Annotated in this window: 94 protein-coding genes (2 of these 94 cut by a window edge); 59 read left to right on the forward strand and 35 right to left on the reverse strand. The window is 69.7% G+C overall.

Annotated features, from left to right (window positions below; translation table 11 throughout):
- Positions 1–1005, forward strand: the 3' portion of a protein-coding gene (locus CLT68_RS15575) for an endo-1,4-beta-xylanase (RefSeq protein WP_099851733.1). It extends 462 nt beyond the left edge of the window; 1005 of the gene's 1467 nt are visible here — the last part of the coding sequence; its start codon lies off the left edge, out of view; the stop codon is at positions 1003–1005.
- A gap of 129 nt (positions 1006–1134) precedes the next feature.
- The gene (locus CLT68_RS15580) at positions 1135–2517 is read left to right on the forward strand and encodes an RICIN domain-containing protein (protein WP_099851735.1); all 1383 of its coding nucleotides are present in this window, start codon (positions 1135–1137) and stop codon (positions 2515–2517) included.
- A gap of 100 nt (positions 2518–2617) precedes the next feature.
- Here CLT68_RS15580 and CLT68_RS15585 read toward each other — a convergent pair whose 3' ends face one another.
- A complete protein-coding gene (locus CLT68_RS15585; protein WP_099851736.1) occupies positions 2618–3388 on the reverse strand; it encodes a FadR/GntR family transcriptional regulator in 771 nt (256 codons plus the stop codon).
- 147 nt (positions 3389–3535) lie between these two features.
- On the opposite strand from CLT68_RS15585, the gene CLT68_RS15590 reads away from it, so the two are divergent.
- From CLT68_RS15590 to CLT68_RS15625, 8 genes are all read left to right on the forward strand, one after another.
- Complete coding sequence (locus CLT68_RS15590) at positions 3536–4801, forward strand: extracellular solute-binding protein (RefSeq protein WP_099851738.1); 1266 nt, start codon at positions 3536–3538, stop codon at positions 4799–4801.
- Between the two features lie 4 nt (positions 4802–4805).
- Positions 4806–5786, forward strand: a complete 981-nt coding sequence (locus CLT68_RS15595) for a carbohydrate ABC transporter permease (RefSeq protein ID WP_199177060.1) — start codon at positions 4806–4808, stop codon at positions 5784–5786.
- Positions 5786–6613, forward strand: a complete 828-nt coding sequence (locus tag CLT68_RS15600) for a carbohydrate ABC transporter permease (RefSeq protein ID WP_099851740.1) — start codon at positions 5786–5788, stop codon at positions 6611–6613. The genes CLT68_RS15595 and CLT68_RS15600 overlap by 1 nt, the downstream gene beginning before the upstream one ends.
- Before the next feature lies 1 nt (position 6614).
- Complete coding sequence (locus CLT68_RS15605) at positions 6615–7838, forward strand: mandelate racemase/muconate lactonizing enzyme family protein (RefSeq protein WP_099851741.1); 1224 nt, start codon at positions 6615–6617, stop codon at positions 7836–7838.
- Positions 7839–7943: 105 nt separating this feature from the next.
- Positions 7944–8969 carry an alcohol dehydrogenase catalytic domain-containing protein gene (locus CLT68_RS15610; protein ID WP_099851743.1) on the forward strand — a complete coding sequence of 342 codons (1026 nt, stop codon included), beginning with the start codon at positions 7944–7946 and terminating at the stop codon, positions 8967–8969.
- The gene (locus CLT68_RS15615; protein WP_099851744.1) at positions 8966–9727 is read left to right on the forward strand and encodes an SDR family NAD(P)-dependent oxidoreductase; all 762 of its coding nucleotides are present in this window, start codon (positions 8966–8968) and stop codon (positions 9725–9727) included. The genes CLT68_RS15610 and CLT68_RS15615 overlap by 4 nt, the downstream gene beginning before the upstream one ends.
- Positions 9724–10602: an amidohydrolase family protein gene (locus CLT68_RS15620; protein ID WP_099851746.1), complete on the forward strand. Its 879-nt coding sequence runs from the start codon at positions 9724–9726 to the stop codon at positions 10600–10602. Before CLT68_RS15615 ends, CLT68_RS15620 begins: the two co-directional genes overlap by 4 nt.
- The gene (locus tag CLT68_RS15625; RefSeq protein ID WP_199177061.1) at positions 10599–11579 is read left to right on the forward strand and encodes an aldo/keto reductase; all 981 of its coding nucleotides are present in this window, start codon (positions 10599–10601) and stop codon (positions 11577–11579) included. Before CLT68_RS15620 ends, CLT68_RS15625 begins: the two co-directional genes overlap by 4 nt.
- Before the next feature lie 109 nt (positions 11580–11688).
- Here the strand turns inward: CLT68_RS15625 and CLT68_RS15630 are convergent, their stop codons facing one another.
- Positions 11689–15234, reverse strand: coding sequence for a ThuA domain-containing protein (locus tag CLT68_RS15630; RefSeq protein ID WP_099851749.1), 3546 nt, complete (start codon positions 15232–15234; stop codon positions 11689–11691).
- 522 nt (positions 15235–15756) lie between these two features.
- Between CLT68_RS15630 and CLT68_RS15635 the strand changes: the two genes are divergently transcribed.
- The 11 genes from CLT68_RS15635 (at position 15757) to CLT68_RS15685 (ending at position 32854) form a co-directional block, all read left to right on the forward strand.
- Positions 15757–17268, forward strand: a complete 1512-nt coding sequence (locus CLT68_RS15635; protein WP_099851750.1) for a sugar ABC transporter ATP-binding protein — start codon at positions 15757–15759, stop codon at positions 17266–17268.
- On the forward strand, positions 17265–18236 hold the full coding sequence (locus tag CLT68_RS15640) for an ABC transporter permease (RefSeq protein WP_088947080.1): 972 nt from the start codon (positions 17265–17267) through the stop codon (positions 18234–18236). The genes CLT68_RS15635 and CLT68_RS15640 overlap by 4 nt, the downstream gene beginning before the upstream one ends.
- A gap of 2 nt (positions 18237–18238) precedes the next feature.
- Complete coding sequence (locus CLT68_RS15645) at positions 18239–19222, forward strand: ABC transporter permease (protein WP_197699603.1); 984 nt, start codon at positions 18239–18241, stop codon at positions 19220–19222.
- Positions 19223–19234: 12 nt separating this feature from the next.
- Positions 19235–20416, forward strand: a complete 1182-nt coding sequence (locus tag CLT68_RS15650; RefSeq protein WP_307871447.1) for a substrate-binding domain-containing protein — start codon at positions 19235–19237, stop codon at positions 20414–20416.
- 6 nt (positions 20417–20422) lie between these two features.
- Entirely contained in the window at positions 20423–21274 is an 852-nt protein-coding gene (locus CLT68_RS15655; protein ID WP_099851754.1) for a sugar phosphate isomerase/epimerase family protein, read from the forward strand.
- 110 nt (positions 21275–21384) lie between these two features.
- Positions 21385–23748: an RICIN domain-containing protein gene (locus CLT68_RS15660; protein ID WP_099851756.1), complete on the forward strand. Its 2364-nt coding sequence runs from the start codon at positions 21385–21387 to the stop codon at positions 23746–23748.
- 271 nt (positions 23749–24019) lie between these two features.
- Complete coding sequence (locus CLT68_RS15665) at positions 24020–26485, forward strand: glycoside hydrolase family 43 protein (protein WP_486482191.1); 2466 nt, start codon at positions 24020–24022, stop codon at positions 26483–26485.
- Positions 26486–26672: 187 nt separating this feature from the next.
- Positions 26673–29096 carry a family 43 glycosylhydrolase gene (locus CLT68_RS15670; protein WP_099851757.1) on the forward strand — a complete coding sequence of 808 codons (2424 nt, stop codon included), beginning with the start codon at positions 26673–26675 and terminating at the stop codon, positions 29094–29096.
- Positions 29097–29123: 27 nt separating this feature from the next.
- Positions 29124–29756, forward strand: coding sequence for a hypothetical protein (locus CLT68_RS15675; protein WP_099851759.1), 633 nt, complete (start codon positions 29124–29126; stop codon positions 29754–29756).
- Positions 29757–29816: 60 nt separating this feature from the next.
- Complete coding sequence (locus CLT68_RS15680; RefSeq protein ID WP_099851761.1) at positions 29817–30896, forward strand: hypothetical protein; 1080 nt, start codon at positions 29817–29819, stop codon at positions 30894–30896.
- Between the two features lie 392 nt (positions 30897–31288).
- On the forward strand, positions 31289–32854 hold the full coding sequence (locus tag CLT68_RS15685) for a polysaccharide lyase family 1 protein (RefSeq protein ID WP_099851762.1): 1566 nt from the start codon (positions 31289–31291) through the stop codon (positions 32852–32854).
- Positions 32855–32891: 37 nt separating this feature from the next.
- Here CLT68_RS15685 and CLT68_RS15690 read toward each other — a convergent pair whose 3' ends face one another.
- Entirely contained in the window at positions 32892–33557 is a 666-nt protein-coding gene (locus CLT68_RS15690; RefSeq protein ID WP_099851764.1) for a TetR/AcrR family transcriptional regulator, read from the reverse strand.
- Positions 33558–33657: 100 nt separating this feature from the next.
- On the opposite strand from CLT68_RS15690, the gene CLT68_RS15695 reads away from it, so the two are divergent.
- Complete coding sequence (locus CLT68_RS15695; protein ID WP_099851765.1) at positions 33658–34572, forward strand: SDR family NAD(P)-dependent oxidoreductase; 915 nt, start codon at positions 33658–33660, stop codon at positions 34570–34572.
- Positions 34573–34590: 18 nt separating this feature from the next.
- Here CLT68_RS15695 and CLT68_RS15700 read toward each other — a convergent pair whose 3' ends face one another.
- The 5 genes from CLT68_RS15700 to CLT68_RS15720 all read right to left on the reverse strand — a co-directional run bounded on the left by CLT68_RS15700 (position 34591) and on the right by CLT68_RS15720 (position 38444).
- Complete coding sequence (locus CLT68_RS15700; RefSeq protein WP_099851767.1) at positions 34591–35901, reverse strand: radical SAM protein; 1311 nt, start codon at positions 35899–35901, stop codon at positions 34591–34593.
- A 61-nt stretch (positions 35902–35962) separates the two neighbouring features.
- On the reverse strand, positions 35963–36367 hold the full coding sequence (sodN, locus tag CLT68_RS15705; RefSeq protein WP_099851769.1) for a superoxide dismutase, Ni: 405 nt from the start codon (positions 36365–36367) through the stop codon (positions 35963–35965).
- A gap of 144 nt (positions 36368–36511) precedes the next feature.
- On the reverse strand, positions 36512–37318 hold the full coding sequence (locus CLT68_RS15710; RefSeq protein WP_099851770.1) for an inositol monophosphatase family protein: 807 nt from the start codon (positions 37316–37318) through the stop codon (positions 36512–36514).
- Between the two features lie 3 nt (positions 37319–37321).
- On the reverse strand, positions 37322–37873 hold the full coding sequence (locus CLT68_RS15715) for a hypothetical protein (protein ID WP_199177062.1): 552 nt from the start codon (positions 37871–37873) through the stop codon (positions 37322–37324).
- A 121-nt stretch (positions 37874–37994) separates the two neighbouring features.
- Positions 37995–38444 carry a hypothetical protein gene (locus CLT68_RS15720; RefSeq protein WP_099851771.1) on the reverse strand — a complete coding sequence of 150 codons (450 nt, stop codon included), beginning with the start codon at positions 38442–38444 and terminating at the stop codon, positions 37995–37997.
- 264 nt (positions 38445–38708) lie between these two features.
- Here CLT68_RS15720 and CLT68_RS15725 point away from each other — a divergent pair, with 264 nt between their 5' ends.
- On the forward strand, positions 38709–39374 hold the full coding sequence (locus tag CLT68_RS15725; protein WP_486482192.1) for a tetratricopeptide repeat protein: 666 nt from the start codon (positions 38709–38711) through the stop codon (positions 39372–39374).
- An 88-nt stretch (positions 39375–39462) separates the two neighbouring features.
- Here CLT68_RS15725 and CLT68_RS15730 read toward each other — a convergent pair whose 3' ends face one another.
- The 3 genes from CLT68_RS15730 to CLT68_RS15740 are packed head-to-tail and all read right to left on the reverse strand — an operon-like array spanning position 39463 to position 42270.
- A complete protein-coding gene (locus CLT68_RS15730; RefSeq protein WP_099851775.1) occupies positions 39463–40164 on the reverse strand; it encodes an NAD(P)-binding domain-containing protein in 702 nt (233 codons plus the stop codon).
- A 32-nt stretch (positions 40165–40196) separates the two neighbouring features.
- On the reverse strand, positions 40197–41228 hold the full coding sequence (locus CLT68_RS15735) for an LLM class flavin-dependent oxidoreductase (RefSeq protein ID WP_099851776.1): 1032 nt from the start codon (positions 41226–41228) through the stop codon (positions 40197–40199).
- Complete coding sequence (locus CLT68_RS15740) at positions 41221–42270, reverse strand: LLM class flavin-dependent oxidoreductase (protein WP_099851778.1); 1050 nt, start codon at positions 42268–42270, stop codon at positions 41221–41223. Before CLT68_RS15740 ends, CLT68_RS15735 begins: the two co-directional genes overlap by 8 nt.
- 73 nt (positions 42271–42343) lie before the next feature.
- Between CLT68_RS15740 and CLT68_RS15745 the strand changes: the two genes are divergently transcribed.
- The 4 genes from CLT68_RS15745 (at position 42344) to CLT68_RS15760 (ending at position 46912) form a co-directional block, all read left to right on the forward strand.
- Positions 42344–42835 carry a MarR family transcriptional regulator gene (locus CLT68_RS15745; protein ID WP_099851780.1) on the forward strand — a complete coding sequence of 164 codons (492 nt, stop codon included), beginning with the start codon at positions 42344–42346 and terminating at the stop codon, positions 42833–42835.
- Between the two features lie 288 nt (positions 42836–43123).
- Positions 43124–45013, forward strand: a complete 1890-nt coding sequence (locus CLT68_RS15750) for an ABC transporter ATP-binding protein (RefSeq protein WP_099857214.1) — start codon at positions 43124–43126, stop codon at positions 45011–45013.
- A gap of 94 nt (positions 45014–45107) precedes the next feature.
- Positions 45108–46253 (forward strand): sensor histidine kinase, encoded by a 1146-nt coding sequence (locus tag CLT68_RS15755; protein WP_099851781.1) that lies wholly within the window; start codon positions 45108–45110, stop codon positions 46251–46253.
- On the forward strand, positions 46250–46912 hold the full coding sequence (locus CLT68_RS15760) for a response regulator transcription factor (protein ID WP_099851783.1): 663 nt from the start codon (positions 46250–46252) through the stop codon (positions 46910–46912). The genes CLT68_RS15755 and CLT68_RS15760 overlap by 4 nt, the downstream gene beginning before the upstream one ends.
- A 7-nt stretch (positions 46913–46919) precedes the next feature.
- Here the strand turns inward: CLT68_RS15760 and CLT68_RS15765 are convergent, their stop codons facing one another.
- Together CLT68_RS15765 and CLT68_RS15770 are read right to left on the reverse strand one after the other, a co-directional pair.
- On the reverse strand, positions 46920–47354 hold the full coding sequence (locus CLT68_RS15765) for a DUF6223 family protein (protein WP_099851785.1): 435 nt from the start codon (positions 47352–47354) through the stop codon (positions 46920–46922).
- Between the two features lie 150 nt (positions 47355–47504).
- Positions 47505–48269, reverse strand: coding sequence for a hypothetical protein (locus tag CLT68_RS15770; protein WP_143743194.1), 765 nt, complete (start codon positions 48267–48269; stop codon positions 47505–47507).
- Positions 48270–48611: 342 nt separating this feature from the next.
- On the opposite strand from CLT68_RS15770, the gene argS reads away from it, so the two are divergent.
- Entirely contained in the window at positions 48612–50330 is a 1719-nt protein-coding gene (argS, locus tag CLT68_RS15775) for an arginine--tRNA ligase (RefSeq protein WP_099851788.1), read from the forward strand.
- A 16-nt stretch (positions 50331–50346) separates the two neighbouring features.
- Here the strand turns inward: argS and CLT68_RS15780 are convergent, their stop codons facing one another.
- From CLT68_RS15780 to CLT68_RS15790, 3 genes are all read right to left on the reverse strand, one after another.
- Complete coding sequence (locus tag CLT68_RS15780) at positions 50347–50688, reverse strand: ArsR/SmtB family transcription factor (RefSeq protein WP_088947102.1); 342 nt, start codon at positions 50686–50688, stop codon at positions 50347–50349.
- Between the two features lie 224 nt (positions 50689–50912).
- The gene (locus tag CLT68_RS15785) at positions 50913–52106 is read right to left on the reverse strand and encodes an endo-1,4-beta-xylanase (RefSeq protein ID WP_088947103.1); all 1194 of its coding nucleotides are present in this window, start codon (positions 52104–52106) and stop codon (positions 50913–50915) included.
- A 341-nt stretch (positions 52107–52447) separates the two neighbouring features.
- Positions 52448–53278: a PIG-L family deacetylase gene (locus CLT68_RS15790; RefSeq protein ID WP_099851790.1), complete on the reverse strand. Its 831-nt coding sequence runs from the start codon at positions 53276–53278 to the stop codon at positions 52448–52450.
- 229 nt (positions 53279–53507) lie between these two features.
- Between CLT68_RS15790 and CLT68_RS15795 the strand changes: the two genes are divergently transcribed.
- Positions 53508–54410: an alpha/beta fold hydrolase gene (locus CLT68_RS15795; RefSeq protein ID WP_486482193.1), complete on the forward strand. Its 903-nt coding sequence runs from the start codon at positions 53508–53510 to the stop codon at positions 54408–54410.
- Positions 54411–54419: 9 nt separating this feature from the next.
- Here the strand turns inward: CLT68_RS15795 and prfH are convergent, their stop codons facing one another.
- Both prfH and CLT68_RS15805 read right to left on the reverse strand, forming a co-directional pair.
- A complete protein-coding gene (gene prfH / locus CLT68_RS15800) occupies positions 54420–55055 on the reverse strand; it encodes a peptide chain release factor H (protein WP_099851791.1) in 636 nt (211 codons plus the stop codon).
- Positions 55052–56239, reverse strand: a complete 1188-nt coding sequence (locus CLT68_RS15805; protein ID WP_099851793.1) for an RNA ligase RtcB family protein — start codon at positions 56237–56239, stop codon at positions 55052–55054. The genes prfH and CLT68_RS15805 overlap by 4 nt, the downstream gene beginning before the upstream one ends.
- Before the next feature lie 168 nt (positions 56240–56407).
- Between CLT68_RS15805 and CLT68_RS15810 the strand changes: the two genes are divergently transcribed.
- A complete protein-coding gene (locus CLT68_RS15810) occupies positions 56408–56959 on the forward strand; it encodes an adenylate kinase (protein ID WP_099857218.1) in 552 nt (183 codons plus the stop codon).
- Between the two features lie 125 nt (positions 56960–57084).
- Here CLT68_RS15810 and CLT68_RS32595 read toward each other — a convergent pair whose 3' ends face one another.
- Positions 57085–58266: an ice-binding family protein gene (locus CLT68_RS32595; protein WP_143743195.1), complete on the reverse strand. Its 1182-nt coding sequence runs from the start codon at positions 58264–58266 to the stop codon at positions 57085–57087.
- Positions 58267–58553: 287 nt separating this feature from the next.
- The gene (locus tag CLT68_RS15825) at positions 58554–59198 is read right to left on the reverse strand and encodes a class I SAM-dependent methyltransferase (protein ID WP_199177063.1); all 645 of its coding nucleotides are present in this window, start codon (positions 59196–59198) and stop codon (positions 58554–58556) included.
- 119 nt (positions 59199–59317) lie between these two features.
- On the opposite strand from CLT68_RS15825, the gene CLT68_RS15830 reads away from it, so the two are divergent.
- A complete protein-coding gene (locus tag CLT68_RS15830) occupies positions 59318–60073 on the forward strand; it encodes an SDR family oxidoreductase (protein WP_099851796.1) in 756 nt (251 codons plus the stop codon).
- 2 nt (positions 60074–60075) lie between these two features.
- On the opposite strand, the gene CLT68_RS15835 is transcribed toward CLT68_RS15830, so the two are convergent.
- The 3 genes from CLT68_RS15835 to CLT68_RS15845 all read right to left on the reverse strand — a co-directional run bounded on the left by CLT68_RS15835 (position 60076) and on the right by CLT68_RS15845 (position 64371).
- The gene (locus CLT68_RS15835; RefSeq protein ID WP_099851798.1) at positions 60076–62298 is read right to left on the reverse strand and encodes a hypothetical protein; all 2223 of its coding nucleotides are present in this window, start codon (positions 62296–62298) and stop codon (positions 60076–60078) included.
- A gap of 114 nt (positions 62299–62412) precedes the next feature.
- The gene (locus tag CLT68_RS15840; protein WP_099851800.1) at positions 62413–63261 is read right to left on the reverse strand and encodes a nuclear transport factor 2 family protein; all 849 of its coding nucleotides are present in this window, start codon (positions 63259–63261) and stop codon (positions 62413–62415) included.
- Between the two features lie 33 nt (positions 63262–63294).
- On the reverse strand, positions 63295–64371 hold the full coding sequence (locus CLT68_RS15845; RefSeq protein ID WP_099857224.1) for a sigma-70 family RNA polymerase sigma factor: 1077 nt from the start codon (positions 64369–64371) through the stop codon (positions 63295–63297).
- A 30-nt stretch (positions 64372–64401) separates the two neighbouring features.
- Between CLT68_RS15845 and CLT68_RS15850 the strand changes: the two genes are divergently transcribed.
- From CLT68_RS15850 to mmsB (CLT68_RS15935), 18 genes are all read left to right on the forward strand, one after another.
- The gene (locus CLT68_RS15850) at positions 64402–65589 is read left to right on the forward strand and encodes an FUSC family protein (protein ID WP_099851801.1); all 1188 of its coding nucleotides are present in this window, start codon (positions 64402–64404) and stop codon (positions 65587–65589) included.
- 91 nt (positions 65590–65680) lie between these two features.
- Positions 65681–66205 (forward strand): hypothetical protein, encoded by a 525-nt coding sequence (locus CLT68_RS15855; RefSeq protein WP_099851803.1) that lies wholly within the window; start codon positions 65681–65683, stop codon positions 66203–66205.
- Positions 66206–66277: 72 nt separating this feature from the next.
- Entirely contained in the window at positions 66278–67120 is an 843-nt protein-coding gene (locus CLT68_RS15860) for a DUF4097 family beta strand repeat-containing protein (protein WP_099851804.1), read from the forward strand.
- A gap of 32 nt (positions 67121–67152) precedes the next feature.
- Complete coding sequence (locus CLT68_RS15865) at positions 67153–68130, forward strand: ATP-binding cassette domain-containing protein (protein ID WP_099851806.1); 978 nt, start codon at positions 67153–67155, stop codon at positions 68128–68130.
- Positions 68127–68915 carry an ABC transporter permease gene (locus tag CLT68_RS15870; protein ID WP_099851808.1) on the forward strand — a complete coding sequence of 263 codons (789 nt, stop codon included), beginning with the start codon at positions 68127–68129 and terminating at the stop codon, positions 68913–68915. Before CLT68_RS15865 ends, CLT68_RS15870 begins: the two co-directional genes overlap by 4 nt.
- 784 nt (positions 68916–69699) lie before the next feature.
- On the forward strand, positions 69700–71382 hold the full coding sequence (gene araB, locus CLT68_RS15875; RefSeq protein WP_099857226.1) for a ribulokinase: 1683 nt from the start codon (positions 69700–69702) through the stop codon (positions 71380–71382).
- Positions 71379–72071 carry an L-ribulose-5-phosphate 4-epimerase gene (locus tag CLT68_RS15880; protein WP_099851809.1) on the forward strand — a complete coding sequence of 231 codons (693 nt, stop codon included), beginning with the start codon at positions 71379–71381 and terminating at the stop codon, positions 72069–72071. Before araB ends, CLT68_RS15880 begins: the two co-directional genes overlap by 4 nt.
- Positions 72072–72219: 148 nt before the next feature.
- Positions 72220–73224 (forward strand): ABC transporter substrate-binding protein, encoded by a 1005-nt coding sequence (locus CLT68_RS15885; protein WP_370452996.1) that lies wholly within the window; start codon positions 72220–72222, stop codon positions 73222–73224.
- A 186-nt stretch (positions 73225–73410) separates the two neighbouring features.
- Positions 73411–74952: a sugar ABC transporter ATP-binding protein gene (locus CLT68_RS15890; protein ID WP_099851811.1), complete on the forward strand. Its 1542-nt coding sequence runs from the start codon at positions 73411–73413 to the stop codon at positions 74950–74952.
- Entirely contained in the window at positions 74949–76019 is a 1071-nt protein-coding gene (locus CLT68_RS15895; RefSeq protein ID WP_099851813.1) for an ABC transporter permease, read from the forward strand. The genes CLT68_RS15890 and CLT68_RS15895 overlap by 4 nt, the downstream gene beginning before the upstream one ends.
- Positions 76016–77005 (forward strand): galactofuranose ABC transporter, permease protein YjfF, encoded by a 990-nt coding sequence (gene yjfF, locus CLT68_RS15900; RefSeq protein ID WP_088947120.1) that lies wholly within the window; start codon positions 76016–76018, stop codon positions 77003–77005. The genes CLT68_RS15895 and yjfF overlap by 4 nt, the downstream gene beginning before the upstream one ends.
- Positions 77006–77031: 26 nt before the next feature.
- Positions 77032–78534 (forward strand): L-arabinose isomerase, encoded by a 1503-nt coding sequence (gene araA / locus CLT68_RS15905; RefSeq protein ID WP_099851814.1) that lies wholly within the window; start codon positions 77032–77034, stop codon positions 78532–78534.
- A 337-nt stretch (positions 78535–78871) separates the two neighbouring features.
- A complete protein-coding gene (locus CLT68_RS15910) occupies positions 78872–80977 on the forward strand; it encodes a family 43 glycosylhydrolase (RefSeq protein WP_099851816.1) in 2106 nt (701 codons plus the stop codon).
- Positions 80978–81393: 416 nt separating this feature from the next.
- Positions 81394–82380, forward strand: a complete 987-nt coding sequence (locus CLT68_RS15915; protein ID WP_172861988.1) for a LacI family DNA-binding transcriptional regulator — start codon at positions 81394–81396, stop codon at positions 82378–82380.
- A gap of 208 nt (positions 82381–82588) precedes the next feature.
- A complete protein-coding gene (locus CLT68_RS15920; protein ID WP_099851817.1) occupies positions 82589–84235 on the forward strand; it encodes a glycoside hydrolase family 27 protein in 1647 nt (548 codons plus the stop codon).
- A gap of 309 nt (positions 84236–84544) precedes the next feature.
- Complete coding sequence (chvE, locus tag CLT68_RS15925) at positions 84545–85687, forward strand: multiple monosaccharide ABC transporter substrate-binding protein (RefSeq protein ID WP_099851819.1); 1143 nt, start codon at positions 84545–84547, stop codon at positions 85685–85687.
- A 79-nt stretch (positions 85688–85766) separates the two neighbouring features.
- The gene (gene mmsA / locus CLT68_RS15930; RefSeq protein ID WP_099851821.1) at positions 85767–87305 is read left to right on the forward strand and encodes a multiple monosaccharide ABC transporter ATP-binding protein; all 1539 of its coding nucleotides are present in this window, start codon (positions 85767–85769) and stop codon (positions 87303–87305) included.
- On the forward strand, positions 87302–88552 hold the full coding sequence (mmsB, locus tag CLT68_RS15935; RefSeq protein ID WP_088947127.1) for a multiple monosaccharide ABC transporter permease: 1251 nt from the start codon (positions 87302–87304) through the stop codon (positions 88550–88552). The genes mmsA (CLT68_RS15930) and mmsB (CLT68_RS15935) overlap by 4 nt, the downstream gene beginning before the upstream one ends.
- Before the next feature lie 536 nt (positions 88553–89088).
- On the opposite strand, the gene CLT68_RS15945 is transcribed toward mmsB (CLT68_RS15935), so the two are convergent.
- Positions 89089–90465, reverse strand: coding sequence for a CBM96 family carbohydrate-binding protein (locus CLT68_RS15945; RefSeq protein WP_099851825.1), 1377 nt, complete (start codon positions 90463–90465; stop codon positions 89089–89091).
- A gap of 216 nt (positions 90466–90681) precedes the next feature.
- Between CLT68_RS15945 and CLT68_RS15950 the strand changes: the two genes are divergently transcribed.
- Positions 90682–91974, forward strand: a complete 1293-nt coding sequence (locus CLT68_RS15950) for an MFS transporter (RefSeq protein ID WP_099851826.1) — start codon at positions 90682–90684, stop codon at positions 91972–91974.
- Positions 91971–92954 (forward strand): PD40 domain-containing protein, encoded by a 984-nt coding sequence (locus CLT68_RS15955; RefSeq protein ID WP_099851828.1) that lies wholly within the window; start codon positions 91971–91973, stop codon positions 92952–92954. The genes CLT68_RS15950 and CLT68_RS15955 overlap by 4 nt, the downstream gene beginning before the upstream one ends.
- 48 nt (positions 92955–93002) lie before the next feature.
- Here CLT68_RS15955 and CLT68_RS15960 read toward each other — a convergent pair whose 3' ends face one another.
- The 3 genes from CLT68_RS15960 to CLT68_RS15970 all read right to left on the reverse strand — a co-directional run bounded on the left by CLT68_RS15960 (position 93003) and on the right by CLT68_RS15970 (position 97699).
- Positions 93003–93938 carry an ATP-binding cassette domain-containing protein gene (locus tag CLT68_RS15960; protein ID WP_199177064.1) on the reverse strand — a complete coding sequence of 312 codons (936 nt, stop codon included), beginning with the start codon at positions 93936–93938 and terminating at the stop codon, positions 93003–93005.
- Positions 93935–96973 (reverse strand): FtsX-like permease family protein, encoded by a 3039-nt coding sequence (locus CLT68_RS15965; protein ID WP_099851829.1) that lies wholly within the window; start codon positions 96971–96973, stop codon positions 93935–93937. Before CLT68_RS15965 ends, CLT68_RS15960 begins: the two co-directional genes overlap by 4 nt.
- A 78-nt stretch (positions 96974–97051) precedes the next feature.
- The gene (locus CLT68_RS15970; RefSeq protein ID WP_099851831.1) at positions 97052–97699 is read right to left on the reverse strand and encodes an ATP-binding cassette domain-containing protein; all 648 of its coding nucleotides are present in this window, start codon (positions 97697–97699) and stop codon (positions 97052–97054) included.
- Between the two features lie 273 nt (positions 97700–97972).
- Here CLT68_RS15970 and CLT68_RS15975 point away from each other — a divergent pair, with 273 nt between their 5' ends.
- Complete coding sequence (locus tag CLT68_RS15975) at positions 97973–99139, forward strand: M23 family metallopeptidase (protein WP_486482194.1); 1167 nt, start codon at positions 97973–97975, stop codon at positions 99137–99139.
- 64 nt (positions 99140–99203) lie between these two features.
- On the forward strand, positions 99204–100577 hold the full coding sequence (locus CLT68_RS33810; protein WP_099851834.1) for an N-acetylmuramoyl-L-alanine amidase: 1374 nt from the start codon (positions 99204–99206) through the stop codon (positions 100575–100577).
- Positions 100578–100601: 24 nt separating this feature from the next.
- Here CLT68_RS33810 and CLT68_RS15985 read toward each other — a convergent pair whose 3' ends face one another.
- Together CLT68_RS15985 and CLT68_RS15990 are read right to left on the reverse strand one after the other, a co-directional pair.
- The gene (locus CLT68_RS15985; RefSeq protein ID WP_099851835.1) at positions 100602–101180 is read right to left on the reverse strand and encodes a TetR family transcriptional regulator; all 579 of its coding nucleotides are present in this window, start codon (positions 101178–101180) and stop codon (positions 100602–100604) included.
- Positions 101181–101409: 229 nt separating this feature from the next.
- Positions 101410–102054 (reverse strand): PEP/pyruvate-binding domain-containing protein, encoded by a 645-nt coding sequence (locus CLT68_RS15990; protein WP_486482195.1) that lies wholly within the window; start codon positions 102052–102054, stop codon positions 101410–101412.
- Positions 102055–102172: 118 nt separating this feature from the next.
- Here CLT68_RS15990 and CLT68_RS15995 point away from each other — a divergent pair, with 118 nt between their 5' ends.
- On the forward strand, positions 102173–102835 hold the full coding sequence (locus tag CLT68_RS15995) for a M23 family metallopeptidase (RefSeq protein WP_099851837.1): 663 nt from the start codon (positions 102173–102175) through the stop codon (positions 102833–102835).
- A gap of 73 nt (positions 102836–102908) precedes the next feature.
- Positions 102909–103139, forward strand: a complete 231-nt coding sequence (locus tag CLT68_RS16000) for a DUF2188 domain-containing protein (RefSeq protein WP_099851838.1) — start codon at positions 102909–102911, stop codon at positions 103137–103139.
- A 224-nt stretch (positions 103140–103363) separates the two neighbouring features.
- On the opposite strand, the gene CLT68_RS16005 is transcribed toward CLT68_RS16000, so the two are convergent.
- Both CLT68_RS16005 and CLT68_RS16010 read right to left on the reverse strand, forming a co-directional pair.
- A complete protein-coding gene (locus CLT68_RS16005) occupies positions 103364–104386 on the reverse strand; it encodes a DUF4331 family protein (protein ID WP_099851840.1) in 1023 nt (340 codons plus the stop codon).
- A gap of 167 nt (positions 104387–104553) precedes the next feature.
- Positions 104554–105768, reverse strand: coding sequence for a family 16 glycosylhydrolase (locus CLT68_RS16010; RefSeq protein ID WP_099851841.1), 1215 nt, complete (start codon positions 105766–105768; stop codon positions 104554–104556).
- 426 nt (positions 105769–106194) lie between these two features.
- Between CLT68_RS16010 and CLT68_RS16015 the strand changes: the two genes are divergently transcribed.
- A complete protein-coding gene (locus CLT68_RS16015) occupies positions 106195–106593 on the forward strand; it encodes a hypothetical protein (protein WP_099851843.1) in 399 nt (132 codons plus the stop codon).
- A gap of 16 nt (positions 106594–106609) precedes the next feature.
- On the opposite strand, the gene CLT68_RS16020 is transcribed toward CLT68_RS16015, so the two are convergent.
- The 4 genes from CLT68_RS16020 to CLT68_RS16035 all read right to left on the reverse strand — a co-directional run bounded on the left by CLT68_RS16020 (position 106610) and on the right by CLT68_RS16035 (position 111339).
- Complete coding sequence (locus tag CLT68_RS16020) at positions 106610–108076, reverse strand: aminotransferase class V-fold PLP-dependent enzyme (protein ID WP_099851845.1); 1467 nt, start codon at positions 108074–108076, stop codon at positions 106610–106612.
- Positions 108063–109748 carry an ATP-binding cassette domain-containing protein gene (locus CLT68_RS16025; protein ID WP_099851847.1) on the reverse strand — a complete coding sequence of 562 codons (1686 nt, stop codon included), beginning with the start codon at positions 109746–109748 and terminating at the stop codon, positions 108063–108065. The genes CLT68_RS16020 and CLT68_RS16025 overlap by 14 nt, the downstream gene beginning before the upstream one ends.
- 92 nt (positions 109749–109840) lie before the next feature.
- Positions 109841–110758 (reverse strand): alpha/beta fold hydrolase, encoded by a 918-nt coding sequence (locus CLT68_RS16030; protein WP_158240891.1) that lies wholly within the window; start codon positions 110756–110758, stop codon positions 109841–109843.
- On the reverse strand, positions 110755–111339 hold the full coding sequence (locus CLT68_RS16035) for a TetR/AcrR family transcriptional regulator (RefSeq protein ID WP_099851848.1): 585 nt from the start codon (positions 111337–111339) through the stop codon (positions 110755–110757). The genes CLT68_RS16030 and CLT68_RS16035 overlap by 4 nt, the downstream gene beginning before the upstream one ends.
- A gap of 135 nt (positions 111340–111474) precedes the next feature.
- On the opposite strand from CLT68_RS16035, the gene CLT68_RS16040 reads away from it, so the two are divergent.
- From CLT68_RS16040 to mmsB (CLT68_RS16050), 3 genes are all read left to right on the forward strand, one after another.
- Positions 111475–112653, forward strand: coding sequence for an alcohol dehydrogenase catalytic domain-containing protein (locus CLT68_RS16040; RefSeq protein WP_099851850.1), 1179 nt, complete (start codon positions 111475–111477; stop codon positions 112651–112653).
- A 534-nt stretch (positions 112654–113187) separates the two neighbouring features.
- Complete coding sequence (mmsA, locus tag CLT68_RS16045) at positions 113188–114735, forward strand: multiple monosaccharide ABC transporter ATP-binding protein (RefSeq protein ID WP_099851851.1); 1548 nt, start codon at positions 113188–113190, stop codon at positions 114733–114735.
- Positions 114732–115343: the 5' portion of a multiple monosaccharide ABC transporter permease gene (mmsB, locus tag CLT68_RS16050; protein ID WP_099851853.1), read on the forward strand. 687 nt of this gene lie beyond the right edge of the window; the window shows 612 of its 1299 coding nt (coding positions 1–612); it begins with the start codon at positions 114732–114734; the stop codon falls past the right edge of the window. Before mmsA (CLT68_RS16045) ends, mmsB (CLT68_RS16050) begins: the two co-directional genes overlap by 4 nt.

Below are 115343 nucleotides of genomic sequence, written 5' to 3' on the forward strand. Positions count from 1 at the left end.
GTGGTGAACGAGGCGTTTGCCGACGGTGGTAGTGGTGGGCGTCGTGACTCGAACCTGCAGCGCACCGGTAACGACTGGATCGAGGCGGCGTTCCGGGCGGCGCGGGCGGCGGATCCGGGTGCGAAGTTGTGTTACAACGACTACAACACCGATGGGATCAACGCGAAGTCGACAGGCATCTACAACATGGTGCGGGACTTCAAGTCCCGTGGTGTGCCGATCGACTGTGTGGGTTTCCAGTCGCACCTGGGCACGTCGTTGGCCGGTGACTACCAGGCCAACCTGCAGCGTTTCGCCGACCTCGGCGTGGACGTGCAGATCACCGAGCTGGACGTGATGACCGGCGGCAACCAGGCCACCATCTTCGGCTCGGTCACCCGCGCCTGCCTGGCTGTCTCGCGTTGCACCGGCATCACGGTGTGGGGCGTACGCGACTGTGACTCGTGGCGGGGTTCGGACAACGCCCTGCTCTTCGACTGCAACGGCAACAAGAAGGCCGCGTACACGGCCGTCCTGGACGCGCTCAACTCCGGCTCGACCCCGCCGACCACGCCTCCGCCGGGCTCCGGGGTGGACACCAGCGCCTGGTACGTCCTGCTGAATCGCAACAGCGGCAAGGCCCTGGACGTGTACGCCAACGCGACCACTGACGGGGCGCGAATCAGCCAGTGGACGCGCAACAACGGCGTGAACCAGCAGTGGCAGTTCGTCGACTCGGGCGGGGGCTACTACCGGCTGAAGTCGCGGAACTCCAGCAAGGTGCTCGACGTCTACAACTTCTCCACCTCCGACGGTGCGGCGATCGTGCAGTGGAGCGACGGCAACGGCACCAACCAGCAGTTCCGGCTCGCCCAGTCATCCGATGGCTACGTGCGTGTGATCAACCGCAACAGCGGCAAGGCCGTCGAGGTGCAGGGCGCGTCCACCGCCGACGGCGGCAACATCGTCCAGTACGCCGACTGGGGTGGCAGCAACCAGCAGTGGCAGCTGGTCCGCATCGGATAGTGACCGCCGCATCTCGCCCGCACCCATCCCCCCCCAGACGTGCTGACGTCACCACCAGACGTCGGCACGCACGCCAGGGCACCCGCGTGCGTTCTGCTCGTGGATGACCCTCGATCGAAGGAGTGGACCATGAAGGCCATCGGTGAGGCTCGTCACGCCTCTCCACGGAGACGTCGCTGGCGGTCAGGCTTGGCCGCAGCGGCGGCCGCGGTCATGGCGGCCAGCGCGCTCGTCGCGGTCAACGCGGCCCCCGCCTCTGCGGCGACCGTGGACACCAACGCCTGGTACGTCCTGGTCAATCGCAACAGCGGCAAGGCGTTGGACCTGTACGGCTCGGCCACCAACGACGGCGCACGGATCAGCCAGTGGACCCGGAACAACGGCGCGAACCAGCAATGGCAGTTTGTGGACTCCGGGGGAGGCTTCTACCGGCTGAAGTCCCGGCACTCAGGCAAGGTCCTCGACGTCAGCAACTTCTCGACCGCCGACGGCGGAGCGATCGTGCAGTGGTCCGACCTCAACGGGACCAACCAGCAGTTCCGGCTGGCCGACTCCGACGGCGGCCACGTGCGGCTGATCAGCCGGCACAGCGGCAAGGCCGTCGAGGTGCAGGGAGCGTCCACCGCCGACGGTGGCAACATCGTGCAGTACGCCGACTGGGGTGGCGCAAACCAGCAGTGGCAACTCGTCCCCACGGACAGCGGCAACCCGCCGCCGACGGGCGGCAGCGGGTGCGGCAAGGCGCCGACGCTCTCCAGTGGCACGCACACGATCCAGACGAACGGCAAGAGCCGCACCTTCATCCTGCGGGTGCCCGCGAACTACAACAACAGCAACCCGTACCGGCTGATCTTCGCGTTCCACTGGCGAGGCGGCACCATGCAGGAGATCTCCTCCGGCGGCACGAGCGGGACCCCGTGGTCCTACTACGGGCAGCAGGAGCAGTCGAACAACGCGATCCTGGTCGCGCCCCAGGGGTTCGGCAACGGCTGGGGCAACGCCGGCGGTGAGGACATCACCTTCGTCGATGACATGATCACCCGGATCGAGAGCAGCCTCTGCGTCAACCCGAGGCAGCGCTTCGCCCTCGGCTTCAGCTGGGGCGGCGGCATGAGCTACGCCATCGCCTGCGCACGACCCACCGTCTTCCGGGCCGTCGCGGTCATCTCCGGCGGACAGATCAGCGGGTGCAGCGGCGGCACGCAGCCCATCGCGTACTTCGGATTGCACGGCATCTCGGACAACGTCCTGAGCATCTCCCAGGGGCGGTCGTTGCGGGACACGTTCGTCCGCAACAACGGTTGCACCGCGCAGAACCCGCCCGAGCCGGGCGCGGGCAGCCGCACCCACATCACGACCACCTACTCGGGCTGCCGGTCCGGTTACCCGGTGCAGTGGGCGGCGTACGACAACGGTCACATGCCCGGCCCGGTGGACGGCACCTACGCCGAGAGCGGCATCACGACCTGGACCAAGGGTGAGATCTGGAGGTTCTTCGCGCAGTTCTCCTGATCCCGGTCGCCGGCGAGGCCGGCGCTGACATCGGCGGTGGCGCCTGCTCCGAGATCGCGGGAGCAGGCGCCACCGCCCTCAGCGTTGGAGCTGCCGTCCTTCAGCGTTGGAGACGTACCGGCTTGCCCGAGCCGCTGCGGCGGACCAGCCAGGCCTCGGTGATGTGGGTGAACATCGCCTCGGCTGCGCCCTCGGAGTCGTGGGCGGCGATGCGTTCGTAGATGCGTCGGTGGCCCTTGTTGGATGCCACGCACAGCGAGCGTTCGGTGCGGCCCATGTAGCGGGCGGTGTTGATGACCTGGCTCTCCAGTGCCCGCACGACGCCGCGGGCGATGCGGTTCCCGGATGCCTGCATGATCGTGTCGTGGAAGGCCCGGTCATGGTCGTGGTAGGTGACGTGGTCGTCGACGAGCTCGTCCATCCGGTCCACCATGGCGCGCAGCCGGTCGACGGTCTCGGCGTCGGCGAGGCGGGCGGCGACGTTCGCCATGTCGGACTCCAGCACCCGCCGGGTGACGACGAGGTCGTCGAGAATGGCGAGGCTGTCGTCCTCGGCGATGGTGGCCGCGAGGACGAGCTCGTCGAGCATGTCCCAGTGTGACGGTGGGGTGACCATGGTGCCGGCACCCTGGCGGACCTGCACCAGCCCCTTCTCCTGAAGGATCTTGACGGCTTCCCGGACGACGGTCCGGCTCACGGAGAAGGTGTCGCAGAGGACCGGTTCGGGTGGCAGGGACGTCCCGGACGGGTGGACGCCACGGACGATGCGCTGCACGAGTTCGGCGGTGACCGCCCTGGCGAGGTTGGTCGGTCGACGCACCCACTCCGGGGTCCCCGGATTGTTCAGGGCTGTCTCCTGCGCTGGCGTCATGTCCCCCTCCGAATGGCTCGCCGTGGCACGACGTCGACATCAGTCTACGGCCGACTATTGACGTCACACGTCATACGAGTTACTTTCCGATCAACAATGGCATGGCGGCCCGTTCGTCGGCCACCCCACGTTCAGAGGTGACAACTGATGAGACAGCGCTCAATGTGGTCGGCCGTCCTCGTTGTGGGACTGGCCTTGGCCGGCTGTGGCAGTGCCAGCGATTCGGGCAAGTCCAGCGGCGGCTCGGACGGCAAGTTGGTGGTGTGGGACTGGAAGTCCGGCGAGCCGTTCGCGAAGTCGTACCTGGACAAGGCGAAGGCCGACTTCAAGAAGAAGCACGCCAACGTCACCGTCGAGTTCGTCGCGCAGCCCTTCGACCAGTACTACACGCTGCTCGGTGCGGCCATCCAGTCCGGCAAGGGCCCGGACGTCATGCTGTTCAACGGCGGTGGCCAGATCCGCGACCGGGTGGACGCGCTGGTGCCGCTCGACGACTACGTGGCCGAGGACAAGCAGCGGTTGGCCGGCTGGGAGGCGTTCGCCAAGGACGGCAAGACCTACGCCGCCCCGGTGACGCTGCAGGGCTACCCCATCTACTACAACAAGGCGGTCTACCAGAAGGCGAACCTCGACCCGGCGAGCCCGGCCACCACGTGGGACAAGTTCGTCGCCGACTGCGCCGCCATCGCCAAGGCCGGCTCCAAGTGCTTCGCCCTCGGCAACAAGGAGGGCGTCGGCATCCAGTTCTGGCTCTCCAGCATGGGCTCGACCACCCTCACCGCCGCGGAGTACGACGCCTGGATCGCCGGCAAGCGCGACTGGAACTCGGCAAACGTCAAGCGGGTCTTCCAGCTCTGGAAGGAGACCGGTGAGAAGAAGATGAACAGCGACGGGGCCAACTCGACCGCCATGTTCAACGACTCCTTCGCACTCTTCCAGTCCGGCAAGGCCGCGCACGTCATGGGTCTGATGTCGGACGTGGGGCACTGGCAGGACTTCAACGAGTTCCTCACCCCGGAGAAGCTCGGCGTCATGAAGGCCCCGGTCGTCACCGCCGGCACCACCCCGAGCCTCCCGTACGACGGTGGCATCGGCTACGCGGTCGCCAAGTGGACGAAGGACCCGAAGGTGGCCGCCGACCTGGTGCGCTCCCTGAGTTCGGCCGACGCGCTGAAGGCGTTCTACGCCGACGCCGGCGCGATCGCCGCCGACACCACCATCGACGTGTCACAGGGCGGGCCGGCGGTCTCCACGATCGTCAACGAGCTGAAGAGTGGCAAGCCTGCGCTGCACGTCGCGCTCTCCTCGAAGACGCTCGACCTGATGGGCCGTCTCTCCCAGCAACTGCTCAGCGGTTCGATCACCGTCGACGAGGTGGTGAAGCAGTTGGCCGCTTCCGACCAGGCGGGCTGACCTCGTGCCAATCGGAAACACGCAACCGTCGGTCCGTCTGGCTCCGGCCGGACGGACCGACGGGGCGGCGGGCACCCCCGCCGCGCACCGGGGTGGCGTACGCCCCCGTCCCGACCGGGGCGGGCTGCGCGCGGAACGCTTCGCCCCCTACATCCTGGTCGCCCCAGCCGTCCTGATCATCGTGCTGCTGCGGCTCTACCCGCTGATCCTCGGGGTCAACTTCTCCTTCACCGGCGACGGTGCGCAGAACGGGACGGCTGTCGGTTTCGGCAACTATCGGGAGCTCTTCGCCGACCCGCTGTTCCAGACCGCGCTGAAGAACGTCGGGCTGCTGGTGCTGCTGCTGCCGGTGGCGGTGGCGATCCCCGGTCTGCTCGCGACGTTCATCTACCTGCGGGTGCCCGGTCACCGCTTCTACCGCAGCGTCTACTTCTTTCCCGCGGTGCTCTCACCGGTCATCGTCGGTGCGATCTTCAACCTGCTGCTCGCCTTCGACGGCCCCCTCAACGCCGTCCTCTCCTCGGTCGGTGTCGATCCGATCGACTGGCTCGGTGACCCGGGCATCGCGATGTTCATGGTGGTCGGCGTGCACATCTGGGCCACCTTCGGGATGGCCCTGGTGGTGTTTCTCGCCGGGTTCGCCACGCTGGACCCCGCGCTGCTGGACGCCGCCCGCGTGGACGGGGCGTCGCTGCGCCAGGTGGTCTGGCACGTGATCGTCCCGAGCCTCTCGCGCACCATCCAGTTCGTCTTCGTGACCACGATGATCGGGATGCTGACCTCGATGTTCGGGCTGCTCTACGTCATGACCAGCGGCGGGCCGGAGGGGTCGACGTACCTGCCGGAGTTCTACATCTGGAAGCAGCAGGGCCAGATGAACCGTCCCGCTCTCGCGTCGGCCGCGTCGACGATCCTCTTCATGATCATGCTCGTGGTGGGGCTGTTGCAGATCAAGCTGCTCGAACGATCCGGAAAGGAGGATTGATGTCTCGCCTCCGCCTGGGCTGGTGGCTGATCGCCATCCCCATGTCGTTGCTCGCCCTGGCGACGATCTACCCCCTGCTGTTCACCGCCAACGTCGCGATGAAGACGCGCCGTGACTACATCCTCGACCGGTTCTCCCTGACCGACGCTCTGCGCTGGGAGAACATCAGCACGGCGTGGAACAGCGTCGGCATGGGCCGCTACTTCGTCAACTCGCTGTTCGTGGTGACGGTGTCGGTGCTCCTGCTGCTGCTGCTCGGGTCGATGGCCGGCTTCGCCCTGAGCCAGTTGCGGTTCCGTGGCTCGTCGGCGTTGTTCCTGGGCTGCCTCGCGGGGCTCTTCATCCCGTTCCAAGTGATCATGGTGCCGCTCGCCCGGATCATGGCCGACACCGCGCTCATCGACACGTACCCGGGCCTGATCCTGGTCTACGTCGCCCAGTTCCTGCCCTTCACCGTCTTCCTGATGACGAGCTACTACAAGGGCATCCCGTCGGAGATCGTCGACGCGGCCCGCATCGACGGCAACACCGTGTACGGCGTGTACCGCCGGATCATGCTGCCCCTGGGCACCCCGGCGCTGCTGTCGGTCGGCATCCTCAACGCCCTGTTCTGCTGGAACGACGTCCTCATGGCACTGGTGATGATGCCGTCGGCCGAACACCGGACGCTGATGATCGGGGTGACCTCGCTGCGCGGGCAGTACTCCGACAACATCCCCACCTTCGCCTCCGGGGTGCTGATCGCCGCGATACCCGTCCTGTTGGTCTACCTGTTCCTCCAGCGCCAAATTGCCGACGGTGTAGCCGCCGGTTCCACGAAGGGTTGACATGCGCATCACGGGATATCGGACGCTCACCACGGTCCAGGAATGGGGGCGGCCGGTCGGCGATGCCAACGGCGTCTTCGCCGACGGGGTGGTCCCGGTCTCGATCGTCGTCGTCGACACCGACGAGGGCATCTCGGGCGTCGGCCTCGGGCCGCACGTCGAGATCGAGCGGGTCTTCGCCGCCATCGAGGGCGAGGACCCGCGCGCGGTGACGACCCTCTACGACCGCATGTTGCGGCACACGTTCAAGGCGGGCCACGCGGGCCCGGTGTTCGGCACCATCGGCGCTCTCGACACCGCACTCTGGGACATCAAGGCGCAGGCCGCCGGTGAGCCGTTGTGGCGGCTGCTGGGCGGACGTGACCGGCGCGTTCCCGCCTACGCGTCCGGCCTGGACATCGGGCTGACCGACGACGAGCTCGTCTCCGAGTACGAGGTCTACGCCAGCCACGGCCTGCGGGCCGCCAAGCTCAAGGGTGGCCTCGACATCGAGCGCGACCGGCACCGGCTCTGCCTGGTCCGGGACGTCCTGACCGAGGCCGGCCACGGCCGGCGGCCGGGTCTGATGCTCGACGTGAACGAGGCATGGACGCGCAAGCAGGCCGTTCGGCACGTCTGCGAACTCGAACGCAGCCTGGACCTCATCTGGATCGAGGAGCCCGTCCGACGCTGGGACGCCGAGGGCAACGCAGCGGTCAGCAGAGGAGTGCGCGCGTCGGTCGCCACCGGGGAAAACCTCACCGGGCTCGAACAGTACCGCCCGCTGATCGCCGCCGGCGCGGTCGACGTCGTCCAGATGGCCGCCGTCTGGGGGGTCACCCACTTCCTGCGGGCGTCCGCCCTGGCACACGCCCACGACCTGCCGGTCAGCCCGATCGGCAACAGCCCGATCGGGCTGCTGCACGCCGCGACCTCGGTGCCGAACCATCTGACCAGCGAGCTGCAGGACCTGCACCGACCGGTCGGGGTCTCCATCGACCTGCACGTCGAGGACGGTGCCTTCGTCCTCGGCGACTCACCCGGGCTGGGTGTCCGGGTCGACGAGGAGCTGATCCGGGCCGCCAACCGCCGTCCGCAGCCGCAGACGGCCGACAGCCCCAACGTCCGGCCGGAGCGGGCCGGCCGTCGGCTGCTGGCCGGGGTCGACGGCATCGTCCCCGGCCGCCAGGTGCCCGTCGTGTCGCTGAATTCGCACAACGACGTGGCACCCACCGCGCGGCACTGAGCTGACCACCACATCAAAGGGAGCGTGGGTGCACCGCCGCGGCGGTGCACCCATGACCATGCCGGTCGGCACGACCGACGTACCGACCGTCGAGACGGAGGATCGATGAAGGCAGTCGTCTACCGGGGGGCGCGTCACCTCGGAATCGAAGAACGCGAACCGGTGCCACCCGGTCGCGGCCAGGTGCGGATCGAGGTGGCCTACACCGGAATCTGCGGCACGGACCTGCACATCTACCACGGGGACATGGACGCCCGGGTCGGTGACTCCGCGATCATCGGCCACGAGATGTCCGGGCGGATCGCGGCCCTCGGCGAGGACGTCGACGGCTGGAGCGTCGGCCAGCCCGTCACCGTGATGCCGACCCGGCCGTGCGGGCAGTGCGCCGCCTGCGAGCGCGGCAACTCCCACGTCTGCCACGCCATGAACTTCCTCGGTATCGACTCACCGGGCGCCATGCAGTCCTCCTGGAACGTGCCGGTGGAGCTGGTCCTGCCGCTGCCCGAGGAGTTGCCGCTCGACCACGCGGCGCTCGTCGAGCCGGTCGCGGTCGCCGTGCACGACGTCCGGCGGGGGAACGTGAGCGCCGACGACCAGGTGGTCGTGGTCGGCGGTGGGCCGGTAGGTGTCCTCATCGCCACCGTCGCGCAGAGCCGCGGCGCACGGGTGCTCCTCGTCGAGCCGGACCCGTTCCGCCGCGAGGTGGCGGGCGGGATCGGGATCGAGGCCGTCGACCCGGAATCGACCGATGTCGTGGCACTGGTCAACGACCGCACCGACGGCGCGGGCGCCGACATCGCCTTCGAGGTGTCCGGCTCCGCGGCCGGCGTCACCACGGCGGTCGACGTCCTCACCACCCGGGGTCGGCTGGTGATGGTGGCGATCCACCCCAAGTCTCGCGAGGTGAACCTGCACCGGTTCTTCTGGCGCGAGCTGGAACTCCTGGGTGCCCGGCTGTACCAGCGCGACGACATGGTGGAGGCGATCCGGTTGGTCGCCTCGGGCGCGATCCCGGCGCGACAGCTCATCTCCCGTGTCGAACCGGTCCAGGCGGCCGCCGACGCCTTCACGGCCCTGGAAGGTGGCGGTGTCATGAAGGTGCTGCTCGACCTGCGGGAGGGCGACCAGTGACCGCCCTGTTCGACCTGTCCGGACGGACCGCCGTCGTGACCGGGGCACGGCGCGGCATCGGCCTCGCCATGGCCGAGGCCCTGGCCCTGGCCGGTGCCGACATCGTCGGGGTCTCCGCCCAGCTCGAAGCGACAGGCAGCGAGGTGGAACGCCGGGTGCGTGCCGCAGGCCGCGGATTCACCGCGCTGCGGGCCGACCTCGGCGACCGCGCGGCCGTGCGCCGGCTGGCCCGGGACATCACCGCTCTCGGGCCGATCGACATCCTGGTGAACAACGGCGGCACGATCGCCCGTACTCCGGCCGCGGAGCACCCGGACGAGATGTGGGACCACGTGATCGAGGTGAACCTCAGCAGCCAGTTCGTCCTGAGCCGGGAGATCGGCCGGACGATGGTCGAGCGGGGCCGAGGGAAGATCATCTTCACGGCGTCGCTGCTGAGTTTCCAGGGTGGCATCACCGTCCCCGGCTACGCCGCGTCGAAGTCGGGGGTGGCCGGTCTGACCAAGGCGCTGGCGAACGAGTGGGCGGCCCACGGGGTGAACGTCAACGCCATCGCCCCCGGTTACATCGCCACCGACAACACCCAGGCGCTGCGCGACGACCCCGACCGTGCCCCGGCGATCCTCACCCGGATCCCGGCGGGTCGGTGGGGCCGGGCCGACGACCTCGGTGGCGCCGCGGTGTTCCTGGCGTCGGCGGCATCCGACTACGTCAGCGGAATCGTCCTGCCCGTCGACGGCGGCTGGCTGGGCCGATGACGGGCGCAGAGGTGCCCGGACGAGCCGGGATCGTGGACGCACACCACCACCTCTGGGTCCGCGCACGGCACCCCCAGCCGTGGATCGACCCGGTGACCATGGCGGCCATCGACGCCGACTTCGAACCCGCGGATCTCGCGCCGGTGGCCCGGGCCGCCGGGGTCACCGCGACCGTGGTGGTGCAGTCCATCGCCTCGGAGGCGGAGACGGTGGACCTGCTGGCCGTCGCGGCCGGGGACACCCTCGTCCGTGGTGTCGTCGGCTGGGTGGACCTGACCGCCGACGACGTCGCCCAGCGCCTCGGACGCCTGCGGGCCGCACCGGGCGGGGAACGCCTCGTCGGCATCCGCCACCTCGTGCAGAGCGAGACCGACCCGGCGTACCTGGACCGTCCGGACATCCGCCGGGGGATCGCGGCGGTCGGCGCGGCCGGCCTGGTCTTCGACCTGCTGGTCCGCCAACACCAGCTGCCCATGGCCGTACGCCTGGCGCACGACCTGCCGGAGGTGCGCTTCGTGCTCGACCATCTGGGCAAGCCCGCGTTGGGCCGTCCGGAGATGACCGAGTGGACTCGCGGTCTGCGGGCGTTGGCTGCCTCGCCCAACACGACGGCGAAGCTCTCCGGTCTGGTGACGGAAGTGGAGCGGTCACCCTGGACGACGGAAGACCTCCGACCGGCCGTCGAGGGCGCGCTCGACACGTTCGGACCGGACCGACTGATGTACGGCTCGGACTGGCCGGTCTGTCTGCTCGCCAGCTCGTACCCGCGATGGGTCGAGGCGCTGGCGGAGTTGCTGGGCGACCACGACGAGGCCGACCAGGCGCTGCTCTGGGGGGACACGGCGCGGCGCGTCTATCGGTTGGAGGCGTCGTGAGGGTGCGAGCACTGCCGCGTCGCCCGGAGGTGCGTCTCACCGAGCTGGGCTTCGGTGCGGCCCAGGGTGGCAACCTGTACCGGGCCACGACGGACGAGGAGTTCGCGTCGGCAGTCGACACCGCGTGGGAGGCGGGCGTCCGGTACTACGACACCGCGCCGCACTACGGGCTCGGTCTGTCCGAGCGCCGACTCGGCGCCGCGTTGCGGCACCGCCCGCGCGACGAGTACGTCGTGTCGACGAAGGTCGGGCGACTGCTGGTGCCGTCGCCGCAGGACGCCCACCTGCGGGACTCCGACGGGTTCGATGTCCCCGCGAGCCACCGGCGGGTGTGGGACTTCAGCCGAGACGGCGTCCTTCGCTCGATCGAGGCCAGCCTGGATCGCACCGGGCTGGACCGGATCGACATCGTCTACCTCCACGACCCGGACGACCACTGGGAGTGGGCCGCCAGTGAAGCCGTGCCGGCCCTGGTCGAGCTGCGTGACCAGGGCGTGGTGGGTGCCATCGGCGCCGGCATGAACCAGTCGGAGATGCTGGCCCGGTTCGTGCGGGAAACCGACGTCGACGTGATGATGTGCGCCGGGCGGTACACCCTGCTGGAGCAGGGCGCGGCCGATGACCTGCTGCCCGCCGCCCAGAGTCGCGGGGTGGGCGTGGTCATCGCGGGTGTCTACAACTCGGGGCTGCTGTCGCGGGACCGGCCGCCGGCTGACGCCGTCTACAACTACCAGCAGGCCCCGGCAGAGTTGATCGAGCGGGCGCGGCGGATCGCGACGGTCTGCGAGACGTACCGCGTCACCCTGCCGCAGGCGGCACTGGCCTTCGTCCGCCGGCATACGGCGGTGGTGTCGACGGTGGTCGGTGTGCGCAACGCCTCCCAGGTCGCCGAGGCGGTGCGACGCTCGGAGGCCGTCGTGGCGGAGGAACTCTGGGATGCGCTGGCGGCGGCGGGGCTGCTCGCCACGGCGCACTAGGGCGGCGCCCTCCCTCTCAGCCTGACGACGACGTCCCGGTCGGGACCGGCTCCGCTCATCGGATACCGGTCCCGACCGGGACGTCATTCGCTACGGCGACCGCCGCGGGTCACACCGCGGTGAACCGCCACTGCTGGTTGGCCGCACTGTGGCAGGTCCACTGCAACAGTCGGGCGCCGTCGGTGGTGGCGGCGCCGTTGACGTCCACGCAGAGCCCGCTCAGGACGTTCCGCACCGTGTAGACCCCGGAGGTTCCCGTCGCGGTCGCGGTGAACTTCTGCTGGTTGCCGTTGTTGCAGGTGGCCTGCTGGAGGAAGGCACCCGCCGCCGTGGAGCTGCCGACCACCTCGACGCACTTGCCGCTGTGCACGGCCTTCAGGTAAACCGCGCCGCTACCGGCGTCGACGGCCTGCCACTTCTGGTTGTTGCCCCCGGTGGCCGCCCACTGGGTGATCTGTGCGCCGTCGGCGGTGGAGACACCGCTGACGTCCATCAGCTTGCCGCTGTGCTGCGCCGTGACCGTCCAGGTCTTGCCCGCCAGGCCACCACCGGTGCCAGGTGTTCCGACGCCGTTGCCGCCGAAGGTGTGCGAGTCCAGATCGAACGAGTTGTTGCTGTTCTTGAACACCATGTAGAGCGTCTGTGTCCCGCTGAGCGCGGAGACGCTCACCGGAGTCGTGGACTGGTAGTTGTCCCAGCCGCCCGTACTGGGCACCGTGGTGGTGGCCAGCAGGGTGCCGGTCGGCGAGCCGGCGCGCAGCTCGATCGAACCGCCACCGGACGGCGACGACACCCGGTAGCTGACCGTCGAGATGCCCGACAGGCTCATCGGGCTGAACGCGATCCAGTCGTTGGTGGAGATGTCACCGACTCGCTTGGTGCTCTCCGCCGCCGCCTGGTCGACGACCCGGATGCCGGACTGGCTGCTGAAGTACTCGGACTGCTTGTGCTTCGGCTGGAGAATCGCCTGCGCGGTGCCGGTGAGCGGTGCCGCGCCCCCCGCGCCACCGCTGTCGGTGTATCGCGCGTTCAGCACGTAGAACAGGTTGGCGCCGTCCGGATGACCACCGAGCAGGTCGGTGGAGATGGTGCCCGAGCAGCCCGGGTACTCGGTGGTCTCGTGCGCGTGGTCGTCGTGACCGAGCGCGGGGTTGAGGACCACCTTCGAGCAGTCGACAGTGCCGCCGTCCGGGTCGGTCACGTTGATCTGGTACGACACCTTGTCACCGAAGGTGAGCATGCCGCCGTTGGATGGTGTGGTGATGGTGACCACCGGGGCACTGTTGCCGACGGTGATCTGAACGTTGGCGAAGCCCGTCTTGCCGGTGTTGTCGGTGACCTTCAACTGCGCTGTGTAGTTGCCGTTGGCGGTGTACACCTTCGACGGGTTCGCGGCCGTGGAGCTGGTGCCGTCGCCGAACGTCCACTGGTAGCTCAGCGTGTTGCCGGGGTCCGGGTCGGCCGTGCCCGCGCTGCTGAACTGGACGGTGAGCGGGGCGGTGCCACTGGTGGGTGTGCCGGTGGCCTTGGCGATCGGCGACCGGCCGCCCTGGATGTAGTCGACCCGGTAGAGCCCGGAGTCGCTGTTGCCGCCACCGAAGTTGGTGCCCCACTCCAGCAGGTAGAGCGAGCCGTCCTTGCCGAACTCCATGTCCATCGGCTTGTTGAACCGGGCCGTGGGCAGGAACGGGTTGGTGCGGGTCACCGCCGAGGCGGAGTCGAAGTGCACCTCCTTCATGTAGCTGCGCGACCACTCGTAGAAGAAGTGGACGCCGTCGTAGTAGGGCGGGAACTTCGTCGCGGACGGGTTCGCGGGGTCGTACCGGTAGACCGGCCCGCCCATCGGCGCGGAGCCGCCGGAGCCGAGCTCCGGGAAGGTCGGCGAGGTGCCGTAGCCGTACCACATGTTGGGTGCGACGACCGGCTTCAGGCTGGTCAGGCCGGTGTTGTTGGGGGAGTTGTTGACCGGTGCCGAGCAGTTGAACTTCGAGCCGACGACGCCGGTGTCCGGGTTGAACGGCGCGTAGGGCTGGTTGTCGCCGTGGCAGAACGGCCACCCGTAGTTGCCGGGCGTCTTGATCACGTTGAGCTCGACCAGGCCCTCGGGGCCGCGGTTGGTGGTGGGCGGGTTGCGGTCCGGCCCGTAGTCGGCCAGGTAGACCCAACCGTTGGCGGGGTCGATCGAGAAGCGGAACGGGTTGCGGAAGCCCATCGCGTAGATTTCCGGCTTGGTCTGCGCGGTGCCCTGCGGGTAGAGGTTGCCGGTCGGGATGGTGTAGCTGCCGCTGGCACCGGGGCGGATGCGCAGCAGCTTGCCGCGCAGGTCGTTGGTGTTGCCGGCGGTCCTGGCGGCGTCGAGGTTGGACTTGCCCGACCGCCAGTCCAGCGGGGCGTAGCCCTGCCAGTTGGGGTCGAGGTTCGGCGGCGTGTCGTCGCCGGTGCCGATGTAGAGGTTGCCGTCCGGACCGAACTCGATGTACCCGCCGGTGTGGCCGGGCTCCGGGAACGTCCGGTCACGGTAGGCCGGGATGTCGATGATCGTCACACCGCTGGACATGTTCAACGTGTCGCCGGAGAGCGTGTAGCGGGAGACGCGGTTGACGTCGGTCGTGCTGCTCGCCGGCGAGTGGTACAGGTACACGTACCCGTTGGTGGCGAAGTTCGGGTCCAGCGCCATGCCGGTGAGACCGTCCTCGCCGCCGGTGTAGACGCTCAGCGTGCCGGCGGTGACCGTGCTGTTGGTGGAGGGCTTGAAGATTTTCAGTTGCCCGCCGCGTTGGGCGTAGAGCACCCGCCCGTCGGGGGCCACCGCCATCGCCATCGGGTCGACGGTGTTGTCGTCGAGGGTGCGCTTCTCGAAGTTGCCCCAGACGGTGCCGCCGCAGTCGCCGGCGACGTTGCCGGCGGCCCACCGGACGCCACCGAGGACGTGGTTGCGGAAGTTCGTCTCGCTGTAGGAGGCGATCGCGTGGCCCATCGCGGTGGCCCAAACCCGCCCACCACCGGCGTTTCGGCACCAGGAGATCGGGTGGTCCGGGCCCATCGCCCGGGACCCCGGGTTGTACGTGCGCTCGTCGGCGGTCACCAGCACGTGCACGTTGCCGCGCGGGTTGGTGTCGAAGTTGTACCACTCCTCGCTGCGGTTCCAGCGATCCGGCAGACCGGCCGTGGACGGGTGCTGCTTGTCGGCGACGATGGCGGTGCCGGGCAGCACGCCGGGGGAGTGTTCGGGCATGTGGGCGCCGCCGTTGATGGTCTGGTCCCACCACGGGTACTCCGACTCGATGCCCATGTCGGTGGCGTTGTGGACGCCGACGATGCCCTTGCCGCTGGCGAGGTAGCCCTCCACCGCCTGGCGCTGCGCCGCCGAGGTCCAGACCATGCCGGAGGTCTGGAACATGATGATGACGTCGAAGGTCGCCAGGTTGCTGGCGGTGAAGACGCTGGAGTCCTCGGTCGCCACCAGCTCGAAGTTGTTCGCCGCCGCCTGCTGCTGGAACATGGCGATTCCGGCGGGGATCGAGTCGTGCCGGTAGCCGGCGGTCTTGGTGAACAGCAGGGCGCGGAAGGCCGGGGCCGCCGATGCGGGTGGGGCGAGTCCGAGCGACAGTAACAGGCCGGCGATCACCGCGATGATCAATGTATTGCGACGCATGCCGTCTCCTAGGTTGGGCGGTGGTGGGGTGCGGTCACGGGCCCTACGGTGCGTCAGGTTCTGCCTGGACGCCTGGGCGGGCACGAGCGCGCGCTGGGCTGTCCTCGTGCCGTTCGCCGAAACGGCAGTCAGACCGGCAGGACGTCACACAGCGTGATGATGGCCGTGGTTGTCGTCCCGTGGCCCGCGAGGTCAGGATGAGCTAGGGATCGATAGGTGTCAATCAGCGAGGGTAACATCCGATGTCCTGCCCGGTGGACGACGGCCGTGAGCGGCTCCCTGGCTGCGGTGCCACTGTCGATCATGGACCAGCCTGCCAGTCGGCCTGGATCGAGGATTGCGGACCCGCATCCAAACATCTATCTTCATACGTGTGATGTTTCGCCGATGTCAAGGAAATGTTTGTAACGCGCGAACGTAAGCCGCCTTCGTTCCTACGAAAGTTTGATGTCCAGCGCTTCAAAGTCGCCGTAGTGTGGCATAGAACGCTGTCGATAACTACTGTCTGTGAGGGCACTCGGGATGTCAGACTCGCGGCCGGTGCCGCTGCTCACCCTTCGGGGTATCGGCAAGTCCTTCCTCGGAGTACGCGTTCTCGGCGATGTCGACCTCGAAGTCGCACCAGGCGAGGTCCACGCCGTCGTCGGTGAGAACGGCGCAGGGAAGTCGACCCTCATGAAGATCGTCTCGGGCGGATACTCGCCGGACGAGGGCACTGTCGAGTTCGCCGGGGAACCCCGGGTGTTCCGTGGTCCGCGCGACGCGCAACGGGCCGGCGTCGGCATCATCCACCAGGAGTTCAACCTGCTCCCGGAGCGCACCGTCGCCGAAAACGTCTACCTCGGCCACGAGCCGGTCCGCCGCGGGTTGGTCGACCGCCGGGCGATGCTCGACCGCACCACCCGGCTGCTCGCCTCGATCGGGGAGACGACGTTGCCGGCGGACGCCCGGGTGGGGCAGCTCGGCGTCGCGCAGCAGCAGGTCGTCGAGATCGCCAAGGCACTCGCCCTGGACGCGCGGCTGCTCATCATGGACGAGCCGACCGCCTCGCTGGCGGACCACGAGGTCGAGCTGCTCTACGGGTTGGTGCGCCGACTCCAGGAGAGGGGCATCGGCCTGCTGTACGTCTCGCACCGGCTCGCCGAGGTCTTCGACCTGTCCAGTCGGATCACCGTCCTGAAGGACGGCCGCCGGGTGACCACAGTGGAAACGGCGGACACCACCGCCGACCAGTTGGTGCGGCACATGGTCGGCCGCGAGCTCTCCAGCTACTACCCCGACCGGGCCGGCCCCGACGACCTGGGCCCGGTGCGGGTCACCGTCCGCGACGCGGGAAACCGGAAGCTGCGCGGCGTCAACCTCGAGTTGCGTGCCGGCGAGGTGCTCGGCGTCGGCGGCCTGCAGGGCTCCGGGCGTTCGGCGCTCGCCCGCGCGCTCTTCGGGGTGTCGCCGTTCACGACCGGCGAGGTCACGCTCGACGGCAGGCCGGTGCGGCTGCGCTCGCCACGCACCGCGATGCGGGCCGGCATCGCCTACGTCACCGAGGACCGCAAGGGCGAGGGGATCGTCCCCCGACAGTCGGTCCTCGACAACACGCTGCTCGCCAGCCGGGCCGTGTTCGCGATCCGCTCCGGCCACGCCGCCCGCACCGTCCGCGCCCGCGAACTGCTCGCCGCCGTGGAAGTTCGTGGCGCCGGCGACGACCAGGAGATCCGCTTTCTGTCCGGGGGCAACCAGCAGAAGGTCGTGCTGGCCCGATGGCTCGCGCTCAACCCGCGGATCCTGCTCTTCGACGAGCCGACCCGGGGCATCGACGTGGGCGCGAAGTCCGCCATCCACGATCTCGTCCGCCGTCTCGCCCGCGACGGCGCGGCCGTGCTGATGATTTCGTCCGACCTACCGGAGCTGCTGGGGATGAGTGACCGGATCGTCGTCCTGCGCGACGGCCGCATCGTGGGCGAGTTGCCCGCCGGCGCGTCCGAGGAGGACGTCGTCGCGTTGGCGGTCGGGACCGCGCGGGAGGCAGCTGCATGAGCGCCCTGTCGCTCCTTCCGGCCCGCCGTCCCGTACCGGGCGTCTTCGTGGCCCTGACCCTCACCCTCGCGATCGGCTGGCTGGTCGTCCTCGTCGACGGCGGTCAGCTGTTCAACCAGTCCACGACGGTGAGTCTGCTGCACGTCGCCGCCGGCCTCGGGCTCGTCGCCGTCGGACAGACCCTGGTCATCCTGGGTGGCTCGCTCGACCTGTCGGTGGCGTACGTGATCAGCCTCAGCACCCTCGTCGCGGCCGAGACGATGAACGGCAGCGACGGCGCGTTGGTGCCGGCGATCGGCCTGGCGCTCGCCGTCAGCGCCGGTGTCGGGCTGCTCAACGGGCTCCTCGTCACCAAGTTCCGGGTCAACGCGTTCATCGCGACCCTCGGCGTCGGGCTGCTGCTCAAGGGTTACCTCGACAACGGCTACGACGGCCCGGCCGGCACGACCTCGCCCACGCTCGTGCAGTCTCTCGGCTACCAGCGCGTCGGCCCGGTGCCACTGTCGTTCCTGCTGCTGATCGCCGTGACCGCGGCGGCCTGGTTCGCGCTCTCGCGGACCCGCTTCGGCCATCACCTGGTCGCCGTCGGCGGCGACCCGGAGGTGGCCCGGCTCTCGGGTGTCCGCAACGACCGGATCCTGGTCACCGCCCACGTGCTCTGCTCGATGTGTGCCGGGCTCGCCGGTATCTACCTGGCCAGTCGGCTCGGTTCGGGCGCTCCCCGGGTGGGCACCGAGGGTCTCTACGACCTGGAGTCGATCGCCGCCGTGGTGATCGGTGGGACCGCCCTCGCCGGCGGGCGCGGCGGTGTCATCGGCACCGTCGGTGGGGTGCTGCTGCTCGCCAGCATCGACGCCATCTTCAACCAGCTCGAGGTGGATGCCTTCTTCAAGCAGGTGATCCGGGGCGTCATCATCATCGCCGCGGTCGCCGTCTACGCCCGCAGGGCCATGCGAAAGGCGGCCTGACCGTGCAGACCGTCCAGCCCCGTTCACTGCCGCTGCGTCTGCCGCGGGTGCGCCCCGGCGGTGTCCTGCCGATCCTCGCGATCCTCGCGGTGCTGCTGGTGCTCGTCGGCATCCGGCAGCCCGACTTCCTGTCCCCGCCGTCGCTGATGTCCTTCCTCGGTCGTTCGGCGCCGATCATCCTGCTCGCCGCCGGTCAGTACTTCGTGATCGTCTCCGGTGAGTTCGACCTCTCGGTCGGCTCCCTGGTCACCGCGCAGGTGGTCGTCGCCGCCCGGCTGATCGACGGAGACCCGGCGCGTACCTGGCCGGTGGTGCTGCTCCTGCTCGCCTTCGGAGCACTCGTCGGGCTGGTCAACGGCCTCATCACCACCCGGCTGCGGGTGCCGTCGTTCATCACCACCCTCGGCATGTTCCTGATCCTGGTCGGGGCGGTCTACCTGTGGTCCGACGGTGCACCGAAGGGTGGGCTCTCCGAGGAGTTCCGGCGGTTCGGCCGGCGCGCCTTCGAGGACGTGCCGGTGCTCGGCCGCATGCCGTACGCGCTGCTGGTCCTGTTGGTCCTGGCGGTGGTGGCCGTGCTGCTGATGCGGTCCGACTTCGGCCGGACGCTGGTCGCCGTCGGCGACAATCCGCGCACCGCCGAGTTGAGCGGCGTACGCGTGTGGCGTACCCGGACCATCGCCTTCATCCTCAGCGGGCTCGCGGCGGCCGTGGCGGCGATCCTGCTGGGCGGCTACAGCGGCGTCTCGTTCCAGGCCGGAGCGGGCCTGGAGTTCGGTGCCATCACCGCGGTCGTCCTCGGTGGCGTCGCTCTGGGCGGGGGCCGCGGCGCGGTCGTCGGCGCGATGCTCGGGGCGCTGACCCTCGAACTGCTCTTCGCCCTCATGAATTTCTACGGCGTCTCCGGCGCCCTCAGGTCGGCCGTCCAGGGCGGGATCATCCTGCTCGCCGTGGCGGTCTCCGCAACTCGTTCTTCGTCGAGATAAAGGGGAACCATAGTGCGACGTTTCATGGCGGCGCTGGCCGCTGTCACCCTGCTGTCCGTCACCGCCTGTTCCACCGACGAGCCGGCCGCCGGCCCCTCGGGCAGTGCCCCCGCCGCCGGTTCGGGCACCGGGGACCAGTCGAAGTTCTTCGTGCAGGCCGATTACGACGCGGAGCTCGCGCTGCTCGACGCCGCCGCCACGGGCCCGGCCGACAAGCCGTGGGAGCAGGTGCTCAACCCGACGATGGTGGACACCGCCAAGTTCAAGAAGAAGGGCCCGCACAAGATCTGCTTCTCCAACGCGGCCCTGAACAACCCGTGGCGGCAGGTCGGGTTCAAGACCATGCAGGCCGAGGTCGAGGCGCAGAAGAGCCGCATCAAGGAGTTCGTGCACGTCGACGCCGAAGGCAAGGACCAGAAGCAGATCGCGGACATCAACGACCTGCTCGGCAAGGGCTGCGACGCGCTCATCGTCTCGCCCAACACCACCGCCACGCTCACCCCGGCCGTCGAGGCGGCCTGCCAGGCGGGTCTGCCGGTCATCGTCTTCGACCGGGGTGTCAACACGAAGTGCCCGGTGACCTTCATCAACCCCATCGGCGGTTACGGGTTCGGTCACGTCGGCGCCGAGTTCGTCAGTCAGAAGATGAAGCCCGGCGGCAAGGTCCTCGCCCTGCGGATCCTGCCTGGTGTCGACGTCCTGGAAACCCGGTGGTCGGCGGCGAAGGTGGCGTTCGACAAGGCGAAGGTCGACGTCGTGGGTGTCGAGTTCACCGACGGCGACCCGGCCAAGACCAAGAAGATCGTGGACGACTACATCCAGCGTTACGGGACGATCGACGGTGTCTGGATGGACGCCGGAGCGGTGGCCGTCGCGGCGGTCGAGGCGTTCCAGGACGCGGGCAAGCCCGTTCCGCCAATGAACGGTGAGGACCAGCTCGACTTCCTGAAGATCTGGAAGGACAAGCAGCTCACCGCCATCGCGCCGACCTACCCGACCTACCAGTGGCGTACGCCGATCATCGCCGCGCTGCGGATCCTCGACGGCGAGCAGGTCTCCAACCCGTGGAAGCTGCCGCAGCCGACCGTCACCCAGGACAACCTGGACCGGTACCTCGATCCGAGCATGCCGCCGCTGCACTACGCGATGTGCGGCTGCACCGACCTGCCCGGTTACCCGCAGCGCTGGAAGTAGGTTCGGGTGTACGCCATCGGTGTCAACCCCTGGGTGTGGGCCTCGCCGGTCGACGACGAGGCCCTGGCCGAGCTGATCCCACGGATCGCCGCGTTCGGCTTCGACGCCGTCGAGCTGCCGATCGAGCAGCCCGGTGACTGGGACCCGGTCCGTACCCGGGACCTGCTGGCCGCGCACGGCCTCGCCGCCGCCGGGGTCTGCGCGGTGACACCGCCGGGGCGGGACCTGGTGGACGCCGCACCGGCCGTCGTGGAGTCGACAGTGGCGTACCTCATGGGATGCGTGGCGAGCGCCGCGGCCGTCGGCGCCCCGTGCGTCGGCGGCCCGGTGTACGCCTCGGTCGGCCGCACCTGGCGGATGTCACCGACGGCTCGCGCCGCCTGCTACAGGGACTTCCGGCGGGCCCTGGCGCCGGTGGCCGAGCGGGCGGGCGAGTGCGGGGTGAGCATCGGCGTCGAGGCGTTGAACCGCTACGAGACGAGCGTCGTCAACACGATCGAGCAGACGGTCGAGCTGATCGACGGCCTACCGCCGAGCGTCGGCATCATGATCGACACGTATCACATGAACATAGAGGAGGCCGACCCCTACGCGGCCCTCGCGGTCGCTGGCCCGCACATCAAGCACGTCCAGGTCAGCGGCACCAACCGGGGCGCTCCCGGTGCCGACCACTTCGACTGGCCCCGTTTCTTCACGGTCCTGCGGGACACCGGCTACCAGGGCGCGATCTGCATCGAGTCGTTCACCGCGGAGAACGAGACCATCGCCACCGCCGCGGCGATCTGGCGCCCGTTGGCCCCCTCCCAGGACCGTCTCGCCACGGACGGCCTGCGCTATCTCCGGGAGATCCTCGGCTGACCGGCGCCGCGCGCCAACCCCGCGCTCGTTGAGGCGATCCGCCCACCCCCATCCCTTTGTCATGTCAGGAGCACCGTCCCGTGTCCTCGTCCTTTCCGCCGCTGCGCCGAATGCTGGCCGGCGCCGCCGCGACAGCGTTGACCGCGCTGGTCGTGGTGGCCGCCTCGGCGTCCCCGGCCTCCGCTGCCACCACCACCCTCTACGCGTCGCCCGCTGGCACCGGCACCGGTTGCTCGGCCAGCCAACCGTGCTCGCTGACCGCCGCCCAGGCCGCGGTCCGCGCGAGCAACGCCACGATGTCCGGTGACGTCGTCGTGCAGTTGGCCGACGGTGTGTACCGGCTCTCGTCGCCGATGCGCCTGACCGCTGCCGACTCCGGCAACAACGGCTACCAGGTGATCTGGCGGGCGGCGCCGTCCGCCCGTCCGACGATCACCGGTGCCCGGACCGTCACCGGTTGGTCGCAGGTCGACTCCGGCAGGAACATCTGGCGTGCCAACGTCGGCGCGGGGCTCGACTCCCGCCAGCTCTACGTCAACGGGGCCGTCGCCACCCGGGCGCGCACCGCCGTGAATCGCTCCGACTTCACCTTCACCGCGGCGGGCATGCGGTTCAGCAACAGCGCTCTCAACTACCTCAACAACCTCGGCAACCAGAACCGGGTCGAGGTGGAGAGCGTCGGCTCGTTCACCGACCGGTACTCGCCGGTGCAGAGCATCAGCGGCAACTTCCTCACGATGCAACAGCCCGCGTGGAACAACAACACCTTCGGGTTCGACACCCTCTCCAGCCCGCACCGCGCCGGTCCCTTCTACCTGACCAACGCGTACGAGTTCCTGGACTCACCGGGGGAGTGGTATCTCAACCCGGGCAACGGTCAGCTCAACTACATCCCGCTCGCCGGGCAGAACATGAGCTCCGTCAGCGTGGAGTTGCCGCAACTCCAGTCCCTGGTCAACGTCGGTGGCACCTACGACGCGCCCGCGCACCACATCTCGTTCAGCGGCATCACCTTCACGGGCACCAGTTGGCTCGGCCCCAGCAGCAGCAACGGCTTCGCCGACCAGCAGACCGGCGCGCACATCACCGGCACCTGGGCGCGCCCGTCCGACGCGTTGACCTCCTGCCAGGCCGGCTGCCCCCAGTTCGAGGCCACCCGGCCGAACTGGAACCAGATGCCCGCCGCCGTGCAGGTGTCGGCGGCCAACACCATCACCTTCAGCGACTCGCAGTTCGTCAACCTCGGGCAGACGGCCATCGGCATCGGTAACGACGCCAACGCCCACGCCAGCGGTGTCGGCCTGGGCGCCAGCAACATCACCGTCACCCGATCCGAGATCGCCCGGAACTCCGCCGGCGGCATCGTGGTCGGCGGCGTACGCGCCGACGCGCACCACCCCGGCGACCAGCGGATGGTCAACCGCAACATCACCGTGAGCAACAACCGGGTGCACGATCTCGGCCTGGAGTACCGGGGGGTCGTCTCGATCCTGACCACCTACGTGAACACGTCGCTGATCTCGCACAACGAGGTCTACAACATGCCGTACACCGGTCTGTCGGTCGGCTACGGCTGGGGCGCCAACGACGCCGGCGGTAGCCAGCACTACGCGAACCGGGGCCTGTACAACTACCAGCCGCGCTACACCACTGCGACCACCGCGGCCAACAACCAGGTGATCGGCAACTACGTGCACGACGTCATGCAGCAGATGACCGACGGCGGGTGCATCTACACGCTGTCGGCGAACCCGGGCGGCACCATCAACGAAAACTACTGCCTGCGGACCAACGGCTGGTTCGGGCTCTACTTCGACGAGGGTTCCCGCTACTACACCGCCCGCAACAACGTGTTCTCCTCCACCGGCACCTGGGCCACCGCCAACTACTGGTACGCGGAGAACATGGGCAACTTCACCGTCACCAACAACTGGTCGACGAACAACTCCACGAACGTGACCAACGGCGATCGCGGCAACGTCGTCAACGGCAACGTCACGGTCAGCAACGGCAGTTGGCCGTCGGGCGCGCAGACGGTGATCAACGCGGCCGGCGTGCAGAGCGGCGGCAGCACCAACCCGCAGAACGTGCAGATCGTGGGCGTCCAGTCGGGCCGGTGTGCCGAGATCGGCAACTCCAGCACGACCAACGGCACGCAGGCCCAGATCTGGGACTGCATCAGCTCCGCCACCAACCAGCGGTGGACCCACACCGCCAGCCGGCAGCTCATGGTCTACGGCACCAAGTGCCTGGACGCCTCCGGCCAGGGGACCACCAACGGCACCACGGTGGTGATCTGGGACTGCAACGGCCAGGCCAACCAGCAGTGGAACGTCAACGCCAACGGCACGATCACCGGCGTGCAGTCGGGTCTGTGCCTCGACGCGAACGGCGCCGGAACGGCGAACGGTACGAAGTTGATCCTCTGGTCCTGCAACGGCGGCACCAACCAGCAGTGGCAGCTGCGCAGCTGAGACAGCGGCGTGTGCCGACAGGTCCGGGCCGGGGCGACACCGCCCCGCCCGGACCTGCACTGGGGTCTGACCGTGCGGCCCGGGGTACGCCTCGACCGTCCGCTGTGGCTGGTCCTGGTGTTACGGGGACACTTCGGGCAGGTTTCATTGATTGTCTTGACAGTCTTTGTTAGCGATAACACGATGGCCTTCCAGCCCGCTCTCGCGTTTGGAGCTCGCCTTGGTCGCGTCGGTCCGCTCACGTGTCCTGAGATCTCGCCGAACGTTCGCTGTGGCCAGCCTGAACGTCACCACTCAATCTCTGGCCAAGTCGCTCGCCGGCCTCCCCTCCAAGGTGTTCCCGCTTCGCCTGCGTCCCTTGTGCACGCTCGCATCGGTTGCCGTACTGCTCGGCGCGAGCCTGGTGGCCACGCCCGCCGTCGCGCACGCCGCCGACGGCTGGTCGCCCCGATCGTCGTACACCTCGACCGACACCGGCGCCGGCACGTACTCGGTGCCGCTGCTCAACGCCGACGTGCCGGACATCAGCGTGGAGCGTGTGCCGGCCGCTGAGAACGACGAGGGCCGGGACCTCTACTACATGATCAGCACGACGATGCACCTGAGCCCGGGTGCGCCGATCATGAAGTCGTACGACCTCGTCAGCTGGGAGATCGTCAACTACGTCTTCGACCGTGCGAGCATCGGTGACGCCTTCTCGTTGCGCAACGGTCAGAACTCCTACGGCCAGGGTCAGTGGGCGTCGTCGCTGCGCTACCACGACGGCATGTTCTACGTCGCCTTCAACACCAACAACCTCAACGGGGCCTACCTCTACCGCACCGACGACATCGAGAACGGCACGTGGCAGAAGACCTCGCTCGGTCGGGGCCTGCACGACCCGTCGCTCTTCTTCGACGTCGACGGCACGCCGTACATCTTCTACGGCTCCGGCGGCACCAGTGCGGTACGCCTCAACGCCGGCCTGACGGCCATCGAGCAGGACTACCCGAACATCTTCACCGCGAACAACTACGCCGGGCAGCCGTTCATCGGCGGCCTGTTCGAGGGCGCGCAATTCTACCACATCGACGGCTGGTACTACGCCGTCATCATCACCTGGCCGTCCGGGCAGGGCCGCCAGGTCGTCATGCTCCGCTCGAAGGACCTGCTCGGGCGTTACACCTCGGCCGGTGGCGTGAACACCTACGAGGCGCGCGGGGTGCTCAACTCCAACGGCTTCGCGCAGGGCAGCCTGGTGCCGATCAGCCGCGAGGGCGGCGGGACCGACTGGCACGGCATGTTCTTCCGCGACACGTTCCCGATCGGTCGGATCCCAGCGCTCATCCCCGCCACCTGGCAGAACGGGTGGCCGACCTTCGGCACCAACGGCGCCGTCCCGGTCAACGGGCTGTTCGACAAGCCGATCCGGCTCAGCCCGGCACAGGAGGTGTTCGAGCGCCAGAAGAGCATCGTCGCCTCGGACGACTTCGCCAACGACGCGCCGCACAAGGCGTACCAGGACGAGCAGTGGACGATCCCGGCGCCGCTCGACCCGGCTGAGGTCACGCCCAACGGGTCACGGCTGGACCTGGCGTGGGAGTGGAACCACGCGCCGGACAACCGGTACTGGTCGCTCACCGACCGCGACGGCTGGTTGCGGTTGACGACCGGCACTGTGGTGACCGGCCAGTACGTCTACACGAAGCTGTCCAACCGGGCCGAGCTGGCGTGGTTCGAGGAGGCCCGCAACACGCTCTCCCAGCGCACGTTCGGGCCACGGCAGTCGGTGCAGACCCGGATGGACATCTCCGGGATGAGGAACGGCGACGTCGCGGGCCTGGCGGCCTACAACCGGGGATTCTCGTACGCGGCGGTCAAGCGCGTCGACGGCGTCAACACCCTCGGCGTTGTCAACCGGTCGCAGCCGTTCGCGGTCGACCTCGACCAGTCGACGTTGGAGAACTTCCTGCCGGGCACGACCGTGGCACTGGGTGACGCGACCGAGGTGCACGTCAAGGCGGATCTGGACTTTGCCTCGCCGGCCGGTCAACTGTGGACGGCCTTCTACTACAGCCTCGACGGGATGGAGTGGACCCGGTTGGGCGACCGCGTCGGCCCGCAGACGCTCGACGGCAGTCTCGCGCACTTCATGGGTCACCGGGTCGGCCTGTTCAACTACGCGACGCAGGAGACCGGCGGGCGGGTCGACTTCGACAGCTACCTGCTCAGCGACACGCTGACCGCGCAGGCCCGGCCACTCGACACCACAGCTCTCGACGCGGCGATCGCCCATGCGCAGACGCTCGACGCGCGCCACTACCCGGTCGACGCCTGGGCGGCGACGCGGTCCGCCCTCGCGGCGGCGACGTCGGCACGAGGCGGACAACTGGGCACCCAGAACCAGATCGACGCGCCGGAGCGGGCTCTCAGCTACCAACTGGCCCGGCTCGGAGTGCTGGCGGCACTGCCGGTGACCGCCACCGCTCAGGTGCGGTGCCTCGGTGGGAAGGCGTACGTGGCAGTGCAGGCGCGCAACGACTCGGACGCACCGGTCGAGTTCACGGTGGAGACCCCGTACGGCAACCGGTCGTTCGATGCCGTGGCGGCGGGGTCGAACGTCTATCAGTCCTTCAACACGCGCGCGGCGTCGGTGGCGGCTGGTTCGGCGACGGTCCGGGTCGCCGGGACCGTCGCTGGCCTGGACGTGACCACCGTGCGGAGCGCGCAGCACCCCGTCACCACCTGCGGCGGATAACCCCCACCACGAGCCCTCGGCTCGCCGACGCGCCATCGGTGACCGGCCGCGCGGCGCGCGACAGCGGCCCTGCCCCGCGTCGCCGGCCACGGTCGAGCCGGTGGCGGCGGTCGGCCCCTGATGTCCGGACCACCCACCGATCCCCCGCACACCGATGACCGCACGTCAGAGATGAAGGAGGACGTTTGTGGAACAACGAATGCGACGAGCGACCCGACGCCGGGTCGCGGCGATCGCGACGGTCGGCCTGATGATGGCCGCGGGATTCGTCGCCAGCTCGGGGCCGGTCCAGGCCGCCGACACGAACCTCGTCGTGAACGGCGGGTTCGAGGACGGCCTGGCCAACTGGTTCGTCAACAACGGGAACGCCACCGACGGTGCCCAACTGTCGGCCACGTCGGACGCCTGGTCCGGCGCGAGCGCCGCGCTCGTCACCAGCCGGACGACGACCGGGTCCGGGCCGATGCAGGACCTCAGCGGCAAGGTGCAGGCCGGCCAGGCCTACACCCTGACGGCCCGCATCAAGTACGAGAACCCGAGCGGGCCGGCGACGAAGCAGTTCTTCGCCACCATGCACTACGGCGGCGGCAGCTACACGAACCTCGTCAGCGTGACGGCGACGAAGGGTCAGTGGGCGCAGTTCAACGGGACGTTCACCATCCCTTCGGGGCAGAGCGTCTCGACGGCACGCCTGTTCTTCGAGACTCCATGGACGAGCACACCCTCCACCGACCCCGACCTGCACCTCATGGACTTCAAGCTCGACGACGTCTCGGTGATCGGCGCCGCCCCGCCCGCCCCCGCGTCGAAGACGATCGAGGTCGTCGGCAAGTTGCCCGGGGAGCACAACCCCTTGATCGGGCACAAGTTCGGCGCCGACGGCTTCGGCTTCGTGCACGACGGCCGGGTCTACATGTACCTGACCAACGACACCCAGGGTTACGCGCCCGACCCTGCCACTGGCGTCTCACCCGGGATCAACTACGGCAACATCAACCAGATCACGGTGCTCTCCTCCGAGGACCTCGTCAACTGGACGGACCACGGCGAGATCCAGGTCGCCGGCCCGAACGGGGTGGCGCCGTTCACCGCCAACTCCTGGGCGCCCGGCATCACCAGAAAGGTGGTGAACGGTGAGGAGAAGTTCTTCCTCTACTACGCCAACGGCGGCGGCTCCAGCAACGTGATCACGGGTGCCTCACCGCTCGGCCCGTGGACGAGCGAGCGCACCAGCACGCTGATCGACGGCCGCACGCCCGGAGCCGAGGACGTCGCGTGGAAGTTCGACCCGGCGCCGTTCGTCGACGACGACGGCCAGCCGTACCTCTACTTCGGTGGTGGTCCCGCGTCGACGAGCATGCCGCCGGCCGAGCGCTTCAACAACCCGAAGAACATCCGGGCCATCGAACTCGGCGACGACATGATCTCGACCGAGGGAACGGCCGCGGTGGTGGACGCCCCGGTGGCGTTCGAGGCGGGCCACGTCTTCAAGCGCGACGGCAGGTACTACTTCTCGTACTCGTCGCACTTCGGCGGGAACGACTTCGGTGGCAACCAGCAGCCACTTCCCGGCTACCCCGGTGGCGGCCAGATCGGCTACATGATCTCCGACAACCCGATGTCGTGGCCGAAGGAGACCTACGCCGGCGTGCTCTTCCCGAACCAGTCGCAGTTCTTCGGCAGCGGCACCGGCGGCAACAACCACCAGTCGGTGTTCGAGTTCGAGGGCAGGTACTACTTCACCTACCACGCGCCGACGTTGAACAAGCGCATCAACGGCAACACCACCCAGGGGTACCGCAGCCCGCACATCCAGGAGCTGACCTTCAACCCGGACGGCACGATCCAGCAGGTCGTCGGCACCTATGCCGGCGTGGACCAGGTGCGAAACTTCTCGCCGTACCGCGTCTTCGAGGCCGAGACCTTCGGCTGGAGCAAGGGTGTCGCGACCGCGAAGGTCGACGGCAGCTCCGCGCAGTTCGGTGGCGCGGCGCCGAACCTGGTTGTCCGTGACATCGACAACGGTGACTGGACCGCGTTGTCGTCGGTGGACTTCGGCGACAACGGCGCGCAGAGCGTGACGGCACGGGTGCGGGCGCTCGCCACCGGTGGGCAGATCCAGGTGCGGCTGGACGACGTCGCCGGCCCCGTGGTCGGCACGATCCCGGTCGACACCCCGTCCGGCCAGTGGGCCGAGGTGACCGCCGAGCTGGATGGCGTCAGCGGCGTGCACGACGTCTACTTCACCTTCACCGGCCCGGCCGGCGCCGACCTCTTCGAGATCGACAACTGGGCCTTCGCGGCGGCCACCCAACCCGAGCTGCCCGTCACGGTCACCGCCTCGACGCGGTGCGTGGGTGGCAAGGCGTACGTGGCGGTGCAGGCGCGTAACGACCACGACGCTCCGGTGGGGATCGCACTGGAGACCGCGTACGGCCAGCGGTCGTTCACGGCCGTCGCGCCAGGGGCGAACGCCTACCAGTCATTCAACACGCGTGCCGTGTCGGTGCCGGCGGGTTCGGCCACTGCCCGCGTGACCGGGTCGATCGGCGGACAGGACGTGACGACCGTCCGCACCGTGCCTCATCCCGCCGGCACCTGCGGCGGATAACCCCTTCTGCATGAGAACGGAGATCACATGAACACATACAAACGGCGGTGGATGCTCGCGGCCGGTGCGGTGGGTGCCGTCCTGGCCGTGGCCGCGGTGCTGCCATCGCCGGCCGTGGCGGAGCCCGGTGACGACGCCAGCGTGCGCGTCACTGTCGACATCGACGAGATCAGGGAACCGGGCGTCCTCGCCCTGTCGATCGCCGGCGACGCCGTCGCGCTGTCCGAGGACGGCTCGACCCTGCTGGTTCGCCAGTTCGTCGGGACCCTGCCGACGGTGACGGTCACCGACACCCGCGTCGCCGACGAGGTGCCCGACGGTGCCAGCTGGGCGGTGCTCGGCAGCGCGACCGCCTTCGCGGGCAACTCCGGCCAGGCGCCGATCACCGCCGACCACCTCGGTTGGAAGCCCCGCCTGCTCGATGGCGGGGAGACCGGCCTGGTCACCGAGGGCGAGGAGGTCGTGACCACCCTGGACGAGGCAACCGTGCCGGGCAACAACGTCGGCCTCGTCGACCAGGAGCTGCTGGTGTCGGCCTTCGACTCCGAGGCGGTCGCCAGCGACTCGTACTCCGTCAACGCCGACCTCTACCTGCGGACCCCCGCGGAGGTCGCCGCCGGCGAGTACAGCTCCACGCTCACGCTCTCACTGTTCGAATAGTGGTGTGGCGGGGGCCTGGATCCAGGCCCCCGCCAACCCCCGTGCCGAAGGGCCGTCGCCATGACCGTCACCCCGCTGCGCCGCGCGCTCACCGTCCTCGCCGTCGCGATCCTCACGGTGCCGGTCGCACCGGCCGTGGCGGCGGCGGAACCGGACCCGAAGGCCCTGACCTGGACGGTCCAGCCGGCCACCCCGAGCGGGCCGGACCAACGCCGGTGGGTCAACGCCAGCCTCGACCCGGGGCAGACCGTGACCGAGCACCTGGCGGTGCGGAACTTCAGCCGTACCGCTGTCGCCTTCTCCCTGAAGGCCGCCGACGGCTACCTCACCGACAAGGGCCGCTTCAACATGCTGTCGTCGGACCGCCCCTCCGTCGACGGCGGCACCTGGATCGACGTTCAGGAGCGGGTCACCGTCGGCCCCGACGAGACGAAGGTCGTGCCGTTCACGATCACGGTGCCGGCCGGCGCCACTCCGGGCGACCACCCGGCCGGCATCGCCGCGACCGTCACCAGCACCGGAGGAACGGTCAACGTCGAGAGCAGGGTCGGTTTCCGGGTGATGGTGCGGGTCAACGGAGTCGCGCAGGCGGCGCTGCCCGTGCGGGGCCTCACCGCGTCGTACACCCCGTCGTGGAATCCGTTCGCCGGTGGCACCGTCCGGGTCCGCTACACGGTCGAGAACGGCGGCAACGTCTGGGTGGGCGGAACGAGCCGCGTGGCGGTGTCCGACCTCGTCGACCTGACCGGTCACGATGCCACCAGTGACGTGGGGGAGTTGTTGCCGGGCGGCAGTCGGACGATGGAGACCCGTGCCGACGGCGTCTGGGCGCTGGGTCGCCTCCGCACCACCGTCACCACCGCTCCGGCTCTGCTGGGCGACGGTCAGGTCGACGCCGAGCTGCGACCGGCCTCCGCCACCGTCACCACCTGGGTCGTGCCGTGGGCGCAGCTCGCGCTGCTGTGCCTCCTGGCCGCCCTGCTCGTCGGCCTGCGGGCGGTGGCCCGCCGCCGTCGGCGGCGGCTGGCCGGGCTGCTCGCCCGTGCCCGGCAGGAGGGCCGGCAGGAAGCCCAGGAGTCGGTGCTCGTCGCGGGCACGCCAGCCGGTGGGGAGCCCGACCCGGGGGACGGTCGCCGGTGATCCGCCACGCGACGAAGCCGCGCAACCGGGTCGTGGCGAGCCGTCGCCCGGTCCCGCACCGTTAGCCGCCCACGCCTGCGCTGTCGCACCTCCCGCCTCGCGTCGGGCACTGCAACAAACCTGCAAGCGCTAACCCTTGCCTTGAGGGAAACCGCTTTCCTACGATTGCGTTACATCGATGTTTCATTCATGAGCCCGGGTGATCGCATTTAGGGCGATGCCAGCAGTGGGCGCCGATTGCGCGACACCCACTGCGTTCACCAGGGACAAGGGGATGTCGAGGGCAGCTCGGCGATTTACTACCGCCAATTTCTGAGACGCGAGGTGCCGGCCGGTCGCGACGACCGTCGCGTTGCGTCGGCAAAGACCAGACGAATGCGAAGTGAGGCGAGATGAGACGAGCAGTTTCGGTACGACTACCGGCAGCGCTGGCCACGGCAGCCGTGGGGATCGCGGTCGTGGTTGCCATGCCGACCCCTCAGGCGTCGGCGGCGGTCGGCAGCGCCACCGGCTACGCCACCCAGAACGGCGGGACCACCGGCGGAGCGGGTGGGCAGACGGTGCGGGCCACGACCGGCACGGCGATCCACGCGGCGCTGTGCGGCCGGGCCAGCAGCAGCACCCCGATCACCATCGAGGTCACCGGGACCATCAACCACGGCAACACCACCAAGGTGTCGGGATCGAGCTGCAACACCGCGGCGGGCGTGATCGAGCTCAAGCAGATCAGCAACGTCACCATCATCGGGGTCGGCAGCGGAGCCGTCTTCGACCAGCTCGGCATCCACATCCGCGACTCCAGCAACATCATCATCCAGAACGTGACCATCCGGAACGTCAAGAAGTCCGGCTCACCCACCTCCAACGGTGGAGACGCCATCGGCATGGAGAGCACGGTCCGCAACGTCTGGGTCGACCACGTCACCCTGGAGGCGTCGGGCGGGGAGTCCGAGGGGTACGACGGCCTCTTCGACATGAAGGACAACACGCAGTACGTGACCCTGTCCTACAGCATCCTGCGCAACTCCGGCCGCGGTGGCCTCGTCGGCTCCAGCGAGAGCGACCTCTCGAACGGCTTCATCACCTATCACCACAACCTGTACGAGAACATCGACTCCCGTACGCCGTTGCTGCGCGGCGGCACGGCCCACATCTACAACAACCACTACGTGAGCCTGCACGAGTCCGGCATCAACTCCCGGGCCGGCGCCAAGGCCAAGGTGGAGAACAACTACTTCCGTGACTCGAAGGACGTCCTCGGCACCTTCTACACCAACGAGCGCGGCTTCTGGCAGGTCAGCGGCAACATCCTCGACAACGTGACCTGGTCTGGCACCGGCAGCGAGAACTACCCCGCCGGCCCCAACCTGACGTCCACCACCACTGTCAGCATCCCGTACCCGTACAGCCTCGACGGTGCGAGCTGCGTGCCGGACATCGTTCGGCAGACGGTGGGCGCCAACACGGGTCTGCGGGTGTCGAACGGCAGTTGCTCGCCGCAGACCCCGCCGCCGACCACGCCTCCGCCGACCACGCCCCCACCCACCACGCCTCCGCCGACCACGCCCCCACCCACCACACCTCCGCCCAGTGGGACCAACCTCAGCCTGGGTGCCAGTGCCGACGGTTCCAGCAAGGCCAGCGGAACGAGCTACGGCAACGTGCGCGACGGCAACATCAGCAGCTACTGGTCACCGGCCGGCACGACCGGCTCCATCTCGATCAAGTGGGGCTCGGCCACCCGGGTTTCCCGAGTGATCATTCGTGAGCCGTCGGGGACCCAGGGCTCCATCGGGTCCTGGCAACTGGTCAACCACGACACCGGGGCCGTCCTGGCCTCGGGCAGCGGGGCCGGCTCCATCAGCTTCTCCGCTACGTCGTTGAGCAAGATCACCTTCAAGATCAACAGCTCCAGCGGTACGCCGCGGGTCGGCGAGTTCGAGACGTACGCCAGCTAGGGCGGTTTTGGATCGCGGGCGCTGCCGCGCTCCGGACTCAGGAGCGCGGCAGCATGCCCACGAGCGACGTGATGATCGCGACCCGCAGGGCTGTCCGCAGGTCGACCTGGTGGACCGCGAGCGCCGGCTCGGACTCGTAGACGGCGAGCAGGCTCGGCGGTGGCGAGGTGTAGGCGGACAGCGCGCCACCCACGAGCAGGGCGTTCAGGCAGAACAGCTCGGCGCGGTCGCCGACCTCGGGCAGGTGCCGCCGGACCAGGTCGGCCATCACCGCGAGGTTGCCCAGCGAGGCCCGCTTGTGTCGGCGGACCACCTCGACCGACACGTTGTGCTCAAGCACCCCGCCCTGCGCGCCATAGAGATCACAGAGCACGGTCTGGGCGGCGAGCGACCGGCTGAGCACGTCGGCCACCTGCTCCGCCCGTTCCAACGCGGACCGGCTCAGGTCGACGCCGTGGGCCAGCTCCTGGTCAAGTTCGGTCAGCCAGGTCGTCGTCCGGTCGTCCATCAGGTCGAGCAGCACCGCCTCGCGGGACTCGAAATAGCGCAGCACCGCCGTCTTGGCCAGGCCGACCCGCCGGCTCAGCTCGTTCAGGGTCACCTCGGCGACCGGCATCTCGTCGAGCATCGCCGAAGTGGTCTCCAGGATCGCCCGGCGCCGGATCTCACGCTGCTCCTCGCTGCGCGCCCGCTGGAACGTCATGACGTCAACCCTAGCTTAGGTACCGGCGGTCCCTTGACATCGTACCGGCGGTACATTACCGTTCGAGCATAAGTTACCGGCGGTACATTGGGGAGCCGAAATGAAGTGGACCGAGCAGCAGATTCCGCGCCAGGACGGCCGGGTGGCCGTGGTCACCGGCGCCAACACCGGACTCGGCTTCGAGACCGCCCGGCTGCTCGCCGAGCGCGGGGCCTCAGTCGTCCTGGCCGTGCGCGACACCGGGAAGGGCAAGCTGGCCGCTGCCCGGATGAACGGCGACGTCTCCGTACGGGAGCTGGATCTGACCTCGCTGGAGTCGGTGCGCGCCGCCGCGGACGGTCTGCGCGCCGCCCACCCGAGGATCGACCTGCTCATCAACAACGCCGGCGTGATGTACACCCCGAAGCAGACCACCCGCGACGGCTTCGAGATGCAGTTCGGCACCAACCACCTGGGCCACTTCGCCCTCACCGGCCTGCTGCTCGACCTGCTGCTGCCCGTGCCCGGCTCCCGGGTGGTCACGGTCAGCAGCACCGGCCACCGCATCCGCGCGGCCATCCACTTCGACGACCTGCAGTGGGAACGGTCCTACGGCCGGGCTGCCGCCTACGGCCAGTCGAAGCTCGCCAACCTGATGTTCACCTACGAGTTGCAGCGTCGGCTCGCCGCACACGGCACCACCGTCGCGGTGGCCGCACACCCCGGCGTCTCCAACACCGAACTGGCCCGCAACACCCCGTCGGTCGTCCGCCGGCCGGTCACCTGGCTCGCCCCGGTGATCACGCAGCCCGCGACGGCGGGCGCGCTACCCACCCTGCGGGCCGCCACCGACCCGTCCGTCCTCGGCGGGCAGTACTACGGCCCCGACGGCCTGGGCGAGGTCCGCGGCCACCCGAGGCTGGTCACGTCCAGCCCCGAGTCCTACGACGTGACAGTGCAGCAACGCCTCTGGGCCGTCTCGGAAGACCTCACCGGCGTGCGGTTCCCGGTGGGCCAGGCAGTCGCCGCGGCGTGACCGTGCCACGGGCACCCGTCACGAGGGCGTGGCCGGCAGGGTGTCCATGAAGGAACTGACCGAGAATACGGCCCGGCCCGGTCCGGCCGGGCCGTATCCGGGTGGGCTGGACAGGCCGTTGGCGTCCATCGTCGCCCGGTAGACCTCCAGCAGGCGGACGTGATATTCGAGCGGTGCGCCTTCGGGGTTGGCTCGGCCGAGCGGCGTGGTGGGCTCCGGGCACCAGGTGGTGAACCTCGGCGTGATCCCACGCGACATGAAGTATTCGAGCCCCGTGGCGGTGGAGTCGATCGCCTCGCTCACGCTCGCGAAGCCGTGCGGGGCCGCCATCTCGATGCCCGCCACGAAGTTCGGGATCACGTTGCCCGGCCCGAAGACCTCGGCGGAGTCGAGGATGCGGCGGTGCCACTCCTCCCGGCCGACGTAGCGCTCCTTGCCCGGGCAGTACAACTCGAACAGCCGCTTGTCCCACACCTCGTAGTTGGGGTGGTAGATGCGGATCCCGTAGTCGTGGAAGCGCTGCACGTCGGCTCGCGGCAGCGCCTGGGCGACGACCTTGCCGATCCACCGCCCGGGAAACCGTTCCTCGATCGCCTGCGCGTACCGGCCGTAGAAGTCCGCCTCAGCCAGCCCGTCGACCTGCGAGGTGATGCTCCCGCCGGTCAGCGTGTACGCCTGCGAGGCGCGGTCGGTGTCGTACCGGTCGATGATCTCCAGGGCCTCCAGCACCTCGTCCACGGGCTTGACACCGGTGTAGGGCCGACCCGCCTGCTTGTGCTGGCGCCAGTTGTGGTTGATGTCGCAGTACTGGCACTCCTCCTTGGCACCGAAGTACTGGCAGACCCGGAACGCGGTCAGGTAGATGAGATAGCCCCATTGGATCGTCGGGGCGACCTCCATCACCGACTTGCCGTTGGCGAGCGTGTGGCGGTAGTAGGCCGGCATGGGCGGCAGCCCGACATCGGCGATCGGCCGTCCGTCCAGGAACAGCCGCAGTCGACCGTCGCCGTCGGTCCCGACCCGGTACGGCGAGCTCGGGTTGATGCGGACCGAGACGACGGTACGACGTAGCTCGTACGGACCCCCGGTGAGCACGATCTCCTCGGGCGGCCGACGCAGCGCGGCCGTCCCCAACTCCGGCAGCGTCCGGTGATCGAAGGAGAAGATGAAGTACGACTTCGGCTTGACCGTCCCGCTTTCGTTGTCGGTCAGCGCCGCGTCGTCGAAGGCGAGCCCGCCGCGCAGCAGATCCTCCTTGAGGACCGCCTCTCGTGGCACCTGCGGAAACCGGCTCATCAGCTCTTCGACGAGGTCTGTGCGCGACGTCATGCGGTCCTCCTGAAAGGCGGTACGCCGGACCGGGTGGCCTGCGCCACCCGGTCCCGGTCGGTCAGCTCTGCTTGGTCTCCCAGAAGATCTTCGAAATCTCCTCGATCTTCCCGAGGAGCCGGTCCGCGACCGCCGGGTCAGCGGCGCCCTTCGCGCCACCGGCGCCGGCCAGCTTGGTGGCCTCGTTGAAGAGGCTGTGCAGCTCGGGGTACTTCTCGAAGTGCGGCGCCTTGAAGTAGTCGGTCCACAGGACCCAGAGGTGGTGCTTGACCAGCTCGGCCCGCTGTTCCTTGATGAGCAGCGATCGGGTGCGGAACTCGGGATCGTCGCTGGCCTGGTACTTCTCGGAGATCGCCTTGATCGACTCGGCCTCGATGCGGGCCTGCGCCGGGTCGTAGACGCCGCAGGGCAGGTCGCAGTGTGCGCTCGCGACGGTGCGCGGGCGCAGAAGGCGTGGCAGGTGCATCAGATTTCCTCCGACAGCAGTGCTGGGGTGACGGACGTCCGGCGAAACAGTTCGTCTGCCTTCCGACCATCAACGTGATCCACCACGTGACGCTAGAACCTGAACCGCGGTTCATGTCAAGCGGGCGGGCCCAGGCCTCGGCCTTCAGTCCCGTTCGCTGTGCTGTCTGCGGATGAGAGCCAGCAGAGCGGCATGTGTCTGCTCGTCCGCGGCGGCGACGAGGCCTTCGCCGCCGGCGTGCAACGGCCGGCCGTCGATCCCGGTGAGCACACAACCGGCCGCCTCGCAGAGGGCGATGCCGGCCGCGAAGTGGACGCTCTGGCGCAGGTCGCGGCCGTCCGTCACGTAGGCGGCGCGGCGACCGGCAGCCACCCAGGCCACGGCCAGGGTGCTGGAGACCACACGTGGGCGGAACTGTGCGATGAAGCCGTCGTCGGCGAGCATCCGGGCGGCCAGGAACACGTCCCGGTGAGGAAACGGTGGATCAAGATTGACGTCGACCAGCGTCGACTCGGCCGACGGCACGAGTCGTTGCTCCGTCCCTGCGCGTCGGACGTACGAGGCGACGCCGTCGGTCCAGAAAACCTCGTCGCTGAACGGGTCCGCCGAGGCGGCCACGGCGAGGTGTGTGCCGGTGCGTAGAGCGACGTTGACCGAGACCAGCATCGTCCGCGCGCTGTAGTTCAGCGTGCCGCACAACGGGTCGACCAGCCAGGTACGTCCGTTTCCGCCGGTGCCCGTGCGTCCGCTCTCCTCGCCCAGCAGGCCGTCGTCCGGACGTGCCGCCCGCAGGACGTCGAGGATGGCCTTCTCCGCCTCGATGTCGGCGGTGGTGGCGAAGTCGGTGCCGACCTTCGCGAAGCGCGTCAGCGAGGATCCGTACTGCGAACGGACCACCGCGGCTCCGGCCTCCGCCGCCTCGACGGCCAGCGCATGGTCTGTGGTGGACATCGGTCACTCCGCCGGTTCGGTGATCGGGGCATGACTGACGACCGCAGTCATGATCATTGGGGCGTCGCCGTCACACTGGTTGACCGAGACCGCGATCCATCGGCCTCCGGTCGCCGTGGGCCCCCAGACCGTCAGGTCGCCGAAGCAGTCCAGGTCGCCAAGCGCCTGGAACAGTGCCGGCAGGGGTGCGCGGGCCTGGTGCCGAAACAGCGGCACGCGCATGGAGACCTTGCGGTGCGGGCCCCACCGATGGTCCGACTCCCGGACGACGAGAGCCAGGTTCGCCTCGGCGGCATCCTCGGCCTGGTTCCAGTCGGCGCCGTACACGCCCGTGAGGGCTTCGCTCTCCCACAGCGGGATGATCCGAAAACCCGCGCCCCGGGTGCCGGTCCACTCCCCGGTGGCCGGGTCACCCTCGCTGACCGTCGCGCCGCTGGTGGGCAGATCCGCGGCGAGCAACGTCTCGATGTCGGACACCGCCCGAGTGGTGTCGAACACCTCACCGGCCCGGCCCGTCACCTGGCGACCCGTCCCACCGCTGTCGGCCTGTGCCACATCGTTCGCACTGCCTGCCTCCCTCAGCCTCCGGCCCCCGATCATCGTCCACGTCACCGCCGTCCGGTCAGCGAGGGCCGGACGCCGCCCGTGCCGATGGGCGGACGCGGCGGGGCGTAGGTCAGGAGACCGCTGCCTTCACCAGCTCGGTGACCTTCTTCTCCACCGCGGGGCTCCACTTCTGCAGCGCGTACGCCACCGGCCACAGGTCTCCGTCGTCGAGGTTGGCCACGTCCTGGAAGCCCAATGTCGAGTACCGGTAGTTGAACTTGCCGGAGTCCTGGAAGAAGACGACGATCTTGCCGTCCGCGTTCGCGTAGGCGGGCATCCCGTACCAGGTCTTGGGCGTCAGGTCCGGGGCGGCGGCGGTCACCGTCACGTGCACGCGCTCGGCGAGCGCGCGATCGTCCGGCTCCATCTGCGCGATCCGGTCGAGGATCGCCTGCAGCCCGTCGGCCTTCTTGGCGCCCTTCTTGCCCTCGGCGCGCAGCTCGGCGGCGCGCTCCTTCATCGCGGCCCGCTCGTCGGCACTGAAGCCGTCGGAGGTGGTCGTGGAGGTCTTCGCGGACATATCTAGGCTCCCTCTCGTTGGTCAGGTCAGGCACACTGCCGGTGACCTGGCAAAAGGCTAGGCCGGGTCGTGCCCGTCGGGCTTCTCGATTCCTGATCGGTTTCGCCGCTCGGACGGACGCGAGCTCGGGGACGGCGGGGCGGCAGGCACCGTCAGGGCGTCCGGGCGGTGATTCGGACACATGGGTGGGGGAGAGGCTTCGTGACCTTCAGTGAGAGCGTGCGTTCGGCCTTTCGGCGTGGTGAAACCGACGCCGTGGTGCGGATGAGTGAGGCCGAGATCGAGCGGGCCCAGGCGGCCGGTGACCCGGCGGGTGAGGTGGAGGCCCGCTACAGCCTGGCCCGGGTGGCGATCCGGGGCGGCGACCTGGCGGGCGGCGAAGCGCGGGCCCGGGAAGCTCTGGAGGTGGCGCTGCGCTCCGGCGACCGCAGCCTGGAGGAACGGCCGAGGCACGTGCTGGCCGGCGTGGCGCGCATGTCCGGCGATCTGCTGCGGGCTCGGGACCTGTACCGGGAGAGCATCGCGCTCAACGAGTCGCTGGGCCGGCCGATGATGGTCAACTCCGAGTTCCACAACCTGGCGTTCTGTGAGCTGGGGCTGGGCAATCTCGAAACGGCAAGGGCACTGTTCGCCGAGAACCGCGAGCGGGTGCTCGCCAACGACTGGGCAGACTTCGTGCCGTACGTCTGCGTCGCGGGTGCCGCGCTCGCGACGGCCGAGGGCGATCACGCGCGGGCGGCGCTGATGATCGGTGTCGCGGACGCCGCGTTCACGGCCCTGGGCCAGGTGCCGGACCCGGACGACGCGGCCGACCTCGCCACGATGCGCACCGCCGCGATCGAGGCGCTCGGCCGCGCCGCCTTCGACGCGGAGTACGCGGCGGGTCAGGGCCTCGAACCACGGGCGGCCTTCGCGCGCGACCAGCGCTGAGGGCCGGTGACCGCTGGTCGCCGGTCAGGCGTCGACCGAGGTCCGGTACGCCCCAGGGCGCGATGTCTGACGGCGACGCCACTGTCGACTACGAAGCCTCTCGGGCTGCCGCGATGGTCCGTCCGCGCTCCGACTCGGGAAAACGGTCGAGCATGGCGCGTACCTCGTCGGCGCTGACGTTCGCGCCGAACATCTCGCTGCCCGGCTCGAGCCGTACCCCCTCGGCCAGGGTGCCCGCGACGACCGGATCGAAGCCGAGCGCGTCCACAAGGGAGGCGACCGCCGTGACGGCGGTGGTGTCGTCGCCGGCGACCGCGATGGCCTTGCGGCCGGTCGTTCCCGCCGGCCGTGCCTCATCCTCAAGGTCGTGGTAGCCCATGTGGTTGAAGGCCTTGACGACGCGCGAGTCGGACAGGAAGGCCTGGACGATCTCGCTCGACGAGGTGTGCGGATCGGTGAGGTCCGCGCGGATACCGTCGATCTCCCACCAGTAGTTCATGGCATCGACGACGAGTTTGCCGCGCAGTGCGTCGACGGGAACGCTGCGGTACTTGCCCAGCGGGAGGGCGAGGATGACGATGTCGGCGTCCGCTGCCGCGTCAACCGCGGTGGTGGCTGCCGCCCCCGGCGCGAGCACCTCGACGGTGAGGGCGATCTTCGCGGGGTCGCCGGAGCCGGCGACCAGCACCCGGTAGCCGGCGGCGACGGCGAGGCGGGCGAGCACAGTGCCCACCTTGCCGGCCCCGAGGATGCCGAGGGTCACCGGCCGGCTCCGGTCGTTGTCGTTCATGTCGTCCTTCCGGTACGAAGTGCGTGCGCTGGTCAGCTCGCCAGGATGTCGCGGACCATGGGGATCACCTTGGAGCCGTACAGTTCCACGGCGCGCATCCGGGCGCTCACCGGCTGCGCACCGGCCGAGTAGATGAGGTCGAACCGGCCGACGCCGAGGCTGCGGATCGCGCGGGCCATCCGGCGGGCCACGGTCTCCGGGGACCCGATGTAGAGCGAGCCGTTCTCCACCTCGGAGTCGAACTCCTGGCGGCGGATCGGTGGCCAGCCCCGCAGCGCGCCGATGCGGTTGCGCATCACGCGGTAGTGCGGCCAGTACACCTCCTTGGCCTCCTCGTCGGTGTCGGCGATGAAGCCCGGCGAGTGCATTCCGACCGGGTGCGCCGTCGTGCCGAGTTGATCGGCCGCCCGGCGGTACAGGTCGATGTAGGGCGCGAAGCGCTCGGGCGCGCCACCGATGATGGCGAGCATGAGCGGAAGGCCGTACTGGGCGGTGCGGACGACCGACTGCGGCGAGCCACCGACGCCGACCCAGGTGCTCAGGTGACCCGACTCCGTCTTGGGGAAGACGTCGGCGTTCTCCAGGGGCGCACGCAGGGTGCCGCTCCAGGTGACCGGCTTCTCGTCCAGCAACTTCACGAACAGTTCGATCTTCTCCTCGAACAGCGTGTCGTAGTCACGCAGGTCGTAGCCGAAGAGGGGGAACGACTCCGTGAACGACCCGCGACCGAGGATCACCTCGGCCCGGCCGTGGGACAGCGCGTCGACGGTGGCGAAGCGCTGGAACACCCGGACCGGGTCGTCGGAGCTCAGCACCGTCACGCCGGAGGCCAGCCGGATCCGCGACGTACGGGTGGCGATACCGGCCAGCACCGTCTCCGGCGTCGACACCGAGTACTCCGGCCGGTGGTGCTCGCCCAGGGCGATGACGTCGACGCCTAGCTGGTCGGCGAGCACCGCCTCGTCGACGACCTGCCGGATCGCGGCGGCGTGGGAGACGAGCTTGCCGGAGTCGTCCTCCGGCACGTCGCCGAACGTGTCGAGGCCGAACAACAGATCAGACATGGGTGGGCTCCTTCGCCAGCAGCTCCCGGACCTGCGGCGCGACCTCACTGCCCAGCAGTTCGATGGTGCGCGCGCGTGCCTCGCGGGGCAGGTGCATGATGTCGTACTTCAGGTCGAAGCGGCTCAGTCGCAGGTCGCGGGCGACCGTGGCGATCTTCTGCGCCACCGTCTCGGGTGACCCGACGAAGAGCGCGCCGTGGTCGATTTCCGCCTCGTAGCGCGCGCGGTCGGGTTTGTAGAAGCCGCGTTCCTCGGCCAGCGCGGCCACCACCGGCTGCCAGTATCGCCACCACGTCTCCACCGCCTCCTCGTCGGTGTCTGCGACAAGGCCGAGAGAGTGCTGCCCGATTGGCTGCGGGGTATGCCCGAACTGTTCGAGCGCCTTGGTGTAGAGCTCGACGTGGCCGGCGAACCGCTGGGGTCGCCCGCCGATGATCGCGAGCATCAGTGGGAGTCCGTGCCGGGCGGCGCGGATCACCGAGTTCGGGCTTCCCCCGACGCCGATCCACGTCGGGATGCCGCCCGGCTGCATCCGCGGGTGCAGGCGCTGCTCGACCAGGGCACTTCGCACGGTGCCGGACCAGGTGACCGGTTCGTCCCGTTGGAGCCGCAGGAAGAGGTCCAGCTTCTCCTCGAACAACCGCTCGTAGTCGGTCAGGTCGTAGCCGAACAGCGGGAACGACTCGGTGGCCGACGCGCGTCCTAGAACCATCTGGGCGCGCCCGTTGGACACCGCGTCGAGGGTCGCGAACTCGTGGTACAGGCGTACCGGGTCGTTCGTGCTGAGCACCGTGACCGAGGTGCCGAGGCGAATCCTCTCGGTGGCCGTCGCGGCCGCCGCGAGCAGGACGGGTGTCGCCGAGTCGTTGTGGCCTTCCCGGTAGTGCTCGCCGACGCTGAACACGTCGAGCCCGACCGACTCGGCGAGTCGCGCCTCGTTGACGAGGAGCCGGACGGTCTCGGCGTCGCTCAGGACGCGGCCGCCGTCGGTGGCCACCTCCCCGAACGAGTTGAGCCCCCGCTCGAAGCCTGTTGCTGCCATCGTCTCCTCCTGCCGGTTGACGTGTCAATCATGCTAACTTGGCGATTGACACGTCAATTCCCGGGAGAATGACATGACGGACACCACACCCGGTCGGCGGCGAGGACGCCAGCTCCCGACCGCCGAGGAGCTACGCGTCTGGCGGGACTTCATCGAGACGACGGCAGCGCTGAGTTCGCGCCTGGAGTCCCGCCTGCAGGGCGACTCCGCGTTGTCGACGGGGGACTACGCCGTGCTGCTCGCTCTCAGCGAGGCGCAGGGCCAGGCGATGCGGTCCTCCGAACTCGCGTCACACATCGGCTGGGAGCGGAGCCGCCTTTCTCACCACCTGGGGCGGATGGAGCGACGGGGCCTGATCCGGCGCCAGGAGTGCGCCACCGTGCCCCGGGGAGCCGAGGTGCTGCTCACCAAGGTCGGAGCCGACGCGTTCGCCGGGGCCACCTTTCCGCACCTGCGCGCCATCCGTGAACTCTTCGTGGACGCCCTCACGTCGGATCAGATCGTCGCGGCGGGCGAGATCGCCGCAGCGCTGCGAGCGCGCCTCGACGTCGTGGGCAAGGGCTGATCAGCAGGGACGCTGCGGTCAGCTGGCGAGTTGCGCGAGCGCGCTGCGACCTTCCGCCAACCATCCGTTCATTCATGACTGCGAGTGATCAGTCAATTGCTAACGGCTATACCCGGGTGGTCCAATCCTCCAGGAACCCGCCAATCCGCCTGCCCTGGCTGAACGGCGACGGTGCGCCGCCCGGGAGGTACGACCATGATCGAGACCGCCGCCGCAGAGCCCCACCGCACCCGGTCAGGCCGCCCCGGCCCCGGGCGCACCGAGTCGGTGTTGCCGGAGCTGCGGGAGATGTGGTGGGAGACGGGGGTACGGGCCCGAGCCGAGGCCGGTGTCTTCGCCGTCTTCGCCGAGTTGCCCAGGCTCGTGCGGACAGCCCTGGGCATCAGCTGGCGCGCCGACCGACTGCGTACCGGCGTGGTGGCCGCGGCGACGGTCGGCGCGGGGGTGATGGCCGCCTTCGGCCTGTTGGCCACGCAGCGGGTGCTGGTGGAGTTGTTCGCCGGCGGGCCGACCGCGGACAAGGTGCGGGCGGCGATGCCCGCCCTGGCCGTGCTGGCGGCGGCGGTCGCCCTGCGCGCGGGGATGGGCATCGCCACGGGGTACGCACAGAACGGTTTGACGCCGCGGGTGAGCCGCGAGGTGGAACGGGGTCTGTTCGAGGTGTCCACCGCGGTACGCCTGGAGGCGTTCGACGCCGACGCGTTCGCCGACGACATGGAGCGCGCCTCCCGGGGCACCGAGTCGACGATCGGGCTGGTGCAGGCGTCGATGAACCTGCTCGCCGGGCTGGCCGGGCTGCTCGCCGTGGCGGCCGCCGTCGTCATCATCCACCCGCTGCTGCTGCTGGCACTGCTGGTGGCCACGGTGCCCAACGCGTGGGCGTCGTTGCGGGCCGGGCACCTGCGGTACCAGACGTACACCGCCGGATCCGTGCGCAGACGTCGACTGTGGTTGCTGCACAAGCTGATGGCCGAACGGGCCTCCGCCCCGGAGCTGCGCTCGTACGGGCTGCGCGGGTTCCTGCTCGATCAGTACGACCGGGTGATGCAGGTGGAGACCGACATCCAACTCGCCCTGGCCCGTCGGGTCACCACGACCACCACGGTCGGGGCGATGATCGGCGGTCTCGCCACGGGCACCGTCTACGCACTGCTCGGCCTGCTGCTCCTGGACGGGCAGATCCCGCTCGCCGCCGCCGCGACCTGCGTCATCGCGGTGCAGTCCGCGCAGCGTTCCCTGGCCATCGCCACCTTTCAGGTGGACCACGTCTACACCGAGGGCCAGCATTTCGGCGACTACACCGGCTTCATGACCCGCGCCGACGCCTACCTGCCGGACGCGACACGACCCGCCGCCGCCGGTCCGGAACGGTTGCGGGAGTTGACCGTGAGCAGGGTGAGCCTGCGCTACCCGGACCGGGACACCCCCGCCGTGGACGACGTCACCTTGACGATCACCGCCGGCCAGACGGTCGCGTTCGTGGGGGAGAACGGCTCGGGCAAGACGACCCTCGCCGCGATGATCGCCGGCCTCCGGGCCCCCTCCCAGGGCAGCATCGAATGGAACGGCCGACAGTTGTCGGAGTGGAACGTCGCCGGGCTGCGGGCCCGAATCGCGGTGGTGACGCAGGAATACCACAAGTGGCCGTTCACCGCGGCGACGAACATCGCCATCGGCGACGTCGACACCGAGGCCCGGCAGGACCTCATCGAGGCCGCCGCCGCCCGCGCGGTCGCCCACGACATGATCAACGAGCTTCCGCACGGGTACGAGACGCTGCTCGACAGGACCTTCGCGAGAGGTCAGGACCTGTCCGGCGGTCAGTGGCAGCGCATCACCGCGGCCCGCGGGTTCCTGCGCGACGCCGAACTGCTGATCATGGACGAGCCGTCCTCCGCTCTCGACCCCCGAGCCGAGGACGCGCTGTTCCAGGCCATCCGCGACCGTCGAGGCCGGGCCACCACGATCCTCATCACGCACCGGCTCGCGAACGTCCGCCACGCCGACCGGATCTTCGTCCTGCACCACGGGCGGCTGGTCGAGGCCGGCACCCACGACGAGCTGGTCGCCACCGGCGGTCGGTACGCCGAATTGTTCGCCCTCCAGGCCGCCGGCTACGACGCCAACCTGACCAGGGAGCCTCAGCTTCCGCACCAGGGCACCGCGACCTCCCATTGAGCAACGACGCGGGGAAAAGGGGGGAACGAGCGCCGGCCACGTTCGACGGTTCGGGCGTACTCCCGCCTGTGCGCCGGAGGTTAGGCTTCGGACCATGTCAGGGTCGCGGTGGCGTGGCCGGGCGGCGGACGCGGGCCTGGTGCTCGGCGTCGGGCTGGTGGCCCTCGTCGGCCTGGTGGTGCAGTCGCGCGGCATCGACACCGCAGCCGAGTCGGCGGCGCTGCTGGCGGTGCTGGCCTCCTCGGGAGCGCTGTACGTCCGCCGCCGCCACCCGGTGCCGGTGGGCGTGGTGGCGTTGGTCGCCGTCGGCGCGTACGGGGCGTTGTTGCACAAGACCGGCCCGATCATGTTGGTGTTCGTCGTGGCGCTCTACACCGTTGTCGACGAGGGCCATCTCCGGGTCGCCATCGGGCTCGGCCTCGCCTCGGTGATCGCCTTCGCCGTCGCCGACAGCGACAACCGTTCCCCGGACACCAGGAACGGTGCGACGCTGCTGCACGCCGGTTGGCTCGTCGCGGTCATCGTCGGGGTGACCCGAAACCGCCGGGCCTACCTCGCCGAGGCACAGGCCCGGGCGGTTGCCGCCGAGCAGCGGTTGGAGGAGGAGTCCCGGCGACGGGCCACCGAGGAGCGGTTGCGCATCGCCCGCGAGCTGCACGACGTGCTCGGCCACCATCTCTCGCTGATCAACGTGCAGGCCAGTGCCGCGTTGCACCGACCGGACCCCGCCCGGTCCGAGCAGGCGCTCACCGCGATCAAGGAGACCAGCAAGGAGACACTGCGCGAGTTGCGGGCGACGCTGGGCGTGCTGCGGCAGGAGGGTGAGGCGCCGATCGTGCCCGCGCCGGGCCTCAACCGCCTCGACGACCTGATCACCACGGCGGGGCGTTCCGAGCTGGAGATCCGCACCGAGTTCGCGGAGACCCCGGCGCTGCCGCCGGAGGTCGATTTGGCGGTCTACCGGATCGTCCAGGAGGCACTCACCAACGTGGCCCGGCACGCAGGCGCCACCGCCGCGGTGGTCCGCGTCCGACCCGACCGCGACGACGTGCTGGTGGAAGTGGAGGACGACGGCACCGGCGCACCAGGCGCGCCCGGCAGCGGGATCCTCGGCATGCGCGAACGGGCCCGGGCGCTGGGCGGGTCGCTGACCACGGGCACGCGGCCGGACGGCGGCTTTCGGGTCTGCGCCCGCCTGCCGCTGCGGCCCGACCCGACGCCGGCGGGGGAGCGGGCGTGATCCGGCTGCTGCTCGTCGACGACCAGACCCTGGTCCGCGCCGGCTTCCGCTCCATACTGGATGGTGAGGACGGCATCGAGGTGGTCGGTGAGGCCGCCGACGGGGCGGAGGCGGTGCGGCTCGCCATGCGGCTGCGGCCGGACGTCGTCCTCATCGACATCCGGATGCCCGTGCTGGACGGCCTCGCCGCCACCGGGCAGATCGTCGCGCGCACCGATGCCCGCGTCATCATCCTGACCACGTTCGACCTGGACGAGTACGTCTACGGTGCGTTGCGAGCCGGCGCGAGCGGCTTCCTGGTCAAGGACACCGAGCCGGCGGAGCTGATCCACGCGGTGCGGGTGGTGGCCCGCGGTGACGCGCTGATCGCGCCGGCGATCACCCGTCGACTGATCGCCGAGTTCGCGGCCCGGGTCCGGCATCCGGACCCGGGGCCGCGACTGAGCGTGCTCACCGAGCGGGAGCGTGAGGTGCTGACACTGGTCGCGGCGGGCCTGTCCAACGACGAGATCGCCGCGCGACTGGTGCTGAGCCCGGCCACCGCCAAGACGCATGTCAGCCGGATCATGACCAAGGCGCAGGTGCGGGACAGAGCCCAGCTGGTGATCCTCGCCTACGAGTCGGGCCTGACCGTTCCCGGCTGGCTCACCCGATCCTGAGCCACTCTCAGGCGGCCAGCCGGCCGGTGCGGCGGGCGCGGGCCAGCGCCAGCCCACCGAGGACCACGCCGACCAGGCCGACCGCCACGGCCACATACGCCCCGCCCCGCCCGTTGCCGGTGCCGATGCCGCTGTCGGAGGTGGCCACCACCAGCCCTCCGAGCGCCAGACCGAGCAGGCCCGCCGCCAGGGCCAGGACGGCGCCGAGCCGCCCGGAGCCGGTGCCGAGGCGACCGGCGGGGCGGGCCAGGGCCAGCCCGCCGATGACCGCACCGACCAACCCCAGCAGTACGCCCACGCTGGCGCCGAGTCGCCCGGAGCTCATGGTCATGGCGGTGGCGGCGGTCGGCCGGACGGAGGCGTGTGCGGCTGCCGGCGCGGCCAGGGCGACTGCCCCGGTAGCGCCGGCAACGGCGGCGGTGAGCAGGCGACGGATCGACATCACGTTTCCCTTCGGTCCCACGACGGTTACCGCCGCAGCGTATGAACCAAAGTGGGCGTGAGTCGTCATGCCGAGGATGTCGATGGGCCTACCACCGGGGATGTACGCGCAGGCGAACACGTACCGCCGCAGTTGTCCCCGGCCCGGCACCTACCGCTGCCAGGCGTCGATGGTGCGTACGCCGTCACGGACGACCCGGTCCACCACGGCGGGGTCGCCGTTGGTGCCCTCCCATCCCTGATCGTTGAAGACCGTCACCGTGGTGTCGACGCGCGCCACAGCGATCTGGCTGGACGAGCTGCCGCCGGTGCGGTCTCCGTTCAGGTTCGTCCCGGCCCACGTCCGGTCCAGCAGCAGCGCCTCATCGCCGACGCCGGACAGGGCCCGGCTCTTCACGGTGCCGGGGCTCCCGAAGTGGTCGTAGGAGGGGCACGCCTGCACGGCGGTGCGCAGGCGCGCCATGTACGCCGAGGCACCGTCGCCCTCGAAGGTGAAGATGGTCTGGTGAATCATCCCCTGCGGCACGTTGGTCTCTGGTTCGCCGGCCTTCTTGTAGGTGACGGTCATCGCGGCGCTGGCGGTGACCTGTCGACCTCCGGTGCCGAACTCGTTGGCGCACAGCTTCGGCAGGGCCTCTTCGACGGGCGTCGTCCGTCGGGGGGACTTCCGCAGTTCGGTGGGCAGCTCGACGAAGGCTGACGTCGGGATGGTCGCCGGAGCGCTCGCACTCGACGATGGCGGGTCGCTCGGGTTCGTTGCCGCCCCCGCGGTCGTCGGCGCCGCGCTCGACGGGGTCGCGTCGGGCGAGTCCTCAGCCGTGGTGCAGGCACTCGCGAGTGCGATGCTGCCGAGCAGCGGGACCAGCACAAGCAGAGTTCGCGTACGGGAGGTCGGCGGTGTCACGTGTCGGCTCATGGTCACCCCTTGTCTGTTCCGACGCAGTTCCCTGCGACGAGTCGTCCGAAACGACAGTGGGCCCAGGCCGGACCGGGCCTCGGGAAACGGGGTGCCGCCACTGCGTCGGGCCGTTAGGCTGCCCCGCATGACCAGCGTGAGCGCCCACCGCACCGGACCGTCATGTGACGTCCTGGTCGGTGCGCGGCGACGCCGGCGATCCGTCGCCCGCCCGCGCTGACCTGTTTCCTGCGACCGGCGGATCGAGCCGCCGGTCATCCGCTGGTCGTCCTCGGTCCGTCCGCATCTCCCCCTTTCAACGACTCGCGTGACGGCGCGGGTACGAGTGAGATCGGCGTACTCATGGATCTTGAAAAGCTGTTGTCCGACCGGCTTGCGCCGGCGTTCGCGGCGGTGGCCGGCGGCCCTGTCGACCCGCTCGTGCGGCGGTCTCCGCGCGCGGACTTCCAGTCCGACGCGCCGCTGGCGCTGGCCCGGCGGCTCGGCCGCCCACCGCGCGACATCGCCGCCGCGGTGCTGGAGCACGCGGTGCTCGACGACGTCTGCGTGTCGGCGGAGGTTTCCGGGCCGGGTTTCCTCAACCTCACCATCGCCGACCGGGCACTGGCCGACCTGGTCGCCGGGCTGGCAGCCGACGCCCGGCTCGGCGTGCCGCTGGCGGCAGCACCGCAGACCGTGGTGGTCGACTATTCGGCGCCGAACGTGGCGAAGGAGATGCACGTCGGGCATCTGCGCTCGACCGTCATCGGCGACGCGGCGGTGCGGCTGCTGGACTGGCTCGGGCACCGGGTGGTGCGGGTCAACCACCTGGGTGACTGGGGGACACCGTTCGGGATGCTGATCGCGCACCTCGCCGACCTCGGTGAAGCCGAAGCGGCACACGAGTTGTCGATGGGCGACCTGGACGGCTTCTACCGGGCGGCCCGGGTGAAGTTCGACGCCGACGAGGCGTTCCGGGAACGGTCGCGGCTGCGGGTGGTCGAGTTGCAGGGCGGCGACGAGCAGACGCTGCGGTTGTGGCGGCTGCTGGTGGAGCAGTCCGAGCGGTACTTCCTGACCGTGTACGACCTGCTCGACGTGACGTTGTCCGAGGACGATTTTCGGGGCGAGAGCGCCTACAACGACCTGCTTCCGGGCATCGTCGACGACCTGGACCGGTTGGGGCTGCTGGTTTCCAGCGGCGGGGCCGACTGCGTCTTCCCACCCGGTTTCACCGGCCGGCACGGCGAAGCGTTGCCGCTGATCGTGCGTAAGAGCGACGGTGGGTACGGCTATCCGGCCACCGACCTGGCCGCGCTGCGGCAGCGCACCGGTGAGCTGGGAGCGACCCGGTTGTTGTACGTGGTCGGGTTACCGCAGCGGCAGCACTTCGCGATGGTGTTCGCCGTCGCTGAGGCGGCCGGTTGGCTGTGCCCGCCGGTCCGGGCCGAGCATCTGGGCTTCGGGTCGATCCTCGGCGCCGACGGGCGGATGCTGCGCAGCCGGACCGGCGAGTCGGTGAAGCTGGTCGGGCTGCTGGAGGAGGCGGTCGCCCGCGCCACCGACCTGGCCCAGAGCAGGAACCCGGAGCTGGACGCAGAGGCCGCCGCCGAGATCGGGCGGGCTGTCGGTATCGGCGCCGTCAAGTACGCCGACCTGTCCACCGATCGGAGGAAGGACTACGTGCTGGACTGGGAGCGGATGCTCTCCCTGGACGGCAACACCGCGCCCTACCTCCAGTACGCGTACGCCCGTATCCGGTCGGTGTTCCGGCGTGCCGGCACGGAGGCGCGGAGGGACGCCCCCATCGTGCTCGCGCAGCCGGCGGAGCGGGCGCTGACTGTCGAGTTGCTCGGCTTCGGCGCGGTGGTCACCGAGGTGGAGCGGAGCCTCGACTTCCACCAGCTCGCCGGTTACCTGCATCGGCTCGCGACCGCGTTCAACGCGTTCTACGAGCGCTGCCCGGTGTTGCGCGCGCCGGACGGGCTGCGGGAGAGTCGGCTGCTGTTGGCCGAGCTGACGGCCCGGACCCTGCGGCAGGGGCTGCACCTGCTCGGCATCCGCACCCTGGAGCGGATGTGACGGGGGAGCCGCCGGGTCAGCGGGCCTTCTTCGTGGCCCGCTTTCGAGGCGGCGTCAGCAGATCGGCGATCTGCGCGATCGCGGCGGGCACCAGGCGGTAGTACGCCCAGACCCCGCGCTTGTCCCGCTCGAGTAGGCCGGCCTCGGTGAGGATCCGCAGGTGATGACTCACGGTCGGCTGGGAGAGGTTGAGCGCCGCGGTGAGGTCGCTGACGGACGCTTCACCCTCCGGGGCGGACTGGATCAGGCTGAGCAGCCGGAGTCGCGCCGGATCGGCGAAGGCCTTCAGCACCCCCGCAAGCCGCTCGGCATCGGCCCGCTTGATCGGGTCGCCGGTGAGCGGCGAGATCGCAGGCATGGCAGTTTTCGCAGTTCCCACGCCTGCCATAGTGACACCAACACCATCAATAAGCCGGTAGAACCGGCACCAGTCCTCCGATGGCGTCCGGATGGCCGCCCGGTACGTCCGAACGTGAGTCGAACCTCGACGTCCGTGGTGACGTACGGGCCGTGTGGGGCTCCGCCGCGCCCCACACGGCCCTACGCCGGCATACGTGCCGTCGGATCAGCCGGGCCCGCCGGTCAGCGGCGGGGCCTGGGCGTGATGCGCGGCAGGACGTACGGCGGTCCAGCGAGGATCAGGTCCGACTTCAGTTCCTGGTACGCCCGCTTGGGTTGGTAGTTCTCGTCGTAGATGGTGGCCAGGCCCTCCGGCGGGTCGTCGAACCAGTCCGGCACCCAGGAGTACCTGTCGCTGAAACCCCAGACCGTGTACGACAGGCAGCTGCGCACCGCGAGGCACGCCTTCATCAGCACGCTGAAGTTGGCGGCCGACGCCTGGAGCCGAGGGTTGATCTCCTCCGAGTTGCCGGCCTGGACACCTGCGGTCATCTGACTGCGGACGTCGACTTCGGTGAAGGCGGTGGCGACGCCGAGCCCGCTGAACTTCTTCAGCGCGGCGGTCACCTGAAGGGTGTCGAAGTTGCCGTACTGCGTGCCCAGGTGGCCCTGGGAGCCGACGCCGTCGATCGGGACACCCTGTGCGCGCAGCCCCTTGGTCATGTCGTAGACGAACTGCGTCTTGTCGTCCGCCGGGTTGCCGGAGCCGAACGCCTCGATGTTGTAGTCGTTGTAGAACAGCAGGGCCTTCGGGTCGGCGGCCCGCGCCCAGCGGAACGAGTCGGCGATGTAGCCGGGCCCGAGGTTCTGCGCCCAGAAGCCCTTGTAGTGCAGGGTCGACGGGGTGTCCCACGGGTCGCTGACCGCCTCGTTGACCACGTCCCACTGCCAGATCTTGCCCTTGTAACGGTTGACGACGGTGGTGATGTGCTTGCGCAGAATCTCGCGCAGCTCCTGCTTGCTGATCGAGCCGTCGGCGACACCGGCGGTCAGCCAGGCGGGCAGTTGGTTGTGCCAGACCAGCACATGGCCGCGCACGCTCTGCCGGTTGCGCTTGGCGAACTCGACCAGCTGGTCGGCCGCCGCCCAGTTGTAGGTGCCGCGGGTGGGCTCCAGGACCTCCCACTTCATCACGTTCTCGGCGGTGACCGAGGTGAACTCGGAGGAGGCCAGCGCGCGGTACTGCGGGTCACCGGCGTCGTTGAGGGCATCCATGTTGACCGCGGTGCCGACGTGGAGGCCGTGGCGCAGACCGAGGGCGCCGAGGCTCTGCGCCGTGGGGTCGTAGGGCCGGCTCGCGGTGGCCGGCACCGTGTTCAACGCCGCGACGGTCGCGACGGCAACCACGGCGACGGTCGTCCACTGTCTCAGCTTCATGTGCCTTCCTTTCCAGACCCTTGATCGACAAATGTCGATCAAGAAGGTGCGGGTCCGGTGTGGGCGGGTGGGGAGCGGGGTTCGGAATCGAGCGCCCTGGTCCGGGCGAGGGGCCGGTAGTTCCGGCCGGCGACCGGAAACCTGCTCGAAACGTTAGGGCCGTCTATGTCCGGCGTCAACGCTGAAAACTTCCGGAAATTCGTCATATGACCTGCGGAGGATCGCCTGGTGTGTCGGCGAAACTTTCGGAGGCCGGTGGGCGTGCTGCTGCCACGCAACGAGGCACCGTCGACCGGGTGGCCGACGATGCCTGGTGGCGTTACGGAAGCTGACCCGCGCAGTCAGCGCAGACCGGCGAAGAGGTCGTCCTCGGGGGTAGGCGCGCCGGTCCGGTCCCGGACCCGCACGAACGTCTCGACACCCATCAGCTCGGTGAACCGCTCGCGGCCCAGTTGCAGGAAGAAGATGTTCTCGGTCTGACTGGCGTGGGTGGCCAGCGCGTCGAACTTCTGCCCGCCGTAGCTGCTCGTGTCGACCCAGGTGCTGATCTCGTCGTCGGGCAGGCCGAGCTGCGGCATCGGCTCCGCCGCCGGGTCCGGCTCGGACCACTCCACGCCGAGCTCCTGCATGATCCGGCCGAACTGCTCGAACGCCGTACGCGGCACCGTGGTCCAGTAGACCTTCGCCGGGCTGTCGGTCATCTCGACGGCGGCCATGGTGATCCGGTGCGCCTGGATGTGGTCCGGGTGGCCGTAGAAACCGTTCTCGTCGTACGTGACGATGACGTCCGGCTGGTGCTGCCGGATCAGCTCCGCGAGCCGACCCGCGGCCTCCGCGACCGGCGTCGTCCAGAACGCGCCGGGCTGATCGTTGGTCGGCCAGCCCATCATCCCCGAGTCGGCGTAACCGAGGGTCTCCAGGCGGCTCACCTTCAGTACCGCGCAGCTGGCCTCCAGCTCGGCCCGGCGCATCGCCACGACAGCGGCCGGGTCGTGCCCCGGGTCGCCCGGCTTGACCCCGCCGGGGCCGTCGCCGCACCGCCCGTCGGTGCAGGTCACCAGCACCGTCGTGATGCCCTCTGCGGCGTAGCGGGCCAGCACGCCACCGGTGCTCGTCGCCTCGTCGTCGGGGTGGGCGTGCACCGCCATCAGGGTCAGGGGTCGCTCAGCCATGCACTCACCCTACGGTCATCCCCCGACGGCCCCACGACCTCCACCGTCGTCCGGTTCGCGTCCCGCGTTCGTGGCAGGCGTCCGGCTGACTTCGGGCCGGCATCTTACCCAGCTCGGCGTCCGTGCAGCGGTCCTTGCCGCAAAGCGCCATCAGGTCCGTCACCGGCCCCTACATTCGGCAGGGCCAGCAGGTCGGAGCAGTTCGGGACGCGGGGAGAGGTCGATCGCGGTGGCCGGTGCGGGGTCGTTCGCCGAGGTGAAGCAGGTCGACGCCGGGGTCCTGAACGTGGGCTACGTGGACGCCGGGCCGCCGGACGGGCCCGCAGTGATCCTCCTGCACGGCTGGCCGTACGACATCCACAGCTTCGTCGACGTCGTACCGCTGCTCACCAACGCCGGCCACCGGGTCGTCGTCCCGTACCTGCGGGGCTACGGCACCACCCGCTTCCTCTCCGACGAGACCATGCGCAACGGTGAACCGGCGGCCATGGGGCTCGACCTCATCGCCCTCATGGACGCCCTGCACATCGACACCGCGAAGCTGGCCGGGTTCGACTGGGGTGCGCGTACGGCGGATGTCGTGGCCGCGCTGTGGCCCGAGCGCTGCCGGGGTCTGGTCTCGGTGAGCGGCTACCTGATCGACGGCCAGGAATCGGGCAAGGTGCCGCTGCCGCCGAAGGCGGAACTGGCGTGGTGGTACCAGTACTACTTCGCCACCGAGCGCGGCCGGGAAGGCTACGACAGGAACCGGCGCGACTTCGCCAGGCTGATCTGGCACACCGCGTCCCCGCAGTGGATGTTCGACGACGCGACGTTCGACCGCAGCGCGGCGGCGCTCGACAACCCCGACCACGTCGACATCGTCATCCACAACTACCGGTGGCGACTGGCCCTCGCCGCCGGCGAGCCGCAGTACGACGAGGTGGAGAAACGCCTGGCCGCGAAACCGAAGATCACTGTGCCCAGCATCTCCCTGGAGGGGGATGCCAACGGCGCACCGCACCTGGAGCCCAGCGTCTACGGCAAGCAGTTCTCCGGCCGCTACGAGCACCGGACCATCGGCGGCGGTGTCGGACACAACCTGCCGCAGGAGGCGCCGCAGGCATTCGCGGACGCGGTGCTGGAGGTCTGACCCGGCGCGTCAGCCTCGGCGGCCCGGACGCTGCGGCTCCGGACGTTCCACCCGCACGGGGTCGCCGCGTACCAGGTCGTCGTGGATGCGCCACCGCGCGGTCGTGACGGCACGCCGCGCTGTCTCGTCGCCCTGCTCGATGCGTTGCCGCAGCAGTTGCACGGCGATCCGACGGTTGAGGCTGAACTGCCGCTCCTCGTCCACCACCACGACGATGCCCGACGGACGGTGCGTCGCCCGCACCGCCGTGCTGGCCTTGTTGCGGTGCTGACCGCCGGGCCCGCCGGTGCGACAGGCGACGATGTCGACATCCGCCTCCGAGAACGTCGTCGGCGCGGCGTCGAGGCGGGGCGGCTGGGCGGTGACGTACCAGTTCTTCCGACCGACGCTCGTCCGGTAGGGGCTGGGGGCCTGCCAGCAGAGTGTCCCGGTCCACGACCCGGCGAACGTCTCCGCGTCGACGCCGGAGATCTCGATGAGCACCGACCGGTAGGTGCCGGCCCGGTCACCGGGCACGGCCTTGACCTGCCGTATGGTCAGACCTCGCCGGCTGCCGTCGGCGTTGAGGCGGTGCAGGAGCTGGGTCAGCGCCCAGGCGCATTCCCGCGGCCCGCGTCCGGCGGACAGCAGCAGGAGCGTGCTCACGACCCGCCTCGCCTGCCGCGGTGGCCCCGCCGGTCGGACCGCGCCGTGGATCCGAGGTCGGGCGTCTTGTAGGTGACCAGGGGAATCGTGGTGACCACCGGCGTGGCCAGCTGGTGCTCGACGAGGTCGGCGATCACCTGCTCGATGCGCTTGTAGGCGGTGGGAGCCTCCTCGAAGAGCAGTTGACGGTCGCCGCACACCACCAGCGAGCCCACCGGTGTGCGGCGCAGCTCCTCGACGGTGTGCTTGGCGCGGCCCCGGCGCAGCGCGTCGGCGCGTGACATCTTGCGGCCGGCGCCGTGCGCCACGGAGTGGTTGGCCTCCGGGCCTGCGTGGGCGGCCACCAGGTAGGACGCCGTCCCCCGCGTCCCGGCGACGAGGACGTCGCGGCCGTCACCCGGCGCCGCGCCCTTGCGATGCAGGTACACCCCGTCGCGGATCTCGACCAGGTTGTGGCACTGGTCGACGACCGGGTCGGTGGGCTCGGCCCCCAACGCGTGCGCGACCCGGGCCGCCAGCACCCGGCGGTTGAGCGAACCCCAGCGCACAGCGTCGTCGTGCCGCGCCAGGTAGGCCGCGGGGTCGGGGGCGGCACCGGCGCCGTGGGCCTCGGTGTGCGCCCGCAGGATCCGCTCGCCCAGACCGCGCGAACCACTGTGTACGACCAGCACGAGATCGCCGGCGTCGAGCCCGAGCCGACTCGCGTGACCCGGGTCGAGGACGGCGCCGACACGGGCCAGCTCGACGAAGTGGTTGCCTCGGCCGACGGTCCCCAGGCCATCGAGGTGACCGGCCGGGACGTCGCCCTGAACGACGGCCCAGGCCGGGTCGTCGGCGTCCCGCTCCGGGTCCAGGGCGCGGTCGAGGTCGGGGAACCGGGAGGCCAGCCGCTCCGGTACGGCCCGCTTGAGCTTGATGGGGAACACGGCGATGCCGCAGCCGATGTCCGATCCGACCAGGAACGGGTACAGCACCGTCGACGCCATGGCCGCGCCGATGGGGGCGCCCTTGCCCGGGTGCAGGTCCGGCATCGCGGCAACGTGGACCATGCCGTCGAGGGCGGCCACCTGCTGACACTGCGCGAGCGCAGCGGACTCGATCCAACTCGCGGCCGACGCGAACACCGCGACGGACGCACAGGTGGGGGAGGGCGTGGAAATTCGAGGGGGGTGGTGCTCAGACAAGGGGTACTCACTTCTCGCTGAGAAGGTGGAAACGGACGACGTCACACCGCCGGGAGGCGTCACCGGGGCGGAGCGGGGGAGGGAGTCCGTCAGTACGTCATGGACGCCACTCTCGCCGAGCGCGCCGGGTACGACAAACGATTTTCCTTCACGTCGTACGCTGCCGCGATGAGCGCACCGCGTCGCATCCTGATCTACGGCGTGTACGGCTCCGGCAAGTCCACCCTCGCGGCGCGGTTGGCCGACCACCTCGGGTTGCCCTGGTATCCGGTGGACGACCTGGTCTGGCAGCCAGGCTGGGTCGAGGTGCCCGTCGCCCAGCAGCGCAGCAGGATCGAGGAGGTCTGCCGACGGGACCGCTGGATCATCGACGGGGCGTACCACGGCTGGCGGGACGTTCCGCTGGCCCGTGCCGACCTGGTCGTCGGCCTGGACTATCCACGGTGGCGCTCGTTCTGGCAGCTGCTGCAGCGCACCGTACGTCGGGTGGCGACGGGTGAGGAGATCTGCAACGGCAACCGTGAGTCGTTGGGCAGTGTGCTGTCCGGGGACTCGATCCTGCTGTGGCACGCCACCGCGTTCGGTCGGACGCGACGGCGGATGCGGGCCTGGCGGAGCGACGTGTCCGTGCCGCCCGTGGTGTTGCTGCGCTCCCCGGCGGAACTGGACGACTGGCTGGCCGGCCTGCCGCGCCGGGGTGTCGACCGGAACTCTGCCTGACATGTTCGCGGGCACCGTCCGCCACACCCGTCGTCGGCCCACCCCTGATCGGGAGTGGGCCGACGACGAACGGGATGACAGTGCCTGGAGTGGTCCGGCCGGCAGTTCACCGGCCGGACCACCGATCAGGACTCCTGACGTCGACGCCGCGCGAGGAAGAACGCGAACGTGCCCAGCACGACCATCACACTTCCGATGCCCGTCATGGCCGGGACCACACTGCCGCCGGTCACCGGCAGGATGGGGCGCTTGCCACCAGGGCTGCCCGGCGCTCCGGGGCTGCCCGGCGCTCCGGGGCTGCCGGGTGCTCCAGGGCTGCCCGGCGCTCCGGGGCTGCCGGGTGCTCCAGGGCTGCCCGGCGCTCCGGGGCTGCCGGGTGCTCCAGGGCTACCGGGTGCTCCGGGTGCTCCGGGTGCTCCGGGGCTGCCGGGTGCTCCGGGGCTACCGGGTGCGCCAGGAGAACCGGGTGCGCCGGGGCTGCCGGGTGCGCCGGGGCTGCCGGGCGGGCCGGACGGGCCGGCGGGGCCAGTTGGTCCGGGCGGGCCGGTGGGTCCGGGCGGACCGGTCGGTCCCGCACACACCGGTGCGGTGATGACGTTGGTGTCGAGGGTGACCGCCTCGGTTCGTGCCAGCGCGCGGCCCTGGAGGGTCGCGCCCGTGGCCATCGTGATCGCCGCCTGCGCCATGATGGTGCCGACGAAGGTCGTCCCCGTGCCGATCGTCGCCGAGCTGCCGATCTTCCAGAACACGTTGCAGGCCGAAGCGCCGTTGATCAGCACGACGCTGCTGTTCGACGCCGTCGTCAATGAGGAGTCGACCTGGAAGATGAACACGGCCGACGGGTCGCCCTGCCCGTTGAGGGTCAACGGTCCCGTGAGCTGGGCTGCCCCGATCCGGTAGACCCCTTCGTTGAGCGTGTTGCCGCCGAGTTCCGCGGGCAGGTTGGTGAACGGAGTCCGACCGGCGGCGTCGTTGAAGGCGATGGTCAGGTCGCTCTGGGCCTGGAGAGCGACCGCGTCGCCGAGGTGGATCTCGCCGCCGATGGTCGCCGTTTCGAAGCCGGCCGCGGTGTTTCCTGGGAACCGCCCGAGGCTCTGCGCCAGGAAGCTGGGGCCGGTGTTGGTGGGCTCGGCCCCGGCCAGGACGGAGAAGTTCGCCGCCGTCCCGAGGTTCACCGGCGCTTCCTGCGCGCTGGCGGCAGTCGAGCTGAAGAGCAGTAGGCTGGCCGCCACTGTCGCGGCGGCTCCGGCCGCGAGCGCCGGCAACACCACCCGCCGCCGTAGGCCGAGTCTCGGTTTCACTGTCACTGAGCATCCTCCGTGGGTACTACTCGCGGAACGCGTCTCGTGAGCCCGCGTCCTGCGCGCGTTACGGCCGATATGGCACCGACAAGCGGCGCTGACCACCACATCACGCAGGCCGAGTGAATGCCCGCAAAACGGAATAATCGACCGTAGTCGTCCGTACAAAGAGGATCGGTTCTCACGTTCGCGTTCGACGGCCTCGCGTTTGCGCCCCGGCCCACTGCCACGACGACCCGTGCCGCGTCGGCCTCGCGCCGCCTGATCTCAGGGCAGCGGGTCGGCCACCTCCACTATCGGGCTGCCGGCCAGGTCGCGCGCCCGTGTACGCAGGGCGAGGACGGGCTGTTGCTGCCAGCCGGAAAATGGAACCGGCGCAGCTCCTCGATCACGAACCCTGCGCCCGTGATCGCGGCGATGGTGTCCCGGCCGGTGTGGCAGCCGGCAAACAGCTTCGGCCACAGTGTCGCGTCGAGCAGCCGCTGGGTCCGGTGCAGCCTGCTGGCCTCGTCCGCGGCGACGTGCTCGAAGAACCGCAGCTCGCCACCGGGGCGCAGCGTCCGGCCGATCTCGGCCAGCGCGTCGGCCTGATCGGGCACGGTGCACAACACCAACGCGACCACCGCCGCGTCGAACTCGCCGTCGCGGGCGGGCAGGCTCTCGGCCAGGCCGTCGACGACAGTGATCCGAACCGGCGCGGTCGGTGCCGCGCGCTCAGCAGCGGCCCGTAGCCGGCGTTCCGGCTCGACCGCGACGACCTCGCTCACCCCCGGCGGGTAGTGGGAGAACATCCGCCCGTTGCCCGCGCCGACCTCGATCACCCGGCCGGACAGACCGGCGACCAGGTCCCGTCGGAACTCCGCCGTGCCAGCACGGTCCATGGCGACGCTGAGCCGCTCGTAGACCCGGGCGAACACCGGGTGGGACACCGTAGCCACGTCGACCTCCGGGAGCGGGTGGAACAGTTCTCCCGCGATTGTCCTGCATCGGCGCACGCTTTCCGTCTTACTGGTTGACAGCACGATTCGACCAGGTGCAGACAGGATGTGGTACGACCATGAAGATCGTCGTCATCGGAGGCAGCGGCCTCATCGGTTCCAAGCTCGTGGACAGCCTCGCCGGACAGGGCCACGAGGCGGTGCCGGCTTCGCCGAAGACCGGCGTGAACACACTGACCGGCGAGGGAGTCGCCGACGTGCTCACCGGCGCCGAGGTCGTCGTGGACGTGTCGAACTCGCCGTCGTTCGAGGACAAGGCCGTGCTGGAGTTCTTCGAGACGTCCACCCGGACGCTCCTCGCCGCCGCGTCGGACGCAGGGGTGGGCCACTACGTCGCGCTCTCCATCGTCGGTTGTGACCGGATCCCGGACAGCGGTTACATGCGGGCGAAGGTCGCCCAGGAGAAGCTCATCGTCGCGTCCGGAACCCCGTACTCGATCGTGCACGCCACCCAGTTCTTCGAGTTCCTCCAGGGCATCATCGACGCCGGCACGGACGGTGACACCGTGCACCTCGCGCCGGTGCTCATCCAGCCGATGGCCGCGGACGACGTCGCGGCCGCGGTGGCCGAGGCCGTGGTCGCGGCGCCGACCAACGCCGTGGTCGAGGTCGCCGGCCCGGAGCAGTTCCGTCTCGACGAGCTGGGCCGGTCGATGCTCGCCGCCCGGCAGGACCCTCGTTCGGTGGTGGCCGACCCCGACGCCCGCTACTTCGGCGCCAAGCTGGGCGAACGCTCCCTCGTTCCCACCGACGGCGCCCGCATTGCCGGTACGCGTCTCGACGACTGGCGTGCCCGGACGGCCGGCGGTCGCTGACGCTACGTCGGGGTGTCTGGCGGATCGGCTCGCCCGAGACGCTGCACCAACTCCCGGACCACCTCGGTGAAGTGCTGGTCGGACTCGCCCGGCCAGTGTCCCTGGATGGGTGGGGGGACGCTGTCGCTGGGCGGCGTCACCACGTCGCGAGGGTCGCGATACCGGCGATCCACGGCGGCGGCCGGGCCGCTGGCGCCGGCCGGCGCGTGCGGCCGGTGAGCGGAGAAGATCCAGCCGCCGATGGGGTCGGCGTCACTCCACAGGTTCACCCACCGCCAACCAACCCGGTGGCCGATCTCGTGCAGCGCCGCGTCGTCGACGTACGCGGGGAAGAGCCGCGCGTAGAGGCGGCGCAGCGGTGACCCGTGGGTGAGCAGAGCGACCCGGCCGCCGACGTGCGGCGGCAACTGGAGCACCGTCGCGGCGAGCAGGACCGAGCCGTGGCTGTGCCCGGTGAGCAGCACCGCGTCGCCGCGCTCGACGAGGTACGTGATGCGGCGGGCCAACTCCGGCACGGCCCGCTCGGAATAGCAGGGTGGCGCGAACGGGTGGGCGGCCCGAGGCCAGAAGGTGCCGAGGTCCCAGAGGACACCGATGTGCCGACGGAACGGCACGGTCCGGTAGGCGAAGATGCCCCCGACGAGCAGGCCGAGGATGATCGCCGCGATCACCCAGCTGCCGAACGCGATGCCGAAGATGACCGAGTCCGCGGGCAGACCGAGGTTCCGCTCGATGACGTCGTCCGGGAACTGCCCCAGCAGGCCGACGGTGGTGGTTGCCGTGGCGAGTCCGGTCAGACAGCCGTAGAGCACGGCCAGCGGCACCAGTTTCTCGGTGAAGCGAGCCCGGGCGATCGCGTCCCGGACCTGCCGCAGCCGCGGCCCGGCCTCGGCTGGGGCGTCCGGGTAGTCGTGGGCGACGATCGCCGCCGCGGCTCGGCGCCGACTGCGCCGGGAGAGCACGATGACGAGGCCGGCGACGATCAGGGTGGCCAGCAGCGCCCGGAAGAAGCCGTAGATCGCCCAGGTGTACGCCCGAGGCGGGCCGGTCGCGATGCCCTCTCCGGTCGGCACGTCGCGATCGAGGAAGTCCGCCACCCGGTAGACCAACTCCGCTGAGTACGCCACCGCCAGGCTGATCCCGGTGGCCGCGACCACGAGGGCGCCCAGCCCGAACAGCGGGGTGGCGCCGCGATTCCGGCGGCAGAGCAGCACCACGCCCAGAGCGGCCAGCAGCGCCGTCTGTGCGACGAACAACCCGGCCAGGTGCGTCTCGTACCCGGGCAGTCCGTGCCCCTCGTGCCACTGCGGTGGACCGGTCGCCAGGTGAGCCAGGACGACGACGGTCAGGACGACGGCGACGGTCCGCAGCGTACGGGTGACCCGGTCGAGCCGCTGGTCCCCGGCGGCCCGGTCGATCAACGGTGGTGTGCAGAGCAGCACCGCGCAGCCCACCAGGACCACTCCGGTGACGACCGTCAGCGTGATCGTGATCGCCGTGGCGCCGCTCGCGGCCCGGGCCAGGAGCAGGGTGAGGTCCAGCGTCGCGAACGCGGCGGCGACGTGGATGGAGCGCAGCCGGCCCACCAGCGGCTCGGCGTCCCACTGACCAACGGTGCCGAGCCGCGACCCGGAGAACTCCCGATCGGGTGCGCGAAACGCCTCGAACGTTCGACCCGGGCGGTTGCTGATCCGCCAGATCAGGCCGATCGCGGCGGCCGGGACCAGCGCGAGGACCGCCAGTCGCAGTCCGACCGGTCGTCCGCTCAGCCAGGACAACCAGCTGCGCCCGGCCAGGCAGCGCGGCGAGGAGAGGCATTTCCAGCCGACCAGATCCACTGCGACGCCGGCGATGGCGAGCACGTACAGCACGGTGAGTGTGAGCGCCAGCAGCCGGCACAGCGACTTGACCACCGCCTCGGAGCCAGGGTTCGCCGGGCGCATCCAGATCGCGACGTTGACCAGCATGAAGGGCAGCAGGAAGACCACGGCCAGGGTGCGGGCCACGGTCCCGGACGGCAGGTCACCCCAGCGGTACGCCTCCAGCGTCACCCCGTGCGCGCCGGTGCTGTCCTCGCACCGGGGCCGCGGCCGGTAGAAGCCACCGCTGCGGTCACCCGCGACCTGCGCCGTCAGCTGAAGGTCGAGCACCTGTGCGGCGCTCGCGCCCGAGACGCCGTGCACCCGCAGCTCCACGACATCGCGGGGGATGTCCGACCCGCTCAACCGCGCTGATCCATGCGACGACCCCCCCGAGGCGCTCGGCAGCCCCGTCTACCCGATGCGGACGGCCTCAACCGCACGAGCTGACGGGAGCGGGTCGGTGACCGTTGGCGAGGCTCAGTGCTCCCGGTCGGGTGTCAGGTCCGTCCTCGCCTGCCCGGTTTTCGGGTCGAAGGGGAACGACACGTGCTGGTGGATCATCTCCCAGCCCCGACCGGCCCGCTGGAAGACGCGGGTGCCCCGCGACCAGCTCACGATCGTGGTGCCGTCCGGCTGCTGCGCGGCCATCCGGTTGAGGCCCCACGACACGGCCAGGTCGTCGCGGGCGATGACCGCCAGGTCCGGAACGGTCCAGGTGACGGTGCCGGTGCTGGCGTCGAGGCCGTTGGCGCAGACCTCGCGAACCTCGTCGCGGCCGACGTACTCCAGCGGCAGTTCGTGCTCGTACGACACGACGGTCGCGGCGACGGGCTCCACGATCCCGTCGAGATCCTTCGCCTCGGTGGCCTCGTACCAGCGCTCGTGCAGTGACCGCACCTCCCGCTCGGAGGTCTCGCGGTCGGCGGCGCCGCTGTCGTCGGCGAACGAGTGGTGCTCGTGCGCCACGACCCACGAGCCGTTCTCCTTGCGCAGCCCGAGAGTCAGGCGCAGCAGAAGCTCGGGCCGCCTGGCGAGGTCCTCGGGGGTGCCGCAGCGCAGCAGCGCGTTGGCGTAGGCGACGGTGTCGCCAGCGGTGATGTCGAGGCTGGTCAGCTCGAAGACGGCCCCCGACGCCTGCCACCGGAAGAAGTCGGGCCAGGTCCCCTCGTACGCCTCGATGCCCCGGACCCCGTCATGCGGCGGGGGTACGTCGTACATGACGATGTCCGCGGAGTGGCAGGCGAGGACAGCGGGCAGGTCACCGGCATGGACCGCCTGCGCCCACCGCTCGATCAGTTCGCGGATCTGTGTCTCGTCGTCGGCCATGGTGCTCCCTCGTGCGTCGGGTTGCTCTCACCTCTACAACCCGCGCCGAGCGACAAACTCATCGCCGTGTGCCGACCGGATCTGCTCAGCCTGATCCAGTTGGGTCGGCAGACCGCACATGGTCAGCGTCTCCGGGGTCAGGAACGACACCACCTCGGCGATCCGGTCGCCGCGCAGCGCGACGACGTCCAGCGCCGCCGCCGTGAAGACCGACGCTTCCGGGTTCCAGAGGTACGTCCCGAAGGCGAGTTGCCCGTTCGCGTACGTCGGGACGAACCGCCACCGCACCGCCAACGGGCCGTCCAGCAGGAACTCTCGGATGGCGTCGCGGCCCTCGTACCACCGGGGCAGCGGCGGCATCGAGTACCGGGCGTCGTCGGTGAGCATCGCCAGGATGGCCTCGACGTCGCCCCGCTCCCACGCGGTCACGTACCGCCGTGCCAGTTCGCGCACGGTGTCGTCGCCGAGGCTGCTCAGCTCCGCCTGCTGGCTCTCGGTCGGGCGCAGCGCGTCCACGACCCGTCGGGCGCGTTGCAGTGCGCTGTTGACCGCCGGGGTGGAGGTGCCGAGCAGGTCGGCCACCTCGGCGGCGGGGTAGCCGAGCACCTCCCGCAGCAGCAGCACGGCCCGCTGTCGGCCGGGCAGGTGTTGCAGCGACGCGACGAAAGCGAGCTCCAGGTGCTCGCTGTCGATCACCCGCTGTGCCGGGTCCCGCTGTTCCGGAGGCAAGGAGCGTCGGTCCGGGTACGGCCCGAGCCAGGCAGTCTCGGCCACGGCGGCGGCGCCCGGGGTCAGGTCGGTCGGCAGCTCCCGGCGGCGACCCCGACCCTCGATCATGCTGAGGCACCGGTTGGTGGCGATCCTGTAGAGCCAGGCTCGCAGAGTGCCGCGATCCTCGTACCGGTGTTGGTTCTGCCAGGCCCGCGTCAGCGTCTCCTGCACCGCGTCCTCGGCGTCGTGGAAGGAACCGAGCATCCGGTAGCAGTGGGCGGTCAGCTCGTCGCGGTGCTCGTCGATCAGCCGAGCGAACGTCACGGTGGTGGAGCCTACCGTCGGCCCGGCCGTCGCGCGCCTGCTCGCTGGCGCCGATCGATCGGCGGGGGAGGGGATTGATCCGACCAGGGCGGGGTAGGTGCCGCCATGGTCGCTGCCGGTCGGCGCGGAGCGGACGGTGGCGTTCCGGCACGTGCCGGGGACACCGCCCACAGCGGCCTGGCGAACACCGTGGCCCGGCTGCTGGACCGTGCGCTGGACACGGTGCGGGAGCGGTTCCGTCGGGTACGCGCCGTCGGCGGCCTCGCCCTGCAGGCCGGGTTGGCCGCGGCGCTGTCCTGGTTCGTGGCGCACGAGCTGCTGCACGTGTCGCAGCCGGTGTTCGCGCCGATCTCCGCCGTCTCGACCCTCGCCGCGTCCCTCGGTCAACGGCTGCGTCGCACCGTCGAGCTGATCCTCGGCGTCACCGTCGGGGTGCTGATCGGCGATCTGCTGCTCCTGGTGATCGGCACCGGCTGGTGGCAGCTCTCCCTGATCGTCGTGCTGGCGATCATGGTCGCGTTGTTCCTCTCGGGCAGTGCCGCGGTGGTGATCCAGGCCGGCGCGACGGCGGTGCTCATCGCCACGCTCAGCCCGTCGATCCGCGACCTGGAGGTTCCCCGGTTCGTGGACGCGCTCATCGGGGGAGGGGTGGCGCTGCTGGTCACCGCCGTGCTGCTGCCGCTGAACCCGCTGCGGGTGCTCAACCGGGCCGCGCGCCCGGCATTGGATCTCCTGGCCGCCCAGCTCGACGCCACCGCCGACGCCCTGGCCGAGCGTGATGCCGCTCGCGCGCGTACCGCCCGCAGCGAGCTGCGGCAGAACAAGGGCCCGCTGAAGGCGTTCGTCGAGGCGACCCAGGGCGCCCGGGAGGCCAGCACCCTGTCACCGGTGCACTGGCACCAGCGACGCGGGCCGGTGGGCCGCTACGCGCAGGCGGCGGAGCCGATCGACCGGGCGATGCGCAACAGCGGAACGTTGATCCGTCGCTCGGTGACGCTGATCGAGGACCGCGAACCGGTCCCGGAGCCGCTGCCCAGGGCGGTGGCCGATCTCGCCGAGGCCGTCCGGCTGCTCAAGCGGCAGTTCGCCGCGGGTGACGAGCCGGACCGGGCGCGCAAGCAGGCACTGTTGGCGGTCGAGACGGCCGGTCACGCCTACCGGGAGGGCGTCGGCTTCTCCGGTGCGGTGGTGGTGGCGCAGGTTCGTACGACGGTCAGCGACCTTCTGGTGGCCATAGGGCTGAGCCAGGAAGACGCGAATCGCCTGGTCAGGCGCTCGTTCGGTGGCCTCTGAGCGCCCGCCGGCCGGAGCGTGACGGAGCCAATGGCATCACCCTGAGCCATAGGTATTGCATGTTGAGCCAAAGTGGTGCCATGATGGTGCCATGGAGCTGAGGTCATACGTCGAGAACCTGCGTGACGAGTTCGCCGTGGCTGCGGAGGGCGTCGACGCGGACGGCCGCGCGCTGGCCGAGCGGCTCTTCGCCCAACTGGAGGCCGCTACCCGACTCACCCTGCTGGAGGCGCTGTCCGACGCAGCCGACGAGATCACCCGCGATCTGGCACCCGGCTCGGTGCACGTCCGGCTGCGTGGGCGCGAGCCTGACTTCGTGGTCACCCCGGCCAGCCCGCCGCTCGACGAGCCGAGCGAGGCCACCGGGCCGCAGGCACCCCCTGCGCCGGTGCTCCCACCGGACGGCGACGACGGCGGCACCTCACGGATCAACCTCCGGCTCCCCGACCACCTGAAGGCCAGCGTCGAGGAGGCCGCCGGGCGAGCCGGGCTGTCGGTCAATGCCTGGCTGGTGCGAGCCGTCGCCGGTGCCATCGGGGCGGGCGACACCGAACGTCGTCCACCCCGGCGGGTGGAACCGCGCTCCGGGCAGCACTTCACCGGCTGGGCCCGCTGACCCTCCGTACCCCTTCGTTTTCGCGCCGCTGACCAGCGGCGACATTCACCGACCACCTTTCGGGAGACCACCATGCCTGTTTTCGAAACGCCAGAGCCCATCTCCGTCCAGATCGAGCTGCCCGTCGGGGATGTCTGGATCAGCGCGACCGACCGCACCGACACGGTGGTGACGGTGCGGCCCCGCGACCCGTCGAGCAGGGCCGACGTGAGCACCGCCGAACAGTGCACCGTCGAGTACGCCGCCGGAAAATTGCTGATCAGGGTGTCGAAGAGTTGGCGCCGCTACGGCTTCGGCCCCGGCCCGTCGGTTGACGTCCTGATCGAGTTGCCGACCGGGTCGCGGGTGCACGCAGAGTCCTCGTGGGCGGCATTCCGCTGCGAGGGCCGGCTCGGCGAGTGCCGGATCAAGACCGGAAGTGGGGTCCGGCTCGACGAGACCGGCCCGCTGGACATCGACAGCAGCCACGGTGAGATCGCCGTGGAGCGCGTCGCCGGTGACGCCCGGGTGAAGGCTTCGTCCGGCAAGGTGCGCATCGGTGCTGTCGACGGCACCGCCGAGATCAAGAACTCCTCCGGCGACTGCTGGATCGGCCGCAGCGGCGGCGACGTGCGGGTCAACACCGCCTACGGCGACATCACCCTCGACACGTCGACGGCCTCGGTGACGGCACGCACCGCCTACGGCAACCTCCGGCTGGGCGAGGTCGCACGGGGATCGATCGACCTGAACACCTCGTACGGGGCCATCGAGGTCGGCATCCGTCGGGGGACCGCCGCCTGGCTCGACGTCAGTTCCAAGCACGGCCGCGTACACAACGCCCTGGAAACCGCCGACAGCCCGGCGCAGACCGACGAGACGGTCGAGGTCCGGGCGAACACCGCCTACGGCGACATCATGATCCGCCGCGCCTGATCCGCTGCCACACAGACCGCAAAGAGGAGACCATGACCAGCTCCACGAAACCCGCAATCGTCGCCACCGACCTGCGGAAGTCCTACGGCGACAAGGTCGTGCTGGACGGCATCGACCTCATGATCACCGAGGGAACGATCTTCGCGTTGCTCGGCCCCAACGGTGCCGGCAAGACCACCACCGTGCAGATCCTCTCCACGCTGATCAACGCCGACGGCGGCAACGCCCGCGTCTTCGGCCACGACCTGGCCCGAGAGCCCAACGCCGTACGCGAACTGATCGGCGTCACCGGCCAGTTCTCCGCCGTCGACAACCTGCTCACCGGTCGAGAGAACCTGAGCCTGATGGCCGACCTGTGTCACCTGGACAAGGCGGCCGGCCGGCGACGGATCGCCGACCTGCTCGACCAGTTCGACCTGGTGGAGGCGGCGGGCAAACCGGTGTCGACGTACTCCGGCGGCATGCGCCGACGGCTCGACCTCGCGATGACCCTGGTCGGTGAGCCCCGCGTCATCTTCCTCGACGAGCCGACCACCGGCCTCGACCCGCGCAGCCGCCGGGCCATGTGGCAGATCATCCGCAACCTCGTCGCCGAGGGCGTCACCATCCTGCTCACCACGCAGTACCTGGAGGAGGCCGACCATCTCGCCGACCGCGTCGCCTTCCTCGACCACGGCCGGCTGATCGCCGAGGGCACGCCGCGCGAACTCAAGCGGCTCATCCCGGGCGGCCACGTCGTACTCCAGTTCGCCGATCAGGAAGGGCTCGACTCGGCGGCCCGCGCGTTCGCCGCCGCCACCCGCGACGACGCCGCGCTCACCCTCCAGGTGCCGAGTGACGGCGGGGTCGGAACGCTGCGGTCCCTGCTCGACCAGCTCGATCGCGCCTCCATCACCGTGGCCGGGCTCTCCGTGCACACCCCCGATCTCGACGACGTCTTCCTCACCCTCACCGGCCAGCCGGACACCCGCGCCGGCCGCCCCGACCACGAAAGGGCTCCAGCGCGATGAGCACCCTCTCCCTCGCCGTCCGTGACTCGAGCACGATGCTGCGGCGCAACCTCCTGCACATGCGGCGCTACCCGTCGATGACCCTGCTGCTCGTCGGCGTGCCGGTCATCGTCCTGCTGCTCTTCGTCTACGTCTTCGGTGGCACGCTCGGTGCCGGCCTCGGGCCGACCGGCGACCGTTCCCAGTACGCCAACTACGTCACGCCGGGCATCCTGCTCATCACCGTGGCCAGCGCGGCGCAGGGCACCGCCATCTCGGTCGCGATGGACATGACCGAGGGCATCATCGCCCGGTTCCGAACGATGGCGATCTTCCGACCGTCGGTCCTCACCGGACACGTCCTGGGCAGCCTGGTCCAGACCCTGCTCAGCCTCGCGGCCGTCACCGGTGTGGCGCTGCTCGTCGGGTTCCGGCCCACGGCCAACCCGGTCGAGTGGCTCGCCGCCATCGGCGTCCTCTCCATGATCACCTTTGCGCTGACCTGGCTGTCGGTCGCCCTCGGCCTGGTCAGCGACAGTGTCGAGACGGCCAGCAACCTGCCCATGCCACTGATCCTCCTGCCGTTCCTCGGCAGCGGGTTCGTCCCTACCGACTCCATGCCCACAGCGGTCCGGTGGTTCGCCGACTACCAGCCCTTCACGCCCGTCATGGAAACCCTCCGCGGCCTGCTCCTCGGCACCGGGATCGGCGCCAACGGGATCATCGCGGTGATCTGGTGCGTCGTCATCAGCGCGCTCTCCTTCCTCTGGGCCAAGACCCTCTACAACCGCAGTCGAGCGACCTGATCCTGACCGGCGCCCGATGTCCCCGCCATCGCGACGGACAGCCGGCGGCTCGGCCCACTGGGCCGAGCCGCCGGCTGTCCATGTCGCGCGGGACGGGGTCGAGGTGGTGCAGGGCTGGCGGCGTCGCAAAGGCTTGATCGACTGGGGTTTCATGAATTCGGCCTGTCGCCACGCCTCGGACCCCCCGATTTCAATGAACGCGAGTGGATCTACCAGGCCGCACGACGTGGCCACGCCACTGCCCGCGTCGCGCCACGGCGCCGGGCGCGGGAGGCCGATCGTGAGCCGTCCGTCCGACCCGCGGGCATGCGACCGACGCAGTCATCACTGAAACGTCGAATGTTATCGATAACACCGGCCAGGTGTGCCACCGCGAGATGCGCCGGTCGCCCGCCGGGGCGCTCGCCGATGAGCCCGCGCGACCGTCGGCTCCGGTTCCATAGATCTGATCAAGAGATCGCGAAGCCTCGATGATGTTATCGCCAACATCATCGGCGAGCGGCACGCGGTCGCCGTCGGACGGCCGTCTCGTGGTGGCGGAGGGTGGGACCTTGTCGTCCGGCCCGCCGAGAGGCATCCGGGCGGGGGCCGGTCCGCGAGGCAATCCCGCCCGGAGTGCAGAGGAGAGGCCCGACACCGGATTCGCACCTTTTGCGCCGGTCCGTTATCGACCCTCCCGAGTCGGCCCGCCTTCGGCGTTCCGTTACGGAGCTGTTGCGGGTAGATGTCTTGACGAGGCTGGATGTGAGCGTTAACACTATCCCCGTTAACGGTGGAGGTGAACATGAACCGTGTGGACGGAGCAGGCGACCGCTATGTCGTCGGTGTCGACTACGGCACCCTGTCCGGGCGCGCTCTGGTGGTCCGTGTCGGTGATGGTGCCGAGTTGGGGACCGCGGTGCACGAGTACGGCGACGCAGTGATCAGCACGGCGCTTCCGGGAGGTCGACCGCTTCCCCCGGACTGGGCCCTGCAGAACCCGGAGGACTACCGCGACGTGTTGCGGTACGCCGTCCCGGCGGCGGTGTCCGCCGCAGGGGTGGATCCGGCCGCGATCGTCGGCATCGGCATCGACTTCACCGCCTGCACGGTGCTGCCGACGACCGCCGACGGCATCCCGCTCTGCGAGGATCCCGAGCTGCGCGACCGGCCGCACGCCTGGGTCAAGCTGTGGAAGCACCACGCGGCGCAGACGCACGCCGACCGGATCAACGCGCTGGCCCACGAGCGGGCCGAGCCGTGGATCGGCCGGTACGGCGGCAAGATCTCCGCCGAGTGGCAGTACGCCAAGGGGCTCCAGATGCTGGAGGAGGACCCCGAGGTCTACCACCGTGCCGAGCGGTTCATCGAGGCGGCCGACTGGATCGTCTGGCAGCTCTGCGGCACCGAGACCCGCAACGTCTGCACGGCCGGTTACAAGGGCATCCTTCAGGACGGTCAGTACCCCAGTGAGGACTTCCTGGCCGCGCTCAATCCCGGGTTCAGCGACTTCGTGACCAAGCTGGACGGTCCGTTGCTGCCCCTGGGCGCCCGGGCCGGCTCGCTCACCGCGCGGGCCGCCGCCTGGACCGGCCTGCCGGAGGGGATCGCGGTCGCCGTCGGCAATGTCGACGCGCACGTCACCGCGGCGTCCGCGCAGGCCGTGGAGCCCGGCCGGCTCGTCGCCATCATGGGCACCTCGACCTGTCACGTGGTCAACGGCGCCCAGGTCGCCGAGGTTGCCGGGATGTGCGGTGTCGTGGACGGCGGCATCAGCCCCGGCGCGTGGGGTTACGAGGCCGGGCAGAGCGGTGTCGGCGACATCTTCGGCTGGTTCGTCGAGCACGCGGCTCCGGCCGGCGTCGACTCGCACGAACGCCTCACCGAGCTGGCCGCGAGCCAGCCGGTCGGCGCGCACGGTCTGATCGCCCTGGACTGGTGGAACGGCAACCGCTCACTGCTGGTCAACCACGACCTCAGCGGGATGATCGTCGGAATGACCCTGGCCACCCGGCCGCAGGACATCTACCGGGCGCTGCTGGAATCCACCGCGTACGGCACTCGGATGATCATCGAGGCGTTCGTCGAGGCCGGAGTCGCGGTGAACGACCTCGTGATCGCCGGCGGCCTCACCAACAACGCGCTGCTGATGCAGATCTACGCCGACGTGACCAAGCGGCCACTGAACATCATCGCCTCGACGCAGGGGCCGGCGCTGGGATCGGCGATACACGCCGCCGTGGCAGCTGGCGAGTTCCCCTCGGTCCACGAGGCGTCGCAGGCGATGGGTCGGGTGCACGAGGCCGTGTACCGACCGGATCCCGAGCGGGCGCGCGCCTACGACGCCCTCTACGCCGAGTACCGGACGCTGCACGACCACTTCGGTCGCGGCGGCAACGACGTCATGCTGCGCCTGCGGGCTATCCGCAACGCGGCAGCCGGAACCGCTGCGGCCGCACCCGAGGCCGCGTTGGAGGTGGTCGCATGAGCACTGAGGTGACCCGACAGATCCGTGAGCTGCGCGAGACCGTCGCACGCCTGCACTCCGAGCTGACCCGGTACGGCCTGGTCGCCTGGACGTCCGGCAACGTCTCCGCGCGGGTTCCCGGCCAGGACCTCCTGGTGATCAAGCCGAGCGGCGTCAGCTACGACGACCTCACCGCGGACAACATGGTGGTGTGTGACCTCGACGGCGCTCTCGTCGAGGGCGACTTCGCCCCGTCCAGTGACACCGCCGCGCACGCCTACGTCTACCGGGCCATGCCCGAGGTCGGTGGGGTCGTGCACACGCACAGCTCGTACGCCACCGCCTGGGCCGCCTGCGGCGAAGCGATCCCGTGCCACCTCACCGCCCAGGCCGACGAGTTCGGCGGGGAGATTCCGATCGGTCCATTCGCTCTGATCGGCGGTGACGACATCGGCAAGGGCATCGTCGCCACGCTGGCCGGTCACCGCTCGCCTGCGGTGCTGATGCAGAACCACGGCGTCTTCACCATCGGGCGCGACGCCCGCGCCGCGGTCAAGGCCGCGGTCATGTGCGAGGACGTGGCCCGTACCGCGCATCTGGCCCGCGCACTGGGGCAGCCCGTGCCGATGGCGCAGGCAGACATCGATGCTCTTTATGACCGTTACCAGAACGTCTACGGTCAACAACCAGTCGCACCCGCGGGTTCCTGACCATTCGGCCAGGCCGAAGCCCGCTGGTCTGCACCACCGAAGCACCACCGACGCACCAGCACGCACCAGTACGCACCACCCGCGTACGCCGCTCTTTCGCACCTCGGCGGTTGGCGCGGTTTCCCACCACATGAGCCAAGGAGATCCGATGAGAAAGATGCGAACGCAGTCCGCTCCGTGGCGCGCTGCCGCGGTCCTCGCCAGCGTGCTGCTCGTCGGCGGCGTGGCGGCCTGCGGCAACAGCGACACCGGCGGCGGCGGTTCCAAGGACGACGGCAAGATCACGATGGGCTTCTCCCAGGTCGGTGCGGAGAGCGGCTGGCGTACCGCGAACACCACCTCGATCAAGGATGCCGCCGCTGCGGCCGGGATCGAGCTGAAGTTCGACGACGCTCAGCAGAAGCAGGAAAACCAGATCAAGGCGATCCGCAACTACATCCAGCAGAAGGTCGACGTGATCGCCTTCTCGCCGGTGGTGGAGTCCGGGTGGGACACCGTGCTCAAGGAGGCCAAGGACGCCGACATCCCGGTCATCCTGACCGACCGCTCGGTGGACTCGGCCGACAAGAGCCTGTACAAGACCTTCCTCGGCTCGGACTTCGTCAAGGAGGGCCGGCTCGCGGGTGAGTGGCTGGTCGAGCAGAAGAAGACCGCCTCGGGCCCGGTGAACATCGTCGAGTTGCAGGGCAACACCGGTGCGGCGCCGGCGAACGACCGCAAGAAGGGCTTCGCCGAGGCCATCGCCGCCAACCCGAACCTGAAGGTCATCGCCTCCCAGCCGGGTGACTTCACCCGCGCGGGCGGCAAGCAGGTCATGGAGCAGTTCCTCAAGGCCAACCCGAAGATCGACGTGTTGTTCGCGCACAACGACGACATGGGCCTGGGCGCACTCGAGGCGATCACCGCTGCCGGCAAGGTGCCCGGCAAGGACATCACCATCATCACTGTCGACGCTGTCAAGGACGGCATGCAGGCTCTCGCCGACGGGAAGTTCAACTTCATCGCGGAGTGCAGCCCGCTGCTCGGCCCGCAGCTGATGGACCTGGCCAAGAAGGTGCACGCTGGCGAGCAGGTGGCGCCTCGGATCGAGACCGAGGAGACCACCTTCACCCAGGAGCAGGCCAAGGAAGCACTGCCCAACCGCAAGTACTGACCGACGCCGGGGTCGCCGCGCTCGCGTGGCGGCCCCGCCGCGTCGTCCCCCTACCCGCAACGGACCGGGCATGGCCCGCGACCATTCCGCAGCACGCCCGCCCGGACGATCCCCAGGGACGGCCGGGCGGGCGCACGGGGCGGTGGCGGCCCTTCCGTGTCGACAACCCAGAAGAGGTCTGATGGGATGACGGATAGCCGTCCGGTCCTGACGATGACCGGGATCAGCAAGTCCTTCCCCGGGGTGCGCGCACTCCACGACGTCAACTTCCGGCTCTTTCCCGGCGAGGTGCACGCCCTGATGGGCGAGAACGGCGCCGGCAAGTCGACCCTCATCAAGGTGCTGACCGGTGTCTACGACACCGACGAGGGCACCATCACCCTCGACGGCGAGCCGGTCTCCTTCAGTGGGCCGATGCAGGCGACCGCCGCCGGGGTGAGCACGGTCTTCCAGGAGGTGAACCTCTGCACCAATCTCTCGGTGGCGGAGAACATCTTCATCGGCCGCGAGCCCCGGCGCCTCGGCGCCGTGCACTGGGGTGAGGTTCGCCGCCGCGCCCGGGTGCTGCTGGCCCGCCTCGACCTCGACCTCGACGTCAGCGCGCCGCTCGGCTCGTACTCCCTGGCTATCCAGCAGATGGTCGCCATCGCCCGCGCGATCGACATCAAGGCTCGGGTGCTGATCCTGGACGAGCCGACGTCCAGCCTGGACGCCGGCGAGGTGGCCCAGCTGTTCCGCATCATGCGGCAGCTGCGTGACGAGGGCATCGCGATCCTCTTCGTGACCCACTTCCTCGATCAGGTCTACGAGATCGCCGACCGCATCACGGTGTTGCGCAACGGTGGGCTCGTCGGCGAGTACCTGACCACCGAGCTGCCTCAGCTCTCCCTGGTCGAGAAGATGATCGGCAAGGAACTCGACGTCCTCGAAGGCATCGAGGAGCACTCCCGGCGGGACCTGGCCGCGCTGGAGGAGGGCACCCCACTGGTGGCGGTGTCGAACTTCGGCCGCGGTGGCGCGGTCGAGCCGTTCAGCCTCACCATCCACGCCGGCGAGGTGGTGGGCCTGGCCGGCCTGCTGGGCTCCGGGCGGACCGAGGTGGCGCGGCTGTTGTTCGGCGCCGACCGGACCGACGGCGGTCAGGTCGCGGTGGACGGCACGGCGAGCAGCCTGCGCACCCCCGCCCAGGCCATCGACCATGGCATCGGCTTCTGTTCGGAGAACCGTCGCGCGGAGGGCATCGTCGCCGACCTGTCGGTGCGCGAGAACATGATCCTCGCCATGCAGGCCGCCCGTGGCTGGTTGCGGCCCATCCCGCGTCGCCGCCAGGACGAGCTGGTCGACAAGTACGTCAAGGCACTCAACATCCGGCCGGCGGACCCGGAGGTGCCGGTCCGCAACCTCTCCGGTGGCAACCAGCAGAAGGTGCTCCTGGCCCGGTGGCTGATCACCGAGCCGCGACTGTTGATCCTCGACGAACCGACCCGGGGCATCGACATCGGTGCGAAGACCGAGATCCAGAAGCTCGTGACCCAGTTGTCCGACGGCGGCATGGCGGTGCTGTTCATCTCCGCCGAGCTGGAGGAGGTGCTGCGCCTCAGCCACAAGGTGGCCGTGATGCGGGACCGGCAGATGGTCGCGCAGCTCGCCAACGATGACACCCTGGACGCGGACCGCATCATGCAGACGATCGCCAGTGGGTCCCACCGGGAGGAGGCAGACCGATGAACGCCACCATGGGCCGCTACCGGGCGGTGACCGGTCACCGGTTGTTCTGGCCCGCAGCCGTGCTGGTCGTCATGCTCGCCGCGAACACGATCTACCGGCCCGGGTTCCTGTCGATCGAGCTCAAGGACGGGCACCTGTACGGCTCGCCGATCGACATCCTGCGGCTGAGCGCACCACTGATCCTCGTCGCGCTGGGGATGACCCTGGTCATCTCGACCGGCGGCATCGACCTGTCGGTGGGGTCGGTGTGTGCGATCAGCGGCGCGATCGCCTGCATGTACATCAGCAAGCAGTCCGACCAGAACAGCCTTGTCGTGGTGCTGACCGCCCTCGCGATGGCGTTGGGCGTCGCGCTCGTGCTCGGCGCCTGGAACGGGGTGCTGGTGGCCGTGATCGGGATCCAACCGATCATCGCCACCCTGATCCTGATGGTGGCTGGCCGGGGCCTCGCCCAGCTGATCACCCAGGGTCAGATCATCACCATCAACTCCGAGCCGTTCCGGGCGATCGGGCTGGGCCACCTGTTCACCCTGCCGCTGGCCATCTTCATCGCCCTCGCCGCGGCACTGCTCGTCGCCGCGTTCACCCGGCGCACCGCACTCGGAATGATCGTCGAGTCGGTGGGTGGCAACGCCGAGGCGAGCCGGTTGGCAGGCATCCGCTCCGGCCGGGTCATCTTCCTCGCGTACGTGCTCAGCGCCGCCTGCGCCGCGATCGCCGGTTTCATGATGACGGCCAACGTCTCCAGTGCCGACGGCAACGCGGTCGGCCTCTGGGTGGAGCTGGACGCCATCCTCGCCGTCGTCATCGGCGGTACGTCCCTCGCCGGTGGCCGGTTCTTCCTCAGCGGCACGATCATCGGCGCGCTGATCATCCAGACGCTGACCACCACGGTGTACGCCATGGACATCTCACCGCAGACCTCGCTGCTGTTCAAGGCGGTCGTCGTCATCGCCGTCTGCCTCATCCAGGCGCCGGCCTTCCGGGCCCGGTTCGCCCGCCGCAGGCGCAGCGCGCCGAAGCCCACCACCATCGCCGACAAGCCGAAGGAGCAGGTACCGGCATGACCACTGGATCGCTCACCGCTGGTCGTGCCCGGTTCCGGCTGCCGAGGCGGCAGATACCGGTCCTGGCCACGCTCGTCCTCCTGCTGGTGATGTACGGCATCGGGGTGTCCCAGTACCAGGCGTTCTCCAACGTGCAGGTCATCTTCAACGTCTTCATCGACAACGGTTTCCTGCTCGTGGTCGCGATCGGGATGACCTTCGTGATCCTCACCGGCGGCATCGACCTGTCGGTCGGGTCCGTCGTGGCGATGACGGCGATGGTGTCGGCCTGGCTGCTCCAGGAAGGCCTGCCGGCGGCGCTGGTGCTCGTCATCGCCCTGCTCATCGGGCCGACGCTCGGTCTGCTGATGGGCTGCGCCATCCACTTCTTCGACATCCAGCCGTTCATCGTCACCCTCGCGGGGATGTTCTTCGCCCGGGGGATGTGCACGTTCATCTCCGGCTCGTCCATCCCGATCACCGACGGGTTCTGGACCAGGATGTCGCAGGAACGGATCGGTGATCCCCGGGGCAACTTCGTCTCGATCAGCGTGCTGATCGCCTTCGTCGTGGTCGCCGTCGCCGCGTACGTGCTGGCCTACACCCGGCTGGGACGCAACGTGTACGCCATCGGCGGCAACCCCCAGTCGGCCCTGCTGATGGGTCTGCCGGTGGGGCGGACCAGGATCGCCGTCTACACCATCAGCGGTCTGTGCTCCGCGATCGGCGGGATCCTGCTGTCCTTCTACACCCTCTCCGGCGCGCCGTTGATCGCCGTCGGGATGGAGCTGGACGTCATCGCCGCCGTCGTCATCGGAGGCACGGTGCTCACCGGCGGCTCGGGTTACGTGTTCGGCACGGTGCTCGGCGTCCTGGTGCTGGGCGTGATCCAGACCCTCATCACCTTCGATGGGAGCCTCAACTCCTGGTGGACGAAGATCGTGATCGGCGGTCTGCTCTTCGCGTTCATCCTCCTCCAGCGCCTCATCGGAATCCGTTACAAGTGACAGTTCCTCTCGCGGAAGGCAACCCCATGGCACCACAAACCCAACCCGAGATCTGGTTCCTCACCGGCAGCCAAGGCATGTACGGCGAGGAGACGCTCCGGCAGGTCGCCGAGCAGTCCCGCCAGATCGCGGCCGCGCTCGACGACTCGCCGCAGATTCCCGCCCGCGTGGTCTGGAAGCCCGTCCTGACCAACAGCAGTGAGATCCTGCAGGTCTGCCGGGACGCCGCCGCCCAGGGTGCCGTCGGGGTCATCGCCTGGATGCACACCTTCTCTCCGGCGAAGATGTGGATCTCCGGTCTGGACGCGTTGCAGACGCCGTTGCTGCACCTGCACACCCAGGCCAACGTGCTGCTGCCCTGGAACGACATCGACATGGACTTCATGAACCTGAACCAGGCCGCCCACGGCGACCGGGAGTTCGGGTACATCCAGACCCGTCTCGGTGTGGCCCGCAAGACGGTGGCCGGGCACGTCAGCGACCCGCGGGTCACCGCCCGGGTCGGGGCGTGGGCACGTGCCGCGCTCGGCTGGTCGGCGATGCGGTCGCTGCGCCTGGCCCGCTTCGGTGACAACATGCGCGACGTCGCGGTGACCGAGGGCGACAAGGTCGAGGCGGAGCTGCGGTTCGGGGTCTCGGTCAACACCTACGGCGTCAACGACCTGGTCGAGGTGGTCGGCCAGGTCACCGACGCGCAGGTGGACGACCTGGTCAAGGAGTACCAGGACACCTACCGCATCGGCGGCGACCTGCTGCCCGGCGGCGATCGGCACGACTCGTTGCGGTACGCGGCCCGCCTGGAGCTGGGCATGCGGACGTTCCTGGACGCGGGCGGGTTCCGGGCCTTCACCACGAACTTCGAGGACCTCGGGGGCCTGCGTCAGCTGCCGGGCATCGCCGTGCAGCGGCTCATGGCCGACGGCTACGGCTTCGGTGGCGAGGGCGACTGGAAGACGTCGGTCCTGGTGCACACGCTCAAGGCGATGTCGGTGGGCGTGGACGGCGGCACGTCGTTCATGGAGGACTACACCTACGACCTCACCCCGGGCGAGGAGCTGGTGCTCGGCGCACACATGCTGGAGGTCTGTCCGACCATCGCCTCCGATGTTCCCAACGTGGAGATCCACCCGCTGAGCATCGGCGGGCGGGAGGACCCGGTCCGGTTGGTCTTCGACGCCGCGCCCGGTCCGGCGGTGGTGCTCGGTCTGGCCGACATGGGGGAGCGCTTCCGGCTCGTCGCCAACGAGATCGACGTGGTCACTCCGCCGCAGCCGCTGCGCCGGCTGCCGGTGGCCCGCGCGGTCTGGCGTCCGCGACCGGACCTGCCGGTGTCGGCGGAGTCGTGGATCACCGCGGGCGCGCCGCACCACACCGTTCTGTCGCAGGCGGTGGGGGTGGAGGAGTTGCACGACCTGGCCGAGATGAGCCGCACGGAACTGGTCGTCATCGACGCCGATACCCAGCCCCGCCGCTTCGCCGACGAGATCCGCTGGAACCAGGCCTACTACCGGTTGGCGCGCGGCTTCTGACCCATTCGCTCGGAGCGTCCGGAAACGGGTGGTCCATCCCTGCCCGCGGGCCGGGGTGGCCACCCGTTCGCGCGTGGTCCTGGCAGGAACGCGGGCCGACTGTGTTACGTCTTGACTAACAGCATGTTATCGCTCACAGTCTATAGCCAAGATGGTCGATGTCTTGACTGTCCGGCCATGCGCGCGTTGCACCCCCTCGGTTGCGGCACCTCGTCGCCGCGACGGTCGGGCTGGCGGTGTTAGCGATCACAAGGTCGGACGCGGGTCAACTCGGTGCCCCGCCCGGTGCCGCGGACGCCGACCCAGACCGCTCGGTTCGCGTCAGCAGAGGAGGATCATGCTTTCCATCGGTCGGGTTCCCCGAGGTGCGCCACGTCGGCGCGGGTGGCTGTCGAGACTCGCCGTCGCCGCTATGACACTGGTGGTCGGTGGCGCGGCCGTAGCCGTCGCCTCGTCGCCCGCGTCAGCGGCCACAGTCGACACCAGCGCCTGGTACGTGTTGGTGAACCGCAACAGCGGCAAGGCCGTGGACGTGTACAACCTGGCGACGAACGACGGCGCGCGGATCACGCAGTGGACGCGCAACAACGGCAACCAGCAGCAGTGGCAGTTCGTCGACTCCGGAGGCGGCTACTACCGACTCAAGTCGAGGTTGTCGGGCAAGGTGCTGGACGTCTCCGGTCGCTCGACCGCCAACGGCGCCAGCGTCGTGCAGTGGACCGACAACAACGGCACCAACCAGCAGTTCCGGCTGGCAGACTCGGACGGCGGGTACGTCCGGTTGATCAACCGCAACAGCAACAAGGCGATGGAGGTGCAGGGCGCCTCGACCGCCGACGGCGGCAACATCGTGCAGTACGACGACTGGAACGGCGCCAACCAGCAGTGGCAGCTCGTCCGCGTCGACGGCGGGACCGACCCCACCACGCCGCCGCCGTCGAACGGCACGTACTCGAACCCGGTGGTCTGGCAGGACTTCGCCGACGTCGACATCATCCGGGTCGACAACGCCTACTACATGTCGGCGTCCACCATGCACTACTCGCCGGGAGCGCCGGTGCTGCGCTCGTACGACCTGGTGAACTGGGAGTTCGCCGGTCACTCGGTGCCCCGACTCGACTTCGGCTCGAAGTACGACATGAGCGGCGGTAACGCGTACGTCGACGGGATCTGGGCGTCGACGTTGAACTACCGGCCGAGCAACCGGACGTACTACTGGGCCGGGTGCATCGACTTCGCGCAGACCCACATCTACACCGCGTCCGCCGTCGACGGTGCGTGGAGCAAGCACACCACCATCCCGAACTGCTACTACGACGCCGGCATGCTGATCGACGACAACGACACCATGTACGTGGCGTACGGCAACGGCACCATCAGCGTGGCGCAGTTGTCCGCGGACGGGAAGTCGCAGGTTCGCGCCCAGCAGGTCTACACCACGCCGTCGAGCATCGGCACGCTGGAGGGCGCCCGGTTCTACAAGCGCAACGGCGCCTACTACATCTGGCTCACCCGCCCGGCCAACGGCCAGTACGTGCTGAAGTCGACCAACGGTCCGTTCGGCCCGTACGAACAGCGTCAGGTGCTGCTCAACCTGCCCGGCCCGATCTCCGGTGGCGGTGTGCCGCACCAGGGTGGGCTGGTGCAGACCCAGAACGGCGACTGGTACTACATGTCCTTCGTCGACGCGTACCCCGGTGGTCGGATGCCGGCGATGGCCCCGATCACCTGGACCGGCGACGGCTGGCCGGTGCTGCAGACGGTCAACGGCACCTGGGGCACCTCGTACCCGAAGCCGAACCTGCCTGCGCCGCCGCGTGCGGTCAAACCGCTGACCGGCACCGACACGTTCGCCGGCACCACCCTCGGCCCGCAGTGGGAGTGGAACCACAACCCGGACAACAGCAAGTGGGCGGTCAACAACGGGCTGAACCTGCAGACCGCCACCGTCACCGGCGACCTGTACAAGGCGCGCAACACGCTGACCCACCGCATCCAGGGCCCCACCTCGACCGCGACGATCGAGTTGGACTACTCCACGATGCGCGACGGTGACCGGACCGGCCTGGCGGTGCTGCGCAACTCGTCGGCCTGGATCGGGGTCCGACGGGACAACGGGTCGACACGTCTGGTCATGCAGAACGGCCTGACGATGGATGGCAGCTGGAACACCACCAGCACCGGCAGCGAGGTGGCGAGCACCGCTGTCTCCGGTGGCCGGATCTGGTTGCGGGCCAACGCCGACATCAGACCGGGGTCGGGTCGGCAGGCGCGTTTCTCGTACAGCACGGACGGGGTCAACTTCACCTCGTTCGGCAACGCGCTCACCCTGGCGAACAACTGGCAGTTCTTCATGGGCTACCGGTTCGCCATCTTCAACCACGCGACCCAGGCGCTCGGTGGCGCTGTCACCGTGCGCCGATTCGACCTGACAACGCCGTGACACCAGTCACAACAGGATCGGTCTGATCCGGTGGCGTGGGCGCGCACGTGCCCGCCGGCCCGTCGAGCCCGCGCCACCGCGTGATGCCGTCGCCGGCCTGCTCCACGCTCTGTCCAGGGAGCGTAGGGCAGGCCGGCGTGGCGTCTGGCAACGACGGAGTACGCCGCTTGGCCGCGTACTCCAGGTGGGGGATGCGTTGCGCGGCTCTGGCGCGTTGAGCGGACCCCCTACCGCCGTCCCGTGTTCGGGGCGGTGGCTGGCGTAGACTGTCGGCGATCCAGCGCTGGTCACCTGGGATTCAGCACCGGCGTGGTGACTGAGCGAGGGGGATCGGGCCGGGCCGCTCCAGTCGACGTCGACGGGCTGCGGGCCGGAGACGTAGCGGGGGGAGCGAAATGGCCGTCCACGGTCCCGCGATGACGGACGTTGCTCGTCTCGCCGGTGTCTCCCATCAGACGGTGTCGCGGGTGCTCAACGGGCACCCCAACGTCCGTGAGCAGACCCGGCTCCGGGTGCGCGCGGCGATCGCCGAACTCGGCTACCGTCCGAACGGCGCGGCACGCGCGCTGGTGACCGGTCGATCGCAGGTCATCGGCGTGGTCGCACAGAACACGACGCTCTACGGTCCCGCGTCACTGCTGGCGGCGTTGGAGCAGACGGCCGCCGAAGAGGGCTTCGCGGTCAGTGTCGGCAGCGTCCGCAACCTGGACCACCGGTCCATCTCGGCGGCAGTCGAGCGGCACCTGTCGCACCGCGTCGCCGGCATCGTGGTCATCGCGCCGGTCGAGTCGGCCGGTGAGGCGCTGGAACGCCTGCCGAAGGATGTCCCGCTGGTCACGGTCGACGGTGACCCGAGCCGACCGGTGCCACTGGTGACTGTCGACCAGGTGGCGGGTGCCCGGGCGGCGACGCAACATCTGCTCGACGCGGGGCACCGCACCGTCTGGCACGTCTCGGGCCCCTCTGACTGGTTCGACAGCGTTGGTCGGATCGACGGCTGGCGGGAGGCTCTGCTGGCCGCCGGGCTGGTTCCGCCGCCGCTGATGCCGGGGGACTGGTCCGCGGCCTCGGGTTACCGGTGTGGGCAGATGTTGGCGCGGATGCCGGAGGTCACCGCGGTCTTCACCGCCAACGACCATCTCGCGCTGGGCGTGCTGCGGGCGTTGCACGAGTTCGGCAAGCGGGTGCCGGACGACATCAGCGTCGTCGGCTTCGACGACGTGCCGGAGGCGGCGTACTTCATTCCACCGCTGACCACCGTTCGCCCGGACTTCGACGCGGTGGCGCGGGCGAGCCTGCAGATGCTGCTGAGCCAGATCGAGTCGGGCACCGGCGGGGCACTACGGCAGACCGTCGCCCCGACACTGGTCTCCCGCGAGAGCGTCGCACCACCGCGTCGCTGACGCTCGTCCGTCGACGGACGCGGTTGGATTGCCGCAGAGCGGCCCTATCGATGCTCGGCAATGCAACGAGGGCAAGGTATTGAACCTCATGAAATGTCGCCGTAACATGATGGGCGTCTGTGTTAACGCTAACAATATTGGCGTCCAGCAATAGGCCCAGCGACCCAAGATCGTAGTCAGGGGCGGGCGCCACCGACAAGGAGGCTCGATGAACCGCATAACCCGAGGTCGTCGCTGGGGGAGCGTACTGGCGGCCGGAGTGCTGCTCGCCGGCGCTCTGGTCGGCCTGCGCGCCCCCGCAGCGCAGGCACTGGACAACGGGGTGGCGCGTACTCCCCCCATGGGTTGGAATTCGTGGAACTCGTTCGGCTGCAACATCAACGAGGCGCTGATCCGGCAGACGGCCGATGCGATCGTCAGCAGCGGTATGCGGGACCTCGGCTACAACTACGTCGTGGTCGACGACTGCTGGTTCAACCCCAACCGGGACAGCTCCGGCAACATCCAGGGCGACCCCGGCCGGTTCCCCAGCGGGATGAAGGCGCTCGGCGACTATCTGCACGCCCGGAACCTGAAGTTCGGCCTGTACCAGGTGCCGGTCGACAAGACCTGCGCGCAGTACTTCGGCGCCTACCCCGGCGCGACCGGCAGCCGGGGCCACGAGGTGCAGGACGCACGCCAGTTCGCCGCCTGGGGCGTCGACTTCCTCAAGTACGACTGGTGCTCGCCGGAGGGCAGCATCAACGACCAGGTGACCACCTTCGCCAAGATGCGTGACGCGCTGGCCGCGACCGGCCGACCGATCGTCTACAGCATCAACCCGAACAGCATCCACGCCAAGACCGGCCCGCAGCGCAACTGGGGTGACGTGGCGAACATGTGGCGAACCACCGAGGACATCACCAACGCGTGGGACACCGGTCAGAGCAACGGCTACCCGATGGGCATCCAGAACATCATCAACGTGACCGTCCCGCTGGCGTCCTACGCGAGGCCGGGTGGGTTCAACGACCCGGACATGATGGAGGTCGGCCGGGGTGGCATGAACGACACGGAGATGCGCAGCCACTTCGCGATGTGGGCGATCATGGCGTCTCCGCTGATCGCCGGGAACGACGTGCGGAACATGAACTCTGCGACGCAGACCATCCTCAAGAACGCCAACCTGATCGCGATCAACCAGGACTCGCTCGGGTTGCAGGGGACGCAGGTGTCCTTCGACGGCACCCGTCGGGTGCTGGCCAAGCCCCTCGCCAACGGTGACGTAGCCGTCGCCCTGTTCAACCAGGGCGGCTCGACGACGACGATCTCGACCACGGCCGCGGCAGTCGGCAAGTCCGGCTCGTCGTTCACGCTCGTGGACGCGTGGACGGGTGGCACCAGCTCCAGCAGCGGGACGATCAGTGCCAGCGTCCCCGCCCACGGCACCGTGGTGTTCCGGGTCAGCGGTGGTGGGACGACCACTCCGCCGCCGACCACGTCGGGCGCGTTCGCGAGCGCCGCCTCCGGCCGCTGCCTGGACGTTCCGCAGAGCAACACCACCAACGGCACCCAGCCGGTGATCTGGGACTGCAACGGCGCCGCCAACCAGAACTGGACCCTCAACGGGCAGACCCTCCAGGCTCTCGGCAAGTGCCTGGACGCACCCCTCAACGCCACTGCCGGCACCAAGGTGCAGATCTGGGACTGCAACGGGGGAGCGAACCAGCGGTGGGCGATCAACGCCAACGGGACGATCAGCGGCGCCCAGTCCGGGCTCTGCCTGGACGTCAACAACAACGCCACGGCCAACGGCACCACAGTGCTTCTCTGGACCTGCACCGGGGCGGCGAACCAGCGGTGGACGCGGCGATAGCCGATCGGGTCGGCCGACCGACCAGGTCGGGGCAACCCACCTGATCCCTCGGAAGTGCCGGTGCCCGCTGACGACAGTCGTCGTCGGCGGGCACCGCTCTGCGCGGGGTCGCGCCGATGACGGTGAGTCGTCGCGTCAACCACTTCCCGCTGACCGACCGCATGACTACGCTCGCCTGGATGCTCCGTTACGAGACCGTGACACCGGTATTTCGGCTCTGGTGTTGACGTGAACTTTGTGAGCGCTAACACTACCCGAAAGATGACAGTTGGCCCCGGCAGTCGCGGGGAGTCCAGAGAGGAGAAGCCCGTGGGCAGGAAATTCCTGGTTGCTCTGGGCAGCGCGGCACTGGCGCTGAGCCTGGCGGCGTGCAGTGGCGAGGGTGCGGGCAGTAACGGCAGCAGCGGGGGTGACAAGCCCAGCGACCTGACCATCGGCGTGTCCATGCCGACCCAGACCTCGGAGCGGTGGATCGCCGACGGCAACGCGGTGAAGTCGAAGCTCGAGGCCAAGGGCTACAAGGTCGACCTCCAGTACGCCGGTGACGACATCCCCACGCAGTCGCAGCAGGTCGACCAGATGATCACCCGCGGCGCGGACGTTCTGGTCATCGCGGCGATCGACGGCACCGCGCTCAGCAGCCAGTTGCAGGCCGCCGCGTCCGCGAAGATCCCGGTCATCTCCTACGACCGGCTGATCCGCGGCAGCAAGGACGTCGACTTCTACGTCAGCTTCGACAACTACAAGGTTGGCGTCGCCCAGGGCACCGCACTGCTCGTCGGCCTCGGCCTGCTGAACAAGGACGGCTCGAAGGGCACGGCCAAGGGGCCGTTGAACGTCGAGCTCTTCGCTGGTTCGCTGGATGACAACAACACCCAGTACTTCTTCGGCGGAGCGATGGACACGCTGAAGCCGTTCATCGACAACGGCACGCTGGTCGTCAAGTCCAAGCAGACCACCCCCGAGCAGGTCGCCATCCTGCGGTGGCAGCAGGAGACCGCGCAGAAGCGGATGGAGAACCTGCTCACCTCCAGCTACAACGACGGCTCGAAGGTCGACGGGGTGCTGTCGCCGTACGACGGCATCTCCCGCGGCATCATCACCGCCCTGCAGAACGCCGGCTACGGCAGCGGCGCGAAGAAGCTCCCGGTGGTGACCGGCCAGGACGCGGAGATCGCCTCGATCAAGCTGATCAACGACGGCGTGCAGAGCTCCACGGTCTTCAAGGACACCCGCCTGCTGGCCGACCAGGCCGTCAACGCCGCCGAGGCGTTCCTGCAGAAGAAGCAGCCGCAGGCCAACGACTCGGAGACGTACAACAACGGTGTCAAGGTCGTCCCGGCGTACCTGCTGCCGATCGCGACCGTCTACAAGGACGACATCAAGGCGACCCTGATCGACTCCGGCTACTGGACGGCGGAAGAGGTCGCCGCCGGTCAGGCCAAGAAGTAAGCCACCCGTCGGGCCCGGCGATCATCGCCGGGCCCGACGCTGTGGTGTACCGCGTCCGACCTGACAGAGGACAGTGACCATGGACGACACCATCCTGGAGATGCGCCGCATCACCAAGACCTTCCCCGGCGTGACCGCGCTGGAGGACGTCACCCTCGCGGTGCGTCGCGGGGAGATCCACGCCATCTGCGGGGAGAACGGCGCCGGCAAGTCCACCCTGATGAAGGTGCTGTCCGGCGTCCACCCGTCCGGCTCGTACGACGGCGAGATCCTCTTCGACGGCAAACCAATGCAGTTCCGGGGCATTCGCGACAGCGAGGCCAACGGCATCGTCATCATCCACCAGGAGCTCGCCCTGGTGCCGTACCTGTCGATCGCGGAGAACATCTTCCTCGGCAACGAGCGGCGTGGCCGCAGTGGGCTCATCGACTGGAACTTCGCCAACGCCGAAGCGGCGAAGCTGCTGGCGTCCGTCGGGCTGCACGAGAACCCGGTCACCCCCGTCATCCAGCTCGGCGTCGGCAAGCAGCAACTGGTGGAGATCGCCAAGGCGCTGTCGAAGAAGGTGCGCCTGCTCATCCTCGACGAGCCGACGGCCGCACTCAACGACATCGACTCGGCGCACCTGCTCGACCTGTTGCGGGCCCTCAAGGAGCAGGGCATCACCTGCATCATGATCTCGCACAAGCTCAACGAGATCACCGCCATCGCCGACTCGACCACCGTCATCCGGGACGGGCGCGCCGTGGAGACCCTGAACATGAAGTCCGACGAGGTGACCCAGCAGCGCATCATCCGGGGGATGGTCGGGCGCGACCTGGACAGCTTCTATCCCGACCGAGAGTCGTCCCCCGGCGAGGAGGTCCTCCGGATCGAGGACTGGACGGTGCGGCACCCGGTCCAGGACCGGAAGGTCGTCGAGGGCGTCGGCCTGTCCGTCCGCGCCGGCGAGGTCGTCGGCATCGCGGGCCTGATGGGCGCCGGGCGCACCGAGCTGGCGATGAGCGTGTTCGGTCGCTCGTACGGGCGTGACATCAGTGGCCGGCTGTTCGTGCGCGGGCGCGAGGTGCACGCGCGTACCGTCGCCGAGGCGATCGACAACGGCATCGCGTACGTCACCGAGGACCGCAAGCGGTACGGCCTCAACCTCATCGACGACGTCCGCCGCAACGTCTCCGCCGCCGCGTTGGACCGGTTGTCCAGGCTGGGCTGGGTGAACGGCAACGAGGAGATCAAGGTTGCCGAGGCGAGCCGCAAGGAGATGAACATCCGGACGCCGAGCGTCATGGCGATGGTGGGCAAGCTCTCCGGCGGCAACCAGCAGAAGGTCGTGCTGTCGAAGTGGCTGTTCACCGACCCGGACGTGCTGATCCTCGACGAACCCACCCGAGGGATCGACGTCGGCGCCAAGTTCGAGATCTACACGATCATCAACCGGCTGGTGGCCGCCGGTAAGGCGGTGATCGTCATCTCCTCCGAGCTGCCGGAGCTGCTCGGGATGTGCGACCGCATCTACACCCTCGCCGCCGGCCGGATCACCGGTGAGATGCCGGTGGCCGAGGCGACTCAGGAGAGCCTCATGGAGCTGATGACCAAGGACAAGGAGCTCGTCGGATGACCAGCATCAAGACCCCTTCGACGGAGCGCCCGACGCCCCCGGACAGCACGCCCGCCGCCGCCCTGCACAGCGGGACGAGCGACCTGCGGGCGCTGGTGTTGAACAACCTGCGGCAGAGCGGGATCTACGTCGCGCTGGTCGTCATCGTCGGGCTCTTCGCGATCCTGACCGACGGGGTGCTGCTGAGCCCGGGCAACATCACGAACATCGTTCTCCAGTACTCGTACATCCTGGTGCTGGCGATCGGGATGGTCATCCTGATCATCGGCGGGCACATCGACCTGTCGGTCGGATCGGTCGTCGCGCTGACCGGAGCGGTGTCCGCCGTCCTGGTGATCCAACAGGGCTACCCCTGGTGGGTGGGCGTCCTCGCCGCGCTCGCCGTCGGTGTCGCGGTCGGTGCCTGGCACGGCTTCTGGGTGGCGTACGCCGGCATCCCGGCCTTCATCGTGACCCTGGCCGGCATGCTGCTGTTCCGGGGCCTCACCCTGCGGGTGCTCGACAACATCTCGCTGTCGCCGTTCCCGTCGGAATATCAGCAGGTCGCGGCGGGCTTCCTCAACGGCCTGCTCGGCGGCAACGGTTTTGACGCCTTCACGCTGCTGATCGGTGCCGTCGCGGTGGCCGGCTACGCGGTGAGCGGCTTCCGCACCCGCGTGGCGCGGATCCGCTACCAGCAGCCCGTCGAGTCGTTCCCGCTGTTCGTCGCCCGGGTCGTCGTGGTCGGCGCGGTCATCATGTACTTCGCCTGGCAGCTGGCGCACGCCCGTGGCCTGCCGATCGTGCTGATCATCCTCGCGGTCCTCGTGCTGGTCTACGGCCTGCTCACCCGGCGTACCGTCTTCGGCCGCCAGGTCTACGCGATCGGCGGCAACCTGTCGGCGGCGGCGCTGTCCGGCGTGAAGGTCCGGACCGTCAACTTCTGGATGTTCGTCAACATGGGCTTCCTGGCCGCGGTGGCCGGCGTCATCTACTCGTCGCGGTCGAACGGCGCCCAGCCCGCCGCCGGCAACATGTTCGAGCTGGACGCGATCGCCGCGGCCTTCATCGGCGGCGCGGCGGTCACCGGTGGTGTCGGCACCGTCGTGGGCGCGATGGTCGGTGGTCTGATCATGGCGGTGATGAGCAACGGCATGCAGCTGATGGGTATCGACCAGTCGACCCAGTCGGTGGTGAAGGGTCTCGTCCTGCTCGTCGCCGTCGCCTTCGACGTCTACAACAAGCGCCGGGCCGGCACGGCCCGCTGACGTCGCAACAGCACGACCTTGGCCCCTGCCCGCCTCCGCGGGCAGGGGCCACGCGTCAATGGGTGGTCGGTAGGCACACCGTGCCCGCCTGTCAGTAGACACACCGTGCCCGCCTCGGCCCCGCGCCGGCGCCCGGCACGCCGGTTGAGGGCTTCCCGCGCCGCTGCCTGAGCCGCCCCGCGGGGTGCACCCCATCTGTCGGTGGTCCTGTAGAGCTGCCCCAGATATGGACCGCATCCTGCGGAGGTTTCTGCGGTGCTCCGGCTGCTCCGGCTGCTCGCGGTGCTCTTGGTGCTCGCGGTGGTCGCGGTGGTCGGTGCTCGTGGTGCGCTGGTGCTTGTGGTGCTTGTGGTGCTTGTGGTGCTTGTGGTGCTTGTGGTGCTCGCGGCGATCCGGTCGGCGCTGCCCCATATCCGGGGCAGCTCGACAGGAGCCGGACACACCCAGGACCTGCCAGGGAGGCGACACCGAAACGCCGCAGGGTCGAGCGCGAGACGATCCCGCTGCGCCGCAAACGACGCAGCGGGATCACGCGGTCAGTGGCAGTTGCCGGTGCCGCTGTCGTTGTAGGTCTGCCCGGCCACCGGCACGAACTGCCAGTCGTAGCTGCCGGAGTGCAGGGTGAACTTCAGGACACCCCACGCCGAGCTGTTGCGCGCCTCGCTGTTGGGCTGGATGGTGCCGAAGCCGTAGTGGCTCGCACCGCCCATTCCGGCGACGAAGCTGCGCATGCCCCGGCTGGCGTCCGCGCCGCCGGAGGGGTTCATCGGCGCGAACCGTTCGTACACGTGGTTGTGCCCCCACACCACGACGTCGGCGTTGTGGTCGTAGAGCGCCTGGTACAGCGGACGCGTCGACGTCGACGGCGCGTGGTTGGAGCTGGACGTGAACAGCGGGTGGTGCCAGTACGCGAGCGTGCACGGCTTGCTGCTGGCGGCCAGGTCCGCGCGCAGCCACTGCTCCTGGGTCGAGCCGGCCGACATGCTGATGTTCGAGTTGAGCGACACGATGTGCCAGTTGCCGAGGTCGAATGAGTAGTAGCCGCGGCCGCTCGGGCCGGCGGACGTACCGAAGTAGTTGTAGTAGCCGGTCGCTCCCGACGTGTTGTAGTCGTGGTTGCCCGGTGACGGGCGGGTGCGCGTCTTGTGTCGACCCCAGGTGGGCTCGTAGTAGCTGCTGAACTGCGACGCGGTGCCGCTGTCGTAGACGTTGTCGCCGGTGGTGAAGACCGTCCCCGGGATGTTGTCGAGCAGCGTCGCGGTGGCGCTGTCGCCGGAACCCGAGTCGGCGATGTCGCCGGCGCCGACGAACACCGGGTCCCCGGACGGGGGCGGCGTGGTCCCGGTGGTGACCACCAGCTGCGGGGCGTCGGCCCCGCTCTCGCGGGTGTCGTAGTAGGCGCCGTCGCCGCTGGAGGAGGTCGCACCGAAGCTGTACGTGCCGTTGCCGGTGACCGCCGCCGTGACGTCCACCTCGTACCAGGTGTTGCCGCTGACCGCGCCGACCGTGCCGAGCGTGACCCCGTCGATGGCCGGCTGGTTGTTCCAGGTGGTGCCGGTCTCCGACCACGTCGTGTTGGACATGCGGCGGAACGTGCCACCGGCGTCGCTGCCGCTGTTGCCACTGATCGTGCGCAGTCGTAGTTTGGCGCCGGTCACCGTGCCGCTGACGCCGCTCACCGTGAAGCGCAGGAACGAGCGCCGCACCGGCGAGTTGTCGACCACGATCTGCGTTGACGTGCCGTAGCTGGTGGAGGCCGTGTCGCTCTGGACGTAGGTGTCGGCGACCGGCGTGAACGTCACGCTGGCCGCCGACGCCGCGACCGAGCCGGTGAGGACGACGGCGGCGCTGGCGACGACGAGCACCGCGGCCGTTGCCAGCGTCAGCGGTGGGCGGGCGAATCGAATGTCCATCCAGGACCCCTTCTCTGCGGGTGGAGAGCGCAAGGAATGTAGGAAGGCCGATGAACCGACGCACTGCCGCCAGATGAACAGTACGCTCAAACAGCGAAACTTCTCGATGTTCTTCACCTGTTCATCCGTCGCATGTCTGCGTGACGCCCACCGTCCCTTGCGGCCCCTCCGACCCGGTCGCCACGATGGCTGACCGTCAGTCGTCGACCCGAGGAGATGCTCGTGTACCTGTCGACCGTCTCCCGGCCGGCCGCCGAGGAACCCGGACCCGGACCCGGACCACGGCGTCGGCGGTTCGCGTTGGTCAGCGGCAACGTCGTCGCACTCGGCACGGTCAGCCTGATCACCGACATCTCGGCCGAGATGGTGGCCGCCGTCCTGCCCCTCTATCTGGTGCTGGGCCTGCAACTCAGCCCGGTGGCCTTCGGCGTGCTCGACGGCGTCCACACCGGCGCCACCGCCCTGCTGCGGGTCGTCGGTGGCTTCGCCGCCGACCGGTTCCGGCGGCGCAAGCTGATCGCCGGCATCGGCTACACGCTCTCGGCGGTCGCGAACCTCGGTCTGCTGCTCGCCGGCCGGTCGATACCGGCGATCGGCGCCGTCATCGCCGTCGACCGGCTCGGTAAGGGAGTACGCAGCGCTCCGCGCGACGCGCTGATCACGCTCTCCAGCCCACCCGAGGCGCTGGGTCGGGCGTTCGGGGTGCACCGGGCGATGGACAGCTTCGGGGCGTTCCTCGGACCGCTCGCCGCGTTCGCGGTCCTGCTGGTCGTCGGGCAGTCCTACGACGCGGTCTTCGTCACCAGCTTCTGCGTCGCCGCCCTGGCCGTGGTCGTGCTCGTGCTCTTCGTCCGCGAGCGTCCGGCCGGTGAGCCGACGGAGCAGCCGAGCGACCTGACGGTCTCCGTGCGCGAGGCGTTCGGTCTGCTGCGTGGCGGGCCCGCCCGCCGACTGGTGCTGGCCGCGGCGATGCTCGGGTTGGCCACCATCGGCGACGGCTTCGTCTACCTGTTGCTGCAACGCCGGGAGGACCTCGGTCTGCGTTGGTTTCCACTACTCGCGGTGGGGACCAGCCTGGCCTACCTGCTGCTGGCCGCCCCGCTCGGCGTACTCGCCGACCGGGTCGGCCGCCTGCCCGTGGTGATCGGCGGCTACGCCGCCCTCGGCGCGACGTACCTGCTGCTGGCCGGTCCGGTCGACGGTTGGCCCCTGATCGCGCTGACGCTGGCCCTGTACGGCGCGTTCTACGCGGCCACCGACGGCGTGCTCATCGCGCTCGCCGGCCCGGTGCTGCCGGCGCGGCTGCGGACCACCGGTATCGCGCTCGTGCAGACCGGGCAGGCACTGGCGTACCTCGTCTCCTCCGTCCTGTTCGGTCTCGCCTGGCAGGCGTGGGGACCGGAGAACGCGATCCGCGCGGCGGCCGTCGCCGTCGCCGGGGTCCTGGTCGGCACGCTCCTCCTGCTGGCCTCCCCGTCCCGCCTGATCACCCGGAAGGTGCCCCGATGACCGCGATGTCGACCCGAGCCAAGATCGGTGTGGTGGTCGCCTCGGCCGTGCTGCTGGGCAGTGTGGCGGCCGGCTATGTGGCCATGGCGGCGGAACCTGCCCCACCGCCGCCTCCCGCCGCCGGCGACCAGGCGGTCACCCTGACACCCGGCCCGCGCCTGTTGGCGATCACCGACCGGTACGTGTCCACCGTCGCGACGGCCGACCCCGCCGGGTCGCGTACGGTCTCCGGCCTGGAATGCCTCCGGGTGTACGCCGCCGCCGGCACCGGTGTCTGCCTGAAGCCGGAGACCGCGTGGTCGTACCGGATGGTCGTGCTCGACGCGGCGCTGCGCGAGACGCGGGCGATCAGCGTGCCGGGCCTGCCGAACCGGGCCCGGGTCTCGGCCTCCGGCCGGATGGTCTCCTGGACGACGTTCGTCGGTGGCGACTCCTACGCCTCCAGTGGCTTCTCCACCCGCACCGGCATCCTCGACACCACCACCGGCACCACGCTGGCCTCGCTCGAGGAGTTCGCGATCACCCGGGACGGCCGGAGCTACCGCCACCCGGACGTCAACTACTGGGGTGTCACCTTCACCGCCGACGACAACCGCTTCTACGCGACCATGTCGACCGGGGGCAGGAGGTATCTCGTGCGGGGTGATCTCGCGGCCCGTACGGTCGAGACGCTGACGGAGAACGTCGAGTGCCCGTCGCTGTCACCGGACGGCACCCGGCTCGCGTTCAAGGAGGCGATCGACGCCGACCCGGCGAAGGGTTGGCGTCTCTCGGTCCTCGACCTGGCGACCATGCGGGTCACCGCGACGGCCGAGACGACAAGCGTCGACGACCAGGCCGCCTGGCTCGACGGCGCCACGCTGGCCTACACGTTGCGGCAGAGCGACGGCCGCCCGGACGTGTGGAGCGTCCCGGCCGACGGGTCAGGGGCACCGAAGCTGGTGATCCCCGGGGCCGAGTCGCCGTCCCCACTCACCTGACGGAACGTGCTGCACCGACGACAACGACGGCAACGCGTTCAACCAGGTTCAGACGGCGTGGTCAGCCTCACCGCTGGCGCTGGCCACCCCGTCGTCTCCGCCGAGGGACGGGGCGGCCACGGCACGGAGAGTGATCGACTCATCGTTGTGGTCGACCTCGAACAACGTCCCGGCCGGGAAGGCCGCCGACGTCTCGGGCGGCAACTGGATCGTCCCGTCACCGGCCACCACGGCGAAGTCCCGGCCGTTACGCCCCTCGGCGCCGACCCGGCCGTCGCGGATGGTGACCGCTCGGCCGAGATGGGCGCCCACCTCGCCGTCGTGGGTCACCACGACCACCGTGGTGCCCCGCTCCGCGTTGACGGTGGCCAGCGCCGCGAGCACCTCGTCGCGACCGGCCACGTCGAGCTGACTGGTCGGCTCGTCGACCAGGAGCAGGCCGGGCCCGGCGGCGAGCCCCTGCGCCAGAGCGGCCCGCTGGCGCTGCCCCGGGGTCAGGTCGCTCACCCGCCGTGCGCCGGCACCGGCGAGACCGACCAGGTCCAGGATCGCCTCCGGTGGGTCGAGCCGGCGTCCGGCGAGGCGCGCCGCGGGTCGCTGTGCCAGCCAGATGTTGCGCGACAGCGACAGGTACGGCAGCAGGTTGCGTTCGGCGCCCTGGAGCACAGTGCCGACCGTGGCCCCGCGCAGGGCGGCCAGGCCCTTGGACGAGAGTCGGGACAGCTCGTGGTCGCCGACGTAGACCCGCCCGGCGGAGGGTTGCATGAGCCCACCGAGGATGGCCACCAACGTGGACTTGCCGGAGCCGGACGGACCCACCAGCGCCAGCATCTCGCCGGCTGCGATGTTGAGGTCCACGCCGGAGAGCGCGACGACGTCACCGGTGGCGGTGGGGTAGATGTGGATCAGCCGATGGCAGGTGACCGCCACACCCCCGGCCGGCTGTGCGGCGGTCACCGGCTCGTCCTGCCGCGCGGCGGTCATCGACCGCTCCGGCGGCGCACCGAGGCGGCGACGATCCGACCGAGCACGACCGCCGTGAGGGCGAACAGGATGACGGCCGGCACCGCGAACAACAGCAGCCGGCCGACGTCCGGCCAGTCGGGTAACGGGACCGGTGAACGGCCGTCACTGAACAGACGCTGCCCGCCCCGGGTGAGGAGCCAGATCACCAGGGTGACGAGAGCACCCGACCCCACCGCGAACACGACCGGCCACCCGTAGCCGCCACGCACGGCGCCTGGTGGCAACCCCTGCCGACGGAGCGCCACCAGCATGGCCACCCGGGTGCGCTGCTCGGCGGAGGCCGTCGCCACCAGGCCGGCCGCCCCGATCAGCACCCCGGCCAGCGCGGCGAACACGTTGAAGCGCAGCGCCAACGCCGCTCCCTGCCGATCGAAGTCCTCTCGGACGCGGGTGATCGTCTTCTCACCTCGCACGACCAGACCCTGTGCGCGAAGCCGGTCGAGGACGTCTGCGGGAGCCGACTGCGCCAACCAGACCTCCTCGTTGCCGTTCTGGCTGGCGACGGCGAGTCGGTCCGCGTACTCCAGGTCGACGATGAGGCCGGAGCCACCGAGCCGCGGCAGGCGGTCGGCCAGGCCTCGAACCGACCCGTTGGTCGGTGTCCCGTCGACACCGTCGTACGGATGAGACCCGCCGAGCCCCGTCCCCTTCGACCGGGTCAGGTAGACGGGCAGCGGGAACGGCGCATCGACGACACCGACGCCGGCCGGCCTTGCCCGCCGGGCTTCGGGGATATCGAGGACCAGCCCCGCCTTGGTCCCGCTCGCGGCGTTGAGAGACGTGTCGTTCGGATCGAGCAGCCGCCACCGTTGCAGATCGGCGAGCTGCGCGCCGGTCAGCACGACAGTCTCGCTTCCGCCGTCGGCTTCGGCGGTGCGCAGCTCCTCGAAGTGGATCTTGACTTTCCGGACCACCACGGGAGCGTCGATTTCGATCTTGACGAGCCGGCATTCCTGCGCGCACTCGGGCACCTGGAGGAAGTAATCCTTCTGGCCGGGCTGGATGTCGTCGCGGGGGAGGACCACCCGGGTGCCGTTCCGGCCGGAGATCGTGATCGCGAGGCGGACCCGATACCCGGCGAAGACCTCGGCGTCGAAGTCTGCGGACAGAGCCATGACGAGCTGTCGCCCTCGCAGTTGCACCGGTGCCCCCGGTGCGGCTGGGCGGATCTGTCGTGCGACGTCCGGCAGGGACACGCCGTAGGACGGATGCGGCGCGGCCACCGTCGCCAGTCGGTCGGAGTCCACGGCCAGCAGCGGCGTGCCGGCCGCGTCGGGCGAACCCGACACCACGGCGGCCATCGCGAATCTGCCCTCGGGATCGACCGCCCGCACGGCTGTCAACAGGTGTGAACGGGAGGTCGCGTCGACCTCGACGACGCGGGGCGCACCGACCTCGACGGCCGCCCGGTCGCGGTAGGCGGCCGAGGCGACCTCACTCGTCGCGACGGTGAAGGCGAGCATTGCGACGACAACGGTGAGCAGGGCGATCAGGGGTCGGAACCGCGGTTGCCGGGCCACCTGCACCAGGGCGAGGCCGACCGCCGTCCGGCCACGCAGGAGCAGCTGCGCACCCACCGCGGCTCCGGCGATCATCGCGACCCGCGCCAGCAGCACACCTGCGGCGAGCGCTCCGGCGACCGGTGCCACCAGCGCGAGGCCGCTGGGCGATCCGCCGGAGCGTAACTGCACCACGGCGGCCACAGCGATGGACACCGCGACGACGTCACCGATGGTCGCCCGCCATCCTCGTACCCGTGTCGGCACCCGGCGCAGCAGGTCGACGACCGGCGCGGACATCATCCGAGCCTGGGCCAGCAGCACTGCGGCGAGTGCGCCGACGGCGCCGATGGTGGCGAATCCGATCGTGGTCGCGTCCACCACGACGTCGACGTGGGTCGGGAGGGTGTGCGCGGCGAGCAGTTGGGCAGCGGCCAGACCGGCCAGGCAGCCGAGGGGAATCGCGACCAGCACGGGCACGGCGTGCTCGCCGATCGCCAGCGCCCACAGTCGTCGGCGCTGCACCCCGCGGAGCAGGAGCAGGCCCTGCTCCGGTCGCCGCTGGTCGGCCGCCGAGCCGACCGCGACGAAGAGGACCAGCCAGCAGAGCAGGACGAGCAGCCCCGCGCCCAGCGCCACACCGTCGGCCAGTTGCCCGCGTTGCAGCGTGACGCGGTCCAACAGACTGGGCAGGGAAGTGCCGGCCCCGAGGCCCTCACGGCTCCCGTCGCGCTCCAGCACCGCGATCGCCGCTTGGAGGTCCTCTATCGATCGACTGTCCAGCAACTGCTCGGTGGCGTAGAGATCGGCCGTCGACCGGAAAAGGATCACCTGCTCGTCGACGAGGGGCGAGGACTCGGCACTGAAGATGGCGTCTTCGGCGCTGCCCGGGATCGACGTGCTGGTCGAGTCCGCCGGGGGTGGCCGGATGAACTCCTCGCCAAGCCAGAACGGGTCCTTCACGTCCAGCGGCTGGTAGATGCCGGCCACCCGCACCGGCACCGCGCCGAACGTGAACTGATCCCCGACGGCGACACCGAGCCGCGCGGCGGTGTGCGTGCTGACCATGACCTCGGGGAGCTCACCCCTGGAGATGACCCGGGGGCAGGCGCCGGTCACGGTGACACGTTCGCAGACCCCCGCCCGATAGGTCAGGTTCGAGGTCACCGTGCCGGCGCGACCGGCGGCGACACCGCCACTCTGGGCGCCCAGGACGACGTCGAAACCGGCCGGCGTCAACTGCCGGACCTTGCCGGCGAACATCGTCCTGGTGGGATCGCCGGGCATCCCCGGATATTCGACGGGATCGGCGAGTCGCATCCGAAGCTCGTTCGGCTGCGCGGTGGACAGTTCGTAGCGCCACAGGGCCTGCCCGGCCGCGGCGACGTAGGTCGGTGCGGCCGCTGCGGCGGCGCTGGCGAGCACCGCGAGTAGCAGCACGGCCATGGCCTGTGCACGGCGGGCCGCGATCGCGCCCCAGATGACGGTCAGCATCAACGCCGACGGTATTGACTCGGCCGCAGGCCCGCTGCCCCGTGCGGGTGGACTGAGACCTGCCGGTTATTCGGGGCCTCAGTCGCGCAGGATCTCCGCCCGGCCCTCGACGAGGTGCAGCTCCGCTTCGCAGGCGGCGGCCACCTCCGGGTCGTGGGTGGCGAACACGACGGCGGCACCCCGGCATGCCTCGTCGTGCAGCAGATCCAGAACCCGCTGCCGATTGCCCGCGTCCAGTTCGCTGGTCACCTCGTCGGCCAGCAGCAGGCCGCCGCGCAGCGCGAGACCGCGAGCGATGGCCGTGCGCTGCTGTTGGCCGCCAGACAGTTCCTCGACCAACTGGTCGGCCTGGCCGGTGAGACCCAGCCGATCCAACATCGCTGCGGTCTGCTGGCGGGCCTCCGGCGCTGCCACGCCGCCGGCGACCAGTGCCACCTGGAGGTTTTCGGTCGCGGTGAGGATCGGGGCCAGACCGTTGTCCTGCGGGACGAGGACGATCCGCTGCGCAACCGCGTGATCACGGTCGCGGAGCGCCTGCCCGTCGACAGTCACTGTGCCGTCTCGTGGGCGCAGCAGCCCGGCCATCGCGTTGAGCAGGGTGGTCTTGCCGGCGCCCGACGAACCGGTCAGCGCCAGCACCCGACCCGGACGGACCGTCACCGACACGTCCCGGAGGACGGCCGGCGCGTCGCCGTAGCCGACCGACACCCGTTGAAGAGTCAACATCTGCGCTCGCCCCCTCCGGTACCGGCGTTCCGCACAGTGCCACGCGCGACCGGATCACGCAATCCTCGTGCACGGGCCGTGCAGTGCGCCAAACCGGCCCGCACTGGCGCGAATCCAGGGATGTAGAAAACCTTCGATGGGTGCGTTGACTTCGACGATTTGCTACATAACAATCAGCGTCAATATCGACGGTTGTCTCTCGGTTGTCATCCGGAAGGAGGCACCCGTGGCGGAAACCGGCGGCCCGAAAACCCATCCGAGAGTGAGGCCACGATGAGACACGGTCGACGACTGGTCGGCGGCACAGCCGCGGCCCTGTTGATGGTCACGAGCCTGATCGGGGCGGCGCCCAGCGCCTCGGCTGCGGCCGTCACCCCCGCGCTCACCGCAGCGGTGACCGCAAAGCTGCTCGGTTCCGCCCAGCTGTCCACGGCCGACGCGCGACCGGAAACCCGGATCACCGTCAGCCGCACCAGCGGCCGCTGGGCGTTCGGCACCGCTGTCGCTCTCGCGCCCCGACAGGAGGACGCCCACCCGACCGGGTCGATCTTCCTCGCCCGCTCCGAGTCCGCCGGCTGGCGGATCGCCTTCGACGGAGAGGCCGCCTTCGGCGAACTGGCCGCCGAGTCGCCCCTCATGACGGGTCAGGAGCGGAGCGTGCTCACCACCACGCCGGCCCCGATGTACGCGGGCGGCGACTACCGGACCGGGATGGCCCTGCCGTTCGGCGTCGGCCAGACGTGGACGCTCACCAGTGGCCCGCACGGCTGGGGCGGAAGCGAGTCGCCGTACAGCTCGGTCGACCTGGCCGGCGGCGACCAGGTGGTCCGCGCGGCCCGGGCCGGAACGGCGTACACGATGTGCCAGGGGTGGATCCGTGTCATCCACGACCGGGGCTACTCGACCGACTACTACCACCTGTGGAACAGCATCTCCGTCAACGGCGCAGGTGTCGGCCAGGGCGCGGTCCTCGGCAACACCGGCACCGACGTGACCTGCGGCGGCGCGGCCTACGGCCGGCACGTCCACTTCGGGCTCCGGCAGAACAGCGCGTACGTGCCGATCGCCGGCCACGACATCGGCAAGTGGGTGCTGGCCAACGGCGCCGCCGCCTACCAGGGCGGGGCGCGGCACGGGTCGGCCTGGGCCGGTGCCGGGGCGGGCCTCTACAACTACGGCGCGCTCGGCTTCAACCAGGGGGTGGTCGACGCGAACGGCGGCGGGGTGCTCACCCGACGTGCCGGGCCGGGAACCGGCTATGGCTCGCTCGGCTCGGTCGCCGACGGCGCCACCGTCACCATCTCCTGCTCCGCCAACGGCACCTCGCACACCGGGCGGTACGGCACCACGGCGCTCTGGAACCGGTTGAGCGACGGCAGTTGGGTTTCCGACGCCTACCTGTCGACCGGTGTGAACGGTCCGATCAACGGCTGGTGCTGACGAGTTCGACCACCGAGGTTGGCGGCTGACCGGCCGCCAACCTCAGTCACCGCAAGGAGAGCTGATGCCCGTTCGAAGCTTCCACCGAGGCCGGTTCCTGCTCGCCCTGACCACCGCCCTGACCGGAGTCGTCGCAGTCGCGTCACCGGCCGTCGCGGATCCCGCTGGCACGCCAGTGACGGCCGCCCCGCTGGCCGTCGCGTTCGACACCGCCGCCGCGCGGTACGACGTTCCGCGCGACCTCCTGGTGGCGCTGGGCTACGCCGAGTCGCGGCTGGAGATGCACGCCAGCACACCGAGCGCGGCGGGCGGCCACGGGCTGATGCACCTGGCGAGCAACCCCGGGGTGCGCACCCTGGACGAGGCTGCCGCGCTCACCCGGCTCAGCCCGGCCGCGCTGCGTACCGAACCCACAGCGAACGTGCTCGGGGCGGCTGCCGTCCTGCGCTCGTACGCCGATCAGGCGGGCCTCACCGCCGCCGCGCGCGACGACGTGAACGGTTGGTTCGGACCGGTCGCCCGGTACGGCGGCGCCAGCGAGCCGTCGGTCGCGCGGCTCTACGCGGACACCGTCTACGACCTGCTGCGTGCGGGTTTCACCGGGCGCGGCGAGGCGGTGGCCGGGCGGCCGGTAACGCCCCGGCGAGGTGGCCTGGAGCGGGCCGCCGTGCTCGGCGGGATCGGCACCCTCAGCACCGACTACGGGCCGGCCGCGTGGGCGCCGGCCAGCACGAGCAACTACACAGTGGCCAGTCGACCGGGCAGCCACCCGGTCACCCGCGTCGTCATCCACATGACGCAGGGCTCGTACGCCGGCGCTGTCAGCTGGTTCCAGAACCCGGCGGCAAAGGCCAGCGCGCACTACACCTTCCGCTCCTCCGACGGGGCCGTCACCCAGTCGGTGCGGGAGAAGGACATCGCCTGGCACGCCGGCAACTGGACCTACAACACCGAGTCGATCGGCATCGAGCACGAGGGGTTCGTCGACAACCCTGCCTGGTTCACCGATGCGATGTATCGCGCCTCGGCCGCGCTCACCCGGAGCCTCACCACGAAGTACGGCATACCCAGGGACCGGGCGCACATCATCGCCCACCGTGAGGTGCCCGGTGCCACCCACACCGACCCGGGCCCGAACTGGAACTGGACCTACTACATGCAGTTGGTGAACGGGGTCACCGGCATCGGCTCCGGCACTGTGAACACCGAGGCGTCCAGCCTCAACGTGCGCTCCGGCCCCGGTGCCAGCTATCCGGTCGTCGGCTCGGTCGCCGACGGCGCCACCGTCTCCGTCTACTGCCAGGCCGTCGGCAGCACGGTCACCGGCCCGTACGGCACGACCTCCGTCTGGAACCGGATCGGCACCAACCGCTACGTCTCCGACGCCTTCGTGCTGACCGGCTACGACGGGTACATCCCGAACGTGCCGCGCTGCTGAGGGCACACCTGCGACCGCGACCGCTCAGGCGGCCGCCGACGAGCCGAAGAGCAGGTCCAGCTGGGCGTCCAGCGCGTCCAGCGCCTGCTCGGCGGTGTACTGCCCGCCCAGCAGATAGAGGCCCAGCCCCTCCATCAGCGCGAGCAGGCCGGCCGCCTCGGCGGCGTCGCCGGTGGGCAGGACGCTGGCGATGAAACTGGTCAGCTGCATGGTGTCGGCGCGCAGACCGGTCGCGGACGCCGGTCGTACCGCTGTGTAGGCGAGGAATGCCAGCGCCACCCGCCCGTCGTCACGGTTCCGGTCGTCGAGCGGCAACAGCGCGGCGATCATCGTGCGCAGCAGCAGCCGGGGGGCGGGGTTCTCGCCCAGGCGCGCCAGGGCCTCGGTGACCCGGATCTGGCCGCGTTCGCGGACCACCGCCATCGCGAACGCCATCATCTCGTCCTTGGTCCGGAAGTAGTGCTGGACCATGCCGGCGGACACGCCGGCCTCGGCAGCAACGTGACGGAGGCTGACGGCCTCCAGGCCCTGATCCGCGGCGACCCGCATCAGCGCGTCCGCGATGAGGGTGCGTCGCTCCTGGTGATCGACTTTCTTGGGCATGGCCTCGATCGTTTCACAGTGGGTGACCCGGACACCCCGCCGGCGCGGCGGCGGTCACCGGCTGACGGTGGTGCTCGCGGGGGCGCCGCGCGCGCTGCGCAGGAGGCCGTCCGGGTCGTCGGCGTACAGTCGCAGCTCGTCCACGGGCGTGGACCCGGTCTTCGTCAGGAGCCGAAGTGGGCCTGCAACCGCTCGCCAGTGGCCCGCAGCTCGGCCAGGTGGGCGGACGTCAGGCATCCCGTGTCGTCGCGTGGGACGCCGTCAACGTGGTGGTCGACATTCGCTGCGCCGTCGACGTGGTGGTCGACATTCGCTGCGCCGTCGAGGACGTAGTGGTCGACGGTCGCCGCGCCGTCCACCACCGTCGTCCCGAGGCCGGCAGCGGCGTCGACCGCATCTCGTCGCGACGCCCGGTCAGCGGGTTCGCGGTGAACAGCACCCCCGCCACCGTGGGCGTGATCATGCGTTGCACGACGACGGCCATCCGCACCGTCTGATGATCGATCTGGCGGGCGTCGCGGTAGGCGGTCGCCCGGTCGCTGTGCAGCGAATCCCAGCACGTCTCGATGGCGGCGATCAGCTCGGCGGCGCCCGTGACGTTGAGGACGGTGTCCTGCTGCCCGGCGAAGCTGGCGTCGGGCAGGTCCTCCGCGGTGGCGCTGGAGCGCACCGCCACCGGGCCCGCCCCGAGCCGCTCGTAGGCGGCGACGACCTCGGCCGTCGGGATGACGCCGAGTCGGTGGGCCTCGGTGGTGACGCAGAAGCCCTCGGGGACCCGTTCACCGCGCCGGATCAGCTCACCCAACCCGGCGGCCTTGCCCCCGACCAGGTCGAGCATCTGGGTGGTCGCCTCGGACAACGCGATCACGTGCATGGGGCCCGCTCTCGTTGCAATACGACTGTATTGCATCTGACCGTACCCCGTTCACGATGCGACTGCAATGTCTCCCTCGGTCGGGCGGCCGGGAGCGGAAGCGTTGCCGGCGTCTGCCATGCTCGGGCCGGTGACGACCGGCCGCCCCGACAGAGCCCGCACCCACCGCCGCCCTCGAAACCGCACTGTCCGGGTTCTCCTTGCGCTCGTCGCGGTGGCGGCCGTTCTCGGCGTCGCGCTGGTCGTGGTGCCGATGCTGCGACCGGCGGGTCCGCGCCCGCTCTTCCAGATGCCGGTCAGCTGCGGCGAGACGTGGCAACTGGGCACCTACCCCGGCCACGACGACTACGACGTCGACCTGTTCCCCACCGAGGGCGAGGCGTGGGGGCGGCCGGTGCTCGCGTCCTACGCCGGCACGGTCACGGTGGCGGGCATCAACGGCTCGCTCGGTGGCCGTACCCCGGACAACCCCGACGGCCCACGGGGGCGGGGTGGCGGTTACTGGGTGAAGATCGACCACGGCGGCAAGTGGGAGACGCAGTACCTGCACATGCTCGAACCACCGCTGGTCGAGGTCGGTCAGAAGGTCGCCCAGGGTGAGCAGATCGGGCGGCTCGGCAGCACCGGCAACTCCGGCGCGCCGCACCTGCACTATGAGCAGCGACGCGGCTGGGACAAGGTGGAGACCCACTTCGACGGGGAGCCGTCGACCATCACCACCGACGACCGCGAATACACGGTCAAGCGGACGAGCAACAACTGCCCTGCGGCCGTCTCCTGAGGACGGCAGTTTGCCCCGGTGTGCCTGGGGGCACCTATTCGGGAGACATTCAGACGCAGGGAGGGAGCCGGCCATGGCCAAGGGTGACGTCGAGACCTACCAAGAGGACGGGCAGTGGAAGAACAAGCCGGAGGGCAACGAGCGGGCCAGCAGCACGCATGACGTGAAGGCCGACGCGCAGGCCCAGGGCCGCGAGATGGCCGCCGACCGTGGCGTCGAACACGTGATCAAGAAGCAGGACGGCACGATCGGGGAGAAGAACACCTACCCCCGCAGTCGTGACCCCCGTGACATCGAGGGCTGACACAGCTCGCTTTTCGTCCACTGACCTCCTCGGCATCGCCGGGGAGGTCAGTTGGTTTTCACGGCCTGTCGCCTGCTGGGACGACGGTCCGGCTATTGGTGTGATCGCCTCGGTTTCAATGAAGGCTGGTATCGGGACGTCCCCGATAGCCCGACTTCCGCGAAGGCGAGTGGATCACGCCCAGAGTGGGTGCTTCCAGGCGTGGACGGCCCTTCGGGAAGCGGTCAGGCCGGGACCACATAGGGGAAGGAGGCGGCACGGGCCACCTTGGTGACCTCCGGAGTCAGCCCGGAGGTGGTGCCGGTGTTGAGGATCAGGGAGAACATCACCTCGGGCGCGTTGTCGGCCATGGTGCGCCCGTTGCGGATCGCGAAGCCGAAGTTCGCAGCCGTGCCGATCTTGTACGACAGCAGGTCGGGGTAGAGCTGTCGGGCAACGCTCCAGCCGTACGCCTGCGGGTCCGGTGCGGTGCCGTTCGCCGCGACGACACCCGCGACGGCGTTGGCGATCTCCTCGCCGTCCTCGGTGAGGTCTTGATTGGGGTGGCGGAAGTTGGCGGGATTTGAGAAGTCGGTGTCGTGCGGCCAGAAGATCGGCCACATCATGGGGTGGCCGGCGCGGTTGATCTGACGCCAGCCACCGGCATCGGTGGCCAGCAGCGTGCGACACCACACGCCGATCTCGGTGCCGTCGCGCAGCAACGGCTCGTCATGGGAGACCTCAAGGACGATCGACTCCACGGTCGTGCCCGCGAAGCTGTTCTTGGCCTGGTCGACGCGCCACGCTGAGCGGTCCACCATCGACCCGTCCTTCACCGCGCCGTTGATGGTGGCGAGTTCGTCGAGATCGATGAAGAACGGGTCGGCGATCCGCCCGGCCCAGATCCGGACGTTGCCGCCGGTCGTCACCTCGCCGGTGCGCCCCTCTGCGATGGGAGTGCCCATCGCGGCGTCGTCGCGGGCGTCCGCCCCGGTCAGCTCGTACAGCTGGAAGGTCTGCCTGTTGTCACCGTCGAGCTCGCCGAAGACGAACCGGTAGGTCAGATCCTCCATCTCGGCGCCGTTGACGTGGATCTTGATCTCGTAACGGCCCTCGGCGTGGAAGCCGCGCTTGATGTCAGCCTTGGTCACCGAGCTGTTGACGTCCATCACGAACACCGTGGCCCGGTTGCCGTCGAAGACGTACAGGTCGTTGATGTAGAGCTGGCCGCCCTGGGCGGCGAGGGGGGTGTCGAGGTGGTGCGACATGAGTTCACTCCCGGAGCGGCCGAATATCTGGATTAATCCGAACATAGCGGGCAGGAGGCAACCTGCCGCGCCATCGGCTTAATCCGGAGTCGCCCGCGTTGGGGCCCGCATGGCGGTGGGCCGCCCGAAGCTGTGCTCGGACGGCCCACTCGGCGGTGCTGGTGTCGTCAGATGCGAGACCACTTCTGGTTGGCGGCGCCGAGGCAGTCCCAGAGGTGCAGCTTGCCGCCGTTGTTGGGATTGGCTTCCCGCACGTCCACGCACTTGTTGGCGTTGAGGTTGACCAGGTCGCCGGCCGCGTTGAGGGTGAAGCGCTGCGCGGGATTGCCGTTGCACGTGACCAGGTTGACCTCGGTGCCGTTGGCGGTGCCGGCCCAGGCGGGGTCCATGCACTTGCCCATCGCGCGGATGGTCCCGTCCGAGGCGAAGGTCCAGGCCTGCGCGGCGGTGGTGTTGCAGTCCCAGATCTGGAGCTTCGCGCCGTCGACCGGGTTGGCGCTGGGGATGTCGATGCAGCGGCCGCTCTGCGCCCCGCGGATCCGGCTGGTGCCGGGAGTCGGGTTGCCGCCACCGTCGGAGGTGTAGCTGGACACCCGGACGTAGTCGACGAGCATCTGCTGCGGGAACTGCGTGGAGCCGTCCGGGTAGCCGGGCCAGTTACCGCCGACCGCCACGTTGAGGATCATGAAGAAGGGGTGGTCGAACACCCAGCGGTTGCCGCCGAGTCGGGCGGGGTCGACCCGGTGGTACTGCACCCCGTCCAGGTACCAGGTGATCACGTTCGGCTCCCAGTCGACCCGGTAGGTGTGGAAGTCGTCGGCGAGCGGTGCCCCGACGGTGCGGCTGCCGGTGATGCCGCCGCCGCCCGAGTAGCCGGGTCCGTGCACCGTGCCGTACACGGTGTTGGGCTCCCGGCCGATGTTCTCCATGATGTCGATCTCGCCGGCGTCGGGCCAACCGCCGCCGGTGCCGAGCATCCAGAACGCGGGCCAGATGCCCTGACCGCGCGGGATCTTGATCCGCGCCTCGAACCGACCGTACGTCTGGGTGAAGGTGGCCGCCGACAGGAGTCGGGCCGACGTGTACTCACAGCGCCCGTAGTGGCACTGGTAGTTGCCGGGGTTGTCCCGGCGAGCCGTGATGACGAGGTTGCCCTGGCCGTCGTGGACGGCGTTGCTGGTGCTGTTCGTGTAGTACTGCCGCTCGTTGTTGCCCCAACCGCTGCCGCCGATGTCGAACCGCCACTTGTTCTGGTCGACAGGCGTGCCGGCGGGGGAGTTGAACTCGTCCTGCCAGCTGATCGGGCCGATGGCGGCCTCGGCCCGGTCGGGATGCGGCGGGACGACGAGCGCCGCGGCGGTCGCGATGAGGGCGGCTGCCATGAGTACGAGAGGGCGGAAGCGGAGTCTGGGGCGGGCTGTGAACACGGGAGGCTCCTCAGCGAGGGGGTGGCGGAGGCTGCGTGCCGGAGAGGCGGAGAGCGCTCTCTAGAATGAAGCATGTCGATATCATGACCTTCTGTCAAGACTGTTTCCAATATGCCAACCGTCCGTTACCGCCCGATGCTGCGCAGTGATCGGTGGAGTGCCGGTGGGCGACAGGATCACCAGGTCGATCGATGTCTCCGAGGTGGACGGCAGCCGCCGCATCGAAGCAGGTCGCCGCTATCGAGTACTACTCGATAGCGGTCGAATCGACCCTTCCTATTGCCGTGAGGCGTCCACCCGGGACAGGATGGCGAGGCGAGCGGGAAACCTCCCGTAACCTGCGCGCTGCTGGTCTCTGTCACAAGGAAGTGGGAGTCAGTCATGAGCGACGCGTCGACGGCGCTGGGTGTGCGCCTCTACCCGGATCTGGTCGAGCGGGGTGGCCTGGCCCCCGCGCTCATCGAAACCGCTGCCCGTCATGGGCTCGATCTCGGCCGGGTCACCGCCCCCGAGCAGGGGCGGAGCCGGTTCACCTGCGCCGAGCTGCACTCCGAGCAGGGCGTGGTCTGCGTGAAGCTGGGTTCGCAGGCCCGATACTTCATGATCGATCTGCGGGTCTCGGGCGAAGTCCTCGCGCGCGGCGACGTCATGGACCTGTTGCAGGTCGCCAAGGTGGCGGCGGCCTGGCAGGCCGGGATGACGATCGCCGAGCTCACCGCCCAGTTCCCGTTCATGGAGGAGATCAAGCACCGCCCGGCGCCCGTGGCCCAGGTCAGCTAGCGCGCGGTCGGTCAGGTCAACACCGCAGCCGGGGCGGCAGAGCAGCCTCGACGCCGACCTCACGGTTCAGCCAGGTCGACTGGACGAAGGCGACGAAGCGTTCCGCGTCGGTCGCGGTGGAGGCCAGCCCGAACGAGACGCGGACCGCGCCGCCCGTCGGCAGCCGCAACGTGGCGAGATACTGGTCGATCGTGTCGACCCGCGCCAACAACCGCCGCCGCAGCGACTCCCTCCTGATGCCGAACGCGCCCTCACCCGCGCCCGGGTTGCAGAAACAGCCGGTACGCAGGGAAAAGCCGGCCGCTGCGGCTTCCCGTGCGACCAACCGCTCGTCGACCAGCGTGCCGTCCGGATGGCGGAGGTTGAAGGTCACCGTCGCGCCGCGCGCCGCACCCGTCGTCGGCCCGTACACCTGGACCAGCGGCCCACCGGTGTCGTGCCGCAGGGTGACCAGCCGCTCCAGCAACCATTCGGTGAGCAGGCCGACGCGGGTGTGCACGAGATCGACGCCGATCGAGTCGAGCCAGCGCAACCCGAACTCCACGTCCGGGATGCTCAGGAAGTTGAGTGTGCCGTCCTCGAACGCCGACTCGTCATCCATCGACCGGTGCCAGTCGCCCTGCACGCTGACCGCGCGGATCGTGCCGCCGGCGAACCACGGCCGGCGCAGCCGGGCCAGCGCGTCGCGCCGGGCCAGCAGCGCGCCGACCCCGGTGGGATAGCCGAAGAGCTTGTACCAGCTCAGACATACGAAATCCGGCCGGACGACGCCGAGGTCCAACCGGTTCGTCGGCGCGAAGGCGGCGGCGTCGAGCAGCACGTCGTACCCGTGCTGGTGGGCCAACTCCACCCAGCTCAGCGCGTGCTGCACGCCGGAGAAGTTGCTCTGCGCCGGATAGGCGAACAACCCTCGGCGGCCCGGAAGACCCCACCGTCCGGCCAGCCCGCGCGGGCCGGCGTCGAGCACCCTGGTCAGATCCGATTCGGCGACCCGCAACTCCGGCCCGCTCAGCGGTACGTAACGCACGGCCCCGCCGGCTGCCCGGGCGTACTCCCGGATGCCGTTGACCGAGTTGTGGTTGTCCCAGGTCAGCACCAGCGGCGAGGCCCGGCCGAAGTCGTACGCCTCGCCGACCAGCCGACAGGCGCCGCTGGCGTTCGGGGTGAAGACGACCGCGTACTCGGCCGGGTCGGCGTGGAAGAAGTCGAGCACCGCGCGCCGGGCCGAGTCCACCAGGGAACCTGCCGCCGCGCTGGTGGGGTTCTCCGAGTGGGGATTGCTGTACAGCCCGGCGAGCAACCGATCGTGGTGTTGGCGTACCTGGGCCTGTGCCGCCACCCCGGCCCCGGCGTAGTCGAGATACACCTGCCCGTCCGTGTCCAGGTGGCGGTACTCGGTGGCGCGCAGCTCGTCGATCCGCCCGGTGGCGGCGTATCCCGGCAACGCGGTCGGGGAGGTGCGCGGCGGCTCAGGTCGTTCCACGGGAGTCCCGTCGTGCCAGCACCGCCCAGGTGGCGCACAGGAAGAGCAGCACGAAACCGCCGAGCACCAGCCAGTTGACCCACACCGGCCGGGAGAAGCTGTCACCGTACGTGGCGAGCAGCGGCGGGCCGAGCGGGGAACCACCGTCTCGCCAGAGCTGCTCCACCCCGGCGGTGTGCCCAAGGGCCTCGAACGCCCACCGGTTCGACATCGCGTAGCTGAGCCACTGACCGCCGGTCGCCATGGCGGGCACTGGCAGGATCGCGCCGACGAACAGCACCTGCGGGAAGCAGAGCATCGGCAGCATGAGCGTCGCCTGGGCCGCGTCGGAGACGGCCGCGGAGCACAGCAGGCCGAGGGCGAGCGCCGCCGCCGAGGAGAGCAGCAGGGTCGCGTACAGGGCGGCGAAGTCCCGGCCGTCGACCGGTGGCAGCCGGTCGATGCCGCGCAACACCCCGAGCAGAGCCAGGTCCACCAGGGCCAGCAGCGGAAGCAGCACCGCGACCTTCCCCATCAGGTACGGCACCAGCCGGACGCCCGCCAGCCGCTCGCGGCGCAGGATCGGCAACTCGGTGCAGATCTGCAGCAGCCCGTAGGTCAGCCCGAAGAAGAAGCCGCCGAACGCGATCCAGAACAGGATCATCACGGTCACCGTCGGGCTCGGCCGGGTCGGGTCGAACGCACCTGGCCGGAACAGCAGCGCGAACATGCCGAGCACCATCAGCGGCGAGCCGAGCAGGATCGCCAGGGTCAGCCGGTTGCGGACGACGATCTCCGCGTTGCGTGTAGTGAGGACGGCCCACTGACGCAACCGGCCGACCCTCCAGGGCGCTGGCGCGGAAACGTCGCAGTGGTCGGTCGCGCGGGCCGGCGACCCGGCGTCGCGCTGAGCGGCGAAACGGTCGGGCCAGGCGGCCGGGTCGGTTTCCTCGTCGAGCCGCAGGTGCACCTCCGCGAGGGACCGCAGGCCGAAGAACTCCCGGGCGGCGGAAGGTGTGCCGGTGAACGCCAGGCGGCCCTGGCGGGTCAGCACCACGACCCGGTCGCAGTGGTCCACGTCGGTGATCTGGTGGGTGGTGAGCACGACTGTGGTCCCCGCGTCGGCGAGGGTGCGCAGCACCCGGAGCAACTCCACGGCGATCGCCGGGTCCAGCCCGGAGGTGGGCTCGTCCAGGAAGAACACCCCGGGCCGGTCGAGCAGCTCGACGGCGATGCTGGCGCGCTTGCGCTCACCGCCGCTGAGCCTGCCCACCGGCACCGCGGCCCGCTCGGCGAGCCGCAGTTCGGCGAGCACCTCGGCGACCCGGTCGCTGATCTCGGTCGGCCCGGTCCCGGATGGGAGGCGTAGCCGGGCCGCGTACCGCAGGGTCCGGGCCAGCGGCAGCTCGCGGTGGATGATGTCGTCCTGGGGCACGAAGCCGATCGCGTGGACCGCGTCGGCCCCGTCGTGTGCCACGGTGCCCGTCGTCGGCCGCCGAACCCGGGCGAGCGTCTCCAACAGGGTGGTCTTGCCGGCGCCGCTCACGCCGATGACGGCGACGACCTCGCCGGGCTGGATGGTCAGCGAGATGTCGTCGAGGATGCGGCGGCCGCCTGGGACGGTGCGGCCCAGACCGGTGGCCGTGATGCCGAGGTCGGTACGCGGGGGAGACGTGGTCTGCTCGGTCGTCATGTCGGGTGCCCGATCCGGTCGGTGGGTGGTCCGCCTGAATATCGTGCCTCGCCGATGCTACGTCCGGTGTGGACCGTGCCGGCCCCGCCAGCTCAGTCGATGGTGCTGGCCCACCACCTCGCGCCGGTGGGTGGGTCACCGGTCGCCGTCACGTCGGCGTCGGGGTCTCGGCTGGGCCAGGTCGCCGAGATCTCGGTGAAGAACTGCCGCAGGGCGTCGGCGACCAGAGCTGGTGCCGTCATCGTCGCGAAATGTGACTGGCCCGGCCAGACGACGTGGCGCGCGGCCGGAATCGTGGCCGCGAGGGTGTGCGTCGTCGTGGGCATCGGCTCCCACGTGTCGGCGCCGGACAGCACGAGAGTCGGCACGGTGATCGAGGACCACCGGGCGATGTCCGTGCTGTCCCGGGCGAGGGCCTCGAGATCGTGCAGCCAACCGATCGCCGACCGCCGCGCCTCGACCGGGTCGGGCGTCCGGTCGCCGGCCGCGGCGGCGAAGGCGGCGACGACCTCAGCCGGAACCCGTGTCACGCCGTTCAACGCCGCTGCCATCGCCCCGGCGTCGTCGCGCTCGAAGGCGGCACGGTACGCGTCGAGCAGGGGTGCGACCTCCGCTCCGGCCGCGAAGAGCGGCGGCTCGAAGACGGCAAGCGAGCGTACGTCGCACGGATCGGCCGATGCGGTGTGCAACGCCACTGTCGCTCCGTAGGACGCTCCGACGAGATGGACCGGCTTGCCGGAGGACTGGCGGGCCGCCGCGATGACGGCGGTCAGGTCGACGGTCTCCTCCGCGAAGGACTTGGGGCCGGGCGGGACGTCGCTGGGACCGTAGCCGCGCCGGGCCGGCATCCACACCTCGTGGTCGTGGGCCAGGTCGTCCGCGACGGCGGCCCAGGAGTGCAGCCCGCCGCCCGAGCCGTGCACGAGGACGACGGGGTCGCCGGCACCCAGGCGCCGGACCACCAGACGGGTCCCGTCGGCCGACTCGACATGGTGATCGTGGCTCGTCACTGCTGCTCCCGCGTTCCGGTCGGCCAGTTGCTCACTGTGGTGTGCACCGCGTCGAGGATCGAGTGCCAGGACGCGTCGACGGCGCGGGGATGCCCGAAGCCGTCCACAGTCTCGAGACTCACGAAACCGTGCAGGGTGCTGCGGACGAATCGCAACGCGTCGGTCAGAGCGGGCTCGTCGAGCCCGTAACCGCGCAGCATCGCGTAGCTCAGCTCGATGAGGCGCAGGTGCCCCGTCGAACTCGTGCCGACCTCGGCCGGCAACGGGAGCTGGGTCGCGGCGTACTGCCCCGGGTGCGTGACGGCGAACGCGCGCCAGGCGTCGGCGAACCCGACGAGGGCCTGGTGGCCCGCCCGACCAGCCACGGCGATCGCGAGTGCGTCGGCGAACCCGGCCGCCGCGCGGATCGCGACCTGCTCGATCAACGCGTCCCGGCTGCGGACGTGCACGTACAGGGCGGCGTCCGAGACGCCGAAATGCCGGGCGACGGCCGCGACGGTCAACCGGGACAGGCCGACCGAGTCCGCCAGCTCGGCTGCGGCGGCCGAGACGCGCGCGCTGGTCAGTCCCTGCCGTGGCATAACGGTCCTTTGGCTGGTTAGGAATGAACTTAGGGCCCCTAAGATAGCACCGCCGCAACCGGTCGCCGATTCCAGCGGCATGAACGGCGCAGTCGGGGGAAGACCGGCCTTCCGCTGCCGAACAGGAGTGCCGGGATGAGAGCCGTCGTCTACACGGGCGTCCGGACCGTCGCCGTGCGGGAGGTGCCCGACGCGACGCTGGAGGCGGAGACCGACGCGGTCGTGCGGATCACCTCCGCCGCCCTCTGCGGCACCGACCTGCACATGTACGACGGACGGACCAGCGCCGAGCCCGGCCTCGTGCTGGGTCACGAACCGTTGGGTGTGGTGCACGAGGTCGGCAGCGCGGTGCAGGCCGTCCGGCCGGGCACGCGGGTGGTGATCCCCACGCACCTGTTCTGCGGGACGTGCGTGATGTGCGCGCGAGGGCTCTCGGCAGCCTGTCTGCGAGCCCGTGCCGAGGGGCCGGGCGCGGCGTACGGCTACGCCGGAATGGGTCCGTACCGGGGCGCACAGGCCGACCTGCTGCGCGTGCCGTGGGCCGACGCCAACTGCGTACCCGTGCCCGGGGAGCCGGGGGACGCGTACGAGGACGACTTCGTGCTTCTCGCCGACGCGTTCGTCACCGGGTGGCACGCCGCGGGCACCCTCGCCGGGGTCGAGCCAGGTGACACGGTGGCCGTGTTCGGCGCCGGCACCATCGGTCTGCTGAGCGCGTACTCGGCGCTGCTCCGGGGTGCCCGGGTCGTGTACTGCGTCGACGGTGTCGACGCCCGGCTCGACAAGGCCGGCGAGATGGGCGCCGCGCCGATCGACTTCCGCCGGGGCGACCCGGTCGAGCAGATCCGCGCCGACCGGGCCCGGACCGGGCTGCCGCTCGGCGAGGAGAAGCTGGGCGGGGTGGACAAGGTCATCGACGCGGTCGGGTTCCAGGCCCGTGACCGGGAGCACCCCGAGCAGGAGCGTCCGAACCAGGTCATCGCCGACGCGGCCCGACTGGTCAATGCCGCTGGCGCGATCGCGGTCGCCGGTGTGTACCCGGACCGGGACCCACACCCCGGCCCTGGCGCGGACGGCCACGAGAACCTGGTCGCGCCATGGGGAGCGCTGTTCAGCAAGGGAGTGGCGGTCCGGTTCGGTCGCACCCACGACCGCCGCTACACCGTCCTGCTGCGGGACCTGGTCGTTGCGGGCCGAGCGCGGCCCAGCATGATCGTCACCCACCACGGCACCCTTGACGACGCTCCCGATTTCTATCGCAGCTTCGACCGCCGAGAGAACGGCGTGATCAAGGCGGTGCTGCGCCCGAGCTGACCGGTCGGATCGCCGATGCCGACGGCCGCGAATCGGCCTTAATGGGCGTTAAGGCGCGGATCCCTCTCCTGGTGGCGGGCGTGTCACGGCGACCGTCGTCGATCCGGGTCATCCGTAGAGGCGTGGGTCACACCGTTCGGCGAGGGTCGCCGTGGCATCGCCGAGAGGGCGCCGGCGTCGCGGTCCGATCAGGATCTTTCGATGGTGGCGGGCGCGCGGGTGGGTCGTCGTTTGTCCGGCCGCTGTGGATCACCCCTGGTGGTGGGGCTTGTCAAGGGCGGCTGGAGCCAACGGCGGCGTCGCTGCCATTTGACAACGTTGCCACCGGCACGCGAGGGTGCCCGGAGTGACTGCGGGGGCGGCTGTGACGGGCGAAGACAGTGTGACGTCTATATTGCCGGATTGTTACATTTTCAACAGGCCCTCGCCTTGCGGATGACCCTCTGGCCGCAATACGTTGCCGTCAACAACAAAACCAAGTGAAGGTTCAACCTTCCGGAGGCAACCGATGACGTTGGCGAGGTGGTACGAGCGATGAGCGACGTGCCCATCCTCCTTGAGATGCGCTCCATCACCAAGGAGTTCCCTGGAGTCAAGGCCCTCTCCGACGTCAACCTGGTGGTTCGCGCCGGCGAGATCCATGCCATCTGCGGCGAGAACGGCGCGGGCAAGTCCACCCTGATGAAGGTGCTCAGCGGGGTCTACCCGCACGGCACCTACGACGGCCAGATCATCTACCAGGGGTCGGAGAGCAAGTTCTCCGACATCCGGGCCAGTGAGAACGCCGGCATCGTGATCATCCACCAGGAGCTCGCGCTCATTCCCGGAATGTCGATCGCCGAGAACATCTTCCTCGGCAACGAACCGCGCAAGCGGGGCGCGATCGACTGGAAGGCCGCGAACCGGATGGCGCTGGACCTGATGGCCCGGGTCGGTCTGCAAGAGGACCCGGACACCCTGATCAAGGACATCGGGGTCGGCAAGCAGCAGCTCGTGGAGATCGCCAAGGCGTTCGCCAAGGACGTGAAGCTGCTCATCCTGGACGAGCCCACCGCGGCGCTGAACGAGGCCGACTCCAAGCACCTGCTGGACCTGCTGCGTGGGTTCCGCTCCCGCGGCATCACCTCGATCATGATCTCGCACAAGCTCAACGAGATCGAGGCGATCGCGGACCAGATCACCATCCTGCGCGACGGCCGGACCGTGGAGACCCTCGACGTCAAGGCGGACGGGGTCGACGAGGACCGGATCGTGCGGGGCATGGTCGGGCGAGAGCTGAGCAGTCGGTTCCCGGACCACACGCCGAAGATCGGCGAGGTCTTCTTCGAGGTTCGCAACTGGAACGTCCGGCACCCGATCTCCGCCGACCGGCAGGTCTGCAAGAACGAGAGCTTCGTGGTGCGCCGCGGCGAGATCGTCGGCTTCGCCGGTCTGATGGGCGCGGGCCGCACCGAACTCGCGATGAGCATCTTCGGCCGCTCGTACGGGGTGTTCGAGTCGGGCACCATCATCAAGGACGGCAAGGAGATCGTCCTGAAGTCGGTCGCGGACGCGATCGACAACGGGCTCGCGTACGTCAGCGAGGACCGCAAGGCGATCGGCCTCAACCTGCTCGACGACATCAAGGCCTCGACGGTGGCGGCCAAGCTGTCCAAGATTTCGCACCGCGGCGTTCTGAGCGAGGTCGAGGAATACCAGGCGGCCGAGTCGTACCGCAAGGAGTTGCGGACCAAGGCCCCGACGGTCGACGAGAGCGTCTCCAAGCTCTCCGGCGGCAACCAGCAGAAGGTCGTCCTGGCGAAGTGGATGTTCACCGACCCGGACCTGCTGATCCTCGACGAGCCGACACGCGGCATCGACGTGGGTGCCAAGTATGAGATCTACGGCATCATCCAGCGGCTCGCCGACCAGGGGAAGGGCGTCATCGTCATCTCCTCGGAGCTGCCTGAGCTGATCGGGCTGTGCGACCGCATCTACACCGTGTTCGAAGGTGCCATCACGGGCGAGATCGCCCGGGCGGACGCCACCCCGGAAAACCTCATGAAGCAGATGACCTCGACGAAGAAGATGGCCACACGATGAGCCGATTGAAGGACCTTCAGAAGAACCTGTTCGGAGGCACCACCTCCAACGCTCGCCAGTTCGGAATGATCTTCACGCTGGTGGCGATCGTCCTGATCTTCCAGGTCTGGACCGACGGGCTGACCCTGCGGTCGGACAACCTGATCGCGCTGTTCCAGCAGAACTCGTACATCCTGATCCTGGCCATCGGCATGCTCATGGTGATCGTGGCCGGGCACATCGACCTCTCGGTCGGCTCCGTCGCGGCCTTCGCGGGCATCCTGGTCGCCAAGTCGATGACCGAGTGGGACCTGCCCTGGCCCGCCGCGATCGTCTTCGGCCTCGCCATCGGCGCGGTGATCGGCGCCTGGCAGGGCTTCTGGGTGGCCTACGTCGGGGTGCCGGCGTTCATCGTCACCCTGGCCGGCATGCTGCTCTTCCGCGGTGGCAACCAGTTCATCGGTAACGCGCAGAGCATTCCGGTGCCGGAGGGCTTCCGGGAGATCGGCTCCGGCTTCCTGCCGGAGTTCGGTCCGAACACCGGCTACAACAACGCCACGCTGCTGCTCGGCCTCGCCGCCGCGGTGGCCGTGGTGTGGCGGGAGCTTCAGGCCCGCAAGACCCGACGG

The sequence above is a fragment of the Micromonospora sp. CNZ299 genome, from assembly GCF_002754415.1.

Coding starts and splice junctions, on each gene's coding strand:
- CLT68_RS15765 (WP_099851785.1), bottom strand. CDS start 47,354: ATGTCGATCCGTCGCCTGCTCACCGCCGCCGTTGCCGGCGCTACCGGG.
- CLT68_RS15680 (WP_099851761.1), top strand. CDS start 29,817: ATGACCGTCACCCCGCTGCGCCGCGCGCTCACCGTCCTCGCCGTCGCG.
- CLT68_RS15620 (WP_099851746.1), top strand. CDS start 9,724: ATGACGGGCGCAGAGGTGCCCGGACGAGCCGGGATCGTGGACGCACAC.
- CLT68_RS16010 (WP_099851841.1), bottom strand. CDS start 105,768: ATGGCAGCCGCCCTCATCGCGACCGCCGCGGCGCTCGTCGTCCCGCCG.
- CLT68_RS15830 (WP_099851796.1), top strand. CDS start 59,318: ATGAAGATCGTCGTCATCGGAGGCAGCGGCCTCATCGGTTCCAAGCTC.
- CLT68_RS15910 (WP_099851816.1), top strand. CDS start 78,872: ATGCTTTCCATCGGTCGGGTTCCCCGAGGTGCGCCACGTCGGCGCGGG.
- CLT68_RS16035 (WP_099851848.1), bottom strand. CDS start 111,339: ATGCCACGGCAGGGACTGACCAGCGCGCGCGTCTCGGCCGCCGCAGCC.
- CLT68_RS15810 (WP_099857218.1), top strand. CDS start 56,408: ATGAGCGCACCGCGTCGCATCCTGATCTACGGCGTGTACGGCTCCGGC.
- CLT68_RS15945 (WP_099851825.1), bottom strand. CDS start 90,465: ATGGACATTCGATTCGCCCGCCCACCGCTGACGCTGGCAACGGCCGCG.
- CLT68_RS15600 (WP_099851740.1), top strand. CDS start 5,786: ATGTCTCGCCTCCGCCTGGGCTGGTGGCTGATCGCCATCCCCATGTCG.
- CLT68_RS15660 (WP_099851756.1), top strand. CDS start 21,385: ATGCTGGCCGGCGCCGCCGCGACAGCGTTGACCGCGCTGGTCGTGGTG.
- CLT68_RS15720 (WP_099851771.1), bottom strand. CDS start 38,444: ATGTCCGCGAAGACCTCCACGACCACCTCCGACGGCTTCAGTGCCGAC.
- CLT68_RS15725 (WP_486482192.1), top strand. CDS start 38,709: ATGAGTGAGGCCGAGATCGAGCGGGCCCAGGCGGCCGGTGACCCGGCG.
- CLT68_RS15730 (WP_099851775.1), bottom strand. CDS start 40,164: ATGAACGACAACGACCGGAGCCGGCCGGTGACCCTCGGCATCCTCGGG.
- CLT68_RS16025 (WP_099851847.1), bottom strand. CDS start 109,748: ATGACGACCGAGCAGACCACGTCTCCCCCGCGTACCGACCTCGGCATC.
- yjfF (WP_088947120.1), top strand. CDS start 76,016: ATGACCACTGGATCGCTCACCGCTGGTCGTGCCCGGTTCCGGCTGCCG.
- CLT68_RS15640 (WP_088947080.1), top strand. CDS start 17,265: ATGAGCGCCCTGTCGCTCCTTCCGGCCCGCCGTCCCGTACCGGGCGTC.
- CLT68_RS15590 (WP_099851738.1), top strand. CDS start 3,536: ATGAGACAGCGCTCAATGTGGTCGGCCGTCCTCGTTGTGGGACTGGCC.
- CLT68_RS15675 (WP_099851759.1), top strand. CDS start 29,124: ATGAACACATACAAACGGCGGTGGATGCTCGCGGCCGGTGCGGTGGGT.
- CLT68_RS15785 (WP_088947103.1), bottom strand. CDS start 52,106: ATGAAGCTGAGACAGTGGACGACCGTCGCCGTGGTTGCCGTCGCGACC.
- CLT68_RS15990 (WP_486482195.1), bottom strand. CDS start 102,054: ATGCACGTGATCGCGTTGTCCGAGGCGACCACCCAGATGCTCGACCTG.
- CLT68_RS33810 (WP_099851834.1), top strand. CDS start 99,204: ATGCCCGTTCGAAGCTTCCACCGAGGCCGGTTCCTGCTCGCCCTGACC.
- CLT68_RS15850 (WP_099851801.1), top strand. CDS start 64,402: ATGGTCGCTGCCGGTCGGCGCGGAGCGGACGGTGGCGTTCCGGCACGT.
- CLT68_RS15635 (WP_099851750.1), top strand. CDS start 15,757: ATGTCAGACTCGCGGCCGGTGCCGCTGCTCACCCTTCGGGGTATCGGC.
- CLT68_RS15860 (WP_099851804.1), top strand. CDS start 66,278: ATGCCTGTTTTCGAAACGCCAGAGCCCATCTCCGTCCAGATCGAGCTG.
- CLT68_RS15985 (WP_099851835.1), bottom strand. CDS start 101,180: ATGCCCAAGAAAGTCGATCACCAGGAGCGACGCACCCTCATCGCGGAC.
- CLT68_RS15960 (WP_199177064.1), bottom strand. CDS start 93,938: ATGACCGCCGCGCGGCAGGACGAGCCGGTGACCGCCGCACAGCCGGCC.
- CLT68_RS15695 (WP_099851765.1), top strand. CDS start 33,658: ATGAAGTGGACCGAGCAGCAGATTCCGCGCCAGGACGGCCGGGTGGCC.
- CLT68_RS15885 (WP_370452996.1), top strand. CDS start 72,220: ATGAGAAAGATGCGAACGCAGTCCGCTCCGTGGCGCGCTGCCGCGGTC.
- CLT68_RS15995 (WP_099851837.1), top strand. CDS start 102,173: ATGCTCGGGCCGGTGACGACCGGCCGCCCCGACAGAGCCCGCACCCAC.
- mmsA (WP_099851851.1), top strand. CDS start 113,188: ATGAGCGACGTGCCCATCCTCCTTGAGATGCGCTCCATCACCAAGGAG.
- CLT68_RS15920 (WP_099851817.1), top strand. CDS start 82,589: ATGAACCGCATAACCCGAGGTCGTCGCTGGGGGAGCGTACTGGCGGCC.
- CLT68_RS15870 (WP_099851808.1), top strand. CDS start 68,127: ATGAGCACCCTCTCCCTCGCCGTCCGTGACTCGAGCACGATGCTGCGG.
- araA (WP_099851814.1), top strand. CDS start 77,032: ATGGCACCACAAACCCAACCCGAGATCTGGTTCCTCACCGGCAGCCAA.
- CLT68_RS15880 (WP_099851809.1), top strand. CDS start 71,379: ATGAGCACTGAGGTGACCCGACAGATCCGTGAGCTGCGCGAGACCGTC.
- CLT68_RS15755 (WP_099851781.1), top strand. CDS start 45,108: ATGTCAGGGTCGCGGTGGCGTGGCCGGGCGGCGGACGCGGGCCTGGTG.
- CLT68_RS15585 (WP_099851736.1), bottom strand. CDS start 3,388: ATGACGCCAGCGCAGGAGACAGCCCTGAACAATCCGGGGACCCCGGAG.
- CLT68_RS15630 (WP_099851749.1), bottom strand. CDS start 15,234: ATGCGTCGCAATACATTGATCATCGCGGTGATCGCCGGCCTGTTACTG.
- CLT68_RS15710 (WP_099851770.1), bottom strand. CDS start 37,318: ATGTCCACCACAGACCATGCGCTGGCCGTCGAGGCGGCGGAGGCCGGA.
- CLT68_RS15965 (WP_099851829.1), bottom strand. CDS start 96,973: ATGCTGACCGTCATCTGGGGCGCGATCGCGGCCCGCCGTGCACAGGCC.
- CLT68_RS15975 (WP_486482194.1), top strand. CDS start 97,973: ATGAGACACGGTCGACGACTGGTCGGCGGCACAGCCGCGGCCCTGTTG.
- CLT68_RS15745 (WP_099851780.1), top strand. CDS start 42,344: ATGACGGACACCACACCCGGTCGGCGGCGAGGACGCCAGCTCCCGACC.
- sodN (WP_099851769.1), bottom strand. CDS start 36,367: ATGCACCTGCCACGCCTTCTGCGCCCGCGCACCGTCGCGAGCGCACAC.
- CLT68_RS15915 (WP_172861988.1), top strand. CDS start 81,394: ATGACGGACGTTGCTCGTCTCGCCGGTGTCTCCCATCAGACGGTGTCG.
- CLT68_RS16005 (WP_099851840.1), bottom strand. CDS start 104,386: ATGTCGCACCACCTCGACACCCCCCTCGCCGCCCAGGGCGGCCAGCTC.
- CLT68_RS15700 (WP_099851767.1), bottom strand. CDS start 35,901: ATGACGTCGCGCACAGACCTCGTCGAAGAGCTGATGAGCCGGTTTCCG.
- CLT68_RS15855 (WP_099851803.1), top strand. CDS start 65,681: ATGGAGCTGAGGTCATACGTCGAGAACCTGCGTGACGAGTTCGCCGTG.
- CLT68_RS15685 (WP_099851762.1), top strand. CDS start 31,289: ATGAGACGAGCAGTTTCGGTACGACTACCGGCAGCGCTGGCCACGGCA.
- CLT68_RS15750 (WP_099857214.1), top strand. CDS start 43,124: ATGTGGTGGGAGACGGGGGTACGGGCCCGAGCCGAGGCCGGTGTCTTC.
- CLT68_RS16000 (WP_099851838.1), top strand. CDS start 102,909: ATGGCCAAGGGTGACGTCGAGACCTACCAAGAGGACGGGCAGTGGAAG.
- CLT68_RS15605 (WP_099851741.1), top strand. CDS start 6,615: ATGCGCATCACGGGATATCGGACGCTCACCACGGTCCAGGAATGGGGG.
- CLT68_RS15690 (WP_099851764.1), bottom strand. CDS start 33,557: ATGACGTTCCAGCGGGCGCGCAGCGAGGAGCAGCGTGAGATCCGGCGC.
- araB (WP_099857226.1), top strand. CDS start 69,700: ATGAACCGTGTGGACGGAGCAGGCGACCGCTATGTCGTCGGTGTCGAC.
- CLT68_RS15780 (WP_088947102.1), bottom strand. CDS start 50,688: ATGCCTGCGATCTCGCCGCTCACCGGCGACCCGATCAAGCGGGCCGAT.
- CLT68_RS15970 (WP_099851831.1), bottom strand. CDS start 97,699: ATGTTGACTCTTCAACGGGTGTCGGTCGGCTACGGCGACGCGCCGGCC.
- CLT68_RS15610 (WP_099851743.1), top strand. CDS start 7,944: ATGAAGGCAGTCGTCTACCGGGGGGCGCGTCACCTCGGAATCGAAGAA.
- mmsA (WP_099851821.1), top strand. CDS start 85,767: ATGGACGACACCATCCTGGAGATGCGCCGCATCACCAAGACCTTCCCC.
- CLT68_RS15770 (WP_143743194.1), bottom strand. CDS start 48,269: ATGAGCCGACACGTGACACCGCCGACCTCCCGTACGCGAACTCTGCTT.
- CLT68_RS15895 (WP_099851813.1), top strand. CDS start 74,949: ATGAACGCCACCATGGGCCGCTACCGGGCGGTGACCGGTCACCGGTTG.
- CLT68_RS15840 (WP_099851800.1), bottom strand. CDS start 63,261: ATGGCCGACGACGAGACACAGATCCGCGAACTGATCGAGCGGTGGGCG.
- CLT68_RS15580 (WP_099851735.1), top strand. CDS start 1,135: ATGAAGGCCATCGGTGAGGCTCGTCACGCCTCTCCACGGAGACGTCGC.
- mmsB (WP_088947127.1), top strand. CDS start 87,302: ATGACCAGCATCAAGACCCCTTCGACGGAGCGCCCGACGCCCCCGGAC.
- CLT68_RS15735 (WP_099851776.1), bottom strand. CDS start 41,228: ATGTCTGATCTGTTGTTCGGCCTCGACACGTTCGGCGACGTGCCGGAG.
- CLT68_RS15950 (WP_099851826.1), top strand. CDS start 90,682: ATGCTCGTGTACCTGTCGACCGTCTCCCGGCCGGCCGCCGAGGAACCC.
- CLT68_RS15865 (WP_099851806.1), top strand. CDS start 67,153: ATGACCAGCTCCACGAAACCCGCAATCGTCGCCACCGACCTGCGGAAG.
- CLT68_RS16015 (WP_099851843.1), top strand. CDS start 106,195: ATGAGCGACGCGTCGACGGCGCTGGGTGTGCGCCTCTACCCGGATCTG.
- CLT68_RS15790 (WP_099851790.1), bottom strand. CDS start 53,278: ATGGCTGAGCGACCCCTGACCCTGATGGCGGTGCACGCCCACCCCGAC.
- CLT68_RS15890 (WP_099851811.1), top strand. CDS start 73,411: ATGACGGATAGCCGTCCGGTCCTGACGATGACCGGGATCAGCAAGTCC.
- argS (WP_099851788.1), top strand. CDS start 48,612: ATGGATCTTGAAAAGCTGTTGTCCGACCGGCTTGCGCCGGCGTTCGCG.
- CLT68_RS15955 (WP_099851828.1), top strand. CDS start 91,971: ATGACCGCGATGTCGACCCGAGCCAAGATCGGTGTGGTGGTCGCCTCG.
- CLT68_RS15740 (WP_099851778.1), bottom strand. CDS start 42,270: ATGGCAGCAACAGGCTTCGAGCGGGGGCTCAACTCGTTCGGGGAGGTG.
- CLT68_RS16040 (WP_099851850.1), top strand. CDS start 111,475: ATGAGAGCCGTCGTCTACACGGGCGTCCGGACCGTCGCCGTGCGGGAG.